The following is a 115,343-nucleotide window of genomic DNA, read 5'->3' as shown; positions in this document are numbered from 1 at the left end:
CGGCAACCATCGAAATTAACCAGAGGTGGCCGTTAAAGGATAAAAACAGCAACATCGCCAGCATATCTAAAAAGCGTGCCAGTACCGGCATGTTCAGACGGCTGGAAGGATCGAAGAAGGTGGCGAACGAAAGGCCCATCTGTAATCCAATCACTTCTCCCGCTGTCCTGACCGCAGCAAAAGCGAATTGCATCGTAAAACCTATCGCTATGCCTATCAGAATTTGCTGAATCAGTAACCAGAAGCCGCCCACTGAAAATAAAGTGACGGTCGTAGGCGGTAAAGAAGGCAGCAGCACCCAGGTAATCATCACGCCCAGGCCAATTTTGACTTTTTTACTGATCGCTTTCTCGTTCAACAGCGGCGCAGTCATGATCAAGGCCAGCACGCGGGCCAGCGGCCAGAAGAGCTGGCTGATCCAGAAGATGAGTTGACTGCTGTCGATGTTAATCATTAACCGATCATATAGGGCAGGTTAGTGAACAGGGTACGCATATAGTCGAGTACCAGATTCAACATCCATGGGCCGGCAATCACCATAGTGGAAACCACAGCCAGGATTTTAGGTATAAAGGAGAGCGTCTGTTCGTTGATCTGGGTAGCGGCCTGCAGCAGGCTGATAACTAACCCACTGACCAGTGCGGCCAGCAGCAACGGCGCGGCAACGGCCAGGGCAACCTGCATTGCATCGTGCCCGATAACCATTACTGATTCAGGTGACATAGAGACTCCGGAGAAATAAAACAGGCTGTGATTTTCTGGGGCGAAGTGTCGCCCGCAGCGTTAAGAATAGAAACTCTGGGCCAGCGAGCTGACTAACAGCGACCAGCCATCCACCAGCACAAAAAGCATCAGCTTAAAGGGCAGGGAGATAGTGGCAGGGGGCACCATCATCATCCCCAGCGCCATCAGTACGCTGGCCACCACCAGGTCAATAATCAAAAACGGAATGAAGACGGTAAAACCAATCTGGAAGGCGGTTTTCAGCTCGCTGGTAACATAGGCGGGCAGCAAAATACGCATTGGTACCGCTTCCGGTCCCTGCAGCGGCGGGGAGTTGGAGAGCCGGGCAAAGAGTGCCAGATCGGCTTCACGCGTCTGGCGCAGCATAAATTCACGTAAAGGCTGTGCTCCTTTATCCAGCGCATCCTGCATGCTGATTTTGTCTTCGCTGAACGGCAGGTAAGCATCCTGATAAATTTTGTCGAACACCGGTCCCATAATGAAGAACGTCAGAAACAGCGCCAGGCCCAGTAAAACCTGGTTTGGCGGAGCAGACGGTGTACCCAGTGCGTTTCGCAGCAGGCCAAACACGATAATGATGCGGGTGAAGCTGGTCATCATCAGCAGGATGGCGGGCAGGAAAGTCAGCGAGGTGATAAACACCAGCGTCTGAACCGGCAGCGACCAACTCTGGCCGCCATTGGCGGTCGGATGGCTCATCAGGCCTGGAAGCTGGGCATGCACATCGGGCGCTATCAATAAGAACAGCGCCAGCAGGGGAAGAAAACGTTTCATTATGGCTTACCGGGGCGTTTGAGTAGAGTCTGTAACACCTGACGGAAGTCTGCCGTCGCAGCCGGAGGTTCCGGAGTCTCCTGCTGCGGTTTTGCCGGCAGGGTATGCAAATGGGTGATCTGCTGACCGGTAACACCCAGCACCAGGCGGACGTCTTCCACATCAACAATCACTACGCGTTCGCGCTGGCCGACCTGAACGCTGGAACTCACCGTCAGGCTCTGGCCCCGCACGCCGCGTTTCGGCGTAAAGCCTAATCGTTTAGCCAGCCAGGCGCAGGCCAGAATAAGCAGAATAATCACGGCTAACACGCTGCTGACCTGCGTCAGCATCGATCCCGTGGAGACAGCCGGCTGACCCACCGGCTGTGGCTGTTCCTGGACTGTGCCTGTTTTCATTTAGCGGCTCAGACGACGCATACGTTCGGAAGGGGTGATGATATCGGTGATGCGCACGCCGTATTTGTCGGCCACAACCACCACTTCACCCTGAGCAATCAGATAACCGTTGATCAGAATATCCAGCGGCTCGCCAGCCAGACCTTCCAGTGCCACCACGGAACCCTGCGTCAGACGCAGCAGCTCTTTAATGGTCATCTTGGTGCGGCCCAGTTCAACGGTCAGCTTGACCGGAATATCCATAATCAGGTCGATATCCTGCAGCGACCCGGCAATGTCATTGCTCTCCAGTGATTTAAACACCCCTTCGGATGCGGAGGGGGTGCTGGCCTGTTCGTTCATCGCGTCAGCCCACAGGTCGTCCGCGGAGATGTCGTCTTCGGACGGCTTTTTAGTGTCAGTCATTGGGCTGTTCCTCGTTCATCGAATTCAAAATCGGGTTAATCAGATGTTCCACTCGCAGCGCGTACTGCCCGTTAAGGGTGCCGTACTGGCTGGTTAATACCGGCACGCCATCGACATGAGCGATAATGCGATCCGGTTTTTCAATCGGTAATACGTCGCCAGGTTTCAGGGCCAGCAGGCGCGAAATGCGCATCGACACTTCACCAAAGTTGGCAATCAACTCCAGTTCAGAGTGCTGAACCTGCTTCACCAGCGTATCGCGCCAGTTCTGATCTTCCGCACTGGAGTTCTCCAGCGGTGGATTAACCAGGGTTTCGCGCAGTGGCTCAATCATGCTGAACGGGATACAGATATTAAACTCGCCAATCAGGTTACCAATCTCAACCTGGAACGGCGTGGTGATCACGATATCGTTCGGTGAGGTGGTGATGTTGGTAAATTTGACCTGCATTTCAGAGCGAACATACTCCACATCCAGCGGGTAAATTGGCTTCCATGCTTCGCTGTAGCCTTCCAGCGCCAGCGCTAACATACGGCGAATAACCCGCTGCTCGGTCGCGGTGAACTCACGGCCTTCAACCTTGGTCGGAAAACGACCGTCACCGCCAAATAAGTTATCTACGGCGATAAATACCAGACTCGGAGAGAACACGACCAGCGCGGTGCCGCGCAGCGGTTTCAGGTGAATCAGGTTAAGGTTAGTAGGCACGGGCAGGTTACGGGCAAACTCATGGTAGGGCTGAATTTTAATCGCCCCTACCGTGATGTCCGGGCTGCGACGCAGCAGGTTGAACAGTGCCATGCGATAAGAGCGCGCAAAACGTTCGTTAATGATCTCCAGTGCCTGCAGACGCTCACGAACCATGCGGCGCTGGGTATTGGGATCATAGGGACGAATGTCGCTTTCGCCCTTCTGGCTGGTATTTTCTTCAACCGCGCTGTCGCTGTCGCCATTAAGCAGCGCATCGATTTCCGCCTGTGAGAGGATGCTGTCGCCCATAATTTTCTCTACCTCAGGATAAAGGCGGTGAACAGAACATCGCTCACGACCTGCTGAGGTTGACCCTGTACCAGCGGCGGAGCCAGCACAGCCTGAATTTGTTTCACCAGCTCCTGTTTACCCTGCTCATTAGCCAGGGAAGCCGCATTCTGACGGGAGAGCAGCAGCAGCAGACGGCTGCGGACTTCCGGCAGATAATCTGTCATGCGCAGACGCGTCTCTTCATCTTTCAGACGCAGCGTAAAGCCTACGTACAGCACGCGATCGGGATCGTTATCCGGATTGATCAGGTTTACCGTGAAAGTGTCCAGGGCAAAAAAGACTGGCGCGGCAGGAGGCTCAGGCTTGGCAGCCTTGGTTGCGTCAGCAGGGGACTTCATCATCCGCCAGGCCGTATATCCTCCAGCGCTGCAAGCCACCAGTAAGATCACCGCTATCAGGGGGATCAGGAGCTTACGTTTGCCGCTTTTGGGTTTCTTATCAGTCATATGAGCTATAACTTCCTGTGATTATTTTCGAGGTGCGGTAACAGCTAATCCGCTATCCCACGGTGTTATGGGGCAGATTATCCCGCGTCTTGCGCCAAACAATAGGCAGAAAAGACGCGGGTTTTGCCTCTAGCTTATGCGTTTGTTACCGTCAGGCGAAAATATCAACAGCGCTGGAGCCAGCTGCACGCGCCTGCAGCGCGGCAGGAACGGCGAGTGGGACTGCATCGCTATTGTTTTCTGATGCAAGACTGAATGTATTGCCACGGTCATTACGCTGCTGTCCCTGCTGGCCATTCGATCCCTGACCCTGCTGGAATGCATCGCTGCTGACGTTGCTCTGCCCCAGGCTGATGCCGTTCTCAGCCAGTGCGGTACGCAGCTGTGGCAGGGCGGCTTCCAGTGCTGCGCGGACCTGGCTGTGATTCGAGACCATACTCAGTGACGCCTGATCGGCATCCAGCTTCAGGCTGATTTGAATGCTGCCCAAATCCTGCGGATGCAGATGCAGTTCAGCCGTTTGCTGGCCGTTTTTGCTGAACATCAGGATCTGCTGACCCAACGCCTGTTGCCACTCATGGCTGCCCAGCTGTGAACTGAGCTGCGCCGGTGGTGGTGCCGTCACCATCGAGGTGGTCGCCGGGGTGAGGGCAGCAGAGGCCGCGCTGACAACGGTATTAGTTATCGTCGCCGGTGCCACAGAACTTGAATTTTCTTTATCACCCTCTTTACCGGCATGGCTTAACGCCTGCTGGAAAGTGGCGGTCAGGCTGGCGTCGGCCGGGTTTTTCGATTGCTGGGCGGCAGTGGAAAGCGTAGCCGGGCTGCTGAGTTTGCCATTATTTCCCTCCGTGGCTTTAGCGCTCTGTTCTTCCTTGCCGGTGTCAGTGGTCAGCAGTGAAGCCAGCGTGCTGTTTTTGCCCGACTTAATAACGTCTTCACTCTTAAGCAGAGCTTCATCTGCTTTAGACGCGTTCAGCGCCGGTTGCTGAACGCCGGTGGGGGGCAACATGGCGTAAAGCGCCTGCAGTGCCTGCATGTCACCGGTATTCAGCGCCAGCGGCAGGTCTTCAGCTTTGTCGCCCTCCGTGGTTTTCAACTCATCGGTGCTTTTTGCTGGCTGGAGCATAGCCGTCAGGTGTTCTGGTTTGTCCAGCGCAGCCAGCAAAGCATTCAGCTTCGCTTTTGGAGACTGCTCAGCTTCTGTCTGGGCAGTTTCTGCCGCTACAGCGGCGGCTTTGCCGGTTACGGCCTTGCCACCCGCATTCTGCTGGGCCAGGGTCAACAGCTTGTTGCCCAGCAGCGTAATAAAACCTTTGGGATCTTCACCGGCTGCGCCATCGGCAGCCTGGGCTAAACCAAGCGTGTTTTCAGTGCCCGCGTCGGCAGAGCCTGCAGCGGCGGTCACTTTTGTCCCTGAGGTCACAATTGGCAATGTGATCATTCGACCTTCCTCAATGATGCCCGTTGGGCAAATTCATCCATCCGTTTCTGATCGAGACGGTTTTCAATTAATAACTCATTTGCTAAAGCGCGCTGCTGCAGGGTTTCATAGGCATGAAGCCGCTGCTGTTTATCGCGCCAGTAACTCAACGCCTTCTCTACGCGGCTATTCCAGTGCAGCAGCTGCTGGCGATGCTGGTCGATCGCTTTTTCGAGCGTTTCAATAAACTGGTGGTAGTTGTACCAGCGGGTGCTGGTAATGCCCTCGGACATGTTGGTATTCAGTGAAGTGCGGTAATCATCCTGATAATCGAGCAGCATGGTCAGCTGCTCGTCGGCCTGTTTCTGCGCCCGACGCACGTCGCCCAACTGAATGGCGGCTTTTTCCAGATCTTTCTGTGCCAGGTCGCACAGGGTATCAATGGGTGATGCTTGTTTAGCCATAGTCCCCCCAGTCAGGCGTCAGCCTGCTAGCCAAAAATTGCCTGTAAATGCAGGCAGGCATCATCAAAGGTGCTGCGTTCAAACATCCCCTGCTGCAGGAAAGTCTCCAGCTCAGGGTAAAGTTTGATCGCTTTATCCAGCGTCGGATCGGTGCCTGCTGCATAAGCGCCCACGCTGACCAGATCGCGGTTGCGCTGATAGCTCGACAGCAACTGTTTGAACTGGCGAACGCGGCCATAGTGCGTTTCGTCGATCAGATGCGCCATCACGCGGCTGATCGAGGCTTCAACATCAATAGCCGGATAGTGCCCGGATTCCGCCAGCCGACGTGATAACACAATGTGGCCATCCAGGATGGCACGGGCGGAGTCAGCAATCGGGTCCTGCTGATCGTCACCCTCGGTCAGTACGGTATAGAAAGCGGTGATGGAGCCGCCGCCATCAATACCGTTACCGGCACGCTCAACCAGTGCCGGAAGTTTGGCAAATACGGAAGGCGGATAGCCTTTGGTTGCCGGGGGCTCGCCAATCGCCAGCGCAATTTCACGCTGCGCCATCGCATAACGGGTCAGGGAATCCATAATCAGCAATACATGCTGGCCCCGGTCGCGGAAATCTTCCGCAATGCGCGTGGCGTAAGAGGCTCCCTGCATACGCAGCAGGGGAGAAACGTCTGCCGGTGCGGCAATCACTACTGCACGGGCGCGGCCTTCGGTGCCGAGAATGTTTTCGATAAAGTCTTTAACTTCGCGGCCACGTTCGCCAATCAGCCCGACCACGATCACATCGGCTTTGGTGTAACGGGCCATCATGCCCAGCAGCACACTTTTACCCACGCCTGAACCGGCAAACAGGCCCATACGCTGCCCACGCCCTACGGTCAGCAGGGCATTAATGGCGCGGACGCCGGTATCCAGCACTTCGGTGATCGGGGTGCGCTGTAAAGGGTTAAACGGAGGCGTAATCAACGGTGCGCGATAGCCGGTTTCCGGTGAAGGCAGACCATCCAGCGGACGGCCACTGCCATCCAGCACGCGGCCCAGCAATTCCGGGCCAAGCATCAGTTGCTTTCCGCTGTGTTTGTCACCAGTGACGCGCGCATAAACGCGAGCGCCAGGCAAAATGCCTTCCACTTCTTCCAGCGGCATCAGGAACAGGCGCTGACCGTTGAAGCCGACAACTTCACTTTCCACTTCAGAAATGTTGTTGCCGTCTGAACGTTCAATGACGCAGGTTGCTCCCAGCGGAAGCTGCAGGCCTGTGGCCTCCAGCACCAGACCGGTAGCGCGGGTCAGGCGTCCATAACGACGGGCTTCCGGCAGCTGGGTCATCCGTTGTTCGAATGAGTCCAGGGCACCCAGCCAGCGTGAAAGGCGTGTGGTCATCAAAGCTCTCCAGGGGCTGCCAGGCGGCAGAGTTCGTGCCAGCGGGTCGCGATGCTGGCATCGAGATCGCCATCTTCAGCGCTGACTTTGCAGCCGCCGGGATGAATGGTGCTGTCGGCCATCAGACGCCAGCCATGCAGGCTCAGCGTGGCGCCCAGCGTCTGCTCGACACGTTGCAGATCGTCAGGGTGAACGCGCAGCGTCGGCTTGCCGCTGAACATCGGTTCCTGCTGGATCATGCCCTGAATCTGACGAAGCAGGGCGGTGCCATCCACATGCGGTGCCTGACCGATAACCTGACGTGCCGCTTCCAGTGCCAGCTGCATCAGACGGGCGGCGATCACGCTGTCCAGCGCTTCCAGAGTGTGGTGGAATTCTGAAACCAGCTGCTGCATCCGCGCCTGCAAAGGCGCCTGCTGCTGCTGTGCTTCCGCCAGACCCTGCTGAAAACCGGTGTCGTAGCCCGCTTTCTGCCCCTCATTGAATCCTTTCTGATGGCCCTCGGCGTAGCCCAGCCCCTGCGCTTCGTTGCGCACCTGGGTCTGCATCTGCTCCAGCTCAAACTGCTGCTGGTCAAAAGGCTCTTCGTCCAGGCTGGATAAAGGTTCAACGAACTCTTCAACCAGCGGTTTATTCAGCTGCGTCAGGTCGTCAGGCCGCCAGCGCTGCCAGGGCAGAGAGGATTTATCAGACATACTGCTCCTCGCCACCGCCGATCACCATCTCGCCGCTTTCTGCCAGGCGACGGACGATAAGCAGGATCGCTTTCTGTTCGCTTTCCACTGCAGACATACGCATCGGGCCACGGTTGGTGAGGTCGTCGCGCAGGATATCCGCCGCACGGGAAGACATGTTTTTCAGGAACTTCTCGCGCAGAGGCTGTTCGGAGCCTTTCAGTGCGACCAGCAGAGACTCGGATTCCACTTCCTGCAACAGGCGCTGAATACTGCGGTCGTCCACTTCCACCAGGTTTTCGAACAGGAACATCTCGTCGATAATCTTCTGCGCCAGCTCGCCGTCGAACTCGCGAACCGCTTCGATAACGGCTTCTTCCTGCTGCGTTTTCATCAGGTTGATGATTTCTGCTGCGGTTCTTACGCCGCCCATCTTCGCACGCTTGAGGTTCTGACCGTCGAGCAGACCGTTCAGCACTTCCGTCAGTTCTGCCAGCGCGGCAGGCTGAACGCCGCCGAAGGTGGCGATACGCAGCATCACATCGTGGCGCAGACGCTCATCAAAGTGCGCAACAATATCGGCTGCCTGCGAACGCTTCAGGTGGACCAGGATAGTGGCGATAATCTGCGGGTGTTCGTCGCGGATCAGATCGGCCGCAGCCTGCGGTTCCATAAAGTTCAGTGTTTCCATACCTGTGGTGGTGTCCTTGGTTTCAAGGATATCTTCCAGCAGGGTAGAGGCACGCTCTTCGCCCAGCGCTTTCACCAGCACGGTGCGCAGGTAGTCGTTCGAGTTCACGCTCAGCGCAGCAAACTGCTCGGCATCGGCTTCAAACTCGCGCAGCACTTCAGTCAGCTGCTTATGGGACACCTGACGCATATTGGAAATGGCGGAACTCAGGTGCTGCACTTCGCGGGCGTCGAGGTGTTTGAACACCTCGGCAGCGCGGTCTTCGCCAATTGTCATCATCAGGATGGCGCTTTTTTCGGTACCGGTAAGACTCATAGCTCTTCCTTCATCCACTGGCGAATAACCAGCGCTACCACGCGCGGATCGTTTTCGGACATTTCGCGAATTCGTTGACTAATCACCTCGGCACTCATGCGGTGCTGAGATTTACGTTCCTGATCAAGCTCGTCTCTTGAGAGGCTGACGGAGACTGCTTCATCTCCAGCTTCTTCGCGCGCCTTCTTAATCACGGCTGCGGCTTCGGCAGTGGCTTTCTCCTGCTCGGCTTTACGCAACAGCTGTGGACGCACCAGTTTGCGGTAGAGGATGAAGGCCACAATCAGCACCAGTAACCAGCGTCCCAGTTCCATCATCTGGTCGAAGAAGGAAGGCTGCTTCCAGAATGGCAGATCGCTGCTGATATCCAGGTTTTCAGTAAACTGAGAGTTGACCACGTTAAGGCTGTCGCCACGTTTGTCTGAGTAACCCATAGCTTCACGGGTCAGGTTCTCAATCTGCTTCAGTTGCGCTTCGGTCAGGGCAATCGGCTTACCGGCTGCATCTGATTTGTAATTCACTACCACCGCCACGGAGAGGCGCTGTACTTCACCCACATTCATTTTGGTGTGAAGGATGGTACGGTCCACTTCATAGTTAGTGGTGTTGTCATTCCGGGTATTGGAAGGACCGGCTTTAGCAGTAGTAGTAGAAGCCTGATTCGCCGCTGCGTTGGTCGCCGCATTCCCGTTAGCCTGGCCATTCTGGCCGGCAGGTGGGGTAGTGACTGGCGCGGTATTGGCCGGAGCAGGCTGATTAGAGAGTGCACCGGGGACGCCACCCGCAGACTGGCCACCAAGCTGCTCACTGTCGCTGGTCTGGCGAGAGCGCATGGCTTGTTTAGTCGGGTCGCTGTTCGGCTGATATTTCTCGTCAGTCTGCTCACGCGCATTAAAGTCGATCTGTGCGGTTACCTGAGCATGGACATTGCCGTTGCCGAGAATCGGATTCAGGATCGCTTCGATGCGCTGCTGATAACGATTTTCCACATCAGTAGCGTATTTGAGCTGGGCGTCATTGAGGTCACGACCCGCATTGTCTGACTGAGTCAGCAGATGACCAGCCTGGTCAACAACGGTGACGTTACCCGGTGGCAGGCCCGCGACGCTGCTGGAAACCATATGCACGATAGCGCTGATCTGACCCTGGTCCAGCGCACGGCCAGGCTGCAGATTTAAGGTCACGGAGGCGGTCGGTGATTTCTGCTCGCGGACAAACAGGGAAGGTTTTGGCATCGCGAGGTGCACACGAACGTTTTTAACCGGACCGAGCGTTTCAATAGTGCGGGCAAGTTCGCCTTCCAGCGCGCGCTGGTAGTTAACCTGCTCGCTGAACTGGCTGATGCCGAACTTCTCTTTATCCAGCAGCTCAAAGCCCACCGCGCCGCCTTTCGGCAGACCCTGCTGAGCCAGGCGCAGACGCAGTTCGTGCACTTTCTCTGCCGGTACCATTAACGCTCCCCCTTTATCATCGAACTGATAGGGGATGTTCATCTGGGTCAGTTGAGTAATGATCGAGCCGCCATCCTCATCGCTGAGGTTGTTATAAAGCACACGGTATTCAGGCTGTTTAGCCCATAACACCATAGCGATAACGATAGCGATGGCCGCTGCTGCTGCGACAATAATCGGGATGCGTGGATTAGCGCGTAGGCGAGCGAAAAGATCGTTCAGACCTTTCTTCTCGGGTTGACCCGTGACAGTTGCATTCATGACTCTTTCCTGCCTGACAGTTGACCGGACTGTTTCGTGTAGTTTCGTGACAAAACTGACTCCCTGATGCGCTGGCTAAAAAATTTTTACTTCTAATGGCTGCCATTATTTTCTGAAACCAGAAATTCGATGGTTGGATAAGCCATGATTTTTGCTCTTATTTAGCGGCATTGTCTTATTGACATTGTGTTAAGTTTTTCCACAACGAAATAAGTCAGTTCAGTCAACCGGAGTAAATGATGTCAATTCAGGGTATTGAGAGCGTTGTCCAACAGCTGCAAAGCTCGGCAATTCAGGCGGGTGGCAGGCAGTCTGATGCCTCGAACCACGTGGATTTTGCGGGTGCGATGAAAGCGGCACTGGATAAAATCAGCGACACGCAAACAGCGGCGCGTGCCCAGGCACAAGATTTTGAGTTAGGAAAACCTGGTATCAATCTGAATGATGTCATGGTCGATCTGCAAAAATCGTCGGTGTCGATGCAGATGGGGATTCAGGTGCGTAACAAGCTGGTCAGCGCCTATCAGGAAATTATGAATATGCAGGTGTAGTGACAGCCCTGGCGTGTGGTCTGTCCTGAGAGGTCAGTTCAGCAGTCGACACGCTATGACTTTTGTCCATTTATTATTGTTAAATCAAACATAAAACAGACAGGCACCTGCAGAAGGTGTTACTGTAAAAACTCAACTTAATTGCTTACGAAGGTTACTATTCCAATTATTAAATTCAAATGCCCGTCATGTCATGGATGTCAGTTCCGCTTTTCTCCCCATAACATCACCCCTAAAAACCCCCATGGTGCTAACTGTATTTTTTGTAAGGCCGGAATGACGGTCAGTTACAGGTTGTTCGCCAGCTAGTTTTCCCCGGATCGAATTCACTTGATTGCCGTGGCCTGAAAGAATACTGAGTTTACCGCCAGTACCCGGCACTGCAATCGGGTTTAACGCTGTTCCCCGCGTCTTTATCACTCAACCCTCACCGATTTAAACACTCTCTGACTACAGCCCGTCAGCTCTGCGGCGATCTTTCTTGCCAACTGTTGATCCTGCCGGCGCTGCGCCACAATCTCAGCCCTGCGAGCTTTATAACGGCTCCGGCTGGTGCCGTGTTCCCGGCCCGGTTTACAGATTATCGTCACCATAAAAACCTCCTGAGCTGATGTTTTTCACTTCATTGCCACTGAAAAAAGTGTGATTCCGCTAAACCCATAAATCGCAGAGATGTATTGCGTATTAAAAACGATAGCCATAGTTATTATTAATATCAATGGCTATCATGAAAATAACTAAGGATATTAAGATAATCCATTGTTTATTATCGATTAATTCTTTTTTTAACGTTTTTTTTACGCATTGTTGTGGCGATTTTATAGAAAGCTTTACTAATCTATTCAGTTGAATCAATACGCCAAAGCCCCTGCACAGGTTAACTGTCGCAGAGGGCGGGATTTCGTGAGGATAAACTGATGATATCTGTTTTGCACAGAGTGTCCGGAGGGCATTACAAGGAAACCATCCTGCATGTGCAGGATGTCAGTACTTACCGCCTTAAATCACGGATCAGGAAGATAGCTACCCCGATCAGTTCTGACTCAGCAGAGAGCTCCACAGCGGGCAATCTGGGGTCGTCAACGGTTAAAAAACCATTGGAGGGGCCTTCAAGATAGCGGTACACCGAGAAGCGAGAATTTACCCTGGCTATCACCAGATCTCCAGATTCTGGTGGTACATCAGTATCAACGATCACAATACTGCCTGCGGTGGCTTCTGAACAGCCGCTGTTGCGGTCAAGAATATAGGCACGCCAGCTCTTCTTCGCCTTTACGCCGTTGGGTGCAGAGACGATCTCTCCCGTTTTGCCTTCTGCCCCCCAAACGGAAATAGTAGTACCACTCTTTACTTTGTCAATGGCACTGATGGCCGTGGCGCCGCGCATCTCTCCTTCGCCACTGGCCAGCCATTGCACATTGACATCAAGCGCTCTGGCAATGTCGACCAGTTTACGGGAGCCTTCCGCTTCCCCTTTGGTCAGACGCCAAATCGTAGGCTGCGATACACCGGAGGCTTTTGCTAAAGCACCCTGGGTAATTCCCATCATGGTCATAGCCATGTTCAATCGGTAGGCGAGAGTATTCGGTTTCATATACCAGAATTTATAGCTAAGCGTATTTTTCGTCAAACACGCTTTGCTATTGACGCCATCGATAGCTATTGCTATTAATTAAGCGTGGGTGATAGCTAAAGGGATTTTTTCAGTGCTATTACCCCGATGATCTCCCGCTCTTTAACAGCCTGGCCGCCCAGCCTAATCGCTGGCAACGTATCCGACTTAGTCGTGACCCAACGCGTTTGTTTCGACGTCTTCAGGAATTCTGTTGATGCCTGCCACGCATGAGGTAACTAAAAGTGTTCCCGTTTCAAGCTTCACCAACCTGATTAAGGAGTTATGATGCGTGACATTAAACTATTACTGGAAATGTGGGGCGGCTGGGCAGCAACGGAACAGAGCGGCGTCAGCTATTCTCATATCGCCGCCGGGTTCCGTGGTCTGGTAAGGTCAGCGCCCTCCCGTCGTCCTCGCTGTAACGATAATGACGGCATGATCCTGGACAGCTGTATAAGCCGTCTGAAAATTAATCACCCTGAAGAACATGCCCTGCTGGTAGCCCACTACCATTACCGGATTTCACTTCGATCTGTTGCCCGCAGACGCCACTGTGCAGACGGCACAATAAGAAAACAACTTCAGACAGCAGAGGGATTTGTTGAGGGAGTTTTGTGTGGTCTGGATATTACTCTGGAATGTGAAAATTAATTTTTTTCAGAAAAAAGTGGTTGCGTACGCAATAACCGTCCTAGTGTGTTAGAAAGGCAATTTCATCTGCATCATCATCAACCGGCAATGCCCGGATAATTAAAATCATCGAAAATTGCGAAACTCACTGAATTCAATTCAGACAGATTTCCTTGCGCTGTTGAAATACTTGGTTTGCCAGGGTTCTTTATTATTAATGGATAACATCACATGCCGTCATTCACTCAAGGGGGTGGGAAATGAGTAAGATTATTCAAATTCTGGCTTATGAAGAGGGGTATAAAGAACGACCCTATATCGACACCGAAGGTTATCCAACCGTGGCTTGTGGCATTGTTATTGGCCCCAAAGATGCCGCGCTGGCTAATTACCAGTTTACCGTTCCAAGAAGTGTGGGTGATATCTGGATGCAAAGAGTGCTGGATGAAAAAATTCAGCAAATGAACAGCCGGCCTGCTTTGGTTGCAGCATTAAAACAATGTAATCCGGCCCGGGCAGATGTGCTTTACAGCATGGCTTACCAACTGGGTGTGGATGGTCTCTCCGCGTTTAAAAATACCCTGGTCATGATCTCCAATGGCAACTTTGAGGGGGCAGCAGAAGGCATGCTGAGCAGCTTGTGGGCGCGGCAAACGCCACAGCGGGCAAAACGCCTTGCGCAGGTGATGCGCAGTGGCACCTACGATGTCTATCAGGGGGTTATATGAAATTTATCCTGTTTTTACTCTTAGTACTCGCGGCGATCCTGCTCATCTGGTGGGTCAAACGGCATGGCAAAATCGAACTGGTTTCCCATTTCAGGCTGCTGTTTAAAACCTGGTCGGTCTGGCTGGCCTCTGCCGGTTCGGCAGTTGGCGCCTGGGTTCAGTCGTTTCCGGATTCCGCAATGAATGCCTGGACCGCATTACCTGGCGATGTAAAGACCTATATTCCGCAACATTATCTCGGTCTGATTGCTTCCTTTATGGTGGCGCTGGCCGTCATGGCGCAGTTTATCCGCCAGAAAACCTTAACCACCAAAGCGCAGGCCATAACGGAGGATAAATCATGAGCACAATCCTCTCGCTGTTCAGCGACGGTTGGCATGTTCTTGCCGCTGTGGGTGTGGTGCTTGCAGCCGTGGTGGCAAGCTGGTTTGGCGGCAAAAAAATCGGCAAGGTGCAGCAGAAGGCGCGTTCAGATGTGGCCTCAGCAAAAGAGGAAGCTCAACGTGTGGCCGTGGTTGCCAATAAACAGGCTCTGGATATTAAGGAGGTTAAAAATGTTCAGGACAATAATAATGTGCTCACTGATGACGCTGCTCGTGACAAGCTGCGCGACTCCCCCTATAACCAGCAATAGTCCGCAAATAAGTACCGATTCCTCCTGTACATTTTTCTCACCTATCCGGACTTACGGGAAAGACTGGCAGGTTATGGATATCAGGACAATAAAAGAAGTTAACGTACACAATGATACCTGGAATAAATTGTGCGCGGAGAAAAAGGAAAAGTAATGCATCTGCTCATAAGGAGGTGGTGATGAGATTTATTCAGGAGCTGTAATTCACTCTTATATTCCCTTAATCAAATTACAATTCAGGCAATCAGCATCCGCTATTGCCCCGGAGGTTATTATGATCGAAGTAAACTCATTTGCTGAATTAAAAACAACCACGCCGTCTAAATCAGGTGAGCTGGCATTACTGCGCCGTTATTACGATAAGGATTCTACTTTCCGTGGCGGCGGTGATTTTGTCGGGTTCCTCGGCACCACTACCCTGGTGGAAGATTCAGGCACGGTGGTTATCGGCAGTGGTTTTTACTGGAAACGTATTGTTCACGATCCGGACGAACTCAACATCCTGCATTTCGGCGGCAAAGGTGATGGCGTAACCGATGACAGTGGGGCTTTTAAACTGATGATGAGCTGGGCGCAAAAGTTTAACTCTACTGCCAAAGATTTGGGGGTACGCTTTCCAGCCGGTAAATTCCTTATCAACCCGATTGATTACACCGGTGAAGATGCCGGCTTCTTTTATATCTACGGCGATGATAACCCGCACGGTGGGGTACCGCGTACCACCATCATCTCCAACAAATCGACCTCGCCAGTCTTCAAGGTGCAGGCACGCCGTGTGGCGATCAAGGGCATCTACTGGAACGGTCAGGCCAGCGCGGATATCACCACCAATAAGGACGCGATTACCGCGTCGATGTGTAGCAACAAGCAGCCTTTCTTTGAAAATACCATCGTTGGCGGGGAGTCGGTGGTGATCAACCGCTTCCGGGCGCTGAACACTGGCGGTACGGTATTCAAGCTGCTGGATACGCTGGATTCTAAATTCGATCAGTTCTATACCTCCACCACCTATGGTCGGGTATTTGATGTGGGCTGGTCTGATACGGCGGCTGGCGCCTGGGATCACTCAACGGCCATTGAGTTGACCAACGCCAACTTCCAGTACGGTTACGGTGATGCCACTCTTTATATGCCCAGAATGACTCAGGGGATCCTGCGCAACGTCTGGATTGAACATACGCGTTACCCTGGCGATCTCAGCGATGGCGGCTGGACGATCGATACGCTGAATATTGAAGATTGCGCCAACCCCTTCAACCTGAGTAATTGCCGCGTTCAGCTACGTCAGCTGGGCCTTCAGTCTGGCAGCAGCGTCAACATGGAGCCTGCTGGCACAACACGCTGGCTGTCAGGGTATGAATATGGCTGGCGTCGTGATGAGCATTTCGGCTCAACCTCAACGGGGTCATTCAAAACGGGCTGGTACAGCGGCTTCAAGGTGACTAACACCTCAACAGAGGATAAATGGTACAAGCTGGGTAAACTCAACATGCTCAAGGATAACCAGCAATGGGTGGTCGAGATGTTAAGTAAAGCCACTAATGAAGTGCTCACCGGTACTGCAGGCAACCCGGTTACCGCGGTTTCATCCTGCATGACCTGGCTGAACATCTCACGCTGCGCCACCGCCATCTATGCCGATATTCAGCACAAGGGGTCACCGGCCGTGCTGGACGTGAAGCTCAACAGGATTGGCCTGGCCTACGCTGAGATCTGGGTGAAACTCAAAGCCGCCAGCGGTGACATGATGTTCAACCTGAAATCGACCGGCCCAACCCGTTTCGAGTCTGGCTCCTGTAACGTCTTTACGCCTGACCTGAGTGAGGTGACCGATACCACCAAAATTGGCACCACTTCACCGAATAAAAGGATGAGTTTCCACAACGGACTGGCAGGGATTGGCGCGAATGAGAAAGGGGTATTAACCGTGGCTACCACCACGGCAACCGCCCCGACCACCACCACGGCGGCAGGCTACATTACCGTTAATATTAACGGTACCGACCGCAAAATCGCCTATTTTTAACCGTTAAAACGCGTCTGGCCGCCAGTGATGGCGGCCTTTTTTGGTGTTTTCTTCGGATGGTTAGCAAAGTGTTAATGAACTTCTGCGTGTTGTCAGGGTCAGAATTGATGAGTGCTTTTTTAACCATACAAGGATAAATGCATGAGTGATAATGAAGAACGCAAATCTCAGACCGAACATGTCCGTGATGTCACCTCTCAGTTAAAAGAAATGCGCCACTATGCACAATCCAATGTGGAAACACTTTCAGCCCACTGGCTGGCATTTGATCAGGGTGAGTACAAACATGATGAGTTTGCCGAAAAGATAAATGACTTGCTGACAAAGCAGGGGAATTTACTGGACGAGCTGGACAAATCCATTCAGGACATGGACATCGAGGCTAACCGCATCGACAACGAAGCCTGACCCGATCGAATCTGCACCACTGCAACCCGCCACGGCGGGTTGTTTTGTTTCTGGCCTTCGCAGGCCGGGTTCAGAGTACAAACTCCGGGCTGACCCGATTTCTGCCGCTGCTTTTGGCGATATAGAGCTGCTCATCCGCGCTTTTGATCGATTCATCAAGGCTGGTGGAATCGGTAATATTCAGCGTGCTGATCCCGATACTTACCGTCACGCTCAAATCCCGGTCGTTAAGAATAATGGTGTTACGCTCAATGCTCTGACGCAGCCTCTCAGCCAGTAAAAAGGCCCGTGGCTGTGAAATTCCCTCAATCAAAACCAGAAACTCCTCGCCTCCCATCCTGCTGATGATCGCGGTCTGTTGCAGTGACTGCCGGATACACTCCACGGTTTTGGCCAGCACGTAATCGCCTGCTGCATGTCCCCAGGTATCATTGATGCTTTTAAATCTGTCGATATCAATAACAAACGCGGCACCGAAGTAGCCCGTCTGTTTGTTCCTGCGCAACGCCAGCGTTTCCAGCTGGCTGGAGAGGCCACTGCGCGTCAGCGCGCCGGTGAGAAAATCGTAGTCTGCACGCCTGGTGATTCTGGCAACCAGTTTTTTATTGGCCGTGGTACTCAGCGCGACGATCAGCGGGCTGATGGTCATGGCCGCCACGCCCAGGCGGGCAGAAGCCAGACTGTCTATGCGAAAGAAATCTTCAGAGCCCTGGATATTAAGCACATTGCCCGCCACCAGAATAATCTCCGTAATCCCCGTCAGTAATGTCAGCAGGCAGGTGAAGAATATGGGATAGCTGATAGCGCACCACATTAGCGCTGGCAGAGGGTAGATCAGGCTGCCGCCGCCGCCGACATAGATCCCCGCCACGCCAGACACCAGCAGTGAAATCACCGGCATCAGGTTACTGGCACGCAGGTCAGTGAAAATCTGGGGCCATTCATCCCGGCGGGGAAGGGTGATAACCACCGGCAGCAGCAGGATCGCCGTGGAGACTTGTTCACAGAACCAGGAGATCCAGCCCTGAACCAGATCATCATGAAAATAGTGCTGACTGGCTAAAGACCCCACAACGGCACAAACCGCCGCTGCAACAATAGCGGTGGGGAACACCCGCAGCAAAGCCTGTAACCGCCGGGGATAAGGACGGGTTAAATAGGGGGACAACAACATGACTCTGCCGGTGGCAATAAAGGCGAGATTGGCCGCATCTAATCCCAGCGAAGCAGCGAACGGCGTGCCATAGAATACATCGGCAGTCACCATGCCGGCATAGATCGCGGACAAACCGGCAAGCGTATCAAGGCGGGGAAAACGAATCAGCAGACCCAGCAGCAGCGCATTACAGGGCCAGAACAGCGAAAGGGCCTGATAACTGCGGCAATGCAAACCCAGCGTCGCTAAACAGAAAGCGAGAAAAAATAATAATACAACCTGGTCAAAAGTAGATTTATTTAAGTGCATTTTTTCTGGCTCTAGGTTCTTACAGGCATACGGCGACTGCACGTTTACGCCCTGTAATGTCCCACTACAGATGACAACAGGTTTCACGTATCGGGTATGAAAAAGCGCGCGGACAACATACGCGACAAGGCAATGCAAAGCAATCGCTTAAGAATATTCTTAATGTACTCAATGTATCACGGAAATTACCCTGACAGGGTGTTCGATCACGGCCAGTTATTTCCTCACGCGGGCACTATTGCTGACAGGCCAATGACCCCGGTTTGCATATATATCGTACCTCGACAGGTTTTTCGAACGATAATATGCTGCCAATTTCTATTTGGGAGCATTCTTAGCCTGACTTATATTAAAAACCGGTGAGTGAATTAAAGGGGTTTCCAGAATAACTGGCCCGGAAAGGGGCCAGAAAATAGCAAATTAAAGTTCGTTTTTAATACAAAATTCTTCCCAGCTCATCCCTAAAGCGGTGGCATGCTCGCGCAGATAGGTTTCAATAGCTTCAGCCGCCACCGCTTTATCGGGTTCAGCTAACTGGATAGCGAACAGCATCCCATCGAGTTTTTTCTCACGGGTGTAAGCGGCGTAGGCACGATCCGCCTGCATCGTCTGCAACTGCGTCTGGCTCATGCCCAGGTTAGAGGCATCCTGCTCAGTAAGCTGGGCAATACCCGTCTTGATCTCCGGATGTGCTTCAAGAAACAGCTCACGGGCCCGGGTGTAATACTCTTCTATGCTTTTCATAAAAAATCCTGCAGTCAGTTTCAGGCGACAGTTTACACGGCTGCGGGTCGGGCAAGGAAGAAGAAAGAACGGGGTTGCTGCTTGCGGTAATTAAGGAGAAATTATACCGTAGCGCCTGACTGCAGAATCAGGAACTGAAAATGAAAAACTGGATGATGATGACCTTTGCTGCCGTAACTCTGGCTGGCTGTGCGGATATACCCAATTACCAGAGCGCGGTAAAAACACCGCCTCCGGCAAATCTGGTGGGAAACTGGCAATCTGTGGGGCCGCAGAAAGGTCTGGTCAGTAAGGACGCGATGGCCAGCCTGATCGTTACCGCTGAAGGTGACACGCTGGATTGCCGTCAGTGGCAGCGGGTGATCGCCAAGCCGGGTAAAGTCACTCTGTTCGACGGCGACTGGGTCAACGTTAATAACCGGGTCCGCGTTATGCCGCTGGAACTGGAAGGCATGCAGCTGCATTACGACAAGCTGGTATTACAAAAAGTGCAACAGCCTACTGCTGAATGCCAGCAGGCGCTGGATAAACAGCGTGCAGCCGCCGCCAGTAAGTCGGGAGCCTCTGCTGCTGCTACTTCTGCCGCTACGGGCTTCAACAAAGCTGAAGCTGACGCCGCTCAAAGCTCTTCCGCTACGGAGAACAAGGGTCCGGCCACTTCCGCTACGGGAAGCATTTCCTCTTCTGATATCAGCGGAACTGACGCCACCGGCGACAACGCTTCTTCACAGTAAACACTCTGAATGCCGGATGCTGCCCGTCCGGACCCTGGCTTAAAAAGGGGCCGGTGGGTTTTTCAGTACCGGCGTCGGTAATAGTGTGACTTAACGCTCACTGGCCTGCCAGGCCAGTCATAACCAGAGTATCCGGCATAATCTCAGTGATTATTCCTGGTAAGTCCGCATTAAAGGCCCGGTACCGCCGGGCGTTTCCCGGCCAGGATTTTCCTGATTGATTTCCCGCTGGATCAACCACTTGGGATCTAATCCTAAATAGACTCTTCCCCGCCATAAATCGTTGCTGCCCCAATTTTTGCTGGATTATAGTCTGCTTTTCGGGCGGAGATTCTCTATGCAAATCCAGAAGCAACACAGCACTTTTATCAAGGGCGTGGCGATCCTGTTTATGCTTTATCACCAACTGTTCTTTTATCCGGAAAGAATGGATCCCACAGTAACGCTGTCACATTTCGCTTATCAGACGCATATCGAGGAGTTACTGGCTGGCTTTGGACAGATCTGCCTGCCGATGTTTTTATTCCTGTCGGGCTATGGCTTCGGGGTGGGCAGGGCCAGAGATGTTGATGGGCTGATGAAAAAAGTCGTGGCTTTTTACTATCAGTTCTGGCTGGTTTTTGTGCTTTTTATTCCCGCAGGCGCACTGTTGTTTAACCAGGACGGTCGTTATGATCTCTCGGTCTCATTGCTGCTGCAAAACCTCAGCGGATTGAACACCACCTATAACACGGAGTGGTGGTTTCTGATCCTGTATGTCGCCTTTGTCTTCAGCCTGCCGGTTTTATACAAACTGAATAACTTTACCCTGATATTCTTATCGGCCGCACTGATGACAGGCTGCACTTTGCTGGATCAGCAGGTGAATTTTGGGGTTTGGCAGCATAGCCTCTGGTATGGCATCTGGCTGTTTCCCTTTGTTTGTGGCCTGGTATTTGCGCGAAACCGGCGGGCTCACTGGCTGACGGTTTCGCGGCTGCGTATTCCGGTCATTTTGGGGGCGCTGGTTGCCGCACCGCTGGCCTGTATCCTGCTGATGGAGAGAGGGTATATGAATATCGGGCTGTGTCTGGTCACGCCTGTTCTGATTTTTCTGCTGGTGGGGGCATACCGTTTCATACCCGGTTTTGTACGGGCTGGCCTGAGTGAAGTGGGGCGCCACTCGGCCTTTATCTGGCTGACGCACGCCTTCTTTTGTTATGACTACTTCCAGCAGTGGATCTACTCGCCCTCTTCTCCGGGATTGATTTTCCTGTTGCTGCTTGCGGTAACCTGGCTATCCAGCGTGCTGTTAACCCGCATTTATAATCTGATGTTGAATAAGCCGGTGCTTTCTGGCCGTCAGTTGCCCTATTGACCAGATTGTCAGCCCCGCCAGCTCGGCGGGGCTGCACCCTTATTCAGTCAGAACCCAGACGCTAACGCTTCCCGCATTGCAACGAAACACGGCAGTGCCTTCCTCATCAGCGGTAACGTTTTCCGTCTGATGCCCCAGATAATCACGCCATGTTTTGCCAGCCAGCTCTTCACCCAACGGCAGCGATTTTTCACCTGCCTCGCCGTTGGAGAGGATCACCACGCAACCTGGCTGCTCTTCAGTGCCGCTGCGGGCAAAAGCCACACAGTTAGGATGATCGAACCATTCAGTCTGCACCCCGTGGGCGTAAAGCTGTCGGGCGCGGATCAGGGCTTCCAGCTCCGGGATCGCCGGCATTTCTATCTTGTGCTCCTCGCCGTCGCCCCCTTCATCCTGATAGGTTGCACCAAACAGATCGGGATAAAACACCGCAGGCACGCCCTGTTCACGCAGCAGAATCAAAGCGTAGGCCAGAGGTTTGAACCAGGATTCCACCGGCGCTTCAAGCGATTGCAGCGGTTGAGTATCATGGTTAGCCACTATGGTCACCGCATGCCAGTGGTCACTTTCGACCAGGGTATTGCTGAAGATTTGAGTGAGGTCATATTCAGCACCTTCGCGTGAGGCAAGGTGAAAATTCATCTGTAACGGGGCATCAAACAGCATGGTTTTGCCCTCTACCTGATGAATATACTGCTGCAACTTGTCCACCTCATGGGACCAGTATTCCGCCACGATAAACAGCGGCTCATCAGCCACTTCCTGAATATGCTCTATCCACTCTTTATAGAACCAGGCGGGGATGTGCTTCACGGCATCCAGACGGAAACCGGTACAGGGAAGCTCGGTCATCATCCAGCGTGCCCAGTACTTCAGCTCCTCGGTGACGGCATGGTTGCGGAAATCGATGTTGGCGCCCATCAGATAATCGAAGTTGCCCAGCTCATCGTCTACCTGATCGTTCCAGCCCTCGCCGGTGTAATCGTTGACGATTTTAAAGACGCCGTTTTCATCGGGATTTTCGATGTGGTCGACACCACTGAAGCATTTGTAGTCCCAGACAAATTTTGAATGCTTTCCTGCGCGGGCAGGGAAGGTAAATTTTGTCCATGCTTCAGCTTCAAAAGCCTCAGGTTCGATCTCTTCGCGGTTGTCCGGATTCACCCGGTTAACCTGCACCTTTTCCTTTTCATCAGCCCCCATTTTGTGGTTAAGCACTACATCCATAATCACCCCCAATTTATGGGATCTCAGCGCTTCCACTGCGGCTTTGAGCTGCTCTTTATCACCATATTTGGTCGCGCGCGTGCCTTTTTGTTCGAATTCGCCCAGGTCGAAAAGGTCGTAGCTGTCATAGCCCACTGAATAGCCGCCGGATTCTCCTTTATAAGCGGGAGGCAGCCAGACATCGGTAATGCCCATTTCGGCTAACTTCTCCGCACGTTCGGCCGCTTCAGGCCACAATTTGCCGCCGTCGGGATAGTACCAGTGAAAGAATTGCAACAGGGTGGAATTAGGCATGTCCATGCTCCGGATTTTTATCAGCGGGGAGAATGAAGTATGGAGGAGGGAGGAAGAAAAGCGCGGGTCAGCAGTAAATATTTTTACCGGCTGACCCGTAGGGAGAGAAAACGAAGCGGCAGAATCCTAAATCTTATTGGGGAACAGAATGTTAGATGACATCTTGCCGTAAGTGCTGCTGATGTTGCGCTGGTTAGAGCTGCTGTCGACCAGATTACGTAACTCGCCCATACGGCCATTGAGTAACGTCTTGACCTGATTTTCGTTTTCGAGGATCTCTTTAATTGCCACGCGAATCTGGCTTTGCAAGCCAACTGGCAACGATGAGGCTGGCAGACTGGTGGTCACCCGTTCTACGGTCTGAAGATAACGCATTTCACAATCAATCAGATCGTCCCACTTGCCCTCAGAGGCCAGAGCGAGCATGGACTGACTCATTTTCAGTAGCTGCTGGTAGCTAACCAAAGTCTCAACGTTACCACTCATTCAGAAGGTATCCTGCGCAGGTTGGGCATTAGGGCCGATTTCTTTCCAGGCGTCCGCGATATTCACCATCAGTGATTCCACTTCTGCCAGGGCCGCCAGATCGTTATGTAGATTGGCCTGCAACAGGCGACGCGTCATATATTCATATAAATCATCAAGATTTGCTGCAATAGCACCGCCTGCCTCGTGATCGAGGCCGGTACGCAGGCCATTGGCAATAATATTGATGGCTTTAGTAATCGCCTGACCTTTACCGGGAATATCTCCCTGTTCAGTCAGGATGCTGGCTTTTTTAATCGCGCTCAGCGCACCGTCAAAGAGCAGCACCACTAACTGATGCGGGCTGGCGCTCAATACCGCACTTTCAACACTGACCTGTGCGTAGGCCTGGATTCCCGATTTAGCGTACATTTTATTCCTCTCTGGATTAACTTGACGTACCAAATTGCTGCGTCAGATAGGCCGCTGTATTGTTCAGCGATGACACCAGTGAACTCAGGCTGGTGAACTGAGTTTTATAACGTGCCATCGTTGCTGTAATGCTTGCCGTAATGGCATCTGACCGCTCGGTCAACTGCTTCAGGGTAGAGTTGATGCCGTCTTCCGCATTCTGTACGGTGCCATCGCTGGCCAGCATCTGATCCAGAAGATTACTGGTCTGCGTGCCAAAACCGGTGGTTTTGCCGTCGCCGGACAGGAAATCGACCACGCTGGAAGGTTTTTCATCCAGGGCTTTATTCAGTTTGGTACTGTCGACGGTCAGCTTGCCGTTGAGATCCTGGGTAATACCAATCTGTGACAGCAGGGAGTAGTCGCCGCCGGTCTGCGAAGTAGAGATCATCGAGCGCAGACGCGTCTGGATGTTACGCAGCGAGCCATCGCCCAGCAGATCGCCGTTGCTGGTGCTCTGTGTATCACTACCCTGATCAACAGAAGTATATTTAGTCTGCGAAGCGATGGTGGTTTGCAGCGAGTTATAGGCATCAACAAAAGCCTGAACCGCCGTGGTCATAGGCGAGTTATCTTTAGCCACCGTCAGTGTTTCTGCCTTGCCGACGTTAGTCGCGGTCAGGTTCAGCGTCACGCCTTCCGGCGCATCGGTCACGGTGTTGCTGCTACGGGTAATGTCCACGCCATTGATGTTCAGCTTGGCATCGGCCGCTGCCACTTTCTGCGTCATACCATTGGTGGTGGTATTGGCGGCGTCACCGTCATAGCTGATGTAACCAGCCAGGGTGCTGTCGGTAGTGCTGACGGTCATCGCATTGGTGGTGCCGGTATCACGTGAAGTCAGTGACAGATAATAAGAGTTGTCATCCGCTTTGATGATACTGGCGGTGACGCTGCCCTGTTTCTTATTAATGGCATCGCGGATATCTGACAGGCTGGTCTGGTCGCTGGAAAGCGTGACTTCCATCGGGTCAGTCTGACCTGCCTGAGAAATAGTAATAGTACGTGAACTCTGGCTTGAATCACCTAAATCGGCGGTGCTGCTGGTGGCCGACTTAGAGAGCAAAGACTGGGCTTTAGCCAGCTGAGAGACTTCCACGGTATAGCTTCCCGCGCTCGCAGTAGTGGCAAGCTTGGCGCTGAAAGCGGTATTGGTGCTGGTCACCTGAGTGCTGGCAATCGCTGAAGTGTTTTTCAGCGCAGCCGCTGCGGTCTGAACTTTTGCCAACGCAGTCTGAACCACGCCCCAAGCCGTTAATTTAGCCTTGTAGGATGATTGCTGAGTGGTAATAGGTGTCAGGCGAGTCTCTTCCGCTGTCTGTAAACTGTCATACAGGGAGTTAAGATCGAGGCTGGTTCCTGCACCAAGTGAGCTTACGCTTGCCATGTTGTCATCCTTTGTTCATTTGATAATCACTGGTGGTGGTATCGGCAGCGACGCAATAAATATTAGGGGCTTTAAAAAAAAACAATCTGCTAAACAGAAGCAGTAAGCAGGCTTACTTCTTCGTTTAGGGAGATTTATCTGAATCATTACATTCGTGTGTAAATTTTAAATGAAACGTTAAAGGTTTTAATGGGGGAGGCGATAACAGGGTTACGGTGAATGGCTCTGGCCACTAACCTGATGCTAACTTCACCTAAAAGGATTCGATCATGGCCGTTATCAACTCAAACACATTATCACTGACTACGCAGAACAACCTGAACAAGTCTCAGTCTTCTCTGGGCACCGCCATTGAGCGTCTCTCTTCAGGTCTGCGTATCAACAGCGCAAAAGACGATGCAGCGGGCCAGGCGATTGCTAACCGCTTTACGTCTAACATCAACGGCCTGACCGTTGCTGCACGTAACGCCAACGACGGTATCTCTCTGGCACAGACCGCTGAAGGCGCGCTGTCCGAGATCAACAACAACTTACAGCGCGTACGTGACCTGACCGTTCAGGCGCAGAACAGCTCTAACTCAGCATCAGACATCGACTCCATCCAGTCTGAAGTTAACCAGCGCCTGTCTGAAATTGACCGTGTGACCCGCCAGACCGATTTCAACGGCATTAAAGTGCTGAACAACACCTCTTCTGACAGCACCAGCTATGACTTCCAGGTAGGCTCTAAAGATGGTGAGAAAATTTCAATCGCCATTGATGGTGCAGCAGGCTGGAACCTGGCGGCGGCAAATGCCGACAAAACGACTTCTGCCCCGGACGCCAGCGGCGCCTATACCAACACCGTAGCGGCTTCAGGTATGGCGCAGGTTAACGGCAACGATCGTAGCGTTGATGCTATCGGTTTTGACGTTCTGCACGGCAGCTTCACTGGCACCACGGCTCCTACCGCTACTGATGCTCTGGCAGACATTGATGCGGCAATTAAATCTGTTGATAACCAGCGTAGTACTCTGGGTGCTTCTCAGAACCGCTTTGAGTCCACCATTACTAACCTGAACAACACCACCAACAACCTGTCCGCGGCCCGCAGCCGTATTCAGGATTCTGACTACGCGACGGAAGTGTCCAACATGTCCCGCGCGCAGATCCTGCAGCAGGCGGGTACATCTGTTCTGGCCCAGGCCAACCAGGTGCCACAGGCAATGTTGTCCCTGCTGCGTTAATCGTCAACGCTCAGTAAATTACGGCCCTGCGGGGCCGTTTTTTTTGTAAAAAATGACTTAAAATCACTAATAAACAGAAGGTTAACTAACAACAAAATATTGTCATCTTATGGTGTGGTTTTTCCAGTAAATACCTAAAGCTTTCTGAAGTGGCGTCGATAATAGGTATACGGTGACAAAGACAACGTTCAGTCGCCACTCTCTTAACTTCTGAAGGAATACATCATGGCAGTAATTAACTCCAACACTCTGTCTCTGACCACTCAGAACAACCTGAACAAGTCTCAGTCTTCTCTGGGCACGGCGATTGAACGTTTGTCTTCTGGTCTGCGTATCAACAGCGCGAAAGACGACGCAGCGGGTCAGGCAATTGCCAACCGCTTTACGTCTAACATCAACGGCCTGACCGTTGCTGCACGTAACGCCAACGACGGTATCTCTCTGGCACAGACCGCTGAAGGCGCGCTGTCCGAAATCAACAACAACTTGCAGCGTGTACGTGACCTGACCGTTCAGGCACAGAACAGCTCTAACTCAGCATCAGACATCGACTCCATCCAGTCTGAAGTTAACCAGCGTATGGAAGAGATCAGCCGCGTAACTGCGCAGACCGACTTCAACGGCATCAAAGTGCTGGCAAGCTCTGGCGGACAGACTTTCAACTTCCAGGTCGGTTCTAAAGATGGTGAAACCATCGGCATTTCACTGGACAAGAGCTCTGGCTGGGATCTGGCAGCGACTATCGACGCCAGCGGTAAATCAACGGCTAACACCGCCTCTACCGACAGCGCTACCATTAACGTCAACGGCACTGCCCGTACTGTTAAGGCGGAAGGTTTTGACGTTATGCTGGGTAAAATTGCCTCTGATGGTAAAGCTGCTGCTACTGGCGTAACTGTGACTGCAGGCGCGATCTCTGGTGAAGTTTCACCCCTGGCTGATATCGATGCTGCAATCAAATCCGTAGACAATCAGCGTAGTACCCTGGGTGCTTCCCAGAACCGCTTTGAGTCCACTATCACCAACCTGAACAACACCACCAACAACCTGTCCGCGGCACGCAGCCGAATCCAGGATTCTGACTACGCGACAGAAGTATCGAACATGTCCCGTGCGCAGATCCTGCAGCAGGCGGGTACTTCCGTGCTGGCCCAGGCCAACCAGGTGCCACAGGCAATGCTGTCCCTGCTGCGTTAATTCTTTCTCAGCAGTCAGAACAAAAGAGGCCAAACGGCCTCTTTTTTTATTTTAAAAAAAACGCGCTATACCCATAAAGTTTATGTGCCATCATCCGATAATTAAAATGACTGGGCAGTGAAGCTCACTGTCTGAACGCTGACATTTTAATTAAAGGAATAAATATCATGGCTGTAATCAACACCAACACTTTGTCACTGATGACCCAGAACAACCTGAATAAATCTCAGTCTTCTCTGGGCACCGCGATTGAGCGTCTCTCCTCTGGTCTGCGGATCAACAGCGCAAAAGACGATGCGGCGGGCCAGGCAATTGCTAACCGTTTCACGTCTAACATCAACGGCCTGACCGTTGCTGCACGTAACGCCAACGACGGTATTTCAATGGCACAGACCGCTGAAGGCGCGCTGTCCGAGATCAACAACAACTTACAGCGCGTACGTGACCTGACCGTTCAGGCGCAGAACAGCTCTAACTCAGCATCAGACATCGACTCCATCCAGTCTGAAGTTAACCAGCGTATGGCTGAAATCGACCGCGTGACCCAGCAGACCGACTTCAACGGCATTAAAGTGCTGAATACCGGCTCTGACACCGGTAAATCTTACGATTTCCAGGTGGGTTCCAAAGACGGTGAAAAAATCAGCATCCAGGTGGGTGCAAGCTCTGGCTTCAACCTGCACCAGGCTTCCGGTGCGGCAAACGCCAACAACTCCGGTGAATTTGTCGCTGCTGCAGATCTGAAGGATAACACCGGCGCAACCGGCACCCGTACCGTGGCCGCCGAAGGCTTTGACGTGCTGGCGGCTTCAGGTGGCACCAGCACCGGTCTGGCGACTATAGATGCCGCGCTGAAATCCGTGGACAACCAGCGCAGTACTCTGGGTGCATCTCAGAACCGTTTTGAGTCGACCATCACCAACCTGAACAACACCACCAATAATCTGTCCGCGGCCCGTAGCCGTATTCAGGATTCTGACTACGCTACGGAAGTGTCGAATATGTCCCGCGCGCAGATCCTGCAGCAGGCTGGTACTTCTGTTCTGGCCCAGGCCAACCAGGTGCCACAGGCCATGTTGTCCCTGCTACGTTAACCGTTTCTGCGGGTATTTTAAGAGGAGCCGCAAGGCTCCTTTTTTGCTGGCATTGATGAGCTGTCAGCGCCGCAGTTTGCCCCACAGGCCGCATGAGGTCGGGCCAGGCCTGATTTTGATCAATTATTTCTAAAGTTTTGTCAGGGAAGGGCGATAAATAGTGTGTAAGGGCAGTCCCGCTGCCAAGAGCCTGAATGACAACTTTTTAAAGGATAATTATCATGGCAGTAATCAACAGTAACACCCTGTCTCTGACCACTCAGAACAACCTGAACAAATCTCAGTCTTCTCTGGGCACTGCGATTGAGCGTCTCTCTTCAGGTCTGCGTATCAACAGCGCAAAAGACGATGCAGCGGGCCAGGCGATTGCTAACCGCTTTACGTCTAACATCAACGGCCTGACCGTTGCTGCACGTAACGCCAACGACGGTATCTCTCTGGCACAGACCGCTGAAGGCGCGCTGTCCGAGATCAACAACAACTTACAGCGTGTACGTGACCTGACCGTTCAGGCGCAGAACAGCTCTAACTCAGCATCAGACATCGACTCCATCCAGTCTGAAGTTAACCAGCGTATGGCTGAAATCGACCGCGTGACCGCGCAGACCGACTTCAACGGCATCAAAGTGCTGGACACTGGCGCTACCAGCGACAAATCTTACAGCTTCCAGGTTGGCGCGAAAGATGGTGAGACCATTGATATCTCCATCGGTGCAAGCTCTGGCTGGAACATGTATCAGGCTTCAGCAACCACTGATGCCAGTAACTCAGGAACTTATGTCGCTTCCGGCGCAGACCTGAAAGATAACACCGGCGCATCCGGTACCCGTACCGTGGCTGCCGAAGGTTTTGACGTTCTGGCCGCTTCAGGCGGCACCAGCACCGGTCTGGCTACCGTGGATGCAGCGATCAAATCTGTGGATAACCAGCGCAGCCTGTTGGGTGCTTCTCAGAACCGTTTTGAGTCGACCATCACCAACCTGAACAACACCACCAACAACCTGTCCGCGGCCCGCAGCCGTATTCAGGATTCTGATTATGCAACGGAAGTGTCCAACATGTCCCGTGCGCAGATCCTGCAGCAGGCGGGTACATCTGTTCTGGCCCAGGCCAACCAGGTACCACAGGCTATGTTGTCTCTGCTGCGTTAATTTCGCACCAGCAGTCTTTAAGAGGAGCCGAAAGGCTCCTTTTTTATTTGATTACCCCCACAACCCTTCCGACGAATGAATTGCTGCTTTATCCGTCAGGCAATGATTTTTATCAATTATCTCTAAAGTTTTGTCAGTGAAGGGCGATAAATAGTGTGGCAGGGCAGTCCCGCTGCCAAGAGCCTGAATGACCACTTTTTTATAGGAATAACGACTATGGCAGTAATCAACAGTAACACCCTGTCTCTGACCACTCAGAACAACCTGAACAAGTCTCAGTCTTCTCTGGGCACCGCCATTGAGCGTCTCTCTTCAGGTCTGCGTATCAACAGCGCAAAAGACGATGCAGCGGGCCAGGCGATTGCTAACCGCTTTACGTCTAACATCAACGGCCTGACCGTTGCTGCACGTAACGCCAACGACGGTATCTCTCTGGCACAGACCGCTGAAGGCGCGCTGTCCGAGATCAACAACAACTTACAGCGTGTACGTGACCTGACCGTTCAGGCGCAGAACAGCTCTAACTCTGCCTCTGATATCGACTCCATCCAGTCTGAAGTTAACCAGCGTATGGAAGAGATCAACCGCGTAACTAAACAGACCGATTTCAACGGCATCAAAGTGCTGGATACCGGTTCTGATACCACTAAATCTTACAGCTTCCAGGTTGGCGCGAAAGATGGCGAGACCATTGACATCAACATGGGCTCAAGCGATGGCTGGAACCTGGCAGCAGCAGGCCAGACCGGCACCACGCTGAACAGCAAAGCAATGGCTTCAGGTACCGATCAGATCAACAGTGTTGACCGTACTGTAGCAGCTACTGGTTTCGACGTTATGCACGGTTCCGTATCAAGCGGCGGCACGGCTGGCAGCAATACTCCACTGGCTGATATTGATGCGGCGATCAAATCTGTAGATACTCAGCGCAGCCTGCTGGGTGCTTCTCAGAACCGTTTTGAGTCCACCATCACTAACCTGAACAACACCACCAACAACCTGTCCGCGGCCCGCAGCCGTATTCAGGATTCTGATTACGCAACGGAAGTGTCCAACATGTCCCGCGCGCAGATCCTGCAGCAGGCGGGTACTTCTGTACTGGCTCAGGCCAACCAGGTACCACAGGCAATGCTGTCTCTGCTGCGTTAATTTCGCATCATCAGCATTTAAGAGGAGCCGAAAGGCTCCTTTTTTTATACCTGCGTCAAAATGCCTGACTGTTTTTCCATCAAGTCCTGTTTTTGCTCAAATATTATTAAAGTTTCTGCCGGAGTGGGCGATAAATCAAGGGTAAGGCAGTCCCGCTGCCACATGACTGAACGACCACTTATACAGGAATCAAGATCATGGCCGTAATTAACTCCAACACCCTGTCTCTGACCACTCAGAACAACCTGAACAAATCTCAGTCTTCTCTGGGTACTGCGATCGAGCGTCTGTCATCTGGTCTGCGTATCAACAGCGCCAAAGACGATGCAGCGGGCCAGGCAATTGCCAACCGTTTTACTTCTAACATCAATGGCCTGACCGTTGCTGCACGTAACGCCAACGACGGTATCTCTCTGGCACAGACCGCTGAAGGCGCGCTGTCCGAGATCAACAACAACTTACAGCGCGTACGTGACCTGACCGTTCAGGCACAGAACAGCTCTAACTCAGCTTCTGACATCGACTCCATCCAGTCTGAAGTTAACCAGCGCCTGTCTGAAATTGACCGCGTGACCAAACAGACCGACTTTAACGGCATCAAAGTGCTGGATACCGGCTCTGATACTGGCAAATCTTACAGCTTCCAGGTCGGTTCTAAAGATGGCGAAACTATCGCTATCTCCATCAGCGCCAGCAAAGATTACAACCTGCACCAGGTTTCTGGCACAGCAGATGCTAATAACTCAGGAACCTATACCGCTGCTGCTGCACTGAGCGACAACACCGGCGCAACCGGTAACCGTTCTGTTGATGCAGAAGGCTTTGACGTTCTGGCTGCCAGCGATGCCACTTCTGGCCCACTGAAAACTATCGATGATGCAATCAAATCTGTAGACAGCCAGCGTAGCCTGCTGGGTGCGTCTCAGAACCGTTTTGAGTCCACCATCACCAACCTGAACAACACCACCAACAACCTGTCCGCGGCCCGCAGCCGTATTCAGGATTCTGATTACGCGACGGAAGTGTCCAACATGTCCCGCGCGCAGATCCTGCAGCAGGCGGGTACTTCTGTGCTGGCCCAGGCCAACCAGGTGCCACAGGCAATGCTGTCCCTGCTGCGTTAATCTTCGCACCAGTCAGCCAGACGGCCCTTTACGGGCCGTTTTTTTTGCATCATCGCCAGAGTAGTTCACTTTTCTTCCCGTTTATTCCCACTTTGAATTTCAGCCGCTGTACGAGAATACCTTCACAACTGTGGATGATGGCGATGAATAAAAGAGGGTGTCTGATGGGGCGGGTTTTAATAAGCGTGGATAAGCTGGAGAGCTTCGATAACGTCTGCATTAACGTGCTGGATATTATCGATCATTTTCTCAGTCTTGAGTGGCATGTCGACGTGGTGACCCAGCGTTACGGCGGAGTGTTAACGCCGTCTCTCGACCAGAGGAGCCGCTCGCCGCGCTTTAGGCTCAGCCAGGACGCCGGTTGCCCCCTTCAGGAGACTTACGATCTGACGCTGATCTTCCAGTGTTATCTCCATGCCAGCCTGATAAGCGCGCTTAAAACAGGCAAATTCTCCAGCCAGATCCTTTTCCGCCACCGCGCTAACAGCGTCGATCTCAATCTGCCACTGGATGCGGTGCTGGAAAACAGACTTGCCTGGCGAGTGTTGTCACTGGCAAAAAGCATGGACAGCCTGCTAAAAATCAAAGGCATCGATGAAACGAAATTATTCTCTCAGCCTGATTTAGTCCCGGATGCTTTTTTAAAAGCACAGCCACGGCCTGATGCACCGGCCACCGTGCTCTACATGGCCGACCAGTTCAGCGCGGAAATGAGCGGCCTGCAGCAGCAACTGTCGGCAAGAGAGATTCGTTTAGTCTGGCTCGATACCAGCAGTCAGTTACAGCCGCTGGATGAGAAACTTTTTAATCAGGTGAGCCTGGTGGTGGGCGACGAACATATCGTTAGTAAAGCACTTAGCTGTGGTCTGCCTGTTTTCCTTGCCACTCAGGGCAGGGTGGAAGGGTATGTGCTGGAGCATAATCTCACTGCGCTTGAAGAGGTTCACTTCTCAGCCCTGAATGCCAAAAACCGTCCCGATGCGGAAGAGTGGGCGGAGATGATCGTTGAGGGCTATCTGGAGGCCCGCGACTGGACGGCCAGCCAGCAGGAGGCTTTTGCCTGTCGTTGGGGACAGCGTACCCTCTTCGCGAATCTGTTAGACGATCTGCCTGCCCCCGCTCCGATTGTGATCAATGAAAAGGAGTATCAGGCACTGTCGTTACACCGCCGGGTGATGGACAGCGGGTCAGATGAAGATTACTCCACCCAAAAATGGCTGGAGGATCGTCAGCCCTCGGCAACCCGCATCTCCGTTCTGCACAGCTTCATCGGCTCCTTACCGCATACTGGCAACATTGCCCTGACCATTGTGGATAACGAAGGTTACAGTGACGCAGTACAGCGTACGCTTGACAGCCTGGCTTCGCAGCATCTGATGCCGGCATCCGTCACCGTTCTCTCTTCTGAAAATGCCAAATCAGAGAGCAATATTGACTGGCGTATCTTTAACGATAACTGGGTCGATTCCTTTAACCAGCTGGTGACCGATTCTGAGGCACACAGCATGCTGGTCGTTACGGCAGGCACGCTGTTGCAGCCGCAGGCACTGCTGCTGTTCGCCGAATATCAGATGCGTAACGATCAGGCGCTGATGTGGTATTGCGACGAGATGAGCGTCAGCACCGAAGGCCACCACAGCCTGGTGCTCAAACCTGATAATAATATCGATCTGCTACGCAGCATGCCTTATATCGGCAGCAGCCTGCTGTTTAATCTGGAGGCTGCCCGGCTGATGCAGGGGCTGGACAGGCAATTTACCCGGCTGCCATTGGTGGATTTAGCCTGGCGAGTGATTGAAAGTGCCGGGCCACAGGCGTTGGGGCATATTCCTGAAGTGCTGGTGACGGCAGCAATGCCGCTGAGAGCCTGGCTGGAAGCGCCGGAAATCGTTGCCGATGCTACGCTTGCCACGCAACAGCACCTGCAAAGATTTAATATTTCCGCCACGCTGGAGGCGGGAGCGACGCCTGCGGTTCAGCGCGTGCGCTATACGCTGCAAAGCCAGCCCCGCGTATCGATCATTATTCCCACTCGCGATCATCTGCCCCTGCTGAGGCGCTGTATTGAAAGCCTGATGGAGAAAACCCGCTACCCGGATTACGAGCTGCTGATTGTGGACAACCAGTCACAGGAGAAGGAGGCGTGTGACTTCCTCGACCAGCTGGCTGCCCTGAATCTGCCCCAGTTGAAAGTGCTGCGCTGGCCGCATCCTTTTAACTTTTCAGCCATCAATAACTTTGCCGCCGCTGAGGCAACAGGCGAGGTTCTGCTGTTTCTCAATAATGATATTGAGGTTACTGAAGAGAACTGGCTGGAGGCGCTGGTTGAACATATCCAGCGTCCGGAGATCGGCATTGTCAGCGGTCGCCTGGAATATGCCGACGGGCGCGTTCAGCATGGTGGTCTGGTGGTCGGGGTGCAGGATGGCGTAGGCAGAGCTTTTGAAGGGTGCGGGCCAAAAGATCCCGGATACCTTTACTACCTTCAGGCTGCCCATAACGTCACGGCAGTCAGTGGTGCCTGCCTGATGATTGGCAAAGCGTTATTTAATGAGATTAACGGCTTTTCTGAACAGGACTTCCCGGTCTGGTTTGGCGATGTGGATTTGGCGCTGCGGGTTAAACAACTGGGGTATCTGACCGTCTGGACACCTTATTGCCGCCTGAAACATATGGGGGGAGCAACCCGATTACTGACCGAAAAATTTGGCACGCCAGCGCATCCTGAACCGCAGGTGTTTGATACCCTGCGCAAAAAATGGGGTGGCAGCCTGGTGGAAGATATCAGCTACCATCCGGCCATGAACCGTCAGGGCAAACTCTTTTCTCTTTCAGAGAATATGGGGCGCTATCAGCCGCCGCTACCGGGTCGTCCTTTGCCGGTGATGTTAGCCGGGCATGTAAACTGGTACGGTTGCGGTAACCACCGCGTAATCCAGCCCTTCAAAGCGCTGGAAGAGAACCTGGCGATCGATGGCAGCCTGACTCTGGGTATTCCAGGGGTGATGGAAATGGCGCGCTTGCAGCCCGATACCATTTTGCTCGAACTCGCCACAGGCACGGGTTTTCCACGGCTGATTGAACAGTATCGCCAGGTCTCCAAAGCGAAGATTATCGTGGAATATGACGATTATCTGCCTAACGTTCCGCTGAAGAACGGCAATAAGCATAATTTCCCTCAGCACATTATCAAGCGACTGCGCCGGGTGGTGGAGGCGGCTGACTGGGTGGTGTTATCCACCTATCCGCTGGCCGAGGCCTATCACGGCTTCCACCCTGATATCCGCGTGGCGCAAAACCGGCTGGCAGTCAGCCAGTGGGGCCACCTGCAAAGCGAGCGGCGGGTCGGCAAAAAGCCGCGTGTTGGCTGGGCTGGAGGTAACAGCCACGCCGGAGATTTGGATATCCTGCGGCCGATCATCAAAGCGCTGGAAGACCGGGTTGAGTGGGTCTTTATGGGGATGAAACCGGAAGGCGTGAAATGTGAATTCCACGCCAGCGTACCCTTTGATTACTATCCGGAAAAACTGGCCAGCCTGAATCTGGATCTGGCATTAGTGCCTCTGGAGCACAATCACTTTAACGAGTGTAAAAGTAACCTGCGTTTACTGGAGATAGGGGCCTGCGGCGTCCCTATTATTGCCACGGACATTGTTTCTTATCGCTGTGGCCTGCCGGTGACGCTGGTTCCTAACCGCTTTAAAGACTGGATGAACGCCATCAATAACCATCTGGGTGAATGGGAGGCTTTGTCACGTCAGGGCGATGAGCTGCGGACGGCTATCCATCAGGACTGGTTCCTGCGCGATCATGGACTGGATGAGTGGCGCAAAGCCTGGTTGCCTTAATACTACGCGGGGGCTATGCCCCCGTTTTATCCGGTAAGCTACTCAATCGAACGGCCTTAATACCCGCATTAATATCAGTTATTCCCCCGATTCAAAAAAATTATTCACAGTAATCTGTTTATCAAATGGCGCAAAAATTCTGACGTCAACGATGGGCTGCCGGCTATATGACCCACCGTTCCTGTAACTGGCTTCTGTGAGATCTATAATGACTACCTACGTCACTCAGCCCTGGCTTCCCGATCGTGAACGTCTTAATCAGTACATTGACGGTATCTATTCACGCAAGCTGCTCACTAATAACGGCCCGCTGGTTCAGACGTTTACCGAACGACTGAAAGCATTTCTGGGCGTTGAGCATTTACTGCTGGTTTCAAACGGAACGCTGGCCTTACAGATTGCCTATCGCGCCCTGGGTATTCAGCAGACCGTCAACGGCAAACCCGCCGAAGCGATTACCACCCCGTTCAGTTTTGTTGCAACAGCCAGTACGCTGAACTGGGAAGGGATTAAGCCGGTGTTCTGCGATATCGATTCGCTGAACTGGTGTCTGGATGCTGAGCGTCTGGGCGCATTAGTGACCCCACAAACCCGGGCGATCGTTCCCGTCCATGTGTTCGGCAACAGCTGTGACGTGGAAAAAATTGACCAGTTTGCCCGGCAGCATCACCTTAAAGTGATCTACGATGGCGCGCATGCCTTTAACGTGAAATATCAGGACAAAAGCTTACTGAACTGGGGAGATGCCACCACGCTGAGCTTCCATGCCACCAAGATTTTTCATTCCATCGAGGGTGGGGCCATTATCTTCCGTAATGAAGAGGATTTGCTTAAGGCTCGAGAGTTAATCAACTTTGGTATTACCGGACCCGAGCAAATCGCCGGCCCAGGGATCAATGCCAAAATGAACGAATTCAGTGCCGCGATGGGTCTGGCGATGCTGGATGAAATCGAACAAAATTTCACCGCGCGTCAAGCCGCCTGGCAATGCTACCAGTCCGCATTACTGCCTCAGGTTCAGCAGCAGCAAAAACACCCAGCCGCCACAGCAAACTTCGCCTATCTGCCCGTGTTATTAAACAGTGAAACGCAGCTGCTGGAGTTAGTGGAGCGTCTGAAAAATATTGATGTGGTAGCCCGGCGATACTTCTATCCCAGCCTGGACAGCGTGGCTTATTTGAGTGATGGCGGAGTCTGTAATGTTTCGCGGGATATTGCCAGCCGGATCCTGTGCTTACCCATTTACCCGGGTCTTGAGAAAGAGATCATCGCGCAGATCGGTGCCCAGGTGAACGCGGTTTGTGGAAAATCGGCAATCCCCGCCCTATTGCATGCCTTAAATCCTGCCAGTGTCGAAGAGCAGAAACCGGCAGAAACACTGATTTTTAAACATTCTGCCTGAGGGCAATATCAGCGCGCCACGTCTGGCCACGCAGGTGCCGTGCTGGTTTTAACAATTCCAGGATAATTGCACAATGAAACATCACCCTCTGGTCAGTATTCTGATCCCTGCTTATAAAGAGAGTTTTTTCCGTGAAGCGCTGAACTGCGCCATTTCTCAGGATTATCCTGCCCTGGAGATCATCATTGGTGATGACAGTGACGGGGAGGTGATTCGCAACGAAGTGGACGCTGTGAAAGCAGGCAGCAATATTCCGATTTTTTATGAAAAAAACCAACCTGCTTTAGCTGAAAGGGGCAATTTACTCTCCTGTCTTCAGCGTGCGAGCGGCGAATACGTTAAATTTTTTTATGATGATGACCTGATGCTGCCGGGCTGCGTGAGTGCGCTGGTGGAGGCTATTGAACAACCAGGTGTCTCCCTGGCTACCTCCCGCAGACAACGTATAAATCATATTGGTGATATTGTTGCAGACATTCCGGCGACCACGGCACCGGTAACGGAAGACACCATTATGCACGGCCAGGATGTGGTGAGCTTCGTTAGTGATTCCAGCCTTAATTTTATCGGCGAACCGAGCACCGTATTATGCCGTCGCCAGGATTTAATGGCGCTGCTGCAACAACCAGACGGGTTGTTTTTACTCAACGGCTATGACATGTCGTACTTTATCGATATGGCGCTGTATGTAAAATTATTGCAGCGCGGCCATCTTGCCTATTTGATTCACCCCTGGTCCAGTTTTCGCCTTTCTGCACAACAAACCAGTCAGAATGCGGGTTACCTCCCGCAGTTGGCTGTTGAAACCTATAAAAACTTTCCCCTGGCGTTGAAAGAGTTGGGGTGGTACGTCCCACCTCATCCGGAACTCAGCGCTGTGATCCGCGTGATGCCCATGAGGGCGCCAGATCAATGGCAAAAAATCAATCTGCTCGTGGGATTTGAACTGGGCAAAAAAGCGAATGTGGTAAGGGACTGGCTGCGTCCACGCCTGTTGTCACCTCTTCAGGCAACGCTGGTCGGGCAGCGGCTGGCATCGCGTGAACAGCCACTAACCATAGGTGTTTGTATCAGAGGCAATAATCCGCTGCTGCTGCAGGATACCCTGACCAGCCTGAGCCTTTTCGCTCACGATAAATTTCGCCTTATTCCGGTGATAATTCAGGAAGTGGATGGCTGGAAGCGGCATGTTACTGAACTCAACGAAGCCGTTAAGCAGACGCAGGCTGACTGGTTTATCAGCGTGCAGGCCGGGGATAAATTCCTGCTTTCAGGGCTGATTATCCTGGCTAACCGTCTGTCCGACACCGACGGCCTGGCGCTCTACTGCGACGAGATTATTTGTGAGCAAGGCTTTGCCCACCAGACGGCGTTTCGCCCTGATTTCAGTCTCGACTATTTCCTGAGTCTGCCTGCTGCGCTTTCGCGCCACTGGCTGATAAAAAAAGAGGCGCTGATGGCGCTGGGTGGTTACCGTGCTGAAGTGGCACCGGGCCATGAATTTGAGCTGGCCGTTCGCCTGGTTGAAGGGGCTGGAATCGCGGCCATAAGACACATTCATGAGCCGCTGATTAATGCGATTATGGCCCCCCAGTCCTGTGCACAGCATCAACAGATCCTCGAAGAGCATCTTCAACGGCGTGGTTACGCTGACGGCAAGGTGGTGTCGCAGGGTGAGGGTAAATATCGTCTCTGGTACGGCCATCAGGAGCAGCCGCTGGTGTCGATTATTATCCCGACCAAAGATCAGATAGCCCTGCTGGTGGCCTGTGTCACCAGTCTGATGGAGAAAACCCATTACCAGAATTATGAAATTCTCATTGTGGATAACAACAGTGAAACGCCTGAAGCGAAAACCTGGCTGAAGGGCATTGAAGAGATGCAGTCGGATCGTCTGCGGGTATTACGTTATCCCTGGCCCTTCAATTATTCAGCCATCAATAACCATGCGGCAGAGTTCGCGAAGGGTGACTATCTGGTGTTATTGAATAATGACACGGCAATTATAGATGGTCACTGGCTGGATGCCTTACTGAACCATGGGTTGCGTCCGGAAGTGGGCGTGACGGGAGCGAGACTGCTCTACCCGGATGGCAAAATACAACATGCAGGCGTGGTACTGGGGTTAAGGGGACCAGCGGAACACCCATTTAACGAAATGGCACCCGAAAAATCAGGCTATATGCAGCGTCTTCAGGTGGATCAAAACTATTCTGTCGTCTCCGCAGCCTGCCTGCTGGTGCGTAAATCTGTCTGGCTTGAAGCGGGTGGTCTGGATGAGACGCAGTTTCAGGTCTCCTACAATGACGTCGATTTTTGTCTTAAAGTGCGTGAACTTGGTTACCTTACCGTCTGGACGCCACACTCTCTGGTGATGCATGAAGGCAGCGTGAGCCAGAAAAGCCTCGATGTGGCAAAGAAAGCACAAAAGCTGGAGCGGTTCAGGTCCGAGCAGGATAATTTTTATCGTAAGTGGTTGCCGGTAACTACGCAGGACCCGGCCTATAATGCAAACCTGGCGCTGAATGGAAAAGGATTTGAACTGAATACAGACAGTCTTATGACCTGGCAGCCGCTGGACTGGCGTCCGCTACCGGTAGTGGCGGGATGGCACTGCACGCAAAGTGAACGGGCTTATCAGCGTATTATTGCGCCCCTGAATGCCATGAAGGCAGCCGGGCTGGTGGAAGGCATGTCAGTTGAATACGTCATGTACCTGACTGAAGTAGCGAAATATCAGCCTGAAAGCCTGGTCATTCAGCGACAGCTTTCACCCGATTTTCAACACTGGCTTGAACGCCTGGGGAAAGTTACCTCAATTTTCAAAGTGTTGGAGCTGGATGAAAACCTTGCCCGATTGCCGCTGAGCAGCCCGGAACGCAATGTGTTTCCCGGCGATATTGGCAAACTGCTACGGGATACTCTGCGTCGGGTTGATCGTGTTGTTGTCACCACAGAGGCCCTGGCTGAGGCGCTTCGTCCTCAACACAGCGATATCGTGGTAATGAGTTCGCTGTTAACACCTGACTGGCAGAATTTATCCTCGCGCCGGGGGATGAGTAAAAAGGCCCGTATTGGCATCAACAGTTTTGGCCTGCGTAACACCGATATGGCCCTGATTACCGAACTGATCCGCGAGTTTGCAGAGAGTGTGGAATGGGTCCTTATCGGTCCATGCGCTGAGCGGATCAAACCCTGGCTTTTTCAACACCTGCCGGAGATTGAAACAAGCTGGTACCCGGCAAAGCTGGCCTTGCTGAATCTCGATCTGGCGCTGGCTCCTCTGGAAGGTGCGGCCTTTAATATCGGCAAAGGGACACTGCGCCTGATGGAGTATGGCGCCTGTGCAGTTCCGGTTATTTGCAGCGATGTTGAGGGATACAGAGGAGAGTTAAGGGTGACGCGGGTGAATAACCGCATCAGCTGCTGGCGGGAAGCGATAATGCAACACCTCAGCGATCCCGAAGCCAGCGGTGTTCTGGGGCAACGCCTGCAACAGCAGGTTCGCCAGAGCGGGATCATGAATGTGGACGCTGTAAAGGTCTGGTCAAAAGCCTGGCTGGCGGGGTGATATAACAGAGGGGAAGTTCACTTCCCCTTAACATTTTACTTCTGAAGTTCACCAATACACATCAACCGTTCACTTTGATCCAGCAGCGCCTGGCGTGAAAGATCAAAGTACGCTTTCAGAATCGCAGGGTGACCCAGACCTTTACGGATCAGGAAATCTTCATGTCGTTTCTTGCCTTTTCCTACTGGAATAATGGTCACTTTCTGGCAAACCGTTTTCATCAGTGCAGTGATTTCTTCACATTCAAAAAAGCGAATGTTAAACAGCGTATCGGTGGCGCTTTTACTGTCGAAATAGCGTTTAAATTCTTTGTTATGACCGTTGTGGACGGTGACAATCATCCGGTCACGGGTAACGCGAGCCTGCTCAACCGCCAGTTTTTTGATGTTCTCATCATCAAACAGCACCCAGAAACCATTGTGATAGCTCATATCAAAATGGTTATCGGCGAAGTCAAGGTTGAAGGCGTCTTTTTGCGAGAAACGCTCAGCCAGCTGAGGATAATACTTTTTCGCCAGTGACACCGCTTCCTGAGAAAAGTCCATACCGTGCCCCTCAACATTCCCCTTGTTCAGGCGGGCAATATCGCGAAAGCTGCCTGCCGCAATCTCCAGGATACGTCTCTCTTGTTTTTTCCTTATGGCATCAATGTAATAAGCGTGGCGCAAGTCGTGTTGATAATGTTCGAAAATGCCTGTCCATTTGCTGTCCCAGTCGGCCTGGGTGACAAGTTTTTCCTGATCCGGGTGACTACTGTTCATGGTGTCCTCGATACTGCTCTTCTGCCACATAGTGCCGGGTAAAGATCCCCGGTTTGCAGTTGAAAGCAGGCTGTATTTCCTGATGAATAAAATTGTTCAGATGATTAATGACCATGTCGTATCCCGCCATCTGTGAAAATTCCACGCCTGCCGAGAAACGGGGATTAATATCCATAAGATAAAATCCGTCATCAGTGCCTAAAAATTCCAGGTTGATACATCCCTGAATGCCCAGTTGGTCAGCTATTTCAAGGGCAGTCTTTATTAATGCCGGGTTTTCAATAATTTGGATGGTCAGCCCTGCGCCATTTGCCGTACGGAGCAGCTCCTGACGGGCAACGGCCACGGCCTGGCCTTTGGCAGTACGCACCACATCAACCACGAATACCGGGCCGCTAAGCAGGGGTTGAATAATAAATTGCTCAGCTGGAATTTTCTGTTTCAACCAGGCAATATCCGCAGCGGTATCCAGACGATAAATACCCTCACTGCTGCGGCCATTTCGCGGCTTAGCGATCAATGGCAATCGCAGCGTGCCGGGTACAAAGTCATGCAGAAGCACGGTGGGAATCAGTCTGAGTCCCGCTTTACACCGCAGTAATTCAAACCAGCTGAGTTTGTCCCGACAAAGATTCAGGGCGGCGTTAGGCGATAAAGCGAGTTGTGACCCTGGGTTGATAAGGTGACGAAACTGCGCAAGCACATCCACTTCGGGATCGGTCAGCGGCAAAATAAAATCAATACTGTGTTCTGCGCAAAGCCTGTTGATAAAGTTGATGTAGGGTGTGGAGTCACTACATTTGGGAGCCTGAAAGAAACGATCAACGAGTCGGGCATTATATACCCATTCCTGCGGGTAAATATCGCATCCGACAAGGGTATGACCGTCGCCCTTCAGTGAGCCAATCACGGCAGTGGCGGAGAGTGACCCGATGGCGGTAATCAGAATATTCATGCGGCCTTGCCTGCCATTAACTCCCCAGCCACTAAATCCTTAGCCGACAAAATCAGTTCACTTTCAGCCACAGGCCAGGCGATATTCAGCGTCCTGTCATTGAAGATAATGGCTCTTTCGCTCTGCGGCGCATAATAGTTGGTGGTCTTATATAAAAACTCTGCCGTATCGCTTAACACCAGAAAACCATGGGCGAAGCCTTCAGGTATCCACATCTGGCGGTTATTTGCAGCAGAGAGATGAACCCCCACCCACTGACCGAAACTGGCCGATTCTTCACGAATATCCACCGCCACATCAAAGACTTCACCGGCAGTACAGCGAACCAGTTTCCCCTGAGCATGCGGAGCCAACTGATAATGCAGCCCACGCAGTACGCCTTTGCTGGATTTTGAATGGTTATCCTGCACAAAGTCGACCTTGCGGCCCAGTGCCTCTTCGATCATTTTTTTGCTGAAGCTTTCATAAAAGAAGCCGCGTTCATCACGGAACACACGCGGTTCAAAGATCACCACTTCAGGCAGGGAGGTCTGAATAATGTTCATCGATCAGTAGCCTTTCACAATCTTCAACAGATACTGGCCATAAGGATTTTTCGCCAGCGGGGCAGCCAGTTTTTTAACCTGTTCTGCATCAATAAAACCCTGACGATAAGCAATCTCTTCCGGGCAGGAGACTTTAAGTCCCTGACGCTCTTCGATGGTCTGAATGAAGTTACTGGCTTCAATCAGGCTGGCGTGCGTGCCGGTATCCAGCCAGGCATAGCCACGGCCCATAATCTCTACGGAGAGCTCGCCGCTATCCATATAGAGCCGGTTGATATCGGTAATTTCTAATTCACCCCGCACCGAAGGCTTCAGGCTTTTGGCTTTGCTGACCACGGTGTTGTCGTAGAAGTAGAGCCCTGTCACGGCATAATCGCTTCTGGGCTTCAGAGGTTTTTCTTCCAGAGAGACGGCGATACCTTCCTGATTAAACTCCACCACGCCATACCGTTCCGGATCGTTCACATGGTAGGCAAATACGGTAGCGCCGGAGGTCTGACTGACGGCTGCTTCCAGTTGCTTTGGCAGGTCATGGCCATAATAGATGTTGTCACCCAGCACCAGCGCACAGGGGTCCCGACCAATAAAGTCTTCGCCAATGATAAAGGCCTGCGCCAGTCCATCGGGGCTCGGCTGTACTTTGTACTGTAAATTCAGCCCCCACTGGCTGCCATCACCCAGCAGTTGCTCAAAGCGACAGGTATCCTGAGGCGTGCTGATAATCAGAATGTCCCGGATGCCCGCCAGCATCAGGGTGCCAATCGGGTAATAGATCATCGGTTTATCGTAAACGGGTAGCAGTTGTTTACTCACCGCCATGGTCACCGGATAGAGACGGGTTCCGGACCCGCCAGCAAGAATAATGCCTTTACGTTTACTCATTTTTTCCACTCTTATTATCAGCAACATCCGCAGTCGGCCAGCGATCCTGCGGGGTGGTGATTTCACTCAGCATCCGTTTCACGCCCACCTGCCACTCGGGCAGCGTTAAGCCAAAAGTTTGCTGAAAATGACGGTTATTCAGGCGCGAGTTCAGCGGGCGCTGAGCAGGCGTAGGGTACTGGCTGGTCGGGACCGGATCCGGTTGCTTCAGCGTCAGGGCAATGCCAGCGTGACGGGCCTCGGTAAACAACATGCAGGCGTAGTCATACCAGCTGGTCACGCCTGAGGCCGTAAGGTGATATAAACCCGCAACTTCAGGAGAATTAAGCGCCCTGAGCAGGGCATGTGCCGTGCAGTCCGCCAGCAAATCTGCCCCTGTCGGAGCACCATACTGATCGTTGATCACTGAGAGCTGACTGCGGCTGGTAGCCAGACGAAGCATGGTTCTGGCAAAGTTATTCCCCCGGCTGGCGTAAACCCAGCTGGTGCGGAAAATCAGGTGCTTTGCGCAATGTCTTTGCACCGCCAGTTCACCGGCGAGTTTGCTGTGCCCGTAAACATTCAGCGGGGCAGGGGTATTCTCTTCCGTCCACGGACGATCGCCGCTGCCGGGAAAGACATAGTCCGTTGAGTAGTGCACCAGCCATGCGCCAGAAAGCTGCGCTTCTTTAGCTATCGCTTCAACCGTAAGCTCATTGAGCAGAAAGGCTTGTTGCGGCTCGCTCTCTGCGCGATCGACGGCGGTATAAGCAGCGGCATTGATGATCGCATCCGGGCGCAACTCGCGCAGGATCTGCACCACGCCAGCGGGGTCGGTAAAATCAGCCTCCGCTGAAGAGAAGGCGGTGAGCGTGCCCAGCGGGGCCAGCGCCCGTTGTAATTCCCAGCCAAGCTGGCCATTTTTGCCGAACAGCACAATTTTCACCGGAGGTTCTCTCTGTTTGCAGAGTGGGTCGTGGTGGCATTTCAACCGCAGGGGCGTCACCAGCACGAAGCTTTCTCACAGTGTACGGCGCCAGCGATCGGGCCGATCCGCCAAACAGAAGGGCATTTATGCCTTAATTAATCGCCATTCCTCTTATCTTCCTTACAGAATCCTTACGCATTGCCGATAACTAAGATCATTTACACCGCCTTGCTTTATCCATGCTGACAACGCATGACAGCAAGCCACGACTTTATGGAGTGTTCTATGCGCTTCAATGCTGACTTGTTACCGGGAGCGTTGCTGAGTTTTGAGGAGATCGCCCAGCGCTATGCGCTGAAATTTCCGGAAGAGAAAGAGCTGACGGCGCGCGCATTGTTAAGCCCGTCCACCAGCTATCGCAATCTGGTGATCCGGGCGGTTTTTGCCAATGACGAAACCAACAGCCCGCTGGAAGATCTGCTGTTTATCTCCAACGATAATGAACGCAAAAACTATCTGCGCAGGCTGGAGGCTTATCTTAAGTCGCAGCAGCCTTTCTACTATTTCCGCCGGACTGCACAGGCAAAGCTGGAAAATCGCTGGAAAGTGATGGGGGAGAGTCGCGTCTACGCCATGCTCGATCCTGCGGGGGCAGCGGCACAGGCCCTGATTAACAGCCGGGGCTATAAGCTCTCGCTGATGCGTCAGGAAGGCGGAGACGACTACTGGCAACTTTATGACCCGCAGGCGCATCCCTGTTTTACCCTGTCACGGCGTATTCAGTTTATCGCGGTGCTGAGCAGCCCGTTGCTGACTGTGCCCGCCGGAGTTATCGCCGGTGCTCAGGTGGGCAGGCAGGTTAAAGCCAGAGTGTGGCAGCGGGCCAGCCAGGCGGAGTTTGCCGCTGCGGTCAAAGCCCGTTATGGCGCCTGCCTGGTCACCGGCACCCGTCTGCTGGAGAGCAGCCAGTTCCCCTGGGTGGAAGCCTGTCATATTGCAACCCAGGAAAATGAAGAGGGCCTGTTACTGGATAACAGCGCCGATAACGGTTTATTTCTGCGCAGCGATCTTCAGCGTCTTTTCAGCAGCAGATTACTGTCGATTAATGCCGATAACGGTAAGGTCACTTTCCGTGCCGGGCAGCAGGGCGGCCTGGTCTTAAGTGAGCATTATCAGGAGATTGACGGTAAAGTCTGCGCCCTCTGGCAGCAGGTTCCGCTGGCGACACGCGAAAAACTTAAGCAATTAAGCTAATCCTTCTCAACGCGGCACCCCAGGTGCCGCTTTTTTGCTCAAAAATGAAATAACCCGTCTTTATTACCGCTATTCCCCCAATCAATCTCCCCTACAGAAACGGATAATCATGCCGATAACTTAACTAACAGCAGGGTAGCCAGAGTGAACGATCTCTATACCGCCAATGGGGTGATGGACAAAAACTCGCTGTGGCAGCGATACGTACCGCTGGTACGCCACGAAGCGTTGAAGCTACAGGTTCGCCTGCCAGCCAGCGTGGAACTGGATGATTTGCTGCAGGCAGGAGGCATTGGGCTGTTGAATGCCGTGGAGCGCTATGACGCACTCCAGGGAACAGCTTTTACCACTTATGCCGTACAGCGCATTCGTGGAGCAATGCTGGATGAATTGCGCAGCCGGGACTGGGCGCCTCGCAGCGTGCGACGTAACGCACGCGAGGTGGCTGGTGCGATGCACAAAGTAGAACAGTCATTAGGTCGTTCGGCCACCGAACAGGAAGTGGCTGCCACGCTGGATGTGTCATTAGAAGAGTACCGGCAGATCCTGCTGGATACCAACAACAGTCAACTGTTCTCTTACGATGAGTTTCGTGAAGAGCACGGCGACAGCGCGGAGCTGGTGACGGAAGGGCATGAAGAAGCCAACCCGCTTCACCAGTTGATGGAAGGGAATCTGCGCGAACGTGTCATCGAAGCGATCGAAGCCTTGCCCGATCGCGAAAAGATGGTGCTGACGCTTTACTACCAGGAAGAACTGAATCTGAAAGAGATTGGCGCAGTGCTGGAAGTGGGTGAATCCCGCGTAAGCCAACTGCACAGTCAGGCGATCAAACGCCTGCGCGCCCGGTTAACGGGAGCGCGCTGACGGAGTCAGTTATGCACTCTCAACATCAACCGGGGACTCTCAGATGGGATCCAAAACAAAAATGAGGCCTTTAAGCCGCTATTTGAAAGATTACAAACACAGCCAGAGTAACTGTTCACATTGTGGGAAAGTGCTGGATCGTATGGCACTGGTGTTTCGTGGTCAGATAATAAATAAAGAGGCCATAGCCCGGATGGATCAGTTAATCGACGATCAGGTCTGGGTAAAACTTCAGAATGAACTGACCGCTTTGTGCCGCTTTTGCAGCGATATTTTCTGCAACACTCATCCGAATTATTTCGACATCATGGCGTTCAAACAGTATCTGTTCGAACAGACCGAGATGAGCCACAGCACCATTCGTGAATACGTCGTTCGCCTTCGCCGCCTTGACGATATGCTTTCGGCGCGTAATTTTCCTGCTGAAAATCTCCGTGGCAACAGCTGGCACCAGTGTCTGGAAAATGACCTGCCGGATGCAGGAAACAACAACTACCGCATTGCTTTGCGCAAATATGACCAGTTTTTAGGCTGGCAGCGCACTTAGGGTGACATCAATACGCTCTTTTACGTTACCTTTTTGCTATCTTCTGTAAGACTGTAAGGATAACTGTTAGCGCTTTCTCCGGAGGCTACATTGTCCTTACATCTTTTACCTTCCTTTCCTAAACTTGAGCTGCTGGGTGCGCCCACGCCGCTTGAGCATCTGCCACGCCTCTCAGATTATCTGGGCCGTGACATCTTTATTAAACGTGATGACTTCACCCCGGTTGCGCTCGGCGGCAATAAGCTGAGAAAACTGGAGTTCCTTGCCGCTGATGCACTGCGTCAGGGCGCCGACGTGCTGCTGACCGCCGGGGCTATCCAGTCCAACCATGTGCGGCAGACCGCAGCCGTGGCGGCTAAGCTCGGCCTGAAATGCGTCGCTCTGCTGGAAAACCCCCTGGGTACCACCTCTCCTAACTACCTGCATAACGGTAACCGTCTGCTGCTTGAGCTGATGGATACCGAAGCGATCATGGTTGAAGCCCTGCACGATCCGCTGGCACAGCTCGAAGAGCAGGCTACCCGTCTCGAAGCCCAGGGTTTCCGTCCTTATGTTGTACCGGTTGGCGGATCTAACGCGCTTGGCGCGCTGGGCTACGTGGAATGTGCACAGGAGATGGCGCACCAGATCGAAGGCGTGGTGGATTTTGCCGCCGTGGTGGTCGCCTCTGGCAGTGCCGGAACCCATGCAGGGCTGGCGGTTGGGCTGGAGGTGCTGATGCCGGATACCGAGCTGGTAGGCGTTACCGTTTCCCGCAGGGCGGCGGATCAGCGTCCTAAAGTGGTGGCCATTCAGCAACAGCTTGCCGCCTCGCTTGAGTTGACGGCCACGGCCCCGATTACGCTCTGGGATGAGTACTTCGCCCCGCAATACGGTGAGCCGAATGAAGAAGGGATGGAGGCGATCAAGCTGCTGGCCCGTCTTGAGGGGATCTTCCTCGACCCGGTCTATACTGGCAAAGCGATGGCCGGACTGATTGACGGGATCGCGCAAAAACGTTTTCGCCGTGAAGGTCCAATCGCCTTTGTTCATACGGGCGGATCGCCGGCGTTATTTGCTTATCACCCATCGGTATAACGCACAGGCTGAGGGTGGCTGGTATAAACAGCGCCACTCGAATATATTTCAGCACGGAACTAATAACTTATAAGGGCGTGTTTATGATGAATTTCTCTCTGGTCCGTCGTCGTCTGGTTGCGGGGGCGATCTCACTGGCGTTGGTTGCCGGTTTCTCCATGAATGCCCTGGCCGCTGAAGAGAATCTTCTCAGCAAAGTCAAAGAGCGTGGCTCACTGCTGGTGGGGCTGGAAGGAACCTATCCTCCGTTCAGTTTTCAGGATGAAAACGGCAAGCTGGCCGGTTTTGAAGTCGACTTTGCCGAAGCGCTGGCACAGCACCTGGGCGTAAAGGCCAGCCTCAAACCGACCAAATGGGACGGGATGCTGGCCTCGCTGGACTCTAAACGCATCGATGTGGTGATCAATCAGGTGACCATCTCCGACGAGCGTAAGAAAAAATATGATTTTTCCACGCCTTACACCATTTCCGGTATTCAGGCGCTGACCAAAAAAGAGAACGCGGCCAGCATTACCAAACCTGAGGACCTCAGCGGTAAAAAAGTCGGCGTTGGCCTTGGCTCCAACTACGAGCAGTGGCTGCGTGAAAACGTCAAGGGTGTGGATATCCGTACCTATGATGATGACCCGACTAAATATCAGGATCTGCGCGTGGGTCGTATCAATGCCATCCTGGTGGATCGCCTGGCAGCGCTGGATTTGGTGAAGAAAACCGGCAACACGCTGGCGGCCGCTGGTCCTGCCTTCTCCCGTCAGGAGTCTGGCGTGGCGCTGCGTAAAGGCAATACACAGTTGCTGGATGCGATCGATAAAGCCATTGCGGAGATGCAGAAGGACGGCACTATGGCTAAGCTTTCTGAAAAATGGTTCGGCGCGGACGTAACTAAATAATGCAGGAAAGTATTCAACTGGTGCTGGATTCAGCACCTTTTTTATTGAAAGGCGCGGTCTTCACCTTACAGCTCAGTATCGGGGGCATGTTCTTTGGCCTGCTGCTGGGCTTTATCCTGGCGATGATGCGGCTTTCCCACTTCTGGCCGGTTGCCTGGCTCTCCCGCTTCTATGTGTCGGTCTTTCGCGGCACGCCGCTGATCGCCCAGCTCTTCATGATTTATTATGGCCTGCCACAGTTCGGTATAGAGCTTGACCCCATTCCTTCAGCAATGATCGGTTTGTCACTTAACACCGCCGCTTATGCTTCGGAATCGCTGCGCGGTGCGATTGCGGCGATTGAGCGCGGACAGTGGGAAGCCGCCGCCAGTATCGGCATGACGCGCTGGCAGACCATGCGCAGGGTGGTTTTACCGCAGGCGGCCCGCACGGCACTGCCTCCTCTGGGTAACAGCTTTATCAGCCTTGTAAAAGATACCTCGCTGGCCGCCACCATTCAGGTGCCGGAGTTGTTCCGTCAGGCGCAGCTGATCACCTCACGGACGCTGGAAGTGTTTACCATGTATCTGGCAGCCTCGCTGATCTACTGGGTGATGGCAACGCTGTTGTCCATTCTGCAAAGCAAGCTGGAAGCCCATGTTAACCGCCAGGATCGGGAGTGAACATGCGTGCGGCTTCAGCCATCTGTCAGCGGATGAAACATTACGGGGAGGGCAAATGAGCGCTATCGAAGTCAGTAAGCTGGTAAAAAAATTCAACGGGCAGACGGTGCTGCACGGCATCGATCTGGAGGTGAAACCGGGTGAGGTTGTGGCGATTATCGGCCCCAGCGGCTCCGGGAAAACCACATTACTGCGCAGCATCAATCTGCTTGAAGTGCCGGACAGCGGCACTATTCAGGTCGGTCACATCAAAATAGATGCTTCACTGGGCATGAACAGGCAGAAAGAGCAGGTGCGGCAACTGCGTCAGCAGGTGGGATTTGTCTTTCAGAGCTTCAACCTCTTTCCCCACCGGTCAGTGATGGAAAACATCATTGAAGGACCGACCATCGTGAAACGCGAGCCTGTGGCAGAAGCAACTGCCCGTGCCCGCGAGCTGCTGGAGAAGGTGGGCCTGCAGGGCAAGGAGAAGAGTTACCCACGCAAACTGTCCGGTGGGCAGCAGCAGCGGGTAGCCATTGCCCGTGCGCTGGCGATGCGCCCTGAAGTGATCCTCTTTGATGAACCGACTTCAGCGCTGGATCCTGAGCTGGTGGGAGAGGTGCTGAACACCATTCGCGCGCTGGCAGAAGAGAGACGCACGCTGGTGATTGTCACCCATGAGATGAGCTTTGCCCGCGATGTGGCCGACAGGGCGATATTTATGGATCAGGGACGTATCGTAGAACAGGGCGATGCTAAAGCGCTCTTTACCAATCCTCAACACCCCCGCACCCGCCAGTTTCTGGAAAAATTCCTTACCCAGTAGCGCCTGCTCGCCGGTAATACCGGCGAGTTTTCCTCAGCACCATATTCCATTAAATAACGCTAAGGATAATCTTAATTATCCAGGGCGCGCTGCGGAAATACTGCCTGATAATCCCCCCTGCGCGATAAATTCCTCTGAGAGTACCCGGACTTAAAGGGCCAATTAGGAGTAACCTCATGGTCTTTTATTGGACTTAAGTAAATAATCCGTTAAGTTTTTTAGTAATTAAGTTTTATAAGTTTCTCTCTTGTGTGAAACTGGAAGTACAGGAGATAAATACATTGAAGCGTAATTTGAGTTTCGGGGGGATATATTGCGTGATTATTACAATAATTGACTCTTCCTTACGTTAATTTATTTTAAATGATATTTTTTAAAGATTTAGACGCTGGCGCTTCCGGTGGTAGTCGTCAGTAGCTTTACTGTCATGCCGTTGCTGGCCGGGCCACTGCCTGTCAGGGTTTCTGGCGGATCGCTTTTCCTCAATCCATAACGGATAGTGAAAAAGCGAACTGAGCCAGACCGAAACAGCAGCCACTGACAGTCTCCACGCGGGGCCGATAATATCGGCCCTGAGTGTTTATGAACCACTGAAACATCTGTACCAGAGAATAATAAAATAACACCCAGCACCAGGAAAAGTTGCTGCCACGCTTGTATAAATATGACGATAACAGCTGGAGTAATATAATGAATAATACTCACAAGAAAGATATCGCCTGGGTTAACAGCCTCAAAGGCGGTTGTATATTGTTAGTGGTTTTATATCACGTTGTACTGCCAGGTTATGCTGAAATGGTGACGCATCTGACCGCCGGATTTTTACCGGCAAAATTATGGGTTGCTTTTAATAATTATCTCTCCCCGCTCCGAATGCCCGCCTTTTTCTTTGTCTCCGGCCTGCTGGCGGCCAATGCTATTATCAATCGCCCCTGGAAACAGGTTTTCACCAGCCGCGTCACCAATCTGTTCTACCTCTACTTCCTGTGGGGACTGATACAGTGGCTGATGATCAACGGCGTCTCTGGCGAAATCATGGGCGATCATCTCTCGGATAACGTCAACGCGGCCTGGGCCTCCACCCCGTGGGAGTTCCTTAAGCTGATGCTTCTGGCGATGAGCTCCTCCTGGTATTTGTACGCGCTGGGTCTGTTCTTCCTGTTTGCCAAGCTGTTCCGGCGGCAGAAAGTGCTGATGATGCTGGTGGCGGCGGCGCTGAACTATGCGGCTATCGTTAAAGCTATCCCCGGCTGGGGGCCGGAAAGCCTGTCGCAGTACTTTATCTTCTTCCTGTTTGGGGCATTTTACAGCCGCACCATGATGCGCTGGAGTGAGTGGCACCAGAGTAACCTCCTGCCCTGGACCACCATCACCGCACTGGCGGCAGTCCATGCGCTGATCGGCCTGCCGAAAAGCATCTTCCTGTGCGTGATGGCTATCCTGTTCTGTATCGCCGCCTGTCGCCTGCTCAACCATTTCTTCAGCATGAGCTGGTTAAACTGGATCGGAAAAAATACGCTGCAAATCTATGTCCTGCACCGTATCTTCATTGAGTTCTTTGGCATGTCAGCGATCCTGTATGCCGTCAATCATCATCTGTTCGCCAGCAAAGCATTCTCTATGGCGTGGGCCGTGGGCTTCCCGATTGCGATGGTGGTGCTGTGCGCCGGTTGCTCGGTGGGGATCTGGACGCTGCTGAACCGGGGAATTGGCAAAAATCTGTTTATCTACCCAAAACTGCTGCGGATGAAGCTGAATCTGTAGTCGGTAAGCCAAAAAAAAACGGGGCGAATATTCGCCCCGTTTAACGTTGTGAGATTCGAATCAGCCAATGCTCATCAGGCTGGCGTTACCCCCGGCAGCGGCGGTGTTAACACTGAGGGAGCGCTCAATCAGCAAACGCTCCAGCAGCAGATTCGTTTCGCCACGGGCAAAACCCTGCACCGAAACAATAGGGCCTTCGCGTGACGCCACAGACTCGCACAGGGTGCGGAGCTGGTCGGCATCGCCGTGGTAGATCACCGCATCAAACTCTTCCCCTGCGGCCAGTGGCTGAGCCGACAAATCGATACGCTTCTGCACCTCAGCAGGCAGAGATTTCAGCAGGGCGCGATGGAGATCATCTTCAGCCCAGATCACCCGGCTGCCAACCGCCGTAGCCGCCGCCAGCTGCACCAGCGCATCCTCTTCGTTGTCCGCCAGGCAGAGCACACGCTCTCTGGGCAGCAATGCAAAGGTATTACGTTCGCCCGTCGGGCCTGGCAGCAGACGCACGGTGCCACCTTGTCCCAGCTCCGCAAAGCGTGCGCAGCAGGCAGCCAGTTCCGGTTTGTCTTTTGCCCATTCGGTCAGAGCCTGGTGGGAGGCCAGTAAGGTTGGACGCAGCGCAGCATCCACAGGACGTTCGCCATCCTGACGATCCAGGGTAATGCGCAAAGCGTTATCCGGACGATGCGAAAGTAAACGGTAGAGGTAGAGAGGGCCACCCGCTTTTGGTCCTGTACCGGACAAGCCTTCGCCGCCAAATGGCTGAACGCCGACGACAGCACCCACCATATTGCGGTTAACGTAGAGGTTGCCGACCCGCGCCGAGTTAGTGACCTGATTGATCGTCTCATCAATGCGGGTATGCACACCCAGCGTCAGCCCGTACCCGGAAGCATTAATCTGCTCAATAACCTGCGGCAGGGTGCTACGGGAATAGCGGACAACGTGCAGCACCGGGCCAAAGATCTCTTTATCCAGGTCGCTGACGCTACCCAGTTCAATCAGCGTTGGCTTGATAAAGGTGCCGGTCTGCCACTCACTACTGTCTTCCTGGCTGGCATAGGCCGCCTGGTAAACGGTCATGCCTTTGCTGCGCATCGCCTGAATGTGACGCTCGATATTCTCTTTGGCTTCGGCATCAATCACCGGGCCGATATCGGTAGAGAGACGTTCCGGGTTCCCCATCCGGCACTCGGCCATCGCACCGCGCAGCATTTTCAGCGTGTGGTCAGCCACGTCTTCCTGCACGCAAAGCAGACGCAGCGCAGAACAGCGCTGTCCGGCACTGTCAAAGGCGGAAGCCACAATGTCGATCACGACCTGTTCGGTAAGGGCAGAGGAGTCGACGATCATCGCATTCATCCCACCGGTTTCAGCAATCAGCGGGGTAGGGCGGCCCTGCGGATCCAGACGTCCCGCCAGGTTACGTTGCAGCAGGGTGGCAACAGCCGTTGAACCTGTAAACATCACACCACGGACGCGTGGATCGCCAGTGAGCTGCGCGCCAACCGTTTCGCCCAGACCCGGCAGCAATTGCAGCGCGCCAACCGGCACGCCAGCAGCGTGAAGCAGTGAAACGGCCTCGGCTGCAATCAGCGGCGTTTGCTCAGCCGGTTTAGCCAGCACGCTGTTGCCTGCCGCCAGGGCGGCCGCAATCTGGCCGGTGAAGATCGCCAGCGGGAAGTTCCACGGGCTGATGCAGACTACCGGCCCCAGCGGGCGGTGGGTTTCGTTATCAAAGTCATCGCGAACCTGCCCGGCGTAATAGTGCAGGAAGTCCACGGCTTCGCGAACTTCGGCAATGGCGTTGCTGAAGGTTTTACCTGCTTCACGCACCAGAATACCCAACAGGCGCTGCATCTGGCCTTCCATCAGGATCGCTGCACGCTCCAGAATGGCGGCGCGCTCTTCCGGTGGGGTGGCAAACCAGATTGGGCCCTGATTCACTGCCGCATCCAGCGCCAGTGAAACTTCGCTTTCGCTGGCATGACGGACATAACCAACAATATCGCCAGGCTCGGCGGGGTTAATCACTGGCTGAACCTCACCGGCTTCCAGTTCACCGTCAATCAGCGGGCCTGCCTGCCAGGGCTGAAGGGCACTGTTGAGCAGCGCGCTGGAGAGGGAAGCCAGACGGTGTTCGTTAGCCATATCCAGACCGGCAGAGTTCTGGCGTTTTGCGCCATACAGGTCACGCGGCAGAGGAATTTTAGGATGAGGCAGGCCGACCGCGCCTTCGGTGCAGCCCAGTTTTTCCACTTCCGTGACCGGATCGGCCACCAGATCGTCAATGGGAAGCGTGTTATCGGCAATCCGGTTAACGAAGGAGGTGTTAGCGCCATTTTCCAGCAGGCGACGCACCAGATAAGCCAGCAGGGTTTCATGGGTGCCCACCGGCGCATAGATACGGCAGGGGCGATTTAGCTTGCCGTCTGCCACTTTACCCACCACCTGGTCGTACAGGGGTTCACCCATGCCATGCAGGCACTGGAACTCATACTGTCCCGGATAGTAGTTATTCCCGGCCATCTGGTAGATGGCAGCCAGCGTGTGGGCGTTGTGGGTGGCAAACTGAGGATAGATCAGGTTGGGTGCCGCCAGCAGTTTGCGGGCGCAGGCCAGATAAGAGATATCGGTGTACACCTTGCGGGTATAAACCGGATAGCCTTCCAGACCCTCCATCTGGGCGCGCTTGATTTCGCTGTCCCAGTAAGCCCCTTTCACCAGGCGGATCATCAGACGACGGCGGCTGCGCTGGGCCATATCAATCAGCGCGTCAATCACAAACGGACAGCGCTTGAGGTAAGCCTGGATCACAAAGCCGATGCCGTTCCAGCCTTCCAGCTCGGGCTCAAAGCAGAGTTTTTCCAGCAGATCCAGCGACAGCTCCAGGCGGTCAGCTTCTTCAGCATCAATGTTGATACCGATGTCGTAAGAGCGGGCGAGCAAAGTCAGGGATTTCAGGATCGGGTAAAGCTCGGTCATCACGCGATCGTACTGCGCCCGGCTGTAGCGGGGATGCAATGCCGAAAGCTTGATCGAGATCCCGGGGCCTTCATAGATGCCCCGGCCATTGGATGCTTTACCAATAGCATGGATCGCCTGCTGGTAAGAGAGCAGATAGGCTTTGGCGTCGCTGGCAGTCAGCGCGGCTTCACCCAGCATATCGTAAGAGTACCGGAACCCTTTATCTTCCAGCTTGCGGGCATTGGCCAGCGCTTCGGAGATGGTTTCACCGGTGACAAACTGTTCGCCCATCAGGCGCATCGCCATATCCACACCTTTGCGGATCAGCGGCTCGCCGCTTTTCCCGATAATGCGGTTCAGCGAGCGCGACAGGTTGGCTTCGTTGTGGGTGGAAACCAGGCGGCCGGTAAACAGCAGACCCCAGGTGGCGGCATTGACGAACAGGGAAGGGCTGCGGCCCAGATGAGAATGCCAGTTGCCGTTGCTGATTTTATCGCGGATCAGCGCATCACGGGTTGGCTTGTCAGGAATACGCAGCAGCGCTTCAGCCAGACACATTAACGCCACGCCTTCCTGAGAGGAGAGCGAGAACTCCTGAAGCAGGCTTTGCACCATTCCGGCGCGTCCGGTTGCCCCTTTTGGTGCCGAAGCTTCTCAGCGAGCTGGTGGGCAAGCTGATAGGTTTTCTGAGCCAGAGGCGCAGGTAACCGTGCCTGCTCGAGCAATACAGGGACCGATTCGGTTTCAGGCCTGCGCCACGCGGCGGTAATGGCCGCGCGGGTCACGGACTGCGGCAAAATATGCTCGGCGAACTGTAAAAACGGCTGACGCTGCTCTTCTGGTGCGCTCTCTTCACCTTCCTGCGTCAGCGTCTGCGAAGGGATTTCGGGCAGGGCATCGCCTTGTTCCAGCTGCTCAAGATAAGTAAAAATGGCCTGCTTGATAAGCCAGTGTGGGGTACGGTCAATCTGACCGGCTGCAAGCTTGATACGCTCGCGCGTGGCTTCATCCAGCTTCACGCCCATGGTGGTTGTGCCCATGCCTGAAAACTCCTTGAAATAAAAAATAACGTGGTCGGCAAGCAATATCACTTAAGTTGCAACTTTGTGCAACCATGTTAAATGTGACAGCCTTTGCAGAGTTTAAACCCGCTTATTCAAAAGCGGCATGGATATTGCTGCAAGAATCCGGCCAGAATTCAAAAGTGCGATAAAACCTGGCTTTGTAAGGGTTTTCTTGCAGGTGCAACCGGACAATATGTGATCCAGTGCAACCTGTCAGACAATGACCCGTGACAGATGGTGAAATTGCTGTAACTGCTGTGTTAAATCGTTTGTGCGTTAAAGCGGTTTACGGCAGGATACCCCGCCCTGGTCAGGGAGGTGGCGCCACAACGTTCCTGTGGTGACCATTACTGCTTCAGGCGGTTGCGCATCAATATTAATAGGAGAACGTGAATGACTGTAAGTACACCAATGATGGTGACCTTTAGCGTGTATATCCTCGGCATGGTGCTGATAGGTTTTATTGCGTACCGGTCTACAAAAAACTTTGATGACTATATTCTTGGCGGACGCAGCCTGGGGAGCATGGTTACCGCGCTTTCAGCCGGGGCATCGGATATGAGCGGCTGGCTGCTGATGGGGCTGCCGGGGGCTATTTTCCTTTCCGGTATTTCCGAGAGCTGGATCGCCATTGGCCTGACTATCGGCGCGTACCTCAACTGGAAGATTGTGGCCGGTCGTCTGCGTGTACAGACTGAACATCATGATAATGCGCTGACGCTGCCTGATTTCTTCTCCAGCCGTTTTGAAGACAGCAGCAAAATGTTAAGGGTTATCTCTGCACTGGTTATTCTGATCTTCTTCACTATCTACTGTGCTTCCGGCATCGTGGCTGGTGCGCGACTGTTCGAAAGCACCTTCGGCATGAGCTATGAAACGGCGCTCTGGGCTGGGGCTGCTGCAACCATCGTCTATACCTTTGTTGGGGGCTTCCTGGCCGTGAGCTGGACGGATACCGTTCAGGCTGCGCTGATGTTCTTTGCCCTGATCCTGACGCCGGTGATGGTTATCATTGCCGTAGGCGGGCTGGGCGATGCGATGCAGGTTATTCAGGCCAAAAGCTTTGAAAATACCGATATGCTGAAAAACCTGAACTTTGTCGCCATTATCTCGCTGCTGGGCTGGGGACTGGGCTACTTTGGTCAGCCACATATTCTCGCGCGCTTTATGGCGGCGGATTCTCACCGCTCCATCCGCACCGCTCGTCGTATCGGCATGACCTGGATGATCCTGTGTCTGGCTGGTGCGGTGGCCGTGGGCTTCTTCGGCATCGCTTACTTCCAGAACAACGTCGCCCAGGCTGCTGGCGTCTCTGAAAACGGCGAACGCATCTTTATTGAGCTGGCCCGTATTCTGTTCAATCCGTGGATTGCCGGTATCCTGCTTTCAGCGATCCTGGCGGCGGTGATGTCCACCCTGAGCTGCCAGCTGCTGGTTTGCTCCAGTGCGCTGACGGAAGATCTCTATAAAAACTTCCTGCGTAAGAATGCTACCCAGCGTGAGCTGGTGTGGGTGGGGCGCATGATGGTGCTGCTGGTGGCGGCGATCGCCATTGCCCTGGCCTCTAACCCTGAAAACCGCGTGCTGGGTCTGGTGAGCTACGCCTGGGCTGGCTTTGGGGCAGCTTTTGGGCCTGTGGTGCTGTTCTCGCTGATCTGGAAACGCATGACCCGCAACGGCGCGCTGGCCGGTATGATTATCGGTGCAGTAACCGTGCTGGTGTGGAAACAGTATGGCTGGCTGGATCTGTACGAAATCATTCCGGGCTTCCTGTTTGCCAGCCTGGCGATTCTGATTGTCAGCCTGATGGGCCGTGAACCCTCAGCCGCAGCCCGCAAACGTTTTGATGCCGCAGAAGCGGAATACAACGCAGTGTAATCTCTGAATTATTAGCAAAGTGCAGGCTCAGGGAGCCTCTGCCCCTCACAAAGACGCAAAAAGCGCCCTCCGTGGCAGCTCAGCACGGGCCGTTCATGACCCGTGATGCTTTGTTCAGGGCACAGGCTCCCATCGCTTCAGGTTCGTAAGCCGTCTGGAGGGGCGTCGTTCAGACGTCCATTTCCAGGCGACCTCAGCCAAAGCCTCCCTTAATTTCCAGTCATTTTGTTCCGCTTCGCTTTCCCCTTCCTGCCACGCTCCAGCCCGCGCCCCTGCTCGCAATTTGCGAAAATACCTCAGCGGCCTCTTGTATTTTTACTGGCGATAATGATAATCGATATCGTTTTGATTTACGTTTCTTTACCACAGATGAAATTATTTCACCGTTGAGGCCTCAGGCATGTTTGTCCCGTTTCTAATTATGTTACGCGAGGGCCTGGAAGCCGCGCTGATAGTCAGTCTGATCGCCAGTTATCTTAAGCGAACCCACCGCAGCGAGTGGTTTGGTGCGATGTGGGTTGGGGTGTTTGTCGCCGCTACGTTATGCCTGGGCGTGGGCTGGTTTATCAATGAAACCACTGGCGAGTTCCCGCAGAAAGAGCAGGAGCTGTTTGAAGGGATCGTGGCGGTGATTGCCGTCTGCATCCTCACTTATATGGTGTTCTGGATGCGCAAGGTCTCCCGCAATGTGAAAGCCCAGCTGGAAGATGCTGTGGATCACGCCCTGCAGAAGGGCAGTAACAGCGGCTGGGCACTGATTATCATGGTGTTTCTGGCTGTCGCCCGTGAAGGCCTGGAATCGGTCTTCTTTCTGCTGGCCGCTTTCCAGCAGGATGTGGGGCTGGCTCCCCCGGTTGGCGCAATCCTGGGCCTTGCCGCTGCGGTGGTGCTCGGCATGCTGATCTACTGGGGCGGCGTGCGCCTGAATCTGGCCGTTTTCTTCAAATGGACCGGCCTGTTTATCCTGTTTGTCGCGGCCGGGCTGGCCGCAGGTGCCATCCGCGCCTTCCACGAAGCCGGGCTGTGGAATCATTTCCAGTCGCTGGCCTTTGATATGAGTGACACGCTCTCCACCAGCACGCTAACCGGCACGCTGCTGGAAGGGATGCTGGGTTACCAGGAAGCGCCAAGCGTCAGCGAAGTGGCGGTCTGGCTTATCTATCTGATTCCTGCACTGCTGCTGTTCTTTATGCCCGCGCGTCCTCAGGCTGGTGCACTGCGCCCGACGCGTTAAGCCTTTGTCCGTGCCTGGCTTGCAGGCACGTTAACTTTTCACAGGGATTTACTATGACTCTTCGTTTTCGCCGGCAGGCGCTGAATGCTGCGCTGCTGACTCTGCTTACCGGTTCTGCTGCGGCAATGGCTGCTGATATTCCCCAGGTGAACATCACCGTGAATGACAAACAGTGTGACCCGATGAGCGTCACCGTTAAGGCGGGCAAAACCCAGTTCATTATCAAAAACAACAGCCAGAAAGGGCTGGAGTGGGAGATCCTGAAAGGGGTGATGGTGGTGGAAGAGCGTGAAAATATCGCGCCAGGCTTTACTCAGAAACTCACCGCTAACCTTGAACCCGGTGAATACGACCTCACCTGTGGCCTGTTGAGCAACCCGAAAGGCAAGCTGATTGTCAAAGGCACTCAGGCCGCTTCTGATGGCAAGCCGGATGTGATGCAGCTCGCCGGTCCGATTACCGAATACAAAGCTTACGTGACCCAGGAAGTGGTGGACCTGGTTGCCAGTACCAAAGCGTTTACCGACGCGATCAAAGCCGGTGACATCGAAAAGGCCAAGGCCCTGTATGCGCCTACCCGCCGCCATTACGAGCGTATCGAACCTATTGCGGAACTCTTCTCCGACCTCGATGGCAGCATTGATGCCCGTGAAGATGACTATGAGAAGAAAGCGGAAGATCCTAAATTCACCGGCTTCCACCGCCTGGAAAAAGCGCTGTGGGGCGACAACAGCACCAAAGGCATGGAGAGTTATGCTGAGCAGCTCAACACCGATGTGCTGGATCTGCAAAAGCGGATTGATGAACTCGCCTTCCCGCCGGGTAAAGTAGTAGGCGGGGCTGCCGGGCTGATCGAGGAAGTGGCTTCCAGCAAAATCTCGGGTGAAGAAGATCGTTACAGCCGTACTGACCTGTGGGACTTCCAGGCTAACGTTGACGGCGCGCAAAAAATTGTTACCCTGCTGCGTCCGATGCTGCAGAAAGCCGATGCGCCATTACTGGCGAAAATCGATGCTAACTTCAAAAAAGTGGACAGCATTCTCTCTAAATACCGTACCAAAGATGGTTACGAATCTTACGACAAGCTGACTGATGCCGACCGTAACGCGATGAAAGGCCCGATCACCACCCTGGCTGAAGACCTTTCCAGACTGCGCGGAACGCTGGGACTGGATTAACTGTAGATGGCAAGGCAACCTGTTGATGACGCGGCTATGACCTCGCGTCGTCGTTTGTTAAAAGGCATGGGCATCCTCAGCGGTGCCCTCGCTGTTGGCGGTGGCTGCCCGGTGCATGCCGCCCCGGATGATAAATCCTTCTCACCGGGGGCGTTATCCCCCACGGCCCGCCAGGAAGCGCAGCCCTATCATGGCCTGCATCAGGCGGGCATCACCACCCCGCAACAGGCCGCGATGATGCTCGTGGCCTTTGATGTGCTGGCAACGGATAAAACCGATCTGGAGCGCCTGTTCAGGCTGCTGGATCAGCGGATCCAGTTTCTGACCAAAGGGGGTAAAGCGCCGCCGATCGCTAATCCCCGTTTACCGCCGATGGATTCCGGCATTCTGGGCGAGGAGATCTATCCGGATAATCTCACCATCACCGTATCCGTTGGCACCGCGCTGTTTGATCAACGCTTTGGCCTTGAGGCGCAGAAGCCGCTGAAGCTTCAGACCATGACGCGTTTTCCTAATGACTCACTGGATGCCCGGCTCTGTCACGGTGATTTACTGCTGCAAATTTGTGCCAACACCAACGACACGGTGATCCACGCGCTGCGCGATATCATCAAGCATTCCCCTGATTTGCTCAGCGTCCGCTGGCGTCGTGAAGGTTTTATCTCTGACCATGCTGCCCGCAGCAAGGGCAAAGAGACGCCTATCAATCTGCTGGGCTTTAAAGATGGCACGGGTAACCCGGATACCACTAATCAACCGCTGATGGATTCGATTCTGTGGGTGACCGCAGGGCAGGGCGAACCGGCCTGGGCCGTGGGCGGCAGTTATCAGGCGGCCCGAATTATCCAGTTCCATGTTGAGTTCTGGGATCGCACTCCCTTACGTGAACAGGAGACGATCTTTGGCCGGGTCAAGCACAGTGGTGCGCCGCTGGGCATGGAGAACGAGCACGACGTGCCCGATTACGCCAGCGATCCGGAGGGCACCATCACGCCTCTGGATGCGCATATCAGGCTGGCCAACCCCCGCACGCCCGCCACGCAAAGCAATCTGATGCTTCGTCGTGGCTACAGCTACTCGGCAGGCGTCTCTAACGCTGGCCAGCTGGAGATGGGGCTCCTCTTTGTCTGTTATCAGCATGATTTGGAGAAGGGTTTTCTCAGCGTGCAAAACAGGCTGAACGGGGAAGCGCTGGAGGAATATATCAAACCGATCGGCGGGGGTTATTTCTTTGTGTTACCGGGCGTCAGGGATGATAAGCATTATCTTGGCCAGTCTTTACTGGAAGCCTGAAGATGTTTTAAAAGCTTCAGGCAGGATCACGGTAAATTTTATAAACACCGCTCGCGTACGCGGGTGGATGTTTTTTAATCAAATTCCCCATTCCAGGCTTTTTGTGCCCCTTTCATCATTTTTTATGAATCAGATAACCCCCTAAGAAAAACCCAACCCTCTGTTTTTAATATAATTAATAATAGCGGCAGCAGCGCTGAAAGCTAATTCCGTAGAAATTGTTACGATAGAAGTAAAATAGATGTTGATTTGAAGCTGGGATCTGTAGCACTTTATTAACAGCGGTAGTCAGATGAGTTGTCAGATTCAATACGGAGATCGCGAATGGTAAAGTCCTGTGACGGACATGAGTACGACCAAAAAAGTTTCGCTACCTCGTGCGAGGGCGATACTTCCCCAACAACTTCCTCTCTTTTATATTCTCACGGCCAAAGAAAAAATATTTTCAACCGGTGCACGGCTGCGCTTATGGCAGGCTATGCGCTACTCAACAAGGCCAGATAAGGCTAAAAGGAAGCCACCGAAACCTCTAAAGCGTTCACGTAATCGCATCGACTCTCAGGATGCGGGAAATGAAACCAACTGTAAGGTGCCACTATGGGAAGACAGAAAGCAGTGATCAAAGCTCGTCGTGAAGCAAAACGCGTGCTTCGTAGCGATTCACGCAGTCATCGTCAGCGTGAAGAAGAATCGGTCACCTCGCTGGTGCAGATGGGTGGGTTAGATTCAATTGGCATGGCGCGTGATACCCGCGACCATTCACCGATTGAAGCCCGGAATGAAGCTCAGGCGCACTATCTTAAAGCCATAGAAAGCAAACAACTGGTCTTTGCCACGGGCGAAGCCGGTTGCGGTAAAACCTGGCTCAGCGCAGCAAAAGCCGCTGAGGCCCTGATTCATAAGGATGTGGACAGGATTATAGTGACGCGTCCGGTGTTACAGGCGGATGAGGATCTGGGGTTCCTCCCTGGAGATATCTCAGAGAAATTCGCACCCTACTTCCGGCCAGTCTACGACGTTCTGGTTAAACGTCTCGGTTCTTCCTTTATGCAGTACTGTCTGCGTCCCGAAATCGGCAAAGTAGAGATTGCTCCCTTCGCCTATATGCGTGGACGAACCTTTGAAAATGCCGTGGTGATCCTTGATGAGGCGCAAAACGTCACCGCCGCCCAGATGAAGATGTTCCTGACCCGCCTCGGGGAAAACGTCACCGTGATCGTCAATGGCGATATCACCCAGTGTGATTTGCCGTCGCACGTACAGTCAGGCCTCAGCGATGCGTTAGCCCGCTTTGAGGATGACGAGATGATTGGCGTGGTGCGTTTCGGTAAAGAAGACTGCGTCCGCTCGGTGCTCTGCCAGCGTACGCTGATGGCCTACAGCTAATGTTCTGACTGTTGCCAACAAAGCCCGGTTAACGCCGGGCTTTTTTATGCCTGCAATCTGGTTGTACCGCAGTTTTCCCCCTGCCAGGCGCTGAAAAACCAAACCTTCACGGGGATGGTTTCACATTAATGTCATACAACGCTTCTCCGGCGATCGGGGTGATTATCTGCAGGAGCGGATTAACGAATCAATCCTCTGAGCTACCGCAGGATCGTTACGGACATAGTAGATATTCACGCTGGTTTGATGGTCAGAGAATTTTGAGGCATCCAGCATAGCAATCCGTCTTTGCCGTGAATCGAAGAGGTTGAATTGTTTCATGCCATTGGGGAGGGGATCGTCCTCTTCCAACGTCATATGCTGATGACGTGCAGCCTCATACAGACAGCTTTCGACGCTGTAGGGACGCCCTTTGAAGGTGGCGGCTTTAACCTCCGGGTGAATCATGGCGCTGTCGATATTTATACAGCCCGTCAGGGGGGTTAGCAGGGTGAACAGCATCAGAATACGCAGCTTAAACATGGTTGGCTTAATCCATACAGAAAGGAAAGGCGGCCAATTTAGTGTAATTGAAAGGCAAAAGTTTTGATCTGAGAGGGAGGAGGGCAAAAAAAAAGTCTGAACTTTCGCTCAGACTTTCTCTTTAAATATGGCGGTGAGAGAGGGGGATCACGAGGCACGTCCATGTGCCTCGCCCTTTGGGCAGCAGAGCTGTGCAAAACGGCTATCCTGCCGTTTTGTCGAACCCTGTCGAGGCTTCTCACCCCTCTCTCCTGGGGTACATGCAAAAAAAAGTCTGAACTTTCGCTCAGACTTTCTCTTTAAATATGGCGGTGAGAGAGGGGTTCGAACCCTCGATACGTTGCCGTATACACACTTTCCAGGCGTGCTCCTTCAGCCACTCGGACACCTCACCGTATTGTTCTACTGCTTCGCCCTGTAGGGCGACGGGGCGGTACTATAGGGAGTCAGAGGGAATGGGTCAAGCAAAATTTTCGTTTTGTCTTATCAGCTTAAGGCCAAAAAGAGAGTCGCTTAAGCCAGAGTGCAGGTTGTCATAAGAGTGACATCAGGGCTACACAAAAATGTCATGGATGTGTCGCAAACTAGCTTCCTGAAATCTTTAGCAAAACTTACGCATGGAGTGTCGAGTTAATGAAATATAAAAGTCTGTTTACCCTCTCTCTGATCGCCTCAGTCATGTCATCCACAGCCTGGGCTGATATCGCAGCTTACAGCCGCGCCGCACAGGGTGATATCACTGAGCCTGGCGGCGCACGTCGCCTGAGCGGGGATCAGACCGAGGCGTTGAAAGCTTCCCTCAACAGCAATAAAGCAAAGAACGTCATTTTGCTGATTGGTGATGGCATGGGCGATTCCGAAATTACCGCTGCGCGTAACTACGCAGAAGGCGCAGGCGGATTCTTCAAAGGAATTGATGCATTACCGCTGACCGGCCAGTACACCCACTATGCGCTGGACAAGAAAACCCATAAGCCTGATTACGTCACCGATTCTGCTGCCTCAGCCACCGCATGGAGCACCGGCGTAAAATCCTATAACGGTGCCATTGGTGTGGACGTCAACGGCAGGGACCACCCCTCCATCATGGAAATGGCTAAAGCTGCCGGCAAAGCCACGGGCAACGTTTCCACCGCCGAACTCGAAGATGCCACCCCGGCAGCGCAGATAGCCCATGTCACTTCACGTAAATGTTATGGCCCGGAAAAAACCAGCGAACTTTGCGCGGCCAATGCGCTGGAGAAGGGAGGCAAAGGTTCTATTGCAGAACAATTGCTGAATGCGCGTGCAGACGTGACCCTTGGCGGCGGCGGCAAAACCTTCAGCGAAACCGCAAAAGCGGGCGAGTGGCAGGGGAAAACGCTTGAGGAGCAGGCAAAACTGCGTGGCTATCAGTGGGTTTCCGATCTCTCTGGCATGAACGCTGTTACCGAAGCCAGCCAGGACAAACCGGTGCTGGGGCTGTTTGCCCAGGGGAATATGCCGGTGCGCTGGAAAGGGCCGAAAGCAACGTATCACGGTAACCTGGAGGGCAAGCCGGTAAGCTGTGAAGTCAATGCTGAGCGTCCGGCTTCCACGCCAACGCTGGCACAGATGACGGAAAAAGCGATCGATCTGCTCAGCAAAAATCAAAACGGCTTCTTCCTGCAGGTTGAAGGCGCCTCAATAGATAAGCAGGATCATGCTGCCAACCCTTGCGGCCAGATTGGCGAAACTGTCGACCTGGATGAAGCGGTGCAGAAAGCGCTGGAGTTTGCCCGTAAAGAGGGTAACACGCTGGTCATAGTGACGGCGGATCATGCGCACGCCAGCCAGATTATCGCCAACGACAGCAAAGCACCGGGCCTGACGCAGACGCTGAACACCCGGGAGGGCGGCCTGATGACCATCAGCTACGGCAACTCAGAAGAGGATTCTCAGGGACACACGGGCACGCAACTGCGTATTGCCGCCTACGGCCCGCATGCTGCAAACGTAGTAGGGCTGACCGATCAGACCGACCTGTTCTATACCCTGAAATCAGCGATGGAAATCCAGTAACGTTGCTTGCTTAAGGTCAACACCGGGTTTGGTTATAAGGTGCCACCTGAGAGCGTGCTGGCAAAGCTTAAGGTCACAACCTGGTCTGGTGGCAAGGCGTCACCAGGGGGCCTGTTATCCGGGACGTCGTGAATCCTCCCTGGAGACTTCGCAGCCACGTCCATGTGGCTGAGACCCGGCTAACAGGCCCCCTGGCGCCACCCGTCATCTTCAGTGTCGTTGTTTGGTTTGGTGGTCGCACAGGTCAAAACTGGAATTCGTGCACAATCTCATCATTACTGCATTACTGCATTACTGCATTACTGCATTACTGCATTACTGCATTACTGCATTGTAGTAGCAGTCGATTGGTTTTGAAGTACCCCGTAATTTCCAGACAAAACTGAAGCTTCGGGGCGGGGAGGGTGGGTTGATAAGCAAAGCGTCCCGGCACATGGAGGTGCCGGGCCGAGCCGTCACGGACGACGCTTTTTGCGTCTTTGTGTTCAACCCACTCTCCCTGACCTTACCACTGCCTGCACAGGCAATGGTTTTTTCAGCCAGCAGCTCACTCTCCCTGACCAGACACCAGATCCTGCAGACAGCTTATCCCCAAATTACATGCAAAAAAAAGTCTGAACTTTCGCTCAGACTTTCTCTTTAAATATGGCGGTGAGAGAGGGGGATCACGAGGCACGTCCATGTGCCTCGCCCTTTGGGCAGCAGAGCTGTGCAAAACGGCTATCCTGCCGTTTTGTCGAACCCTGTCGAGGCTTCTCACCCCTCTCTCCTAAGGTACATGCAAAAAAAAAGTCTGAACTTTCGCTCAGACTTTCTCTTTAAATATGGCGGTGAGAGAGGGGGATCACGAGGCACGTCCATGTGCCTCGCCCTTTGGGCAGCAGAGCTGTGCAAAACGGCTATCCTGCCGTTTTGTCGAACCCTGTCGAGGCTTCTCACCCCTCTCTCCTGAGGTACATGCAAAAAAAAGTCTGAACTTTCGCTCAGACTTTCTCTTTAAATATGGCGGTGAGAGAGGGGTTCGAACCCTCGATACGTTGCCGTATACACACTTTCCAGGCGTGCTCCTTCAGCCACTCGGACACCTCACCGTATTGCGTCGCAACCAGGTTGCTGACGGCGGCTAATGTAGGCAAAACCAGTGCTGCGGTCAACAACCTTTCTCTACTTTTCTGCTCGTTTAGCCAGTTTTACAGCAAATTGTTGCTTAAATCGCCAAAAGCGACGCTAACGCCGGCCAAATGCATCAGCAAACGGGAAATTATCCGCTTAACGTGCATAATAATGCGCTTAATATGGCAAAAAAATCACGGAACCCGATGTGAACACTTCAGCACAACAACCGGCAACCGGTTCATCCTCCGGTACCAGCGCACTGTTCTTTATCCAAATTTTCGCTACCCTCGGTTTCGCCGTCCTCTACTCCACCCTGGTCCTTTATGCGACTAAACGCCTGGGATTCAGTGAAGGGCAGGCTAATGCCATGATGGGCGTATTCGGCGCATTTAACTATGGCCTGCACCTGTTTGGGGGCTACCTTGGCGGACGCTACCTCAGTAACCGCAACCTCTTTGTACTGGGCATGGTGCTCCAGGTCATGGGCTGCTGGGTACTCTCCGGCCAGAGCGCCGAAGGCCTCTACTGGGGCCTGGCAATGTTCCTCACCGGCAGCGGGCTCAACGTCACCTGCATCAACATGATGCTCACCCAACGCTTTGCCCCGGATGATAACCGCCGTGAAAGCGCATTCCTGTGGAACTACGCCGGAATGAACCTTGGCTTCTTTATCGGCTTTACCGGCGCGGGCTATTTCCAGCTCACCGAACACTACAAATCCCTGTTCCTGTTCGCTACCCTGGGCAATGCCGTGGCCATCGTCATCTCTCTGCTGCGCTGGAAGATCCTCGCCGACATAGACACGCCGCTGCTTCACGTCAGCAAAGCACAATTTCGTCTGAGAATGGTTATCGGCCTCTGTGTGCTGGTGGTTCTGGTGCCCTTGATCCGCCTTATGCTGACGCATGCGGACTTCACCGGATCCTTCGTGATCGGCCTGGGGGCACTGATTTTCCTGCTGCTGGCAATCGCCACGCTGCGCCACAGGCCGCGTGAAGAACAACGCAAAATGGCGGCTTATCTGCTGCTTGCACTGGGATCGCTGGTGTTCTGGACCCTCTACCAACTCGCGCCTATGGGGCTGATGCTCTTCACCGAGCACAATATAAACCTCAATGTCTGGGGCATTCATGTCGCTCCACAGTGGGTGCAGAACATCAATACGCTGGTGATTGTCTTCGGCGGGCCGCTGCTGGCTCTGGGCTTCCGCAATATGCGCGAGCGCGGCTGGCGCATCGATATTCCTCTGCAGTTTGCCTGCTCATTATTCCTGATCGGACTGGGAATGCTGGTACTGCCGCTGGGCATCATGCTGGCAGGTGGCGATGGCATGGTGGCGTTTAAATGGATTGTTATCAGCTACATCCTGCAAAGCCTGGGTGAACTGCTGATCTCGCCGATTGGCTACGCGATGATTGGAAAACTGGCTCCGGTACGCTATCAGGGCGTAATGATGGGCTGCTGGATGATGGTAACGGGTGTGGCTTCGGTGCTGGCGGGGTATGTCTCCGGCCTGATGCCGGAAAACAGCGGCAGCACCCCGGCACTGACCAATCCGGGCTACAGCCACATCTTCAACATGCTGGGATGGGGCAGTGCGGCAGTAGGGCTGATCCTGCTGATGCTAATGCCGCTGCTACGCAAACTCATCCACGCACGCTAATAATTTCCTGGGATACTATGAGTGTCCCATCAACTTTTGCTTGCCAGAATCCCCTTTTTCCCCGAGCCTGAATAAAAAACAGGAGAACCAACGTGGATATCATTTTTTATCACCCCTCATTTAATTCACAGAAGTGGATCAACGGGTTACAGCAGCGTCTGCCGCAGGCGCGTATTCGTCAGTGGACAACCGGTGACGATGCGCACGCCGATTATGCATTGGTTCGCCAACCGCCTGTTGAAATGTTGCAGGGGCGCAAAGAGTTGAAAGGCGTGTTTGCTCTCGGGGCCGGAGTGGATGATATTCTTGGCCAGCTACGCGAACACCCGGAAATGCTGGCCCGTGGCGTTCCGCTGTTCCGTCTGGAAGACACCGGTATGGGCCGCCAGATGCAGGAATACGCCGTATATCATGTACTAGGCTGGTTCCGCCGTTTTAATGAATATCAGCAGCAGAAAACCCGCTCAGAGTGGAAACATCTGCCCAACTACTCCCGCGCTGACTTCAGCATTGGCATTCTCGGCGCTGGCGTCCTTGGCAGCAGCGTCGCAGAAAGTCTGAAAGCCTGGGGATTCCCGGTTCGTTGCTGGAGCCGCTCGCCGAAAAATCTGCCTGGCGTCACCAGTTTTCATGGTGCAGACCAGCTCGGCGAATTCCTTGCGGGTAGCCAGGTCCTGATCAACCTGTTACCTAACACGCCGCAGACTGAAGGTATCCTTAATCGTGCGTTGCTCAGCCAGCTCAAGCCTCAGGCTTTCCTGCTGAATCTGGCCCGTGGGGCGCATCTGGTCGAAGACGATCTGCTGGCCGCCCTGGAAGCCGGTGAGATCAAAGCTGCCGCGCTGGATGTGTTTGTTAAAGAACCGCTGGAGAGCAGCCACGCTTTCTGGTCGCATCCGGACATCGCCATTACGCCGCATAATGCCGCTGTAACCTTGCCAGAGGAAGCTATGGACTATATCGCCAAATCGATCGCACTGCGGGAAGCGGGTGAGATGCCTGCCGGTCTGGTGGATGTGACGCGCGGCTATTAAGTCCGTTCAATGCTATTCTTGCCCTAAGCCTTCAGGAGGAATTTATGTACCCCGTCGACCTTCATATGCATACCGTTGCCAGCACGCACGCCTACAGCACGCTGCGTGATTATGTTCAGCAGGCTCAGACCTGCGGCGTCAGACTGCTGGCAATCACCGACCACGGCCCCGATATGGCCGACGCGCCGCATTACTGGCATTTTGTGAATATGAAAGTCTGGCCGCGAGTGGTGGAAGGCGTGGGCATTCTGCGAGGCATAGAAGCCAATATCAAAAACACCGACGGCGACATTGACTGTACCGGGCCGATGATGGACTCGATGGACATTGTGGTGGCCGGCTTCCATGAACCGGTTTTCGCCCCGCGTGACAAGGCGACCCATACCGAGGCGATGATTGCGGCGATGGCCAGCGGCAATGTGCATATCATCAGCCATCCCGGCAACCCGAAATACCCGGTAGATATCACAGCGATTGCCGAAGCAGCGGCAAAATATAACGTGGCGCTGGAGCTGAATAACTCCTCTTTCACCACTTCCCGGCCGGGGAGTGAGCCTAACTGCCGCGCCATTGTTGCTGCCGTGCGGGATGCAGGCGGGTGGATCTCCTGTGGGTCAGATTCCCACACTGCTTTTACCCTGGGAAATTTTGAACATTGCCTGCGGATCATGAAGGAAGTGGATTTTCCTGAAGATCGCGTATTAAATGTCACGCCGCGTCGCCTGCTGGATTTCCTGGCGCTGCGCACCGGTAAACACATTGCTGAATTTGCTGATATGTGACCCTGTCACGCTTAACCTCTGAATGGACCGATCGTCATGAATGAATTTTCCATCATCTGCCGCATTCTCGGCTCGCTGTACAATCGTCAGCCGCAGGATCCGCTGCTGGTGCCGCTGTTTACTCTGCTGCGCGAGGGCAAACTGCAACAGCACTGGCCGCTGGAGCAGGATGAGTTACTGACCCGCTTGCAGCAACACAGTGAGCCTCAGTCGTTGGCGGCAGACTACAACGCCCTGTTCGTGGGCAGCGAATGTAAAGTTCCGCCTTACGGCTCGCACTGGGAAAACGGCCCGCAGGAGAACGAAGTCAGGGCGTTTCTGCAAAGCCGTGGAATGCCGTTAAGTGATTCCCCGGCGGATCATATAGGCGCGCTGCTGCTGGCCGCTTCCTGGCTGGAAGATCAGTCTGCCGAAGACGAATTGCAGGCGCAGGTTACGCTGTTCGACGACTATTTATTACCCTGGTGCGGTCAGTTCCTGGGCAAGGTTGAGGCACATGCCACTACAGCCTTTTATCGCACGCTGGCGGCGTTAAGCCGCGAAGCGATTCAGGCCATGCGTGACGAGCTGGAAGAAGAAGGGGAAGTCTGATTTCCTGACGGGGCAACCGTCTCCGCTTGCCGGGGGGTTCTTTCCTGAGGTTTTCGCCTTTACAGCCCTCCTGTTGCGGTCAGCCGCCGGGAGGGCTTTTTATGGCCTGTCAGTTGCGCCAGCAGGGCTGTGCTGACCCCAGCGGAGAAGCCGGGCGTGACCACACCAGCGGCGTGCCGGGCAACCACAGCGGTGAGCGCAGGCGATAGCCAATTCCCCATGCGGTGATCTCTGTTTCTACATTATGATCGTGCGGTAAATCCTGGTCGGGCCCATGTGGCTGCTTTGTCTCAGGAAGCTCCGTATCGGGTTCCTGAGGCTGTGCTGTAGCGGGCAGGGGATTATCAGTCAACAGCAGGGCCGTTCTTGCCAGTGAGAGGCGGGCTGTGAAACCGGTGTTGTGCAGCAGCCGCTGACGCAGACCTTCAATCACCGCAGCGGCCATCAGGTAGCCAGTAGCGTGGTCAAGCGCCTGAACGGGAAGCGGCAGGGGCGCGTCGCTGGATTGCCACTTCTGGCCGCTGTCAGCAATTCCGCAGCCCATCTGAACCAGGCTGTCAAAGCCGCGACGGTTGCGCCACGGGCCGCTCCATCCCCAGGCGTTGAGGCTGACATCCACCAGACCAGGCGCGATCTTTTGCCGCGTTTCGCTGTCATAGCCCAGATTGTTCAGGGCATCGGCCCGGTAGCCATGCACCAGCACATCCGCCTCTGCCAGCAGTTTTTCAAACACCTGCCGGCCATCGGCCGTTTTCAGATCCAGCCTGGCGCAGCGTTTCCCCAGGGTCACTTCTTCTTCCAGGGTTGGCTCCTGCCAGCCCGGAGGATCAATTCGCAACACTTCAGCGCCAAGACCCGCCAGAAAACGAGTCGCAACAGGACCGGCAATGATGCGGGTCAAATCCAGCACGCGGACGCCCTGTAAGGGGCGGGCCGGGAATAAACGCCAGAGTGGGGCTGAAGCTTCCGGTTGCCGGCTCTGATCTATCAGCGCCTCCTGCCTTACGGACTGTCCCTGAGGATGCTGAAGCCACTCTTCCACGCTGCGCATCTCTGCTGCACAACCCTGCGCGGCTATCACCGCCTCTTCCAGCGCCGTTTTACGCCACTGTTTCACGGCCTGAGCCAGGCTGGCACGATCCCTGTGTTGCCCGAGGACACTTTCCATAGCGGCGCGGTGATGAGGGGCGTTGGTATGCAGGCGGATCCAGCCGTCTGCGGTCGGATAATCACCGGCGAAAGGATCCCAGAGGGCTGGCGCTTCACGGTTGAGCGGCTGAAAGCTTTGCCGGAACCAGCGAGAAGCCAGGCGACAATCCACTTCAGGCGGTTGCGCATTGCCCACCAGATCCGCCACGGCCTGCATCGCCAGCACCATGCTGCCGCTGGCAAGTTCCGTTACCGGATAGCATGAACAGAAACGCCCCTCGCCGCTGAACCTGACCTCAGGAAGGGGCGAAGCGGTGCCGCGAAGCGCCTGCCAGAGTTGTTGCCATAGCTGTGCCGAAAACTCACTGTCCATTGATCTCTCCCGTGGCTGATGTTAATCACCTTAGCAACGATTATCGCTTTTTGCCTGGCGCTAACGCAGGCGGCGGAATTTCCGTAGCCCGGCGTGCATCCGCAGATTGCGCAGGTTGATAACCGCAATGGCCGTACCGGCAATCACCAGCAGTGCGCCGGTCACTTTGAACATGTTCATGCTGTCGCCTAACACCAGCACGCCCATAATCACCGCCAGCACCGGAGTGAGCAGCGAGTAGGGCATAATCAGATTGACGTTGTAACTGCGTAAGAGCCAGTACCAGAGCGAGTAGGCGATAATAGAGGAGAAGATAGCGCTGTAGAAAATGCCAAACCAGCCACGCCAGGTTGAATGCACCAGGCTGTGAATTTGATCGGACTCCAGTAAAAATGAGGCCAGGCCGACAATGGGGATCGCCAGAAACGAGAGCCAGCCGGTCATGGTCAGCGGCCTGATTGAAGGGGATTTTTTGACCAGCATATTGCTGATCGCCCAGCCAGCCGCGCTGCACAGCAGCAGACACAGCACCCACCAGGCCGGGATGGTCGGGCTGCCTGCCAGCACCACCACACCCGTCAGCGAAACGGCAATCCCCGCCATCTGTACCCGCGTCAGCTTCTCTTTCAAAATCACCATAGCGAGGATCATCGCGAAAGGCGTACCGAGCTGCACCACAATCGCCCCGGTGCCGGCATCGGTGTATTTCATGCCGACAAACAGCAGCGAGAAGTGCATAAAACCGAAGGTAAAGGCCAGCGGCACCAGATAGCGTAACTGTTGCCGGTTGACGCGGGTAAAGGGAACCAGAATCAGCGCCACTACCACAAAACGCATCAGGGTCAGAAACAGCGGAGGAAGATCGAGCAATCCCCATTTTATGGCGACGTTATTAAACGCCCAGAGTGTTACTACCAGTAATATAAGCAAAAAATGACGCAAAGCCACGAGAGGGTCCTGTTGTGCGGGTGATCACCCTTTTATCATGGCACGGATACCCGGCAAGCAGGAGAGGGAGCCACTCTTTTTTTGGCTTTAAGGTCGGTAAAGGAGCCACGCTTTATGACTTTTCCTGGTGCTGTAGTCAGAAAAAGTGATGAGACAGCGCGGAGACAAAATGCCATCATTGGCTTCCCTTGCCTGTTCAGCTGCAGGATCTGTGTTCACCAACCTAAGGACGGCCTTTCACTATGAGTTCTTCGCTTCCTTTAGCCATTATTCAGTTGGAGACGCCTCCGGTTGCTGTCAGCGACCAGGTGGGCGAGCAGCAGCACTGGTTTATTGCTGCACTGGATTTGGCCCCTGACGAGTATATTGTCGTGCGCCCCGATCTGGGCGAAGCCCTGCCGGAGCCAGGCTCGATTGCGGCAGCAATCCTCAGCGGCTCCTGGGCAATGGTCACGGACCATGCAGAATGGAGCGAGCGTACCGCTGCCTGGATCCGCAGCGCGGTTGAGCAGTCGCTGCCGCTGCTGGGGGTCTGTTACGGCCATCAGCTGATGGCCTACGCGCTTGGCGGGATTGTGGATGATAATCCGCGAGGCTGGGAGCGGGGTCTGAAGCCCCTTGAGCTGACGGCGTGCTGCGCTAAAGATCCTCTGTTAAGCCAGTTGCCCGTGCATTTTTCCGCCTGGCTTTCTCATCGTCAGACGGTGCTTCAGGCTCCGCCCGGTTCCCGGGTGCTGGCAACGTCGGCGCTGGATGAGTGCCAGATTATCCGCTACAGCCCGCAGGCACTTTCCGTACAGTTTCATCCGGAGTTTACCGGTGCGATCATGACGGCCTGCCTGCAAAGCAGTCAGCAGCCGCTGAGCAGCCTGATGACGCATCAGCAGGAGCCAGCCGCTTCCCGGCAGCTACTGCGCGCTTTCTGGCAGCAGCACAGTCAGGCCAGCAAGCTCGCCTGACCGGCTTACTGCCCCTCGTTTGTGCCTCTATCCTGGCGTCCCGATCACAGTTTCAACGCTGACAATCTGACATGCTCAGTTTCAGTCATATTGTTAATGTTGAGTTATTTGATTGTTAATTTCGCCCTGGCGAATTGACCCTAGGAGAACGATGATGCGCTATGCCTATCCCGGTAATAAAGAGTCCCTGATTACCCTGAAATCACAGTACGGCAACTTTATTAATGGTGAGTTTGTGCCGCCGGTGAACGGGGCCTATTTCTCCAATACCTCGCCCATCAACGGGTCAACGATTGGTGATTTCCCACGCTCTGATGCAGAGGATGTGGAAAAAGCCCTGGACGCAGCCCATGCGGCGGCAGAAGCCTGGGGGAAAACTTCTGTGCAGACGCGCTCCCTGACGCTGTTGAAAATCGCTGACAGGCTGGAAGAGAACCTGGAATATATTGCGGTTAATGAAACCTGGGACAACGGTAAGCCAGTGCGCGAAACCCTGGCCGCTGACCTGCCGCTGGCGGTGGATCACTTCCGCTACTTCGCTGGCTGCCTGCGCGCTCAGGAGGGGACGGCGGCAGAAATTGATGAGTTTACCGCCGCCTATCACTTCCATGAACCGCTGGGCGTGGTTGCCCAAATTATCCCGTGGAATTTCCCGCTGCTGATGGCAGCCTGGAAGCTGGCCCCGGCCCTGGCGGCGGGTAACTGCGTGGTGCTGAAGCCCGCTGAACAGACCCCGCTCTCAATCACCCTGTTTGCAGAGCTGATTGGCGACCTGCTGCCAAAAGGCGTGCTGAACGTGATCCACGGTTATGGCCGTGAAGCCGGTGAAGCCCTGGCGGGCAATAAACGTATTGCGAAAGTCGCCTTTACCGGCTCCACTGCCACCGGGGGCCATATCCTTGAGCTGGCAGCGAAAAACCTGATCCCTTCAACCGTGGAGCTTGGCGGCAAATCACCCAACATCTTCTTTGAGGACATCATGCAGGCCGAACCGTCCTTTATTGAAAAGGCCGCCGAAGGCGTGGTGCTGGGCTTTCTGAATCAGGGGGAGGTCTGTACCTGTCCGTCCCGCGCGCTGGTGCAGGAGTCTATTTATGAGCCCTTTATGGAAGCGGTGTTGAAACGCGTGAAGAGCATTAAACGCGGCGATCCTATGGACACCGATACCATGGTCGGGGCGCAGGCTTCGCAGCAGCAATTCGATAAAATTCTCTCTTATCTGGAGATTGCACAGAAAGAGGGGGCTGAAGTGCTGATTGGCGGTGGCATAGAGAAGCTGGAAGGCGATCTCTCGACCGGATACTACATCCAGCCTACTTTGCTGAAAGGCAATAACAGTATGCGGGTATTCCAGGAGGAGATTTTCGGGCCCGTAGTGGGCATCACCACCTTTAAAGATGAAGCGGAAGCGGTGGCGATTGCCAACGACTCTATCTACGGATTGGGGGCGGGGGTATGGACTCGGGATATTAACCGGGCCTACCGCGTGGGCAGGGCAATCAAAGCCGGACGCGTCTGGACCAACTGTTACCACCTTTATCCGGCACATGCGGCCTTTGGCGGTTACAAGAAATCCGGGATTGGCCGTGAAACCCATAAAATGATGCTCGATCACTATCAGCAGACCAAAAACCTGTTGGTCAGCTACAGCGTGCAGCCGCTGGGCTTCTTCTGATCCCTCCTCAACAGGGCCGTTTTTACGGCCCTTTCTTACTCCATTAAAAGCCGGCAGGCTGCGCCATCCCTTCAGCCCGCTTTTTTCTGTGCCAGTAATGCCAGGATATGCTCCTCAGGCACCGCCTGAGAAAAGAGATAACCCTGTAACTGGTTGCAGCCTGCTACGGCCAGCGCGTCCATCTGCCCCTGAGTTTCCACGCCTTCCGCCGTCACCGTCAGGCCCATCGCCTGGCCCAGCCTGACCACGGATTCAATGATCGCCATTGAGTTTTCGGTGACGCCAAGTGACTGAGTAAAAGAGCGGTCGATCTTGATTTTATCCACCGAAAAATGGCTCAGGTAGTTCAGGCTTGAATAGCCGGTGCCAAAGTCATCCAGGGCAATACGGAAGCCGGCCTCACGCAGTTTTCGCATGGTTTCCTGTGCGCCTTTCTCATCCTCAATCAGCACGCCTTCGGTGATCTCCAGTTCGATGCGGGTGGTCAGGGTCTTCTCCTGTTTTACTATAGCTTTGAAGCGCTCAACAAAACCGGCAGCGCGGAACTGTAGCGGAGAAACGTTGACCGCAATGGTCAACTCCGGCCAGGCCAGCGACACCCGACAAGCTTCGCGCAGCACCCACTCGCCAATCTGAATAATCAGCCCCATCTCTTCCGCCAGCGGGATAAATTCGCCGGGAGAGATAGGGCCATGAACCGGGTGATTCCAGCGCATCAGCGCTTCCAGCCCCACGATCTTATGGCCGGAGATATCCATCAGCGGCTGGTAATAGACGGCCAGATCTTTTTTGGATTGCATTGCCAGCCGCAGATCGGCGGCAATTTGCTGACGGGTTTTCACCGATTCATCCATTGCCCGTTCAAACAGCTGATACTGACCGCGTCCCTGGCTCTTGGCTTCATACAGGGCGATATCCGCTTTACGCATCATCTCTGAGCGATCCACGGCGTCGTCCGGGCCCACGGCTACGCCAATGCTGACGCCAATCCAGGTATCGCTACCCAGCAGCGTAAAGGGACGTGAGAGCGCCTCAATGATCTGTTCGCACAGCTTTTGAATATCCCGCGGAGAAGTCACAGCATCCATGATCACCACAAACTCATCGCCGCCCAGTCGGCCTACCGTGTCACGTTCACTGACAAGTTCGCTCACCCGGTGTCCGACCTCAATAATCAGGTCATCCCCGGCATGGTGACCATAGGTGTCATTGATCAGCTTAAACCGATCCAGATCCAGCAGCAGCAGGGCAATACGTTGATCGCTGCGCATTAATCTGCCCAGCGTCTGGGTCAGCCGTTCCTCCACCAGGGCGCGGTTGGGCAAGCCGGTGAGCACATCATGAAAAGCCAGATGCTGTGCCTGCGCTTCACTGGCGCTGAGTTGCAGCATCGACTGGGAGAGCTTCAAAGAAGAGAGCCACAAACGCCGCAGCATTACCATGCAGATCAGGGTGATAATCATCACGACAATGAAAGTTGCCGGGCCAATCACCTTCAGCATGCCCGAGCCCGGTTTGTCGGGCTGCCAGGAGAGATGCCCCAGCGGCTGGCCGCTGTGGTTAGTAAGCAGATAGTTAGCGCCGTTCTCCACAGGGTTGCCATCGGTATAGCGTAAATCTTTGAGCAGGCTGCGCTGTGAAAGCGACGTCAGATAGCTGTCGTCGAGATATTTGACGCTGACCAGGGTATAGGGGCTGTTTTGCCCACTTTCACCCACCAGCGTGCCCAGGGCCAGCACGGCAGGGCGCTTATCAATCAGCGTAAAGTCGATCACCTCAGGGTGGCCATCCTGACTGGTATAGGGCGCGCGGAGCTTTTCCTTGAAGGCCATTACCGGCTGGCGAAGGTGGGCAAACCGGGAGGGCTCAACGTTCTGCCCATTCTCCCAGCGGTACACCGGCTGATTCTGCGCATCAAGGATATAGACCAGCTGATGACCAAACATCGTGGAGAGCCAGGAGCCCACATTCTGGTTCAGCCAGGGCGTGTCCACACTGGCTCTTGCCATACGGCGGGCAAGCGGCTGCCACAGTGCCAGACTACGATGCTGTTTGATCATCTCGTCAAGGCTCTGAGAAAGTGAAGTTTTTATTATCTGTTGCTGCTGAGCAGCGGCGCTGGCATTACTTTTCGCGGTGGCCCACACGACGGTCAGGCTCGCAGCTATAAAGGTGATTACCAACACCAGCACTACAGGAACAAGGATCTCACGGACAAAATGCACACGAAAGCTGTTGGTAATTTTCATCTTTTTTCAACCCGATCTACCTGAAAATACTGCCATAACCCTCACTTGAGGCTAGCAGAAAACTCATTTCTGTCTTTTTTCCTGGGCTGATATCGTGCGCCATGCCGGTTTTATGGCGAAATATTTGTGAAGAGAGGCTGAATTCATGAAGCAGGTTTAACTATCCTGAGGCAGTCCGGCATCAGTCATATCGCTGTAACCCATTAATTTTGTGCGGAACAAGGCCGGATGAAATCAGGGCACTGTTTAACGAGGCAGATGTTTAAAACCCACGGACGGCAGATTTCATCTGTTTTAATCTGCAACAGTTGCAGGATGAGGGCGGAAATTGTCAGGGTATTCAACCCTGAATTAAGCAAGGACAGTTCAGGCGTGGCGAAAAAAATCATTCAGTGAAATAAATAACCCGCGCGGTTTAATACATCAGCAATATGGACTAATTAATATTTATTAACATCTTTCCGCTAATGTTATACCCCGTCAGACGTCGCACCCGCATTATAAAATGCAGGGAGGTTTGCCGGGCACCAGATTTTACTGGTATTAATCCTAATAAGCTGCCTCTTATTAATGGTTGATTGATTTCGTCAAACAGTTGTTGTTTATTAGTCCTGACTGAATCGTGCAGATCCCTTTGCACTCACTCATTCAACTACCTGATTAATTATGAATTATTTTTTGATTACAGCATGTTTAATGCTGTTTCGCATTTGACGATTTGGTTCGGGAAAAGTCTGAAACCAGGCTCAGTTCTTACTGGCTACTTTTAAGCAGGCCGGAATTATATTCTAATCTGATACCAGTCAGGCAGCATCTGCGCGGTATGACGACATCCAGAAAAGGTTAAGGGCTGATGGCTAAGGTATTTGACAGAAGTTTAGTAATTAATATTTTTTCCCTGTTAGGACTCAGAGGTGCTTCCTTTATTTTCCCGCTGGTGACTTTACCCTACCTGGCCCGCGTTTTAGGGGTGGAACATATGGGGGTGCTGGCACTGGGTCTGGCCTGCGTCATGTATTGCAGTACTATCTCAGACTGGGGATTCAACGTTTACACCACGAAAGATATTGCCCAACACCGTGAAGATAAAGAGAAGGTGACCCAGCTTTTCTGGTCCACTTTTAATGCCAAGCTGATCCTGGGAAGTTTCACCCTGTCGATCCTGCTGCTGGTGACCTGGTTTAATCCCCGCTGGCATAACCTCTTTTATATCGTCCTCGCCAACTCGCTGGTGCTCTACGGCCAACTGATGTCCTTTGGCTGGCTGATGCAGGGTTTTGAAAAACTTGGTAAAACAGCGCTGATTTCCACCATCGGGCAGTTCTGTTCTATTCCACTGACTTTTCTGCTGGTGAAAACCCCCGAGGATACCTGGCTGGCGGCGCTGATCCCCGGCGTTACCGCGACCATCACCGCCGTCATCACGCTTTATTTTGTGGTCACCATGAAGGTGATTGGCTTCTACCGCTTCGAACCACGGCAGATCGTTCAGCGGATCAAAGACAGCCTGCATGTTTTTCTGGCGATTGCCGGAGCTAATCTTTTCAACAACATCAACGTGTTAATTCTGGCCAGCATGACCACCAACTACATGGTTGGGTTGTATAACGGTGCCGATCGCCTGAAGAAAGCCGCCAACACTCTGCCTGAACAGATCGGTAATGCCTTCTTCCCCCGCGTGAGCTATCTGTTCCATAAGGATCCCCATGCGGTCATCCACGCAACGCGGAAAAGCATTACCTGCTCCTTCGGCATCAGCCTGTTTATTGTGGTGTTCACCTTTTTCTTTGCGGATTTTATCGTCAGGATCCTGCTGGGACCGGACTTCCATGAGTCGGCTAACGTGTTGCGGGTCATGGTCTGTGGGTTTATTTTCGGTAACGTCAGCTATCCGGCCGGGTTACAGATCCTTATCCCGCACGGGCTGGCTAAGCAGCGTATGCATGTGATGTTTATTGTTGGCTTGATCAATATTCCCATCTGTTGCCTGCTGGCGTGGAAATTTGGCGCTATCGGTGCAGCCAGCTCCCTGGTGCTGTCAGAGTTCCTGGTGTTCCTGGGTATTCTGCGGATTATGATTAAACACAACATCCTTAACAGCTATCTGCTGAAAGAGAGCCCACGGGGTTTTGAGGCACCGCACAACGAAAATATCGGTTAAGTGCGGCGCCCCGGTTTAGTCCTGATCTTTCTGCCTGGCGGCAATCCTTGCCTGCCGCCAGTTCAGCACCGGCGTGACGGACACGCCATGAACCACCACGCTGGCCACAATCAGCGTAAAGGCCATATCAGCCATCCGGGTCACCTCACCCCCGCCTGCGCCATGAGTGTAAGCCCAGGCAATGTAGTTGATACTGCCAATCCCCCGGATGCCCAGCCAGCCAATAATCAGGCGTTGTGCTCGCGGTGCCTGCATACCCATCGTCGCTATCCATACCGACACAGGGCGGATCACCACAAAGAGTAAGGCTGCCATCAACAACCCCTGAGGGTCCCAGTGATGAGCCAGCGTCACACCCAGCACGATAATTATCCCGGCGGCAAATAACCTCTCAACCGTGTCACCAAAGGAGAGGGCATCGCCCACCACCAGACCCACAGTGCTGGCCGGGTTTGTTTCACCCGCCTCATGACGGATATGCGGATTAACCAGCACTTCCGCGGGGGGACGATTTTCGCTGTCTTTGAAATCATCCGCTGGCTGACGGTAAATCACCCGCATTTCGGCGCGTCGCAGCCCTACACCGGCAGCAAAGGCGGCCAGGAAGCCTGAAGCATCCAGCGCCTGAGCGGCGGCATAGCTCAGGGCAATCAGCGCCAGTGCCAGGAAGTCGTTCGGCGCCACATCCTGATACGTATGACGCAGATGAGTAATGTATTGCCCAACGAATCTTCCCAGTACAAAACCAATTCCCAGCCCGCCGGTTATCGCCCATACCACATCAATCAGCGCCCACTGCCCGAAATCAACCAGCGTGAAGTCGCCCTGCGTGGTCAGCAGCATCACGGCCAGCATCAGCAGGGGAAGGGCGGTGCCGTCATTCATTCCCGCCTCGCTGGAGAGCGACACGCGCAGGTTATCGTCATCCCTGGCGTCATTCACCGAGATCAGGCTTGCCAGCACCGGGTCAGTGGGCGCAACAATCGCGCCAAACGCCAGTGACAGCGTCCAGGACAAGTCGGTGAGATAGTGGGCAACCAGCGTCACGCCTGCCACGGTCAGTAGCATTCCAGGAAATGCCAGGCGCAGCCCCATGCGCCAGCCCTGGCTTCTCAAGGGCAGCCTGAGCTTGAGCCCGGTGATAAACAGCGAGGCCGCCATGGCAATTTCAGTGAGGTTTTTAGCCACTTCAGGATGGGCGGCAATGTCCACCTTTAACAGATCCAACACCCACGGCCCGCAGATAATGCCTGCCGCCAGATATAACGCAAATGCGGTCACCGGGCCGCGGTTTATCCAGCCCGAAGCCAGTGACATCAATAATAAAAGTCCGCCCGTTGCGGCGGTCCAGCCAAGAAATCCCATCATTACTCCTGTTGCTATAACCCCACTTAGTATGGACGCTAAAAGCGAACCGGGAGGATATGCTGTTGAAAACTTTCAGCCACATAGACATTCTGTGCCGTAATCAGCGGGGCGGGGGCCGCAAACATTGTCAGCAGGCGCTCAGAGGTATACTGTTAACGGACTCACTTTCTTTTCTCACTGGCGCGGTTATTCGCCGGTGATTCTCCGCTAAACCGAGGTTGTTTTGTCCAGTTATACGCCGAACCAACGTCCAAGACGTCTGCGCCAGACCCCATCCCTTCGCACCCTGTTTCAGGAAACATCACTGAGCATCAACGATCTGGCTCTGCCCATTTTCGTTGAGGAAGGCCTTGATGATTACAAAGCTATCCAGGCGATGCCTGGCGTGGTGCGTATTCCCGAAAAGCGGCTGGCGTATGAGATTGAACGCATCGCTAAAGCCGGGATCCGTTCGGTAATGACGTTTGGTATTTCGCACCATACCGATGCTGACGGCAGCGATTCCTGGCAGGAAAATGGCCTGGTTTCCCGGATGTCGCGGATCTGCAAAGAGACGGTGCCGGAAATGATTGTGATGTCCGACACCTGTTTCTGTGAATATACGACGCACGGCCACTGTGGTGTGCTGCACGATCACGGCGTGGACAATGACGCCACGCTGATCAACCTGGGCAGGCAGGCTGTTGCTGCGGCGCATGCCGGTGCGGACTTTATTGCCCCTTCAGCGGCAATGGATGGCCAGGTGGCGGCAATTCGTCACGCGCTGGATGCCGCCGGTTTTACCGACACGGCAATCATGTCCTACTCCACTAAGTTCGCGTCATCTTTCTACGGCCCGTTCCGTGAAGCTGCGGGCACCTCGCTGAAGGGCGATCGTAAAACTTACCAGATGAACCCGATGAACCGCCGCGAAGCGCTGCGCGAATCCCTGATCGATCAGGCCGAAGGCGCTGATGCGCTGATGGTGAAGCCTGCCGGGGCTTATCTGGATATTATCCGCGACGTGCGTGACCATACTGACCTGCCGCTGGCGGCTTATCAGGTGAGCGGCGAGTATGCGATGATCAAGTTTGCCGCACAGGCGGGCGCTATCAGCGAACGTGATGTGGTGCTGGAGAGCCTGGGTGCCATTAAGCGCGCCGGGGCCGATCTGATTTTCAGCTACTTCGCGCTTGAGCTTGCCGAGAAGAAGCTGCTGTAGTCTGACCTCCTGCTAAAAAGAAACCGGCCCGGTGGCCGGTTTTTTTATGCCTGAAGCGGCGGGTTACACAACCACTTCGGCAATCCACTTCACCGAGGTGATATTGGTGAAGTTTTTCACGTCTCCGACGATTTCATCCACGTGGTCAGCCATGCCTTTTTGCAAATCTTCCACCGAGTGGCACACAAGGTAGCAAGCCGCCACATAGGGAGCAGGGGAACCGTCAGGATTTGAGAGGATCTTATCGATGCTGTAAGAGAGCAGCAGATCGCCCATTCTCTCTTTAATCAGCGGCAAGTGAACGTCGCGGTAGTAGTCGTGATCAAAGTGACCGTTTTCAGTTGCCGGGTAAAACACGCAGTATTTAATCAAACCTTCACCTCATAGTATCTGCCGGTGCGCCTTCCGCACCTGTTTTTCATTATAGCTACGGTGCCAGGCAGCGGATTAGCGCTGTGAGCCACCGGCTGTAAAATGAACTGCCGTATTTATTCCTTTATCGCTAACGTCTGTTAGCCGGGGCTGTCTGGTTGATGCCCGATATTCCGGGTTTAATCATTTGTAATGCTGCTGGCCGATAATGGCAGTAAAGCTTAATTAATTTTCTTTAAGGCTATAATTTATTTGATTATCGGTAGCTCAGAAAACCTCGTGGTATAAGCCGGAGAAAGCATCTCACGCTTCATTGACCAGGTTTTCTGGATCCCCTGACCGGCAAACCAGATTTTTGTTTTTCCTGACTTATTCAGCATATCCAGCGTCTCCATCAGTTTGTCACTGTTGGCTTTGGGCTGAAACTGATCAAACAGATTCAACTGCGCCACACCCTGATCGAAAAAATCCCCCAGCATAATGCCGCCTTTCATATAGCGATAGCCGGGGCGCCAGATTTTATCCAGGCACTGGATGGCGGCATTGATAATGTCGCGGCTGTCCTGAGTGGGCGTCAGCAGTTTACAACTGGCGGCATTGCCGAAATAAGGGTGCGCCGGATCGTGCGGGCTGGTGCGGATAAAGGCACTGATTTCCCGGCAGTATTGCCGCTCGCCACGCAGTTTCTCCGCACCCCGCGCGGCATAATTGCAGATGGCTTCATGCATATCCTGATATTCGGTAATCCGGCTGCCAAACGAGCGAGAACAGAGGATATTCTGTTTGGCTGAGGTCATCTCTTCCAGATGCAGGCAGGATTCGCCGCGCAATTCCCGCACCGTGCGCTCCAGCACTACCCCAAAATGTTTACGGATCAGTGCTACCGGGCTGTCGGCCAGTTCCAGCGCCGTTTTAATCCCTAATTCGTCCAGCTTCTTCGACAGCCGACGGCCCACGCCCCAGACTTCTGCGGCAGGCAGTAAAGCCATTAATTTACGCTGGCGGTCAGGAGAGGAGAGATCCAGTACATGATTGGTTTTAGTCCACCTTTTGGCGGCAAAGTTAGCCAGCTTGGCCAGGGTTTTGGTTTGCGCAATCCCCACGCCTACCCGCAAATGGATATCCTGCCAGATGCGGTTCCGCACCTGGTGGCCATACGCCTCCAGCGACATGCAGTTACTGATACCGGTGACATCAAGAAAGGCTTCATCAATGGAGTAAATCTCTGTTGCGGGCGCCATCTCTTCCAGCGTGGTCATTACCCGGTTTGACATATCGGCATAGAGGGCATAATTGGAAGAGAACACCGCCACGTTGTGCCGCTGGATCTCTTCGCGCATCTTAAAAAACGGTGCCCCCATCTTGATATCCAGCCTTTTGGCTTCCGCATTTCTGGCAATGACACAGCCATCGTTATTGGAAAGCACCACCACTGGACGCCCCAGCAGGTCGGGACGAAATACCGTCTCGCAAGAGGCATAAAAACTGTTGACGTCTACAAGGGCAAACATGAGGTTTTGCCTGTGGACTGAGGGATAATTGACATAATAAAGGCCTCCTTTTTAACTGTGATTATATACAGTATATTTCAGCAGGCCGGAGGATCAAGATGAAGAGGGGAAGATTTGTGGAAAGGCCAGCCTGCGACAGGCTGGCTTGTTAAGCCGGAGCAGAGAGGTCTGCTCTGGCAGGTCAGCTATACGGATTTTCTGAACCGGTAGCTTAAACCAGCACTGCGTTGTGCTGTAACAGATGGTCAGCGAGCGTGTAGGGCGAATCGGCCACCAGGTTACTGTCGATTGAGGTAGCCGGAGCAGAAACCGCAGCAGCAGCCTCATGATCCCCGACAGAAGCCGCAACCGTACTTATGCCAGCCGTATCGCTCTCTGTTACAGGCGAGTAAAACGCCAGCAGCTCATCCATATTTAACGGGGTCGAATGTGAGGCCACCGTGACATTTTCACTGGCCGAGGCAGTATTCCCGGCGCTGTCATGGGCGGTGACTTTCAGCGCATAATCACCGTCATCCAGCGGCGCCAGCTCTCCGGCGAGAATGGTCAGCGCCCATTTGCCGTCGGCCTTGATCGTCGAGCTGTAGCTTTGATCGCCCAGCGTCAGGGTAACAATGCTGCCCTGATCGAGATGGGTCGAGCTGCCCTGAAGCAGATGCCAGGTATTCACGTCATCAGCATCTATCACTTTGTCATCAAACGGCGTATTCAGCGTCAGCGTCGGCAGGTTATGGGTTGCCACGTTGAAGAAATCGGTCAGCGTGCGCGTGTCGGTATTGCCATATTCATCCCAGCGGTGTGCGTTAGCGGTGACCGGGCCCTCTGCCAGCTCAAGCAGATCGGCGCTGGGTAGAGTGATCATGCCGTGATCCGGCTGATAGGTTTTGCCGTTGATCTCCAGTTCATTCACGCCTTCCATATAGAAACTCAAATCCTTCTGCGCCTCCTGGAAATTCAGCGTCATGTCGCCACCAATATCCATCTCGCAATACACCGGAATAAATCCTGTGACGATATTCAGCTCATGAGTCATGTCGGTGTAATTTTTAGCGCCGTCAAAGTACCACGCATGGATCTCACCATTCTGGATAAAGCCCGGCATATCGGCGGCAGTAACCAGCAGTTGCCAGTGCCCCTGCGCATCGATCGTCGCATGATGCTCTTTACCGTCGGCGCCTTTAAGCACCAGCTCCTGACCTGCTGCAATGGCAGAGAGCGAGCCGCTGAACAGGAGATCCTGCTGGCTTTCGGTAAGGTTAATCACGTTGTCAGCAGTGACGCTATCAAAGTGAATCGAAGGGACGCTGCTCATATGGGTGATCAGCGTCATGTCGTGAGTCACGGTACTGGTTTTGCCGTTAGGATCGACCGCGGTGACAGCCAGGCCATAGACGCCATCCTGCAGAGCGTGCAGCTGATCGGCGCTGAAGTGACCTGTCCAGCTGCCATCACTGTTTGCTGAAGTGAGAACGGTGGTGGTGCCCAGCTTCAGGATGATCTTACTGCCGCTGGCCATATGGGTTGAGGTGCCGCTGATATCCACCCCGTAAATGCTTTCCGCTACGTTAACCGCGTTATCACCGCTTACAGCATCGACCGTGACTGTGGGCTTGAGGGTTTTATCAACATAGACGCCGAAATCCACTGAAGTATCGGTACTGTTGCCTGCTTTATCGGTAATCGTGAGCTTCAGAGTGTAATTACCATCCTCCAGGCCTTTTAGTACCGCAGGCGGCATTGATGCGTTCCAGTAGCCCCACTTGTTCACCGTGCTTACCCAGCTTTGATCGTTGAAGGCCAGGGTCACCGTAGATCCTGCTTCACCGGGGGCCTGGCCGCGCAGGTGTATAGTCTTGCCTGCTTCCCAGGCGGCGATTATGCCGTCAGCGGCGATCGGTTCATAAGGCCTCAGCGCCGCTGGCGCATCAGTATCCGGTGCGGCGGCGGCAAAAGTATGCAGCACTGGCGCACTGAGGGTGCTTTCCGCTGCCAGCACAGCGCTGCTGGTATTTTCCGTTAACGTAACAGTATCAGACAGTGAACTGCGGCTGGTGGCCGCGGAAGCAGCCGTTTCGGACACGGCAAAATCGCTGACGGCGGCCTGAAAAAGAGATTCAAGGCGGACAGCGCGGTAGTCATTAGTTTGTGACATAGGTAACCTCGGTTCAGAAATTGGACGCGCAAGTCATCAGCAGCACTCATGGGTACCGGATGACGGATCGGCTTAGCAGGCCAGACAAAACGGCCCGTTTCACTGGAAGGAACGGGTTACCTACAGGTAACAAGGAATAATGTATGCATCCCTTTTCCGGGACAAAGAAAAGTGCGCCATGCTGATTTTATGCTCTTCACGGGAGATGCCGCTTAAGCTGCTCACACCCTAATCGTTCAGAAGATTAATGGATAGTGGCGAAAATCTGAAAGCGCGATTATCACGCCGTGAAAGTAAAAAAAACATGCTAAGGCTCACATCCCCGATGTTCTCATCAGATTTTGTTAAGAGTGGGGCCTTTGCGGGAAAACCCAGGTTCCAGCGATCCCCGTGATTATCTGGAGCCTGGCAAAAAAGCGATGAAGAAGGGGGGCAGGATAAAATCAGAATGTGCGGCAGTGCGGGGCGCAACTGAGGGTTACTTCCCCATTATCCTGTCCGCTTCTGCTCTGTCCTGCACCCCGGTCAGCTTACTTAACAGGCGTTTGAGATCTGCAATCTCTGCCACGGTCATCTGAGCGGTGAGTAAAGCCTCCGCCTGCTGCGCCTCGCCGGTCATTTTCTCCAGCATGCTCTGCCCGTCCGGGGTGAGGGAGACCAGTTTCCTGCGGCGGTTAGTCGGGTCGGAATCTGTGACGATCAGGCCTGCCTGCGTCATGCGATCGATAACGTAGGTGCCCGTTGCCTTATCAAATCCGGCCCGGCTTCCCAGCGTTTGCTGATCGCAGCTCTCCATTTCAGCCAGCACCACCAGAATAGCGTACTGAACCGCTGACAAACCGGTAGTCACAGTTGCCGACCAGGTGGCCGTGGAGCGTTGACCTGCGCGACGGACCAGGTGCATCAGCGCCGATGCGCCGTTTGGCCACAGAGGTGCCGCCAGAACTAATTCAGTGTTTTCTGCCATGGTTTGCCCTGACTAAAAAAGTGAGATAGATATTGTTTGAACACAAACAGTTCGTGTATAAACAATAGCACGATCGCCCGGTGTAGGGAAGGGCTGGAAGGTTTGCAGCAGCCTGATTTGTAGTGGAAAAGCGGTTCTGACCCGGTCACGGGAAAGGGGGCTTTTGAGGTAATAAGGCATAAAGGAACAGCAGATGAGCTATTTTAAAGACCTGAGAAGTTATATTGCCGCGCTGGATGAGATGGGCGACATCATGCATATCCGGCGCGAAGTCGATGGTGATTACGAGCCGGGAGCCATCACTCGCCGTAGTTATGAAATACAGTCGCCTGCTCCCCTGTTTGAAAATATTCAGGGTGTGGAAGCCGGCTTCCGCCTTTTTGGTGCGCCCGCTGCGCTCTCTTCAAATGCGGATATGCCCTATGCGCGGGTCGCTCTTTCTCTGGGGCTGGCGGCAAAGTCATCCGGCCCTGAAATCGTCAATGCGCTGTCAGCGGCACGCCATCTTCCCATTATTCCTCCGGTACTGGTTAAATCCTCTGCCGCTGCCTGCCAGCAAAACATTCTGCAGGGCGAAGAAGCCACTCTGGATCGGTTTCCCATCCCCTTTGCCCACGAGCACGATGGCGGACGGTACGCCAATACCTGGGGAACGCTGATTGTTAAAACCCCTGACGGGCGCTGGGTAAACTGGTCGATTGCCCGCGTGATGAAGGTCGACGGGAAGAGAATGGTTGGCCTGATGGTCCCCAGCCAGCATATCGGTCAGATCTGGGCCGAATGGGTGGAGAAGGGCGAACCTATGCCTTACGCGTTAGTGCAGGGACCGGCCCCCGCTATTTCCTGCGTTTCCGGAATCCCAATCCCGGCTGAAGCCAATGAAGTGGATTATATTGGTACTTTGGCGGGCGAACCGGTTGAACTGGTGAAAGCGGTCAGCATCGATCTGGACGTTCCTGCCAGCGCCGAGATCGTCATTGAAGGGCATGTCTCACTCACCCGCGATTGCCAGGAAGGCCCCTATGGTGAATATGGCGGGTATCTGGGCACCGGCTCTTCCGCACAGCCAACCTTCCATGTTGAGACGATCACCTACCGGGACGATCCCATCTGGCCACTGGTGGTGGCAGGGCGTCCGGCTGATGAGTCACATACTCTCTGGGCGATAGGGATCGCTGCTGATGCGCTGACTCATCTGCGGGCTGCCCAACTGCCCGTCACTACGGTATGGATACCTGAAGGCGCTGCTGTTCACTGGTTTCTGGTGATTGTGCCGGAAAACTGGCGCGATAAGTTGCCGGGCCTCTCCAGCGAAGAGTTTGCTCAGCGTGTCGGAGAGGTGCTGTTCAAAACCGGGGCGATGTTATTTATTCCCAAAGTATTCCTGGTGGATGATGATATCGACCCGACGTCACTGAAGGATGTGGTCTGGGCCATTTCCACACGAGTGCATCCTACTGGTCGCCGTGTGGTGTTCGAAGACCAGCCTGTGGTGCGTCTGCCACAGTGCTATACAGAAGCAGAGTATCAGGCCAGGCGCGGGCCAAAAATAGTTTACGATACGCTGCAACCTGTTGGCCGTCATCGCCACTCCTCTTTCGCTGAGGCTTACTCAGCAGAGTTACAGGAAAGGGTGCTGGCTAACTGGCCGAAAGATGCCGGTTAACCCGGCGTGAAAACAGGGTCTGCCCGGCGGACCAGACAGAGCTGAGAGCGATCAGGAGTGAATCCCCGTGTGCCCACAATATGCGGTAAATGCCGATGTGCCCCCCATCAAACCAGATTTGCGTGTGGGGTTTGTACTGATGAATCACTTCACGTTGATCTCTCTGGCCGGGCTGGTGGAGTCGCTGCGTTTTGCTGCGGATGAATCCTTTACCAGCCGGCAGATTTTTTGTCAGTGGGAATGGATGACCTGGGATAACCAGCCTGTGACTGCCAGCTGTGGCTTACCCGTCACGCCGACGGCGCCGTTGGATCTGGATGCGCACTGGGATTATGTGGTGCTGGCGGGGGGATTACTGCAGGAAACGCGTAATCCCCCGCCTTCCGTGCTGGAGGCCGTACGCAAATTACATGCGCGCAAAGTACCCATTATCACGCTTTGCAGCGGCTCTTTTATTCTGGGCAACGCCGGATTACTGAACGGAAGGCAGGTTGCCATTCATTTCACCACCCGTGACGAGTTCCGCCAGCGTTTTCCGCTGGCAAAACCGGTTATTGATAAAAGCTATATCAACGACCGCGGCATCATCACCTGCCCTGGCGGCACAGCCATTGATTTAGCCGCCGATCTGATTCGCTGGCATTGCGGAGAGATCCGCGCGCAGAAAGGCCTGAAGTACCTGCTGGTGGATGAAGACCCGGGCAGAAAATCCAGCAAAAAACGTCGCGAGAAAGAGGGGGAACAGGCGGTTTATGAGAGCGATCTGGTGATAAGAGCGATCGAATTTATGAAGCATCACCTGGACATACCGACCCCGCTGGAAAGCCTTGCCAACTTTCTGGGCGTGACCGCCCGTCAGTTGAATCGCGCATTTATAGTCGGAACCAGTGAAACAGCTTCAGCTTACTGGCGTAAGTTAAGGCTGGAACATGCCCGTAAGCTGATGGCGAACTCCAGTTACACCATCAATGCCATTGCCAGCGCCAGCGGTTTTGCTGACGCCTCGCACCTGATCAGCTGGTTTCGTAAGCAGTATGGCGAAACGCCTGCCACCTACCGTAAGCGCCGTCGGGAAGTTGAACAGCTCCTGAAATCATAATGCGCTCCGTATGCGGGCATACGGAGCCGGCCCAGTCAGGGATAATTTCTCCGCGGTTCGCCCAGGCTAATACGCGAGGGAGTCTCCTCAGTATCCGGGAGTGCCGAAGCCTGATTGAGATCGAGAGAGCGGGTTTCAGGTGCCAGCATCCAGGCAACTATCAGGCCAACCAGCGTGATGCCTGCGGCAATATACATGGTGGATCCGATACCGATAGATTGCAGTGAAACCGGCACCAGATAAGTCCCTACTGCCGCGCCTATGCGTGACATTGACGTCCCTATACCTACGGCGGCTGCGCGGATATCGGTGGGGAAAATTTCATTGGGGTAGACCAGCTGCAATACCTGCGCACCGCCGATAAACAGCGCGTAAGCGCCAAACATCAGTAAGATAACCCAGGAGGGCCCGTCACGCAGTAAGCCCAACAGCATCAGTGCAATGCCGGACCAGAGAAAACTGTGAATCAGCAGGCTGCGACGGCCCATGGTGTTCACCAGGCGCGTGGCGATAATACAGCCCACCACAAACAGCATGGTAATCGCCACCGATCCGTAAGAGGCCCAGTTACCGCTGAGATGCAGCGCCTGCAGCACCCTTGGTGCAAAAGCATATACCGCAAATACCGGGATCACTGAACAGGTCCAGAACAGGCTGATGAAAACCAGTCGTTTTCCGTAGCCGGAATGCAGTAAATCGCTGAGGGTACGTTTCACACCGTCGCTCTGTTCGGGCAGGTTAGCCAGGCCAAAGTCGGGGCCATAAACCTGTTTAATGACGCGATCCGCTTCCTGCCGCCGGCCCTTACCAATGAGCCATCGCGGAGATTCAGGCGTGCCGAGACGGATAATAAACAGAAGCGCACCAATGATGGCGGTACTGGATAACGCTAATCGCCAGGCTTCTGCGCCGCCGAAATTCATGATCGCTTCACCCAGAATGTAAGCGGTAGCCGCCCCTGCAAACCATAACAGGGTCAGTGCAGCCAGGCGGGGGCCGCGATATTTTTTAGGTAAGAATTCCACCAGGAAGGAGGTGGCGACCGGGTATTCAATCCCCACGGCAACCCCGATCATAAAACGCAGAACAAACAGCGTGATACCACTTTCGACCCAGTACTGGCTGACTGAACAGACGATAAACAGCGTGGGGCCAACGAAATATAACAGGCGGCGGCCCAGCTTATCCGTAAGAAGCCCGCCAAAGAATCCGCCAAAAAAGATCCCTATTAATGCCGACGCGGCAATCATCCCTTCCCAGAATGCGGTCAGGCCCAGAGCCGGTGAAACCTGGGTCATGGCAATACCGATAATGCTTAATACATAACCGTCAACGAAAGACCCGCCCCCGGAGCGGAGAGTTAATATTTTATGAAATCTGTTCAAAGGTACATCTTCGATGGAAACTGTTGCAGACATATCAGCCCCTGTCTTTTTTCTGTTTATGGATAAGTGGGAGGGCGTCCGTAAAAGGGTTATTTACCGGAGCCTACCCCGCCACTGTGATTACACTTCTTGTTTGATATTTACCGCAGTACGCAACCGCGTTGACCACCAGCAGATAAAAGAGCCGAAGCTGACCATGGCAGCCCCCTGCCAGAAGGAGACGGAGAGATCTGAACCCAATATAAGGGCCGCCAGCAGGGCGGAAATCACCGGAATAAAGTAGGAGGCGGTAGCAAGAACGGTGACGTTGCCGTGCAGGATCCCGGTATTCCAGGCCGCGTAGCCAAATCCCATCGCACAGGCTGCGAGGACCAGACTGATGATCCCGTGCAGGCTGACGTTAAAAGGCACCTGCGGCGCGGAGAGATATTTAATCCATAGCGTCATGGCGGTAAGCGTAAAAAACAGGGTGATGCCATTGCAGCCACGGGCAATTTTACTGGTGACGACACAATACACCGCCCAGATGATAGCGCCGGTAAAGGCCAGCCCGTAACTCAGGGGATTGGAATAAATATTTTCACTCATCTCCCGGAAAGAAAATCCATTGCCGCCGCCAAGTACCAGCCCTATACCCGCCACCGACAGCAGTAGGCCGGGGATAATCACCAGGCTGGTTTTTTGTTTGTTGATCAGCACCGACAGCAGGATGGTCATGCCGGGCCAGAGATAGTTCACCATGCCGACTTCAATGGCCTGGGTGCGGGTATTGGCAAATCCCAGAGAGAGCGACAGGCAAAGTTCGTAACAGACAAACAGCAGGCTACCGAAAATTAAATAGGCGCGTGGAAAAGTGCTGAGTTTTGGCAAGCCAACGGTGAATATCAGCAGTACAGCGCTGAGCGTGTAAATTAACGCTGCGCCACCGACCGCGCCAAATCCTTCACTGACGCTACGGATTAACCCGACTATTGCGCTCCAGAGAACGATGGCAATTAAACCAATCATTGTTGCCTTCTTCTGTGTCATTTCACCTGAACCTCTTACCAAAATTGCGCGATGGCTTATTGGTCATTGTTAATATCCCGTTAAAACCCTGCATTAGGATTAAGCGTATTTGGCGGCGCTGTAAACGGGGTTGGCGAGGTCATCAGTGAGAATTGTGATCGGTTTAAAAAATATAATAGAAAAATATCACTACCAATTAAATGGTGTATACCACTGATATTTATCAGTTAATTTATTTTACGCAGTTAAAACATTCTATTGTTGGGTATTTCCGTCTTATTTCCTGAAGGGGCAAAAAAATAGCACACGTTGACCGCGCAATTTTTTGCATGCAAATATTTAACAAACGCCACAAGGCTTGCCGGTCCCTGGAGTAAAAGGGATGAAAATTAAAACCTGGAGAGATGTAATGAAATTCGATGGCATTTTAACCCCTGCGGTCACCCCCTATAACGCTGAAGGTGAGATTGATCGTAAGCGTTTTGCAGATGTGCTGGAGTCGCTGATTGAAGCGCGGGTGCAGGGCATTATTATCGGCGGGTCTACCGGCGAATATTATTCGCAGAGTGCTGAAGAGCGCACGTTGCTGGCCGGGCTGGCGCGTGAAGTGATTGGCAATCGCCTGCCGCTGATTGTGGGCACGGGCGCTACACGCACTGAAGATGCCGTGTTTTACGCCAAACATGCCAGAGAGATCAAAGCTGATGCCATCCTGGTAACCTCACCTCCCTATGCCGTCCCGACTGAGAAAGAGAATGCCCACCACGCGCTGACCGTAGATAAAGCTGCGGGCCTGCCAGTCATGCTTTACAACTACCCGGGCCGCATGGGAATCAGCATGGGCGAGGAGTATTTCACGGAAGTCAGCCGTTCTCCCAACGTCGTGGCGATCAAAGAAAGCTCCGGTGACATGAACAACCTGCACCTGCTGGCGCTGAAGTTCCCCCATATCGCACTGGCCTGCGGCTGGGACGATCAGGCGCTGGAATTCTTCGCCTGGGGCGCACGCAGCTGGGTGTGTGCCGGTTCAAACTTTATTCCGCGTGAGCATGTTGCCCTTTATGAAGCCTGCGTGGTGGAAAAAGATTTCGATAAGGGGCGCAAAATCATGGCTGCCCTGATGCCGCTGATGAACTACCTCGATGGTGGGAAATTCGTGCAGTCGATTAAATATGGCTGCGAGCTGAAAGGCCTGCCGGTTGGCGATGTGCGTTCACCGTTGTTGCCGCTGGCTGAGCAGGAGAAGGAAAAGCTGCAAAGCGTCATTGACGATGTAAAACGTAACGTTGCTGCCGTTACGGTAGGGTAAGGAGAGCGGCCATGAGTTCTGTTGATTATCAGTTAATAGCCAAAAACCTGACTTTACCCCAGCAGGCTTTTATCAACGGTTGCGCCTGTCCGGCGCAGTCTGGCAAAACCTTTGCCACCACTAATCCGGCAAATGGAGAACTACTGACCACTATCGCCGCCTGCGATGCCCGCGATGTGGATCTGGCCGTAAGCCACGCCCGCGAGGCGTTCAATGACGGCCGCTGGCGTCTTCAGTCGCCGGGTGAACGCAAGCAAGTTCTGCTGAAACTCGCCGACCTGCTGGAGGCGCAAAGTCAGGAACTGGCGGTGATGGAGAGCCTCGACAGCGGCAAGCCGGTCAACGAGTGCCTGACGGTTGATGTGCCAGAAACCCTGAATGTGCTGCGCTGGCATGCAGAAACGATCGATAAGTTGTATGACCAGACCGCCCCGGTGGGCAATAACGCGATGGCGATGATTATCCGTGAGCCTGTTGGCGTAGTGGGCTGCGTGCTGCCGTGGAATTTCCCCCTGTTGATGCTGGCCTGGAAAATAGGCCCGGCACTGGCCGCCGGCTGTTCGGTGATCGTTAAACCGGCAGAAGATACCTCGCTGACGGCGCTGCGGGTAGCAGAACTGGCCTTCGAAGCCGGCCTCCCGGCAGGCGTGCTGAATGTGGTGACCGGAACAGGGAAAGAGGTGGGCGAACCCGTGGGGCTGCATACCGATATTGATATGGTCAGCTTTACCGGCTCAACGGCAACGGGCAGGCGTTTTTTGCATTATGCGGCTGAGTCAAACCTCAAGCAGGTGGTGCTTGAGTGCGGCGGCAAAAACCCGGCGGTGGTGCTGGATGATGCAGAAGATCTCGCCAGCGTGGCGGCCCATATTCTTAACGGGGCTTTCTGGAACATGGGTGAGAACTGTTCAGCAACTTCCCGTCTGCTGGTGCAGCAAGGCATCAAAAAGCCGCTGCTGGAAGCCATGCTGGCACAGATGGATGAGTGGAAAATGGGCGACCCTCTGGATCCCACCATTCGCCTCGGTGCATTAATTAACAAAACGCATTTTGCCAAAGTCAGCAGCTACCTGGATCAGGCCCGCCTGGAAAAGCTGAAGATCTTATCTGGTGGAGATACCCGGCAGGGCGCTTATGTACAGCCGACAATTATTGATGGGGTGACGCGCGACAGCAAACTTTTCAGGGAAGAGATTTTTGGCCCAGTGCTGGCCGTAACCACCTTCAACACGCTGGAAGAAGCGATTGAACTGGCCAATGACACGCCTTACGGCCTGGCAGCCTCGGTCTACAGCGGTAACCTGCGTAATGCACTGACGCTATCGAAAGCCATCCGTGCCGGAACGGTCACCGTTAACTGCTTTGGTGAAGGCGATGCCACCACGCCGTTTGGCGGCTATAAAGAGTCTGGTTTTGGCGGGCGTGACAAATCAGTCCATGCGCACGATCAGTACACTGAGTTAAAAACCCTCTGGATTGATCTTTCTGCAGGCCAGAAAGGTGGAGCAGCCTGATGAGCAACCACATTATTCGCCGCTTGCCGGTTGATACCGGCAGATCGGGATGGGAAGCCATTTCCCAGCGTAACACGCCTGTTAATTCGTTATCGGGGGATATCAACGCCGACTGGCTGATTGTCGGCGGCGGCTTTGCCGGTCTTTCCGCTGCACGCAGGCTGGCACAGCTGCGTCCCGGAGAAAAAATTGTGGTGGTCGATGCGCATGAAATCGCCACCGGCCCGGCGGGACGCAATTCCGGTTTTATGATTGATGTTCCCCACAGCCTCTCTACCGGGGAGTATGCCACCGGAGGGGCTGAGGCGACCACCTTTGAAATAGCCCAGAACCGCCTGGCAATTGCTTTTGCCCGTAATGCAGCGGAAGAATATGGCATGTCGCCGCGGACCTTTAATCCCAGCGGAAAAATTAATGCCTCGGCTTCTGAACGCGGCGAAAAAATGAATGCCAGTTACGCCATATCCCTGGGGAAAATAGGCGAAAGCTACAAATGTTTAGACCGAAATGAAATGAAAGAGATTACCGGTTCTGCTTATTACCACAACGGCCTTTATACGCCCGGTGCGGTAATGATTCACCCAGCGCAATATATCCGCGACCTGGCTGCCGGACTGGCGAATAAAATAGCATTATATGAACACTCTCCGGTGGTTCAGCTGAGCCGGGCAGGTAAACAATGGCGCGCCTTTACCCCACAAGGCACGGTGACGGCGGATAAAGTTATTCTTGGGGTAAATGGACATATCGAAGATTTTGGTCACTTCAAAGGCCGGTTAATGCACATCTTTACCTACGCTTCTATGACGCGGGGCTTTGATGGTCACGCCCCAGGCGGCAGGGGGACCGGGCAGGAGAGTTGGGCATTGCTGCCTGCCGATCCTATGGGGGCCACGCTGCGTAAAATTACCACCGATCGCGGGGAGTCGCGCATTGTTATTCGTACCAGGTTCACCTACGACCCAAGTATCAGGGTATCGTCTGAGCGCGTGGCAAAAATCGCGGCAGAGCAACGTCTTTCACTGGATGCACGTCATCCTGAACTGAAAAACCTGCCTTTTGAAAACAGTTGGGCTGGCAGACTCTGTCTGAGCGTAAACAGCGTCCCGGCGTTTGGCGAAATTGAAGAAAATCTCTTTTCCGCCTGCTGTGAAAATGGACTGGGCACGGTGAAAAGTACCCTGGCAGGGATCATGACAGCCGAACTGGCCACACAAACCCGCTCTGATTCATTACAGAGCTACTGCGGCCAGGCCGATCCGAAACGCATTCCACCCAACCCGGTGGCATGGATGGGGATCAATTCAGTGATCCGCTGGCAGGAGTTCAGAGCCGGGAAAGAAGGCTGAATCATTCAGTTAAGTCACACACTTCAGTTTATTAATCAGTAAGGATGGGGAAATAAGACCTCAGGTGCTTATTCGTGTCGTACCATCCGTCTTTACAGGGTTGAAAAAAATGAACGGCAATGAATTACTTAATCGCCTGCATTTTTACTACTGCATTATTATTGCAGTGCGGATATATGAACGTCAGGTTTTAATTACTACACCCGCTCAGACCAGCCGTTTTTTACTTAAGTGGTTGCACAACGCGCAGTGCAATAAAAACTTCAGTGCTGATTTATCCGGCGAGCTTATCTGGCTGCGCAATAAAATAGTCAGGGAGGGCGTAAAGGTGGATTATCTTCCGGTGCTTAATAATATTTATCAGCAGGGCAGAATGCTTTTTCTGAGCGCGCCAGAGGGACTGACGCGTTCAGAACAGATTACTGAATAAAAAACTTGCTGAGTTCGCTGGCAATCGCCTCAGGCTGTTCCTCCGGCAGGAAGTGTCCGCAGTGCGGCACCAGTACGCCCGACACATCTTCAGCAAAAGGCCGCAGCGGTGAGGCCATATCGGCAATAGATCCTTCACTGGCGCTGACAGCCAGCACGGGCATTTTAAGTTTCCCTCTGGCTTGCAGCTCCTTGTTTCGGGCGGCGGAGAGTGGGGCAGAACGGTAATACGCCAGGCCTGCGCGTAAGCCGCCGTTGAGCATCAGCACCCGCAGGTATTCATCGATCTCCTCAGCGGAGAAAACATCCGGGCAGGCGGTTTTCCTTTTTAAAAACCATTCAATGTAGACCCGTTCGTGTCCGGCAATCAGCGCTTCTGGCAGATCCGGAATAGTATGGAAGGCAAAGTGCCAGGTTTTCCACGCCTTATCCGGCGTGGCGGGCAATGCATCCGGCAGGGTAATACCGGGGATACCGGCATCCAGTAAGGCCAGGCGTTTGACCTCATTGCCGTAGAGGGCAGCATAAGGCCAGGCAACCCAGGCCCCGACATCATGTCCGGCCAGATAATAGTGCTGCACCTTGAGCAGGCTCAGCAGCCCGTGAACTTTCTCCGCCAGGGCGCAGGTATCATAACCGCTTTCAGGACGGTCAGAATCCCCCTGGCCTGGCAGATCCGGCGCAATAATCTGGTAAGTCTGGCCCAGTAATGCCATGACTTTTCGCCAGGCATACCAGCTCTGTGGAAAGCCCGCCAGCAGCACCAGGCTTTCTCCCTCAGGATTTCCGCCCGTCACGTAATGCAGCCTGACGCCGTCAACGGTGGCGTACCTGTGGCTAAAGCCGTCCAGCCCGATGACAGGGCGCGCGGCGGGTTGTGCCTCAGCCTGGCGAAGGGATAAAGTCTTTACAGCGTCGTTTCTGGTATTCATAACAGACCTCATTGGGTGACCGGTGATAACCCCGGCATTTAATTAGGAATCATTCATTTCCTAAATGGGTAAATTTTTTAATCGAGCAGTTTCATAGCCAGCACTATGGTGGCTTCCTGGTCGGCGATATTTTGCATTTTACCTGCCACACGCAAGCCAAGGGTAAGGCACAGAAGCAGTTCTGCAGCGGTCTCAACGCTCAGGCTGCGGGAGACCGATCCGTCCTGCTGGCCTTCGGTGAGCAGCGAGGCAAGAAAGCCCTTATTACGCATCACGGCACGCTGCACCAGCGCGGTGAGCGGCTCATCCAGCGCTTCAGTAGCGCTGCCCGCCACCAGACAACCCCGTCTTCCTTCCACATCCCGGGCGGATTCGAGATAAAAGCGCAGAACTTCCGCAAGCTTTTCACGCCCGTTGGGGCACTTTGCAAGGCGCTGAAGCAGTAACGCATTCCGCTGCGAGGTGTAGCGCTCAAATACCTGCAGAAACAGGGTCTGCTTATCTTTAAAAGCCTTGTAAATGCTTCCGGACGTGAGGTTCATCGCTTCGCTTAATTCTGCGACAGAGGAAGCGTGAAAGCCTTTGCGTCTGAACAGGAGCATCGCATTATCCAGCGCCAGATCCGTATCAAAGGCTCTGGGTCTGCCGCGCTCTTTGGTCTGGCTTTTGGTAAGAGATGAGGAATTCATAGTAGCTCACTAAGGAAACGATTGTTTCCAAAATGCCACAGAAAGGAGGTAATGGGAAGCTAAAGTCACCAGAGTGACTACAGGTTGCTGACGAATCCTGAAGCGATGGGAGCCTGAGCCTGCACTTTGCCAAAAACCTGAAGTCACTGTGGTGACCAATTGCCTGCTTGCTGTGGCTTACGATCGAATAAAGCTTACCTGGCGGAATAGATGATATAGGTCACCACACCAAACACGTTCAGCTCCTCTTCGCCATCAAGGCTGATAGCGGGGTAGTCCGGATTCATCGCCAGCAGCCTGATACAGGGAGTGAGCTGCAGTTTCTTCAGGGTGAATTCGCCATCTATGGCGGCAATCACCTGATCGCCATGCCGTGGTTTCAGCGAGCTGTCCACTACCAGCAGATCCCCGTCGTGAATATTACTCTCGATCATCGAATTCCCGGCGGCGCGGATAAAGTAGGTGGCGCTGGGGCGACTGACCAGCAACTCATTCAAATCGATCCTGGATTCCACATAGTCGGCGGCAGGGCTGGGAAAGCCGCAGGCAACGCGCTCCACAAACAGGGGAAGCGCAAGAGAAGGAAGGTTATCGGCCAGTTTATAAATGCTCATGGTCGTTACTCAATATCACTGTGTTTATATACAGTAACGGTAAAAAGCGCTTTCGGGCAAGTTATCTGCCAGTAAATTCCGGAAAGCGTCTGAAAAGGCAGGGAATTTAGTCGGAGAAATCTCAGGTAAGGGCTGCCTTAACCAAAACGTCAGGCTGGGATCCCTGCTGCCCGGAGAAAAATTTCTCTCCGGGACAGGGTGATACGTGCAACGCAGGGCAATCCATCCGGCAGGCAGATCTCAAAGCGGCTGCTGCTTATCCCCGCAGGGGGAAGAGGGCCCTTTTTTTCACGGTGTACAACGTCAGAGCGATAGCACTGGAGGCGATAAGCACCAGAAAAATCCCCACGGCAATCATGGAATGGAAACCGTACAGCTTAAACAGCAGCAGGCCTGCAATGCCCCCGGTCAGGAAGGAACTGATGGTGATTAAGTGGGTAAAAAACTGTTTTCGCTGAGCGCTGACCTGCTTTGAGGGATCGCGTCTGGCCAGCGTCATCATGATCGAGCCGAGAGCAATACCCGCATCGGTCAGCGTCCCGGTAATGTGGGTGGAACGTACCCGGCCATCGGACAGTTGAGTTGAGGTGGCATTGTGGATCCCCATCAGGAAACCTAAAAATACCACCGCTTCATGATTGTTTTTTGCTGAATAGAAGAAGATCTCAAATATTGAAGCGAGGATCAGCATTACGCCTTCAAGCAGCAAAATAAGGCTGAATATGGTTCTGAGGGTATTTCTGATGCCGCAGATGACCAGCAGGCGCGAGGTGAAGGAGCCCAGCACAAAAGCGGTGATGATGGAGGCCAGCAGCAGCAGGTCACTTAAATCAGAGGTCGACACTTCGGAGGAGAGTTGCGAGGTGTTCCCTGACATATGTGAAGGAAAAAAACCAAAGGCACCCAGGGCCATGGCGTTCAGGGTTCCTGCCGTGGTCGCCAGTACCAGCGCCAGATGGCGATCCTCAGTATGGGTTCGGGTTCTTTTTCGTTTGATCAGCATTTTCACCTCTTCGTCGGTTTAGTTACACATCGGCGTCCTGGTAAAACGCAAAGACCAGTATAGCTGCCCCTGGGGAGCCAGGGCGCATTGCCCGCCGGGATCGGGGGGGGTAAATGTAAAAATTAAGTAAATGCCATAACCGTGAGGAGTAACTATTGAAGGTTTTACCATCAGAGCCGATACCAGTGCTGAATGGAGGAACAGGCAGACGAGGCAGGAGATGATAAAGCGAATTCAGGTACAGGAGCTGCGCATCGGGATGTATGTGCACAAGCTGGAGGTTTTCTGGCTGAAACATCCGCTGGTGCGTAACGCCATGCTGCTGACCGACGACGTACAGATTCAGGTAATTGCCGAAAACGGCATCAAAGACGTCTGGATAGATTTGAGTAAAGGCCGTGGGCCGGATCAAAACGACACGGGCGAGCAATCAGAACCGGCTACCGCCACGCGTGGCGCGGTAAGCATGTACGAAGAAGTTGAACAGGCGCAAGCCATCTGCCTGCACGCTAAAGGGCAGGTGATGGACATGTTCAGCGATGCCCGCCTCGGACGGACTATCGACACGGGCGGGACACTGCCGCTGGTGGATGAGATCAGCGGCTCTATCAGTCGCCATCCTGCGGCATTGTTGAGCGTGGTGCGGCTTAAAACGCATGATGACTATACCTATCTGCATTCGGTTGCGGTCTGTGCGCTGATGGTTTCTCTGGCCCGGCAGCTGGAGCTGGAAGAGGAACAGGTCCGGCGCGCAGGCACAGCCGGGCTGTTGCATGATGTGGGCAAGGCCGCCATACCGCTGGATATTCTCAACAAGCCTGGCAAGCTGACCGATGCCGAGTTTGAGATCATGAAACAGCATCCACTGGCAGGCGCCGATCTGCTGGAAAGAAGCGGCGGCGCGGAAGACCTGGTCGACGTGGCCATGCACCATCATGAAAAGGTGAATGGCAGCGGCTATCCGCACCGGCTCAAGGGTAAAGAGATTTCGCTGCTGGCGCGTATGGCGGCGGTCTGTGATGTGTATGATGCCGTCACCTCTAACCGGCCCTACAAAGAGGGCTGGAACCCGGCCAGTGCCATGCATCAGATGGCCAGTTGGGAAGGACATTTCGATCGCAAAGTGTTTTACGCCTTTGTAAAAGCGGTGGGTATTTATCCGGTTGGATCGCTGGTGCGCCTTGCCTCAGGGCGGATTGCCGTGGTGGCCGAACAGGCTGGCGACTCGCTGTTGCAGCCTAAAGTCTGCGTGTTCTATTCTCTGACCACTAACCTCTCGCTTCCCCCTGAGATAGTCGATCTGGCCGATCGCTTCTGCTGGGACAGCATCACCGGCCCGGAAGAGTCCAGGGTATGGAAAGACACAGACGTCAATGCGCTATGGATGAGGCCCGTTGCCTGAGCAACTGACCCGAGGCGGAGGGAACTCCGCCTGTGCCTTTTCTCCCCTCTGTCACTGGCAACTCACTGTTACTTTTTCCGAGTCTTTCCCCGCGATATTTCGCCTTTCTCCTATGTCTTTTTTCCGGCAAATTTGACAGTCTGGCTAACCGGAAATGGGCTTTAAGCCGCGTATTTCCTGGCAAACCCGGGATCGGTGTCTATACTCTATCTTGATATTATTGCGGTTTCCTCGTGCGTTGTAGGTGAATCAGATACGCCATCTGACCCCGCCAACGTGAGTCGGACTGATGAAAAGCCCGATGAACGTATCGCCGTAACACACTCAATCAGGAGGAATACTTTGAACATCCAGAACGAACCCTGGCCTCAGTTATCCGCCAGTGGACGCTATGCATTTTTCTTTGATGTGGATGGAACGCTGGCGGCGATCCAGTCCCGCCCGGATGAAGTGTTTATCCCTGAGCAGGTCATCGCTAACCTCGACCGCTTAAGTCAGTTATCTCAGGGCGCGGTGGCACTGGTTTCTGGCCGACCGATGGCTGAACTGGATGCCCTGGCCTCACCTCTGCATTTCCCGCTGGCTGGCGTACATGGCGCAGAACGCCGTGACGCTCAGAATCAGATTGAACGCCTTTCACTGCCGGATGACGTGGCCAGTTCTCTCGCCGCCTTGTTGAGTGAAGCCATGGCTAAAATGCCGGACACGCAACTTGAAACCAAAGGAATGGCCTTCGCGCTGCATTATCGGCGTGCGGAACATTTTCAACAGGAGGTGCTGGCGCTGGCACAGTCAATGACCGAACGTTTCCCGATGCTGGCTCTGCAACCGGGCAAATGTGTCGTGGAACTGAAGCCGAAAGGCGTGAATAAAGGGGCAGCGATTGAAGCATTTATGCAGCAGCCCCCTTTTGCCGGAAGAATTCCGGTATTTATTGGTGACGATTTAACCGATGAAGCCGGGTTCAACGTTATCAATGCCATGGACGGTGTAGCCATCAAAGTGGGAGAGGGTGAGACCGTTGCCGCACACCGGTTGCCGGATGTGCCAGCTGTCTACCACTGGCTTGAGCAAACACTATTACAACTAGATCAAGACGAATCAACGTCAGTAAGGAGTCATGGTTATGAGTCGCTTAGTAGTCGTATCTAACCGCATCGCTATACCCGATGGGTCAAAAGCCAGTGCTGGCGGTCTGACCGTTGGCATTATGGATGCGCTGAAAACCACCGGTGGACTGTGGTTTGGCTGGAACGGCGAAATCAATGAGATTGGTGAAGATGACGAAGCAATGGATATGTTTGAACAGGATAACGTTACCTATGCTTCGTTCGGGTTAAATCAAAATGATTATGACCTTTATTATCTGCAATTTTCTAACGCCGTAATCTGGCCAGCCTTCCACTACCGTCTTGACCTGGTAAACTTCCAGCGTGAAGCCTGGGATGGCTACTGTAACGTGAATACCATGCTGGCGAAGCGCCTGCTGCCGTTACTGAAGCCTGATGACGTGCTGTGGATCCACGATTATCATCTGCTGCCTTTTGCTGCCGCACTGCGTAAGCTGGGCGTGACCAATCGCATCGGGTTCTTCCTGCATATCCCGTTCCCCACCCCGGAAATATTCAACGCGCTACCGCCTCACAATGAACTGCTGGAAATGATGTGTGATTACGATCTGCTGGGCTTCCAGACAGAAAGTGACCGCACAGCCTTCCTGGAGTCTCTGTCCCTGATGACGCAATTGCAGACCAGCGGTAAACAGCATTGTGCCTTCGGCCACCATTTTGCTACTGAGGTTTACCCTATTGGTATAGAGCCGGACAGTATCAAAGAGATGGCCGAAGGGCCGTTGCCGCCGAAGATGGCGGCGATGAAGAAAGATCTGGGTGATGCGAAAAATATTATTGCCTGTGAGCGTCTGGATTATTCGAAAGGTTTGCCTGAGCGTTTCCTCGCCTATGAGGCGCTGCTGGAAAACTATCCGGAGCATCACGGGAAAATCAGGTATTCGCAGATTGCCCCGACCTCACGCGGTGATGTGCAGGCTTATCAGGACATCCGTCACCAGCTGGAAACGGAAGCAGGGCGGATTAACGGCAAGTATGGCACCCTGGGCTGGACACCGCTGTACTACCTTAATCAGCATTTCGACCGTCGGCTGCTGATGAAAATTTTCCGCCTGACTGATATCGGGTTAGTGACGCCGCTGCGTGACGGGATGAACCTGGTCGCTAAAGAGTATGTGGCGGCTCAGGACCCGGAAGATCCTGGTGTGCTGGTACTGTCTCGCTTTGCAGGGGCGGCCAATGAGCTGACTTCTGCGCTGATTGTGAACCCTTACGATCGCGATGAAGTTGCTGCTGCCCTGAACCAGGCCGCAACCATGCCATTAAACGAGCGTATTTCCCGCTATAACGACATGATGGCGGTATTACGCAGGAACGATATCACCCACTGGCGTAAAACTTATCTGAAGGATTTGCAGGCCGTTCCGCTACGCACTAAAGAGAAGGGGGAGGCCCACAAGGTCGCCACCTTTCCACGACTAGCATAATTTATGCCAGCATAAACAAGGGCGATCCTGGATCGCCCTTTTTTTTGCGACACAGGTCTTAAAAGAGTAATTCAGGGCTGGCTTAAGGGCAGATTAAGAGCCATTTATAAGAAAAATAACGAAAAAAATGACTTTTTCCTAAAGATGCATTTCTCACTGCCGATATTAGTTAAGAGAGCTTCAGCCCGACTTAAACATTCACGTCACTTATGTAACTGTCCGTTACACCCCTTTGCACCCTCTTAACACAAGCCTGGCAAGGCTTACGAAACACTATCGCTTCCTGCCAAAAACATGCGGTCTGTCACATTTAACATTCCATACACCCCGCTGATATTACCCCTGAGTGATTACTTTTATATCACGCCACACCCCTATATATCAGCTAAAAACACTGCTTTTATTATTTTAAGTAGTGTTAAATTCTGCTTCAGATCAAAATATCGCTTCTCAGCGGCGTAATACTCGTAAAGGGAATCATTTTCATTTGAAAATGTTTACATAATGTAAAAAATTAACAAAACAGGCTGATTTTGGCTGTTTATTGAGCTAATCAACAGCGTTACTAAAGGGTCATTTTTAAAAAAAACCGGGAAAAGTGTGATCTGGATCACACTTTATCTAAAATTTTAGCTGGCTCTCGTTGTATGTCTAAATCAGAGGGGATAAAGTTGCGTTGTTTTCGGAATAGTCCTAAAGGGCACTCAGAAAACTCCGGGATTCCCACAGGGGGTCGCGAAAAAGAAATGGACGAAGTAACTGGCAAAATGGGTTTTATGACTACTTTCTGTTTGCGCCCTCAAGGTCGCTGACAGCTTCGCGAACGTTTGGCTTCTGCCACTAAATTTTTGCCACTTGAGAAAACAACAGCAACCTGGTAGCGGCGCAATCCGTAACGTTTAAGTAGTGTCAGTCAGAATGGATGGAATGAAAATGGGTACATCAGAATTACTCAAACATATTTACGATATCAACTTGTCTTATTTGTTGCTTGCGCAACGCCTTATTAACCAGGAAAAAGCGTCGGCAATGTTCCGTCTGGGTATCGATGAACAAATGGCTGATGCACTCTCTCAGTTAACATTGCCTGAAATGGTGAAGCTGGCCGAAACCAATCAACTGGTTTGTCAGTTCCGTTTCAACGACCACAATACTATTACCCGGTTAACTCAGGAATCCCGCGTGGACGATTTGCAACAAATCCACACCGGTATCCTGCTCTCCAGTCGTTTATTACGTAACGTCTCTGGTAAAGACCAGGAATTGCCCAAGAAGAGGGCCAGTTAATGGGCGAAAAAAGTATTGTGCAGGAAGCGCGTGATATTCAACTGGCGATGGAATTAATTACGCTGGGCGCACGTCTGCAAATGTTAGAAAGCGAAACTCAGTTAAGTCGCGGTCGCTTAATTAAATTATATAAAGAACTGCGCGGGAGTCCGCCACCTAAAGGCATGCTGCCTTTTTCTACCGACTGGTTTATGACCTGGGAACAGAATATCCACTCTTCGATGTTCTGTAATGCCTGGCAGTTCCTGCTGAAAAGCGGGTTGAGTAAGGGTGTGGACGCGGTAATCAAAGCGTACCGCCTCTATCTTGAACAGTGTCCGCAACAGGACGAAGGCCCGCTGCTGGCGCTGACCCGCGCCTGGACCCTGGTCCGGTTTGTTGAGAGCGGTATGCTCGAATTGTCCGACTGCAAATGCTGCGGCGGAAGCTTTATTAATCATGCGCACCAGCCTGTTGGCAGCTTTGTCTGCAGCCTGTGCCAGCCGCCATCCAGAGCGGTAAAAAGACGTAAACTTTTGGCAGAACCTGCCGATAACATTTCACAACTGCTGGATGAACAGGTTAAACAAGCCGTTTAATATTGCTCACCAGGTGGAATGAATCCAGCAGCGGTTAATAACCGCTGCTTTTTTTTTGCCCATGCCTGGTGAAACGACCTGAAATACTCTGGTTAAACTAAAACCCACACGTCACCGGACGTAAGGAACTATTGTGTTAATAATTTTGGGTTATATCCTGGTAGTCGGGTCGGTGTTGGGTGGCTATGCCATGGTGGGGGGCCACCTTGGTGCGCTTTATCAACCTTCTGAACTGTTAATCATCGGTGGTGCCGGTATTGGCGCATTTATCGTGGGTAATAGCGGCAAGGCGATTAAAGCGACCTTTAAGGCCCTGCCATTATTAATGCGCGGCGCAAAATATAATAAAGCCGTCTATATGGATCTGATGGCATTGCTCTACCGTCTGATGGCTAAATCCCGCCAGCAGGGGATGCTGTCACTGGAAGCGGATATTGAAAGCCCACAGGACAGTGAAATTTTCTCTAATTACCCGCGCATTCTTGCCGATAAAAGATTAGTCGACTTCATTACCGATTATCTGCGTCTGATGGTCAGCGGCAACATGAACGCTTTTGAGATTGAAGCGCTGATGGACGAAGAGATTGAAACTTACGAACACGAGTGCGAAGTGCCGGCAACGGCGCTGCAAACGATGGGGGATTCCCTGCCGGCATTCGGTATCGTGGCGGCGGTAATGGGGGTTGTGCATACCCTGGCTTCGGCAGACCAGCCACCGGCAGTACTGGGCGAGTTGATTGCTCATGCGATGGTCGGAACCTTCCTGGGGATCCTGCTGGCTTACGGATTTATCTCGCCGTTGGGCGGGGTTCTTCGCCAGAAGTGTGCTGAACAGACCAAGATGTTGCAGTGCATAAAAGTGACATTGCTCTCCAGCCTGAATGGCTATGCGCCACAGATCGCCGTTGAATTTGGCCGTAAAACGCTTTACTCAACCGAGCGACCATCCTTTACCGAGCTGGAGGAGCATGTCCGTAACGCAAAATCACCGGCGAAACAGACCTCGGATCAGGACGCATAACGCATGAAGCATAACAATCATCCCATTATTGTTGTCAGGAAAAAAAGCATAAAGGGCATGAGGGCGGGCATGGCTCATGGAAAATTGCTTATGCCGACTTTATGACCGCAATGATGGCTTTTTTTCTGGTGATGTGGCTGATTGCCGTTTCTGACCCTAAGGGTTTGACGCAAATTGCCGATTACTTTAAGACGCCACTGAAAGTTGCCGTGACCGGCGGGCCACGCTCCAGCGACAGTACGAGTGTGATCCCTGGTGGCGGTAATGACCCTACCCAGAAGGAAGGGGAAGTCAGGAAAGTGGTGGATATGGATGCCCAGAAACGCAAACTGGATGAGATTCGCCTCAACCGGCTGCGTGAAAAACTCGACCAGCTGATCGAAGCGGACCCAAGGCTGAAAGCCCTGCGTCCTCATCTGATCATCAATATGGTGGAGGAGGGACTGCGCATCCAGATTATCGACAGCCAGAACCGTCCAATGTTTAAAACAGGGAGTGCAGAGGTCGAGACGTATATGCGCGATATTTTACGCGCTATCGCCCCGATTCTTAACGATATCCCGAACCGTATCAGCCTCGCCGGCCACACTGATGATTTTCAGTATGCCAATGGTGACCGCGGATACAGTAACTGGGAACTTTCCACCGATCGGGCTAACGCCTCACGTCGTGAGCTGGTGATGGGTGGACTGGACAGCGGCAAGATGCTGCGAGTGGTAGGGATGGCCGACACCATGAGATTAAAAAATCGCGGGGCGAATGATGCCGTTAACCGCCGAATCAGTTTGCTGGTATTGAACCATGATACTGAAAAACAAATAGAGAAAGAGAACTCGGAAAGCGACGCTGTGCAAATCAGCGACAGCGATACGGGCAGTCTTAGCAAAATCGTCGCGCCGGTGTTACCCACCGATGCCACAAAAACACCAGACCCTCAACCTTCAGTGGCTGAGCCAGCAGGAACTCCGGCAGCAACAGGCGCAGCACCACCTGTGACCCCGGCACCTGCGGCGCAGACCGATCGCGACTCACAGCAGAGGTGATCCCGTGAGCATGGATATCAGCGATTTTTACCAAACGTTTTTCGATGAAGCCGATGAATTACTGGCCGACATGGAACAACACCTGCTGGGATTAGACCCGCAGGAACCAGACTCGGAGCAGCTTAACGCTATTTTCCGGGCAGCCCATTCGATTAAAGGCGGAGCGGGTACTTTCGGGTTTACTGTGTTGCAGGAAACCACGCATATCCTGGAGAACATCCTGGACGGCGCACGACGCGGTGAAATGCAGTTAAGCACCGATATCATCAACCTGTTTTTGGAAACCAAGGATATTATGCAGGAACAGTTGGATGCCTATAAAACCGCCACGGAACCTAATGCCGCGACGTTTGAATATATCTGTCAGGCGCTGCGTCAGTTAGCGTTAGAAGCCAAAGGTGAAACGATCGAACCGGCGAAAACGCTGGCCCCGGTCAACACCCCGGCAGCCCAGGCAGCGGCTGGTCTGAGACTGGCTCTGGTGGATCTGAAACCCACAGAAATTCCGCTGATGCTGGAAGAGTTGGGTAATCTGGGCACCGTCTCTGACGTGATCAAAGGCGAGACTTCTGTTGAAGTCACGCTGGACTCCTCCGTGAGTCAGGATGACATCACGGCGGTACTCTGTTTTGTGATTGAAGAGTCGCAAATCAAGTTTCTGCCTGCCGGTGCTGCACCGCAGGCTGCTGCCGAACCGGCAGTGGATGTAGTGGAAGCGGCAGAAGAGCCGGTAGCACCGCTGGCAACCGTCAGCGACATCACGCCAGCGAAACGCGAAGCACCGAAGAAAGCGGCGGCTACGAAAGCCAGCGAATCGACCAGTATCCGCGTTGCGGTAGAAAAGGTAGACCAGTTAATCAACCTGGTCGGCGAACTGGTGATTACACAGTCGATGCTGGCTCAGCGTTCCGGTGAGCTGGACCCGGTGGCACACGGCGATCTGCTGAACAGCATGGGGCAGTTAGAGCGTAACGCCCGTGATCTGCAGGAATCGGTGATGTCTATCCGTATGATGCCGATGGAGTATGTCTTCAGCCGCTTCCCGCGTCTGGTTCGTGACCTGGCCAGCAAGCTGGGCAAAGAGGTGGAACTGACCCTGATGGGTAGCTCAACCGAACTGGATAAGAGCCTGATTGAACGCATTATCGATCCGTTAACGCACCTGGTGCGTAACAGCCTGGATCACGGTATTGAAACCCCGGAAAAACGTATAACCGCAGGCAAACATGCCGTGGGTAACCTGACGCTTTCCGCAGAACACCAGGGCGGCAACATCTGCATCGAAGTGGTCGATGACGGTGCCGGCCTGAACCGTGAACGTATTCTGGCGAAAGCGCTCTCTTCCGGACTGCCGGTCTCCGAAAACATGACCGACGAAGAAGTGGGCATGCTGATCTTTGCGCCTGGCTTCTCAACGGCGGAGCAGGTGACTGACGTTTCCGGACGTGGCGTGGGCATGGACGTGGTGAAACGGAACATCCAGGAGATGGGTGGTCATGTTGAAATCTCGTCCAGGCAGGGCAAGGGCACGACGATCCGTATCCTGCTGCCGCTGACGCTGGCAATCCTTGATGGCATGTCCGTTCGCGTGGCAAATGAAGTCTTTATTCTGCCGCTCAACGCCGTCATGGAATCTCTTCAGCCGCTGGCTGACGATCTGCACCCGCTGGCGGGTGGCGAACGTGTGCTTGAAGTCCGTGGCGAATACCTGCCGCTGGTTGAACTGTGGAACGTATTTGATGTTCAGGGCGCGAAAACCGAAGCCACGCAGGGCATCGTTGTGATCCTGCAAAGCGCCGGTAAGCGTTACGCCATGCTGGTGGATCAGCTGATTGGTCAGCACCAGGTTGTGGTGAAAAACCTTGAAAGCAACTATCGCAAAGTGCCGGGCATTTCGGCGGCGACCATCCTGGGTGATGGCAGCGTGGCGCTGATTGTCGATGTCTCGGCACTGCAGTCTCTCAACCGTGAAAAGCGTGTGGCGGGAGCCGCGGCCTGAATTTAACCGATTAAGGGTAGAACTATGACTGGAATGGCAACTGTCACTAAACTTGCTGGCGAAACCGTAGGCCAGGAGTTTCTGGTGTTTACACTGGGTGACGAAGAGTACGGCATTGATATTCTGAAAGTGCAGGAGATCCGGGGATATGACCAGGTCACCCGCATTGCAAACACCCCGGCTTTTATTAAGGGTGTGACTAACCTGCGCGGTGTGATCGTGCCGATTATCGACCTGCGTCTGAAGTTCGCGCAGCCCGATGTGGTCTACAACGAAAACACCGTGGTTATCGTTCTGAATCTGGAACAGCGCGTGGTCGGTATTGTGGTGGATGGCGTCTCTGACGTGCTGTCACTGACCACCGATCAGATCCGTCCTTCACCGGAATTTGCGGTCACCATGTCGACCGAATATCTGACCGGTCTGGGCGCGCTGGGCGAACGTATGTTGATTCTGGTCGACATCGAAAAACTGCTGAACAGCGAAGAGATGGCTCTGGTCGATACCCTGCGTAGCGCCTGATCCAGCTTCCTTGAGGTAGTAAAGCCGGTCTCTGATGACCGGCTTTTTTTGTAGTCCGGGATAATACCCACAAGGAGATAGTGGAATATATCGTGAGCACCTAAATTGCAGGTTTTAGTAACTAAAATAACCCGCCTCGCTCACATAAAGTTTCGGCATGCAGCGCCGATAAATCTGGTGTTGTCCCACTTTCTTACACCAAGGGTTCCCTATGTTTACACGCATTAAAGTAGTGACCAGTCTTCTGCTGGTTCTCCTGATCTTCGGCTCTATGCAGCTGATATCGGGTGGAGTATTTATTCGCGCGCTGATCAGCGACAAAGATAGTTTTTCCATTGCTCAGAACTCCAGTGACAACGTGGCGGCTTTCACCGACGCGTGGATTGCTCTGAACCAGACCCGCATCACCCTGAACCGGGGCATGCTGCGTTTGCAGAGTGAAACAGCAAACAGCATCAACAGCGCCTCCCTGACCACTATCAGTGACCAGGGGAAAAAACTGCTGGCGGATGCCGATAAATCTTACGAACTGTATAAATCTATCCCGAACACCAAAGGGCTCTCACCTGAAGTGATCGCCGCGCTGGAAAATAACTACGGGATCTATTCCAAAACGCTGGGACAGATGCTGCAGCTGATGGAAAGCAAACAGCTGACTGAGATGTTCAAGCTGGATATTGAGCAGAAGCAGAATGATATGCAGGCAGCTTATACCCAGTGGCGTGACGCGCAGAAAATCATCACCGTTCAGGGTGTGGAAGCGAACGAAGCGGCCTACACCAAAATGTTGTGGGTGATTGGCACCGTGATGGTGCTGGTAGTGGCGCTGATTTCGCTGTGCTGGGTCGGTCTGCGCAAGGTGTTAATCACGCCGCTGCAAACCAGTATCAGCCATATCAGCCATATCGCTGAAGGCGATCTGACCCATACCATTGAAGTGGAAGGGCGAAATGAGATGGCCCAGCTGGCAACCAGCCTGAAAGAGATGCAGCAGGCGCTGGTGCGGACAGTCAGCGACGTGCGCGATGGTTCTGATGCGATTTATACCGGTGCGAGCGAGATCGCGGCGGGTAACAACGATCTTTCTGCCCGTACTGAGCAGCAGGCGGCTTCTCTGGAACAAACCGCAGCCAGCATGGAGCAGTTGACGGCTACCGTGAAGCAGAATGCCGAGAACGCCCGTCAGGCTTCGCAGCTGGCATTAAGCGCCTCTGAAACCGCAATGAAAGGCGGCAAGGTAGTGGATGGCGTGGTGAAAACCATGAGCGACATCGCCGGCAGCTCCAAGAAAATCGCTGATATCACCAGCGTGATCGATGGCATCGCCTTCCAGACCAACATTCTTGCGTTAAACGCCGCAGTAGAAGCAGCGCGTGCTGGCGAGCAGGGACGTGGTTTCGCCGTGGTAGCTGGCGAAGTGCGTAACCTGGCCCAGCGCAGCGCGCAGGCAGCCAAAGAGATCAAGAGCCTGATCGAAGACTCTGTGACTCGTGTGGACAGCGGTACTCAGCTGGTGGCCACCGCCGGTGACACCATGAGTGACATCGTGAATGCGGTAACCCGCGTGACCGACATCATGGGTGAAATTGCTTCCGCTTCGGATGAGCAGAGCAAAGGAATCGATCAGGTTGGCACGGCGGTTACCGAGATGGATCGTGTGACCCAGCAGAACGCCTCACTGGTAGAAGAATCCGCTACGGCCGCTGCGGCACTGGAAGATCAGGCCAGCCGCCTGACTCAGGCAGTGTCGGTGTTCCGTGTGCGTAAAGAGCAGGGGATCCAACCCGTCAGAGCCGCTACGGTAAGCCGTGCTGCTCAGCCGACGGCGAAAAAAGCGCTACCTGCCACCTCAGAAAATAACTGGGAAACCTTCTGAGTCAGCAGCGAACGTAAGGGAGTGCGTGCGTGTAAAAGTTCCTGAGTTCATCCGCTGAGCAATCAGCGGATGAACGCAATTAAGCCCCATAACCCTGGTGCATTGGCCCCGTTCAGAGGTAGTTATGTTTAAACGTATTAAAGTTGTCACCGGCCTGGTCAGCCTGCTGGTGCTGTTCGTGGTGTTGCAGGCAGGTACCGGCACTCTGTTTTATCAGACGGTGAAAAGCGATCGGGATAATTTTGCCGTCAATCAGAAGCTGCGGGTTCTGCAGCAGTCAATGGGCACTTCGTGGGTTTCGCTGGTGCAGGCACGTAACACGCTGAACCGCGCGGCGATCCGTTATCTGCAGGATGCTAACCAGATGGGGTCCGGTTCAACCGTAAAAGATCTTCTGGTGCTGGCGCAGCAGAATCTGGATGTTGCCGATGCGTCATTGGCGAAATTCAATGCCAGCCTGTCGGAAGAGGGCAAAACGGCTGAAAACGTCAAGCAGTTGCAGGCAGGCTATCAGCAGCTGCACGATGCGCTGACCGCGCTGGTCGGCATGTTGCAGACCGGGCAGTTTGATGGCTTTATCGCGCAGCCTACCCAGAGTTATCAGGATCAGTTTGAGAAAACCTATAACGCCTGGCTGGAAACCAACAACAGCCTGACCTCTGAAGGCATCAAGGCTAACGAGCAGGCTTATTACCACACGCTGTGGACGTTACTGGCGGTGGCGCTGATTTTACTGGCAGTGATTATGCTGGCCTGGAGCGGCATCTATAAAATCCTGCTGCGTCCATTGAAAAGCAACATTGAGCATATTCGTCATATCGCCAGCGGTGACCTGACCCAGTCAATCCTGGTGGAAGGCCGTAGCGAGATGACCGAACTGGCTGCAAACCTGCGTGAGATGCAGCAGTCTCTGGTTCGCACGGTAAGCGATGTCCGTGACGGCTCCGACGCTATCTACACGGGTGCCAGTGAAATTTCCGCAGGCAACAACGATCTCTCATCCCGTACCGAGCAGCAGGCAGCGTCACTGGAAGAGACCGCAGCCAGCATGGAGCAGTTGACGGCTACCGTGAAGCAGAATGCCGAGAACGCCCGTCAGGCTTCTCAGCTGGCGCTCAGCGCTTCTGAAACCGCGCAGAAGGGCGGCAAGGTGGTGGATGGCGTGGTGAAAACCATGAACGACATTGCCGGCAGCTCCAAGAAAATTGCTGATATCACCAGCGTGATCGATGGTATCGCTTTCCAGACCAATATCCTGGCGCTGAACGCCGCGGTGGAAGCCGCCCGTGCAGGCGAGCAGGGTCGTGGCTTTGCAGTCGTCGCAGGTGAAGTGCG

General features: G+C 53.6%; 97 protein-coding genes, 2 tRNA genes and 3 pseudogenes (2 of these 102 running past the window's edge). 57 read left to right on the top strand and 45 right to left on the bottom strand.

Annotated features, from left to right (window positions below; genetic code table 11):
• The 13 genes from fliR to fliF all read right to left on the bottom strand — a co-directional run.
• On the bottom strand, positions 1-454 hold the 5' portion of the coding sequence (gene fliR / locus VRC33_RS13570; protein WP_338556673.1) for a flagellar biosynthetic protein FliR. 332 nt of this gene lie to the left of the window's left edge; 454 of the gene's 786 nt are visible here — the first part of the coding sequence; the start codon lies at positions 452-454; its stop codon lies off the left edge, out of view.
• Entirely contained in the window at positions 454-723 is a 270-nt protein-coding gene (fliQ, locus tag VRC33_RS13565) for a flagellar biosynthesis protein FliQ (protein ID WP_338556671.1), read from the bottom strand. Before fliQ ends, fliR begins: the two co-directional genes overlap by 1 nt.
• A 60-nt stretch (positions 724-783) precedes the next feature.
• Positions 784-1,518, bottom strand: a complete 735-nt coding sequence (gene fliP / locus VRC33_RS13560) for a flagellar type III secretion system pore protein FliP (protein ID WP_338556669.1) — start codon at positions 1,516-1,518, stop codon at positions 784-786.
• Positions 1,518-1,916, bottom strand: coding sequence for a flagellar biosynthetic protein FliO (gene fliO / locus VRC33_RS13555; protein WP_338556667.1), 399 nt, complete (start codon positions 1,914-1,916; stop codon positions 1,518-1,520). Before fliO ends, fliP begins: the two co-directional genes overlap by 1 nt.
• Positions 1,917-2,321 (bottom strand): flagellar motor switch protein FliN, encoded by a 405-nt coding sequence (gene fliN, locus VRC33_RS13550; protein ID WP_338556665.1) that lies wholly within the window; start codon positions 2,319-2,321, stop codon positions 1,917-1,919.
• Complete coding sequence (gene fliM, locus VRC33_RS13545; RefSeq protein ID WP_338556663.1) at positions 2,314-3,321, bottom strand: flagellar motor switch protein FliM; 1,008 nt, start codon at positions 3,319-3,321, stop codon at positions 2,314-2,316. Before fliM ends, fliN begins: the two co-directional genes overlap by 8 nt.
• A gap of 8 nt (positions 3,322-3,329) precedes the next feature.
• Positions 3,330-3,809 (bottom strand): flagellar basal body-associated protein FliL, encoded by a 480-nt coding sequence (gene fliL / locus VRC33_RS13540; protein ID WP_338556661.1) that lies wholly within the window; start codon positions 3,807-3,809, stop codon positions 3,330-3,332.
• Between the two features lie 151 nt (positions 3,810-3,960).
• On the bottom strand, positions 3,961-5,253 hold the full coding sequence (locus VRC33_RS13535) for a flagellar hook-length control protein FliK (protein ID WP_338556660.1): 1,293 nt from the start codon (positions 5,251-5,253) through the stop codon (positions 3,961-3,963).
• Complete coding sequence (gene fliJ / locus VRC33_RS13530; RefSeq protein WP_338556658.1) at positions 5,250-5,696, bottom strand: flagellar export protein FliJ; 447 nt, start codon at positions 5,694-5,696, stop codon at positions 5,250-5,252. The genes VRC33_RS13535 and fliJ overlap by 4 nt, the downstream gene beginning before the upstream one ends.
• Positions 5,697-5,722: 26 nt before the next feature.
• Positions 5,723-7,081, bottom strand: a complete 1,359-nt coding sequence (gene fliI / locus VRC33_RS13525) for a flagellar protein export ATPase FliI (protein WP_338556656.1) — start codon at positions 7,079-7,081, stop codon at positions 5,723-5,725.
• A complete protein-coding gene (gene fliH / locus VRC33_RS13520; protein WP_338556655.1) occupies positions 7,081-7,776 on the bottom strand; it encodes a flagellar assembly protein FliH in 696 nt (231 codons plus the stop codon). The genes fliI and fliH overlap by 1 nt, the downstream gene beginning before the upstream one ends.
• The gene (gene fliG, locus VRC33_RS13515) at positions 7,769-8,761 is read right to left on the bottom strand and encodes a flagellar motor switch protein FliG (RefSeq protein WP_338556653.1); all 993 of its coding nucleotides are present in this window, start codon (positions 8,759-8,761) and stop codon (positions 7,769-7,771) included. Before fliG ends, fliH begins: the two co-directional genes overlap by 8 nt.
• Positions 8,758-10,473, bottom strand: coding sequence for a flagellar basal-body MS-ring/collar protein FliF (gene fliF, locus VRC33_RS13510; protein ID WP_338556651.1), 1,716 nt, complete (start codon positions 10,471-10,473; stop codon positions 8,758-8,760). Before fliF ends, fliG begins: the two co-directional genes overlap by 4 nt.
• 239 nt (positions 10,474-10,712) lie before the next feature.
• On the opposite strand from fliF, the gene fliE reads away from it, so the two are divergent.
• Positions 10,713-11,024 carry a flagellar hook-basal body complex protein FliE gene (gene fliE, locus VRC33_RS13505; RefSeq protein ID WP_338564300.1) on the top strand — a complete coding sequence of 104 codons (312 nt, stop codon included), beginning with the start codon at positions 10,713-10,715 and terminating at the stop codon, positions 11,022-11,024.
• A 416-nt stretch (positions 11,025-11,440) separates the two neighbouring features.
• On the opposite strand, the gene VRC33_RS13500 is transcribed toward fliE, so the two are convergent.
• Positions 11,441-11,617 (bottom strand): hypothetical protein, encoded by a 177-nt coding sequence (locus VRC33_RS13500; RefSeq protein ID WP_338556649.1) that lies wholly within the window; start codon positions 11,615-11,617, stop codon positions 11,441-11,443.
• A gap of 398 nt (positions 11,618-12,015) precedes the next feature.
• Complete coding sequence (locus tag VRC33_RS13495; RefSeq protein WP_338556648.1) at positions 12,016-12,573, bottom strand: LexA family transcriptional regulator; 558 nt, start codon at positions 12,571-12,573, stop codon at positions 12,016-12,018.
• 351 nt (positions 12,574-12,924) lie between these two features.
• Between VRC33_RS13495 and VRC33_RS13490 the strand changes: the two genes are divergently transcribed.
• The 6 genes from VRC33_RS13490 to VRC33_RS13465 all read left to right on the top strand — a co-directional run bounded on the left by VRC33_RS13490 (position 12,925) and on the right by VRC33_RS13465 (position 17,065).
• Positions 12,925-13,290 carry an antiterminator Q family protein gene (locus VRC33_RS13490; protein WP_338564299.1) on the top strand — a complete coding sequence of 122 codons (366 nt, stop codon included), beginning with the start codon at positions 12,925-12,927 and terminating at the stop codon, positions 13,288-13,290.
• A gap of 239 nt (positions 13,291-13,529) precedes the next feature.
• Complete coding sequence (locus VRC33_RS13485) at positions 13,530-13,997, top strand: lysozyme (protein ID WP_338556646.1); 468 nt, start codon at positions 13,530-13,532, stop codon at positions 13,995-13,997.
• The gene (locus VRC33_RS13480) at positions 13,994-14,341 is read left to right on the top strand and encodes a hypothetical protein (RefSeq protein ID WP_338556644.1); all 348 of its coding nucleotides are present in this window, start codon (positions 13,994-13,996) and stop codon (positions 14,339-14,341) included. Before VRC33_RS13485 ends, VRC33_RS13480 begins: the two co-directional genes overlap by 4 nt.
• Positions 14,338-14,631: a hypothetical protein gene (locus tag VRC33_RS13475; protein WP_338556642.1), complete on the top strand. Its 294-nt coding sequence runs from the start codon at positions 14,338-14,340 to the stop codon at positions 14,629-14,631. Before VRC33_RS13480 ends, VRC33_RS13475 begins: the two co-directional genes overlap by 4 nt.
• A 274-nt stretch (positions 14,632-14,905) precedes the next feature.
• Positions 14,906-16,657, top strand: a complete 1,752-nt coding sequence (locus tag VRC33_RS13470; RefSeq protein WP_338556640.1) for an amylovoran biosynthesis protein AmsF — start codon at positions 14,906-14,908, stop codon at positions 16,655-16,657.
• Positions 16,658-16,798: 141 nt separating this feature from the next.
• Positions 16,799-17,065, top strand: coding sequence for a hypothetical protein (locus VRC33_RS13465; protein ID WP_338556638.1), 267 nt, complete (start codon positions 16,799-16,801; stop codon positions 17,063-17,065).
• A gap of 70 nt (positions 17,066-17,135) precedes the next feature.
• Here VRC33_RS13465 and VRC33_RS13460 read toward each other — a convergent pair whose 3' ends face one another.
• Both VRC33_RS13460 and VRC33_RS13455 read right to left on the bottom strand, forming a co-directional pair.
• Entirely contained in the window at positions 17,136-18,530 is a 1,395-nt protein-coding gene (locus VRC33_RS13460; protein ID WP_338556637.1) for a diguanylate cyclase, read from the bottom strand.
• A 420-nt stretch (positions 18,531-18,950) separates the two neighbouring features.
• Positions 18,951-19,274 (bottom strand): DUF6388 family protein, encoded by a 324-nt coding sequence (locus tag VRC33_RS13455; RefSeq protein ID WP_338556636.1) that lies wholly within the window; start codon positions 19,272-19,274, stop codon positions 18,951-18,953.
• A gap of 140 nt (positions 19,275-19,414) precedes the next feature.
• Here VRC33_RS13455 and yedD point away from each other — a divergent pair.
• Both yedD and VRC33_RS13445 read left to right on the top strand, forming a co-directional pair.
• A pseudogene (yedD, locus tag VRC33_RS13450) lies at positions 19,415-19,804 on the top strand (lipoprotein YedD); the annotation flags it as partial.
• A 541-nt stretch (positions 19,805-20,345) separates the two neighbouring features.
• The gene (locus tag VRC33_RS13445; protein ID WP_338556634.1) at positions 20,346-21,365 is read left to right on the top strand and encodes an acyltransferase; all 1,020 of its coding nucleotides are present in this window, start codon (positions 20,346-20,348) and stop codon (positions 21,363-21,365) included.
• A 39-nt stretch (positions 21,366-21,404) separates the two neighbouring features.
• Here VRC33_RS13445 and amyA read toward each other — a convergent pair whose 3' ends face one another.
• The 4 genes from amyA to fliD form a co-directional block, all read right to left on the bottom strand.
• Positions 21,405-22,892: an alpha-amylase gene (amyA, locus tag VRC33_RS13440; protein ID WP_338556633.1), complete on the bottom strand. Its 1,488-nt coding sequence runs from the start codon at positions 22,890-22,892 to the stop codon at positions 21,405-21,407.
• A gap of 120 nt (positions 22,893-23,012) precedes the next feature.
• On the bottom strand, positions 23,013-23,372 hold the full coding sequence (gene fliT / locus VRC33_RS13435; protein WP_338556631.1) for a flagella biosynthesis regulatory protein FliT: 360 nt from the start codon (positions 23,370-23,372) through the stop codon (positions 23,013-23,015).
• A complete protein-coding gene (gene fliS, locus VRC33_RS13430; protein ID WP_338556629.1) occupies positions 23,373-23,783 on the bottom strand; it encodes a flagellar export chaperone FliS in 411 nt (136 codons plus the stop codon).
• Positions 23,784-23,799: 16 nt separating this feature from the next.
• Complete coding sequence (gene fliD / locus VRC33_RS13425; RefSeq protein ID WP_338556627.1) at positions 23,800-25,209, bottom strand: flagellar filament capping protein FliD; 1,410 nt, start codon at positions 25,207-25,209, stop codon at positions 23,800-23,802.
• Between the two features lie 269 nt (positions 25,210-25,478).
• On the opposite strand from fliD, the gene VRC33_RS13420 reads away from it, so the two are divergent.
• The 9 genes from VRC33_RS13420 (at position 25,479) to VRC33_RS13380 (ending at position 40,971) form a co-directional block, all read left to right on the top strand.
• Positions 25,479-26,435, top strand: a complete 957-nt coding sequence (locus VRC33_RS13420; protein WP_338556625.1) for a flagellin — start codon at positions 25,479-25,481, stop codon at positions 26,433-26,435.
• Positions 26,436-26,660: 225 nt separating this feature from the next.
• A complete protein-coding gene (locus VRC33_RS13415; protein ID WP_338556623.1) occupies positions 26,661-27,632 on the top strand; it encodes a flagellin in 972 nt (323 codons plus the stop codon).
• 167 nt (positions 27,633-27,799) lie between these two features.
• On the top strand, positions 27,800-28,726 hold the full coding sequence (locus VRC33_RS13410; RefSeq protein WP_338556621.1) for a flagellin: 927 nt from the start codon (positions 27,800-27,802) through the stop codon (positions 28,724-28,726).
• 221 nt (positions 28,727-28,947) lie between these two features.
• On the top strand, positions 28,948-29,877 hold the full coding sequence (locus VRC33_RS13405) for a flagellin (protein WP_338556619.1): 930 nt from the start codon (positions 28,948-28,950) through the stop codon (positions 29,875-29,877).
• A 216-nt stretch (positions 29,878-30,093) separates the two neighbouring features.
• Positions 30,094-31,026, top strand: a complete 933-nt coding sequence (locus VRC33_RS13400; protein WP_338556617.1) for a flagellin — start codon at positions 30,094-30,096, stop codon at positions 31,024-31,026.
• Between the two features lie 197 nt (positions 31,027-31,223).
• On the top strand, positions 31,224-32,150 hold the full coding sequence (locus VRC33_RS13395; RefSeq protein WP_338556615.1) for a flagellin: 927 nt from the start codon (positions 31,224-31,226) through the stop codon (positions 32,148-32,150).
• Positions 32,151-32,293: 143 nt separating this feature from the next.
• Positions 32,294-35,998, top strand: a complete 3,705-nt coding sequence (locus VRC33_RS13390; protein WP_338567346.1) for a glycosyltransferase — start codon at positions 32,294-32,296, stop codon at positions 35,996-35,998.
• A gap of 208 nt (positions 35,999-36,206) precedes the next feature.
• Positions 36,207-37,400 carry a DegT/DnrJ/EryC1/StrS family aminotransferase gene (locus VRC33_RS13385; RefSeq protein WP_338556611.1) on the top strand — a complete coding sequence of 398 codons (1,194 nt, stop codon included), beginning with the start codon at positions 36,207-36,209 and terminating at the stop codon, positions 37,398-37,400.
• 73 nt (positions 37,401-37,473) lie between these two features.
• Positions 37,474-40,971, top strand: a complete 3,498-nt coding sequence (locus VRC33_RS13380; RefSeq protein WP_338564445.1) for a glycosyltransferase — start codon at positions 37,474-37,476, stop codon at positions 40,969-40,971.
• 35 nt (positions 40,972-41,006) lie between these two features.
• Here the strand turns inward: VRC33_RS13380 and VRC33_RS13375 are convergent, their stop codons facing one another.
• The 5 genes from VRC33_RS13375 to rfbD are packed head-to-tail and all read right to left on the bottom strand — an operon-like array spanning position 41,007 to position 45,039.
• Positions 41,007-41,732, bottom strand: a complete 726-nt coding sequence (locus tag VRC33_RS13375; protein ID WP_338556606.1) for a class I SAM-dependent methyltransferase — start codon at positions 41,730-41,732, stop codon at positions 41,007-41,009.
• The gene (locus tag VRC33_RS13370) at positions 41,722-42,687 is read right to left on the bottom strand and encodes an ATP-grasp domain-containing protein (RefSeq protein ID WP_338556604.1); all 966 of its coding nucleotides are present in this window, start codon (positions 42,685-42,687) and stop codon (positions 41,722-41,724) included. Before VRC33_RS13370 ends, VRC33_RS13375 begins: the two co-directional genes overlap by 11 nt.
• Complete coding sequence (gene rfbC / locus VRC33_RS13365) at positions 42,684-43,232, bottom strand: dTDP-4-dehydrorhamnose 3,5-epimerase (RefSeq protein ID WP_338556602.1); 549 nt, start codon at positions 43,230-43,232, stop codon at positions 42,684-42,686. Before rfbC ends, VRC33_RS13370 begins: the two co-directional genes overlap by 4 nt.
• A 3-nt stretch (positions 43,233-43,235) precedes the next feature.
• On the bottom strand, positions 43,236-44,114 hold the full coding sequence (gene rfbA / locus VRC33_RS13360; RefSeq protein WP_338556600.1) for a glucose-1-phosphate thymidylyltransferase RfbA: 879 nt from the start codon (positions 44,112-44,114) through the stop codon (positions 43,236-43,238).
• On the bottom strand, positions 44,107-45,039 hold the full coding sequence (gene rfbD / locus VRC33_RS13355) for a dTDP-4-dehydrorhamnose reductase (RefSeq protein WP_338556598.1): 933 nt from the start codon (positions 45,037-45,039) through the stop codon (positions 44,107-44,109). The genes rfbA and rfbD overlap by 8 nt, the downstream gene beginning before the upstream one ends.
• 267 nt (positions 45,040-45,306) lie before the next feature.
• Between rfbD and VRC33_RS13350 the strand changes: the two genes are divergently transcribed.
• The 7 genes from VRC33_RS13350 (at position 45,307) to tcyN (ending at position 51,126) form a co-directional block, all read left to right on the top strand.
• Positions 45,307-46,275, top strand: coding sequence for an HNH endonuclease signature motif containing protein (locus tag VRC33_RS13350; RefSeq protein WP_338556596.1), 969 nt, complete (start codon positions 45,307-45,309; stop codon positions 46,273-46,275).
• 144 nt (positions 46,276-46,419) lie between these two features.
• Positions 46,420-47,142 (top strand): RNA polymerase sigma factor FliA, encoded by a 723-nt coding sequence (locus tag VRC33_RS13345; RefSeq protein ID WP_338556594.1) that lies wholly within the window; start codon positions 46,420-46,422, stop codon positions 47,140-47,142.
• A gap of 43 nt (positions 47,143-47,185) precedes the next feature.
• Positions 47,186-47,689 carry a flagella biosynthesis regulatory protein FliZ gene (gene fliZ / locus VRC33_RS13340; RefSeq protein WP_338556593.1) on the top strand — a complete coding sequence of 168 codons (504 nt, stop codon included), beginning with the start codon at positions 47,186-47,188 and terminating at the stop codon, positions 47,687-47,689.
• A 90-nt stretch (positions 47,690-47,779) separates the two neighbouring features.
• The gene (locus VRC33_RS13335) at positions 47,780-48,766 is read left to right on the top strand and encodes a D-cysteine desulfhydrase (RefSeq protein ID WP_338556591.1); all 987 of its coding nucleotides are present in this window, start codon (positions 47,780-47,782) and stop codon (positions 48,764-48,766) included.
• Positions 48,767-48,852: 86 nt separating this feature from the next.
• Positions 48,853-49,656: a cystine ABC transporter substrate-binding protein gene (gene tcyJ, locus VRC33_RS13330; protein WP_338564298.1), complete on the top strand. Its 804-nt coding sequence runs from the start codon at positions 48,853-48,855 to the stop codon at positions 49,654-49,656.
• Positions 49,656-50,318 (top strand): cystine ABC transporter permease, encoded by a 663-nt coding sequence (gene tcyL / locus VRC33_RS13325; protein ID WP_338556589.1) that lies wholly within the window; start codon positions 49,656-49,658, stop codon positions 50,316-50,318. The genes tcyJ and tcyL overlap by 1 nt, the downstream gene beginning before the upstream one ends.
• A 55-nt stretch (positions 50,319-50,373) precedes the next feature.
• Positions 50,374-51,126, top strand: coding sequence for an L-cystine ABC transporter ATP-binding protein TcyN (gene tcyN, locus VRC33_RS13320; RefSeq protein WP_338556587.1), 753 nt, complete (start codon positions 50,374-50,376; stop codon positions 51,124-51,126).
• A 381-nt stretch (positions 51,127-51,507) separates the two neighbouring features.
• Here the strand turns inward: tcyN and VRC33_RS13315 are convergent, their stop codons facing one another.
• Positions 51,508-51,831, bottom strand: coding sequence for a hypothetical protein (locus VRC33_RS13315; protein WP_338556585.1), 324 nt, complete (start codon positions 51,829-51,831; stop codon positions 51,508-51,510).
• On the opposite strand from VRC33_RS13315, the gene VRC33_RS13310 reads away from it, so the two are divergent.
• A complete protein-coding gene (locus tag VRC33_RS13310) occupies positions 51,817-52,890 on the top strand; it encodes an acyltransferase family protein (RefSeq protein WP_338556583.1) in 1,074 nt (357 codons plus the stop codon). The genes VRC33_RS13315 and VRC33_RS13310 overlap by 15 nt on opposite strands.
• Positions 52,891-52,950: 60 nt before the next feature.
• Here the strand turns inward: VRC33_RS13310 and putA are convergent.
• Positions 52,951-56,900 (bottom strand): annotated as a pseudogene (gene putA / locus VRC33_RS13305) (trifunctional transcriptional regulator/proline dehydrogenase/L-glutamate gamma-semialdehyde dehydrogenase).
• Positions 56,901-57,317: 417 nt separating this feature from the next.
• Between putA and putP the strand changes: the two are divergent.
• From putP to phoH, 5 genes are all read left to right on the top strand, one after another.
• Positions 57,318-58,802: a sodium/proline symporter PutP gene (putP, locus tag VRC33_RS13300; RefSeq protein WP_338556582.1), complete on the top strand. Its 1,485-nt coding sequence runs from the start codon at positions 57,318-57,320 to the stop codon at positions 58,800-58,802.
• 400 nt (positions 58,803-59,202) lie between these two features.
• Positions 59,203-60,036: an iron uptake transporter permease EfeU gene (gene efeU, locus VRC33_RS13295; protein ID WP_338556580.1), complete on the top strand. Its 834-nt coding sequence runs from the start codon at positions 59,203-59,205 to the stop codon at positions 60,034-60,036.
• Between the two features lie 53 nt (positions 60,037-60,089).
• Positions 60,090-61,214 carry an iron uptake system protein EfeO gene (efeO, locus tag VRC33_RS13290; protein ID WP_338556578.1) on the top strand — a complete coding sequence of 375 codons (1,125 nt, stop codon included), beginning with the start codon at positions 60,090-60,092 and terminating at the stop codon, positions 61,212-61,214.
• A gap of 6 nt (positions 61,215-61,220) precedes the next feature.
• Positions 61,221-62,507, top strand: a complete 1,287-nt coding sequence (gene efeB, locus VRC33_RS13285; RefSeq protein WP_338556576.1) for an iron uptake transporter deferrochelatase/peroxidase subunit — start codon at positions 61,221-61,223, stop codon at positions 62,505-62,507.
• Positions 62,508-63,104: 597 nt separating this feature from the next.
• Positions 63,105-63,893: a phosphate starvation-inducible protein PhoH gene (gene phoH, locus VRC33_RS13280; RefSeq protein WP_338556574.1), complete on the top strand. Its 789-nt coding sequence runs from the start codon at positions 63,105-63,107 to the stop codon at positions 63,891-63,893.
• A 162-nt stretch (positions 63,894-64,055) separates the two neighbouring features.
• On the opposite strand, the gene VRC33_RS13275 is transcribed toward phoH, so the two are convergent.
• Positions 64,056-64,415, bottom strand: a complete 360-nt coding sequence (locus VRC33_RS13275; protein WP_338556572.1) for a hypothetical protein — start codon at positions 64,413-64,415, stop codon at positions 64,056-64,058.
• Between the two features lie 306 nt (positions 64,416-64,721).
• Positions 64,722-64,809, bottom strand: a tRNA-Ser gene (locus VRC33_RS13270).
• Positions 64,810-65,048: 239 nt separating this feature from the next.
• Between VRC33_RS13270 and phoA the strand changes: the two genes are divergently transcribed.
• Positions 65,049-66,455, top strand: coding sequence for an alkaline phosphatase (gene phoA, locus VRC33_RS13265; RefSeq protein ID WP_338556570.1), 1,407 nt, complete (start codon positions 65,049-65,051; stop codon positions 66,453-66,455).
• Between the two features lie 1,003 nt (positions 66,456-67,458).
• Here the strand turns inward: phoA and VRC33_RS13260 are convergent.
• Positions 67,459-67,546 (bottom strand) — tRNA-Ser (locus VRC33_RS13260).
• Positions 67,547-67,776: 230 nt separating this feature from the next.
• Here VRC33_RS13260 and VRC33_RS13255 point away from each other — a divergent pair.
• The 4 genes from VRC33_RS13255 to VRC33_RS13240 all read left to right on the top strand — a co-directional run bounded on the left by VRC33_RS13255 (position 67,777) and on the right by VRC33_RS13240 (position 71,641).
• Positions 67,777-69,234, top strand: coding sequence for an oligopeptide:H+ symporter (locus VRC33_RS13255; protein ID WP_338556568.1), 1,458 nt, complete (start codon positions 67,777-67,779; stop codon positions 69,232-69,234).
• A gap of 92 nt (positions 69,235-69,326) precedes the next feature.
• Positions 69,327-70,268, top strand: a complete 942-nt coding sequence (ghrA, locus tag VRC33_RS13250; protein WP_338556566.1) for a glyoxylate/hydroxypyruvate reductase GhrA — start codon at positions 69,327-69,329, stop codon at positions 70,266-70,268.
• 44 nt (positions 70,269-70,312) lie between these two features.
• The gene (locus VRC33_RS13245; protein WP_338564444.1) at positions 70,313-71,050 is read left to right on the top strand and encodes a phosphatase; all 738 of its coding nucleotides are present in this window, start codon (positions 70,313-70,315) and stop codon (positions 71,048-71,050) included.
• A 36-nt stretch (positions 71,051-71,086) separates the two neighbouring features.
• On the top strand, positions 71,087-71,641 hold the full coding sequence (locus tag VRC33_RS13240) for a molecular chaperone (protein WP_338556564.1): 555 nt from the start codon (positions 71,087-71,089) through the stop codon (positions 71,639-71,641).
• Between the two features lie 109 nt (positions 71,642-71,750).
• Here the strand turns inward: VRC33_RS13240 and VRC33_RS13235 are convergent, their stop codons facing one another.
• Positions 71,751-73,163, bottom strand: coding sequence for a CoA transferase (locus tag VRC33_RS13235; RefSeq protein WP_338556562.1), 1,413 nt, complete (start codon positions 73,161-73,163; stop codon positions 71,751-71,753).
• A gap of 60 nt (positions 73,164-73,223) precedes the next feature.
• Positions 73,224-74,111 (bottom strand): EamA family transporter, encoded by an 888-nt coding sequence (locus VRC33_RS13230; protein WP_338556560.1) that lies wholly within the window; start codon positions 74,109-74,111, stop codon positions 73,224-73,226.
• Between the two features lie 242 nt (positions 74,112-74,353).
• Between VRC33_RS13230 and VRC33_RS13225 the strand changes: the two genes are divergently transcribed.
• Entirely contained in the window at positions 74,354-75,070 is a 717-nt protein-coding gene (locus VRC33_RS13225; protein WP_338556558.1) for a glutamine amidotransferase, read from the top strand.
• A gap of 154 nt (positions 75,071-75,224) precedes the next feature.
• The gene (locus tag VRC33_RS13220; RefSeq protein ID WP_338564296.1) at positions 75,225-76,745 is read left to right on the top strand and encodes an aldehyde dehydrogenase family protein; all 1,521 of its coding nucleotides are present in this window, start codon (positions 75,225-75,227) and stop codon (positions 76,743-76,745) included.
• 71 nt (positions 76,746-76,816) lie between these two features.
• Here VRC33_RS13220 and VRC33_RS13215 read toward each other — a convergent pair whose 3' ends face one another.
• Positions 76,817-78,994, bottom strand: coding sequence for an EAL domain-containing protein (locus VRC33_RS13215; protein WP_338556556.1), 2,178 nt, complete (start codon positions 78,992-78,994; stop codon positions 76,817-76,819).
• A gap of 853 nt (positions 78,995-79,847) precedes the next feature.
• Here VRC33_RS13215 and VRC33_RS13210 point away from each other — a divergent pair.
• Positions 79,848-81,155 (top strand): flippase, encoded by a 1,308-nt coding sequence (locus tag VRC33_RS13210; protein WP_338556554.1) that lies wholly within the window; start codon positions 79,848-79,850, stop codon positions 81,153-81,155.
• Positions 81,156-81,170: 15 nt separating this feature from the next.
• Here VRC33_RS13210 and VRC33_RS13205 read toward each other — a convergent pair whose 3' ends face one another.
• Entirely contained in the window at positions 81,171-82,520 is a 1,350-nt protein-coding gene (locus VRC33_RS13205) for a sodium:proton antiporter (RefSeq protein ID WP_338564295.1), read from the bottom strand.
• Positions 82,521-82,746: 226 nt separating this feature from the next.
• Here VRC33_RS13205 and hemB point away from each other — a divergent pair, with 226 nt between their 5' ends.
• Positions 82,747-83,724: a porphobilinogen synthase gene (gene hemB, locus VRC33_RS13200; RefSeq protein WP_338556553.1), complete on the top strand. Its 978-nt coding sequence runs from the start codon at positions 82,747-82,749 to the stop codon at positions 83,722-83,724.
• Positions 83,725-83,787: 63 nt separating this feature from the next.
• Here hemB and VRC33_RS13195 read toward each other — a convergent pair whose 3' ends face one another.
• The 4 genes from VRC33_RS13195 to VRC33_RS13180 form a co-directional block, all read right to left on the bottom strand.
• Entirely contained in the window at positions 83,788-84,096 is a 309-nt protein-coding gene (locus tag VRC33_RS13195) for an EthD family reductase (RefSeq protein ID WP_338556551.1), read from the bottom strand.
• 248 nt (positions 84,097-84,344) lie between these two features.
• Positions 84,345-85,607 (bottom strand): translesion error-prone DNA polymerase V subunit UmuC, encoded by a 1,263-nt coding sequence (gene umuC, locus VRC33_RS13190; RefSeq protein WP_338556549.1) that lies wholly within the window; start codon positions 85,605-85,607, stop codon positions 84,345-84,347.
• Between the two features lie 211 nt (positions 85,608-85,818).
• Positions 85,819-87,759 (bottom strand): Ig-like domain-containing protein, encoded by a 1,941-nt coding sequence (locus tag VRC33_RS13185; protein WP_338556547.1) that lies wholly within the window; start codon positions 87,757-87,759, stop codon positions 85,819-85,821.
• A gap of 478 nt (positions 87,760-88,237) precedes the next feature.
• Positions 88,238-88,726: a MarR family transcriptional regulator gene (locus VRC33_RS13180; RefSeq protein WP_338556545.1), complete on the bottom strand. Its 489-nt coding sequence runs from the start codon at positions 88,724-88,726 to the stop codon at positions 88,238-88,240.
• A 193-nt stretch (positions 88,727-88,919) separates the two neighbouring features.
• On the opposite strand from VRC33_RS13180, the gene VRC33_RS13175 reads away from it, so the two are divergent.
• Positions 88,920-90,392: a UbiD family decarboxylase gene (locus tag VRC33_RS13175; protein WP_338556543.1), complete on the top strand. Its 1,473-nt coding sequence runs from the start codon at positions 88,920-88,922 to the stop codon at positions 90,390-90,392.
• 67 nt (positions 90,393-90,459) lie between these two features.
• Positions 90,460-91,491, top strand: a complete 1,032-nt coding sequence (locus tag VRC33_RS13170) for a helix-turn-helix domain-containing protein (RefSeq protein WP_338556541.1) — start codon at positions 90,460-90,462, stop codon at positions 91,489-91,491.
• Between the two features lie 35 nt (positions 91,492-91,526).
• Here VRC33_RS13170 and VRC33_RS13165 read toward each other — a convergent pair whose 3' ends face one another.
• Positions 91,527-92,909, bottom strand: a complete 1,383-nt coding sequence (locus VRC33_RS13165; RefSeq protein WP_338556539.1) for an MFS transporter — start codon at positions 92,907-92,909, stop codon at positions 91,527-91,529.
• An 87-nt stretch (positions 92,910-92,996) separates the two neighbouring features.
• Positions 92,997-93,905, bottom strand: a complete 909-nt coding sequence (yddG, locus tag VRC33_RS13160; protein ID WP_338556537.1) for an aromatic amino acid DMT transporter YddG — start codon at positions 93,903-93,905, stop codon at positions 92,997-92,999.
• A 388-nt stretch (positions 93,906-94,293) separates the two neighbouring features.
• Between yddG and VRC33_RS13155 the strand changes: the two genes are divergently transcribed.
• The 4 genes from VRC33_RS13155 to VRC33_RS13140 all read left to right on the top strand — a co-directional run bounded on the left by VRC33_RS13155 (position 94,294) and on the right by VRC33_RS13140 (position 98,486).
• Positions 94,294-95,193 (top strand): dihydrodipicolinate synthase family protein, encoded by a 900-nt coding sequence (locus VRC33_RS13155; protein WP_338556535.1) that lies wholly within the window; start codon positions 94,294-94,296, stop codon positions 95,191-95,193.
• A gap of 11 nt (positions 95,194-95,204) precedes the next feature.
• Positions 95,205-96,707: an aldehyde dehydrogenase gene (locus VRC33_RS13150; RefSeq protein ID WP_338556533.1), complete on the top strand. Its 1,503-nt coding sequence runs from the start codon at positions 95,205-95,207 to the stop codon at positions 96,705-96,707.
• Entirely contained in the window at positions 96,707-98,056 is a 1,350-nt protein-coding gene (locus VRC33_RS13145; protein WP_338556531.1) for an FAD-binding oxidoreductase, read from the top strand. The genes VRC33_RS13150 and VRC33_RS13145 overlap by 1 nt, the downstream gene beginning before the upstream one ends.
• A gap of 109 nt (positions 98,057-98,165) precedes the next feature.
• Positions 98,166-98,486: a hypothetical protein gene (locus VRC33_RS13140; RefSeq protein WP_338556529.1), complete on the top strand. Its 321-nt coding sequence runs from the start codon at positions 98,166-98,168 to the stop codon at positions 98,484-98,486.
• On the opposite strand, the gene VRC33_RS13135 is transcribed toward VRC33_RS13140, so the two are convergent.
• The 4 genes from VRC33_RS13135 to VRC33_RS13120 form a co-directional block, all read right to left on the bottom strand.
• Positions 98,476-99,417: an alpha/beta hydrolase gene (locus tag VRC33_RS13135; RefSeq protein WP_338556527.1), complete on the bottom strand. Its 942-nt coding sequence runs from the start codon at positions 99,415-99,417 to the stop codon at positions 98,476-98,478. The genes VRC33_RS13140 and VRC33_RS13135 overlap by 11 nt on opposite strands.
• Before the next feature lie 77 nt (positions 99,418-99,494).
• Complete coding sequence (locus tag VRC33_RS13130) at positions 99,495-100,106, bottom strand: TetR/AcrR family transcriptional regulator (protein WP_338556525.1); 612 nt, start codon at positions 100,104-100,106, stop codon at positions 99,495-99,497.
• A 194-nt stretch (positions 100,107-100,300) separates the two neighbouring features.
• Positions 100,301-100,720: a translesion error-prone DNA polymerase V autoproteolytic subunit gene (gene umuD, locus VRC33_RS13125; protein ID WP_338556523.1), complete on the bottom strand. Its 420-nt coding sequence runs from the start codon at positions 100,718-100,720 to the stop codon at positions 100,301-100,303.
• A 256-nt stretch (positions 100,721-100,976) separates the two neighbouring features.
• Positions 100,977-101,723: a YoaK family protein gene (locus VRC33_RS13120; RefSeq protein WP_338567343.1), complete on the bottom strand. Its 747-nt coding sequence runs from the start codon at positions 101,721-101,723 to the stop codon at positions 100,977-100,979.
• Between the two features lie 220 nt (positions 101,724-101,943).
• Between VRC33_RS13120 and VRC33_RS13115 the strand changes: the two genes are divergently transcribed.
• The 11 genes and pseudogenes from VRC33_RS13115 to VRC33_RS13065 all read left to right on the top strand — a co-directional run.
• Entirely contained in the window at positions 101,944-103,125 is a 1,182-nt protein-coding gene (locus tag VRC33_RS13115; RefSeq protein ID WP_338556519.1) for an HD-GYP domain-containing protein, read from the top strand.
• A gap of 342 nt (positions 103,126-103,467) precedes the next feature.
• Positions 103,468-104,277 (top strand): trehalose-phosphatase, encoded by an 810-nt coding sequence (gene otsB / locus VRC33_RS13110; protein WP_338556517.1) that lies wholly within the window; start codon positions 103,468-103,470, stop codon positions 104,275-104,277.
• Complete coding sequence (gene otsA / locus VRC33_RS13105) at positions 104,252-105,682, top strand: alpha,alpha-trehalose-phosphate synthase (protein ID WP_338556515.1); 1,431 nt, start codon at positions 104,252-104,254, stop codon at positions 105,680-105,682. Before otsB ends, otsA begins: the two co-directional genes overlap by 26 nt.
• Positions 105,683-106,615: 933 nt before the next feature.
• A complete protein-coding gene (gene flhD / locus VRC33_RS13100; RefSeq protein ID WP_338556513.1) occupies positions 106,616-106,969 on the top strand; it encodes a flagellar transcriptional regulator FlhD in 354 nt (117 codons plus the stop codon).
• Complete coding sequence (gene flhC, locus VRC33_RS13095; RefSeq protein ID WP_338556512.1) at positions 106,969-107,547, top strand: flagellar transcriptional regulator FlhC; 579 nt, start codon at positions 106,969-106,971, stop codon at positions 107,545-107,547. Before flhD ends, flhC begins: the two co-directional genes overlap by 1 nt.
• 133 nt (positions 107,548-107,680) lie before the next feature.
• Entirely contained in the window at positions 107,681-108,568 is an 888-nt protein-coding gene (gene motA, locus VRC33_RS13090) for a flagellar motor stator protein MotA (RefSeq protein WP_338556510.1), read from the top strand.
• A 3-nt stretch (positions 108,569-108,571) separates the two neighbouring features.
• Positions 108,572-109,611, top strand: a pseudogene (gene motB, locus VRC33_RS13085) (flagellar motor protein MotB).
• A gap of 10 nt (positions 109,612-109,621) precedes the next feature.
• Complete coding sequence (gene cheA, locus VRC33_RS13080) at positions 109,622-111,610, top strand: chemotaxis protein CheA (RefSeq protein ID WP_338564294.1); 1,989 nt, start codon at positions 109,622-109,624, stop codon at positions 111,608-111,610.
• Positions 111,611-111,634: 24 nt separating this feature from the next.
• Positions 111,635-112,132: a chemotaxis protein CheW gene (cheW, locus tag VRC33_RS13075; protein WP_338556507.1), complete on the top strand. Its 498-nt coding sequence runs from the start codon at positions 111,635-111,637 to the stop codon at positions 112,130-112,132.
• Positions 112,133-112,343: 211 nt separating this feature from the next.
• Complete coding sequence (locus tag VRC33_RS13070) at positions 112,344-114,008, top strand: methyl-accepting chemotaxis protein (RefSeq protein WP_338556504.1); 1,665 nt, start codon at positions 112,344-112,346, stop codon at positions 114,006-114,008.
• A gap of 124 nt (positions 114,009-114,132) precedes the next feature.
• Positions 114,133-115,343, top strand: partial view of a methyl-accepting chemotaxis protein gene (locus VRC33_RS13065; RefSeq protein ID WP_338556500.1) — the 5' portion only. Its footprint extends 460 nt past the window's final position; 1,211 of the gene's 1,671 nt are visible here — the first part of the coding sequence; the start codon lies at positions 114,133-114,135; the stop codon falls past the right edge of the window.

This window comes from Erwinia sp. E_sp_B01_1, assembly GCF_036865545.1.
Taxonomy (GTDB): Bacteria; Pseudomonadota; Gammaproteobacteria; order Enterobacterales; family Enterobacteriaceae; genus Erwinia.
The sequence above is the reverse complement of the archived record's forward strand: the minus strand, read 5'-3'. Positions and strand labels throughout refer to the sequence as shown.

Coding starts and splice junctions, on each gene's coding strand:
- VRC33_RS13245 (WP_338564444.1), top strand. CDS start 70,313: ATGTACCCCGTCGACCTTCATATGCATACCGTTGCCAGCACGCACGCC.
- flhC (WP_338556512.1), top strand. CDS start 106,969: ATGGGCGAAAAAAGTATTGTGCAGGAAGCGCGTGATATTCAACTGGCG.
- VRC33_RS13465 (WP_338556638.1), top strand. CDS start 16,799: ATGAGTGATAATGAAGAACGCAAATCTCAGACCGAACATGTCCGTGAT.
- VRC33_RS13220 (WP_338564296.1), top strand. CDS start 75,225: ATGCGCTATGCCTATCCCGGTAATAAAGAGTCCCTGATTACCCTGAAA.
- VRC33_RS13310 (WP_338556583.1), top strand. CDS start 51,817: ATGAATAATACTCACAAGAAAGATATCGCCTGGGTTAACAGCCTCAAA.
- umuD (WP_338556523.1), bottom strand. CDS start 100,720: ATGAGCATTTATAAACTGGCCGATAACCTTCCTTCTCTTGCGCTTCCC.
- efeU (WP_338556580.1), top strand. CDS start 59,203: ATGTTTGTCCCGTTTCTAATTATGTTACGCGAGGGCCTGGAAGCCGCG.
- VRC33_RS13380 (WP_338564445.1), top strand. CDS start 37,474: ATGAAACATCACCCTCTGGTCAGTATTCTGATCCCTGCTTATAAAGAG.
- VRC33_RS13140 (WP_338556529.1), top strand. CDS start 98,166: ATGAACGGCAATGAATTACTTAATCGCCTGCATTTTTACTACTGCATT.
- VRC33_RS13455 (WP_338556636.1), bottom strand. CDS start 19,274: ATGAAAAGCATAGAAGAGTATTACACCCGGGCCCGTGAGCTGTTTCTT.
- rfbC (WP_338556602.1), bottom strand. CDS start 43,232: ATGAACATTATTCAGACCTCCCTGCCTGAAGTGGTGATCTTTGAACCG.
- fliG (WP_338556653.1), bottom strand. CDS start 8,761: ATGAGTCTTACCGGTACCGAAAAAAGCGCCATCCTGATGATGACAATT.
- fliE (WP_338564300.1), top strand. CDS start 10,713: ATGTCAATTCAGGGTATTGAGAGCGTTGTCCAACAGCTGCAAAGCTCG.
- VRC33_RS13205 (WP_338564295.1), bottom strand. CDS start 82,520: ATGGGATTTCTTGGCTGGACCGCCGCAACGGGCGGACTTTTATTATTG.
- VRC33_RS13215 (WP_338556556.1), bottom strand. CDS start 78,994: ATGAAAATTACCAACAGCTTTCGTGTGCATTTTGTCCGTGAGATCCTT.
- VRC33_RS13460 (WP_338556637.1), bottom strand. CDS start 18,530: ATGCACTTAAATAAATCTACTTTTGACCAGGTTGTATTATTATTTTTT.
- fliP (WP_338556669.1), bottom strand. CDS start 1,518: ATGAAACGTTTTCTTCCCCTGCTGGCGCTGTTCTTATTGATAGCGCCC.
- VRC33_RS13475 (WP_338556642.1), top strand. CDS start 14,338: ATGAGCACAATCCTCTCGCTGTTCAGCGACGGTTGGCATGTTCTTGCC.
- VRC33_RS13115 (WP_338556519.1), top strand. CDS start 101,944: ATGATAAAGCGAATTCAGGTACAGGAGCTGCGCATCGGGATGTATGTG.
- VRC33_RS13350 (WP_338556596.1), top strand. CDS start 45,307: ATGCGCTTCAATGCTGACTTGTTACCGGGAGCGTTGCTGAGTTTTGAG.
- tcyL (WP_338556589.1), top strand. CDS start 49,656: ATGCAGGAAAGTATTCAACTGGTGCTGGATTCAGCACCTTTTTTATTG.
- VRC33_RS13150 (WP_338556533.1), top strand. CDS start 95,205: ATGAGTTCTGTTGATTATCAGTTAATAGCCAAAAACCTGACTTTACCC.
- phoH (WP_338556574.1), top strand. CDS start 63,105: ATGGGAAGACAGAAAGCAGTGATCAAAGCTCGTCGTGAAGCAAAACGC.
- VRC33_RS13185 (WP_338556547.1), bottom strand. CDS start 87,759: ATGTCACAAACTAATGACTACCGCGCTGTCCGCCTTGAATCTCTTTTT.
- efeO (WP_338556578.1), top strand. CDS start 60,090: ATGACTCTTCGTTTTCGCCGGCAGGCGCTGAATGCTGCGCTGCTGACT.
- VRC33_RS13415 (WP_338556623.1), top strand. CDS start 26,661: ATGGCAGTAATTAACTCCAACACTCTGTCTCTGACCACTCAGAACAAC.
- VRC33_RS13485 (WP_338556646.1), top strand. CDS start 13,530: ATGAGTAAGATTATTCAAATTCTGGCTTATGAAGAGGGGTATAAAGAA.
- VRC33_RS13375 (WP_338556606.1), bottom strand. CDS start 41,732: ATGAACAGTAGTCACCCGGATCAGGAAAAACTTGTCACCCAGGCCGAC.
- VRC33_RS13395 (WP_338556615.1), top strand. CDS start 31,224: ATGGCCGTAATTAACTCCAACACCCTGTCTCTGACCACTCAGAACAAC.
- VRC33_RS13490 (WP_338564299.1), top strand. CDS start 12,925: ATGCGTGACATTAAACTATTACTGGAAATGTGGGGCGGCTGGGCAGCA.
- cheW (WP_338556507.1), top strand. CDS start 111,635: ATGACTGGAATGGCAACTGTCACTAAACTTGCTGGCGAAACCGTAGGC.
- VRC33_RS13500 (WP_338556649.1), bottom strand. CDS start 11,617: ATGGTGACGATAATCTGTAAACCGGGCCGGGAACACGGCACCAGCCGG.
- VRC33_RS13495 (WP_338556648.1), bottom strand. CDS start 12,573: ATGATGGGAATTACCCAGGGTGCTTTAGCAAAAGCCTCCGGTGTATCG.
- yddG (WP_338556537.1), bottom strand. CDS start 93,905: ATGACACAGAAGAAGGCAACAATGATTGGTTTAATTGCCATCGTTCTC.
- VRC33_RS13470 (WP_338556640.1), top strand. CDS start 14,906: ATGATCGAAGTAAACTCATTTGCTGAATTAAAAACAACCACGCCGTCT.
- fliM (WP_338556663.1), bottom strand. CDS start 3,321: ATGGGCGACAGCATCCTCTCACAGGCGGAAATCGATGCGCTGCTTAAT.
- fliS (WP_338556629.1), bottom strand. CDS start 23,783: ATGTACGCTAAATCGGGAATCCAGGCCTACGCACAGGTCAGTGTTGAA.
- fliI (WP_338556656.1), bottom strand. CDS start 7,081: ATGACCACACGCCTTTCACGCTGGCTGGGTGCCCTGGACTCATTCGAA.
- flhD (WP_338556513.1), top strand. CDS start 106,616: ATGGGTACATCAGAATTACTCAAACATATTTACGATATCAACTTGTCT.
- fliF (WP_338556651.1), bottom strand. CDS start 10,473: ATGAATGCAACTGTCACGGGTCAACCCGAGAAGAAAGGTCTGAACGAT.
- putP (WP_338556582.1), top strand. CDS start 57,318: ATGACTGTAAGTACACCAATGATGGTGACCTTTAGCGTGTATATCCTC.
- VRC33_RS13420 (WP_338556625.1), top strand. CDS start 25,479: ATGGCCGTTATCAACTCAAACACATTATCACTGACTACGCAGAACAAC.
- VRC33_RS13145 (WP_338556531.1), top strand. CDS start 96,707: ATGAGCAACCACATTATTCGCCGCTTGCCGGTTGATACCGGCAGATCG.
- VRC33_RS13210 (WP_338556554.1), top strand. CDS start 79,848: ATGGCTAAGGTATTTGACAGAAGTTTAGTAATTAATATTTTTTCCCTG.
- VRC33_RS13155 (WP_338556535.1), top strand. CDS start 94,294: ATGAAATTCGATGGCATTTTAACCCCTGCGGTCACCCCCTATAACGCT.
- VRC33_RS13400 (WP_338556617.1), top strand. CDS start 30,094: ATGGCAGTAATCAACAGTAACACCCTGTCTCTGACCACTCAGAACAAC.
- VRC33_RS13535 (WP_338556660.1), bottom strand. CDS start 5,253: ATGATCACATTGCCAATTGTGACCTCAGGGACAAAAGTGACCGCCGCT.
- VRC33_RS13180 (WP_338556545.1), bottom strand. CDS start 88,726: ATGGCAGAAAACACTGAATTAGTTCTGGCGGCACCTCTGTGGCCAAAC.
- VRC33_RS13235 (WP_338556562.1), bottom strand. CDS start 73,163: ATGGACAGTGAGTTTTCGGCACAGCTATGGCAACAACTCTGGCAGGCG.
- VRC33_RS13070 (WP_338556504.1), top strand. CDS start 112,344: ATGTTTACACGCATTAAAGTAGTGACCAGTCTTCTGCTGGTTCTCCTG.
- VRC33_RS13385 (WP_338556611.1), top strand. CDS start 36,207: ATGACTACCTACGTCACTCAGCCCTGGCTTCCCGATCGTGAACGTCTT.
- VRC33_RS13480 (WP_338556644.1), top strand. CDS start 13,994: ATGAAATTTATCCTGTTTTTACTCTTAGTACTCGCGGCGATCCTGCTC.
- VRC33_RS13405 (WP_338556619.1), top strand. CDS start 28,948: ATGGCAGTAATCAACAGTAACACCCTGTCTCTGACCACTCAGAACAAC.
- VRC33_RS13130 (WP_338556525.1), bottom strand. CDS start 100,106: ATGAATTCCTCATCTCTTACCAAAAGCCAGACCAAAGAGCGCGGCAGA.
- fliD (WP_338556627.1), bottom strand. CDS start 25,209: ATGGCAAGCGTAAGCTCACTTGGTGCAGGAACCAGCCTCGATCTTAAC.
- VRC33_RS13445 (WP_338556634.1), top strand. CDS start 20,346: ATGCAAATCCAGAAGCAACACAGCACTTTTATCAAGGGCGTGGCGATC.
- fliQ (WP_338556671.1), bottom strand. CDS start 723: ATGTCACCTGAATCAGTAATGGTTATCGGGCACGATGCAATGCAGGTT.
- fliJ (WP_338556658.1), bottom strand. CDS start 5,696: ATGGCTAAACAAGCATCACCCATTGATACCCTGTGCGACCTGGCACAG.
- tcyN (WP_338556587.1), top strand. CDS start 50,374: ATGAGCGCTATCGAAGTCAGTAAGCTGGTAAAAAAATTCAACGGGCAG.
- VRC33_RS13175 (WP_338556543.1), top strand. CDS start 88,920: ATGAGCTATTTTAAAGACCTGAGAAGTTATATTGCCGCGCTGGATGAG.
- VRC33_RS13165 (WP_338556539.1), bottom strand. CDS start 92,909: ATGTCTGCAACAGTTTCCATCGAAGATGTACCTTTGAACAGATTTCAT.
- rfbA (WP_338556600.1), bottom strand. CDS start 44,114: ATGAGTAAACGTAAAGGCATTATTCTTGCTGGCGGGTCCGGAACCCGT.
- umuC (WP_338556549.1), bottom strand. CDS start 85,607: ATGTTTGCCCTTGTAGACGTCAACAGTTTTTATGCCTCTTGCGAGACG.
- VRC33_RS13225 (WP_338556558.1), top strand. CDS start 74,354: ATGAGTTCTTCGCTTCCTTTAGCCATTATTCAGTTGGAGACGCCTCCG.
- VRC33_RS13275 (WP_338556572.1), bottom strand. CDS start 64,415: ATGTTTAAGCTGCGTATTCTGATGCTGTTCACCCTGCTAACCCCCCTG.
- fliO (WP_338556667.1), bottom strand. CDS start 1,916: ATGAAAACAGGCACAGTCCAGGAACAGCCACAGCCGGTGGGTCAGCCG.
- fliT (WP_338556631.1), bottom strand. CDS start 23,372: ATGAGTGGTAACGTTGAGACTTTGGTTAGCTACCAGCAGCTACTGAAA.
- VRC33_RS13120 (WP_338567343.1), bottom strand. CDS start 101,723: ATGCTGATCAAACGAAAAAGAACCCGAACCCATACTGAGGATCGCCAT.
- tcyJ (WP_338564298.1), top strand. CDS start 48,853: ATGAATTTCTCTCTGGTCCGTCGTCGTCTGGTTGCGGGGGCGATCTCA.
- VRC33_RS13135 (WP_338556527.1), bottom strand. CDS start 99,417: ATGAATACCAGAAACGACGCTGTAAAGACTTTATCCCTTCGCCAGGCT.
- fliH (WP_338556655.1), bottom strand. CDS start 7,776: ATGTCTGATAAATCCTCTCTGCCCTGGCAGCGCTGGCGGCCTGACGAC.
- otsA (WP_338556515.1), top strand. CDS start 104,252: ATGAGTCGCTTAGTAGTCGTATCTAACCGCATCGCTATACCCGATGGG.
- VRC33_RS13390 (WP_338567346.1), top strand. CDS start 32,294: ATGAATAAAAGAGGGTGTCTGATGGGGCGGGTTTTAATAAGCGTGGAT.
- fliN (WP_338556665.1), bottom strand. CDS start 2,321: ATGACTGACACTAAAAAGCCGTCCGAAGACGACATCTCCGCGGACGAC.
- amyA (WP_338556633.1), bottom strand. CDS start 22,892: ATGGACATGCCTAATTCCACCCTGTTGCAATTCTTTCACTGGTACTAT.
- fliL (WP_338556661.1), bottom strand. CDS start 3,809: ATGACTGATAAGAAACCCAAAAGCGGCAAACGTAAGCTCCTGATCCCC.
- VRC33_RS13370 (WP_338556604.1), bottom strand. CDS start 42,687: ATGAATATTCTGATTACCGCCATCGGGTCACTCTCCGCCACTGCCGTG.
- fliZ (WP_338556593.1), top strand. CDS start 47,186: ATGGGATCCAAAACAAAAATGAGGCCTTTAAGCCGCTATTTGAAAGAT.
- cheA (WP_338564294.1), top strand. CDS start 109,622: ATGGATATCAGCGATTTTTACCAAACGTTTTTCGATGAAGCCGATGAA.
- VRC33_RS13410 (WP_338556621.1), top strand. CDS start 27,800: ATGGCTGTAATCAACACCAACACTTTGTCACTGATGACCCAGAACAAC.
- efeB (WP_338556576.1), top strand. CDS start 61,221: ATGGCAAGGCAACCTGTTGATGACGCGGCTATGACCTCGCGTCGTCGT.
- phoA (WP_338556570.1), top strand. CDS start 65,049: ATGAAATATAAAAGTCTGTTTACCCTCTCTCTGATCGCCTCAGTCATG.
- VRC33_RS13240 (WP_338556564.1), top strand. CDS start 71,087: ATGAATGAATTTTCCATCATCTGCCGCATTCTCGGCTCGCTGTACAAT.